Raw genomic sequence first — 115,343 nt, 5'->3', positions numbered from 1 at the left:
CAACTGCTGCGGCCCAAGCGGCGTGCCAAAGGCTATCGCCGAAGGCGCCGCCCATGTGATATTGGGTGCTATTTTTGGATCCACTTCCAAATCTACCGTATTAGTCACGCTGGTATAATTAGTGGTATCGAACGGGATAAACACCACCGAAAGCAAGTCAACTCCCGTTTGCGGCACCGTGCCCGCCGGCGGATTATAGATAAAAGTTCCGGGAATATTGCACGTCGCGTTTAACTGCTCACTGGTAAGCATGGACGGAAACCGGATCGGCGATGGCGTTTCCCAAATAACCGCAGGCATGATGGGAAGCACTTCAATATCCACAGTGTTGGTCACGATTGGATAGTTTGTGTCCGCCGGGGAAAAGACGGCGGTGAGAATCTGCGTTCCCACTCCGAGAATGGTCCCGTCAGGCGGTGAGTAAGTAAATGAACCTGGAACTGTGGAACTGGCATTCAACTGCGCAGCAGACAATGGTGTTCCATTGGTAATAGGATCAGGATCATTCCAGATGACCAGAGGTTCTCCCATGGCGCTGATGGCATAAATCAACCCTTCGTTATAAAAACCACCTAGAGAGGCTGCACCGTAGAGGACGCCGCTGGATATACTCAAAGGCCCCTCTGCCGCCCCCCCGTCAGAGCCCGCGGATAATGCCCTGACAACAGCTCTCAATGGAAAGTTGTACAATACTGTAAAGTCTGAGCCATCGGAATTGATCCGAAATACGGTTCCTCCGCCAAAGCTTCCTCCCTCGCTGGTGGTTCCGTAAAGAATGTTGCCAGATAACGTCAATCCGTATTCGGGATTCGCCCCGTCATAATTGGCATTTTCATTTCCAGCGGTCTGCGAAAAACTGTGAATAATGCCGAAACCGGTACCGTCCGTGTTCATTTTAAACAAATACCCGTTGTTTGTATCTCCTCCAAAAAATGAAGTGCCATAGACCACCTGCCCCAATATCACCAGACTCGAAAACAAATGACCGCCATCAACATCTCCAGTGAAGCTATGCAAGTTCACAAACCCCGATCCATCGGTGTGGACGCTAAAGATTGTTCCATAGCCAAAAGGCCCTCCTGAATAGGTAGTGCCATACACGGTATTGCCGGATAGGGTCAAAGCGGATTCAGGGGATGCCCCATCGCTATTTGTCTGTGGATAGAAAGACGGTGTGGCGCTGAAGCTATGCAAGACCACAAAACCAGTGCCATCAGTGTTGACTTTGATTAATGTTCCGCTCCCTGCGGTGCCACCCTCATTTGCCGTTCCATAAAGGGTGTTGCCTGATAAAATTATTCCCGCATTGGGAAACGCTCCATCATTATTATAAAAAGGCGGGGAATTCGGAACCGTCGTAAAAGTATGAATAGCGGTCGGATTTCCTCCGTTCGCACTCATCTTGAATACATGACCGCTGCCCAAAGCACCACCTTGTTGCGTCACTCCATAAACAGTGCTGCCTGATAATACCAGCGGCGAGGTTGGATAAGTACCGTCGCCATTGGAATAATAGGGAAATCCCGAAGGGGGAGTAAAATTATGCAGAATGGTGAACCCCGAGCCATCCGTATTCAATCTGAATACGGTGCCGGCTCCGGCAGCGCCTCCATCAGTTCCCGCGCCAAATAGAGTGCTGCCGTCGTTTGCGCAAATGACGCCTCCAATATCGCCGCCCTCAGTATTCGTAAACGAATGCAAGTTGCTAAAATCCGCTGGCGCCACCGGCTGAACCGAAACATCGTCCAACCCAAAAGACGAATGGTCGTTTCGAAATCCAAATTGAAGATTTACATTGGCTCGGGTGGACTCCACCGTAAATTGCAGATTCGTCCAGCCAATCGCCGGAATATTAGTTTGATCGAAAAGGGTGATACCGTCCCACGAAACATTGAAGTCGTTTGGAGTTGACCCATCAGGACTATACAGCCAGAGAGAAAGCAAATAGACCTGATTCGGTTCCACGGCAATGCTTTGTCCGATAAAACCGGGTGAACTCGACGCAGCCAATTTCGCGCCGGCCGCGCCGGAGCGGGCATAGGCGGCGGATATTACAAACGTCTGGTTGATATTCCCCGTCTCATGCCAGCCACCGGTATTGACCTCAAATCCTCCATTCGCAACCAACTCTTGCGCGGAAAGCAAATTCGGGTGGATAAACGCCATGATCAACCAGGCGGCCAATGAAATAAATCTTAGAAAAAAAATCGGAGAATAATGTTTTGTCCTCACGCTTTTGCCCCGTATTTGCCTGCGTTCTATCGTGCTTTTATATGCCTACAAACTGCTTGTTTGTAAAAACAATTCTGCGCGCTTCAGGATCGTCAAATTTATCCATTTGCCCGCTTACAAATTAATCTTTACGCGCGTAAAAAAGACGCGGCCGCGCGGCAGTTCCTGATAGAGATTCAACGGATTTAAATCATAATCCGAATTCCCCAGGTTCAATACGCCAACGCTCAATTCCGCGCGTTGCCGGCGCAAACGGTAACCGAAAAGAATATTGTGCTGCCAGAAGTTAGCCGAGGCCAGCGAAGGCGTGTAGCCGAAGTTATCCTGGTGATACCATTGGGTTTCTGCCTGCGCGAAAAAACCCGACGGATGATTCAACAATATAAAAAATGTGGTCTGATGCAGGTTCGCCGCTTGAGAAATATTCGCCGTAGGATCGGCGGCGAGAGGAATCGCTGGAAACACCGATTGCAATACGGAATGCGTGAATTTGTATTTTGCCCCGATTGAAAACATGTCCGAGGCAAGCTGGTTCACCGTCGCCGAAATGGAAGACTCATGATAATCCAATGATTGGCGCGTCGTCGAAGGCGTGAAGCTGTCCGGAAAAAATGAGTCGTCACTATCAAACACTCCATACCCGCGGTCCACTTGCGAGCCGAGCATTTCGCCTTGCAGCCCAACGTAAGTATGGGAAGGAAATTCCAAATCCAACGCCCCGCCCGCCACCTGAGAATCCTGCGCGGATACTTCTCCGACCAGCGATTCGGAAATGATCGTGCGATAGGATTGATTGAAGCCCGCAAGTTCAGTCGGCTCCAGCGTGAAGCTTTCATCAAAGCTTGCGCCGCTCAATGATTTGCTGAACGCACCGCGCAGGGTCACTTGCGGCAAAGGATTCCAGACCAGCGCCGCCTTGGGATTGTAACGGGTTCGCTCGGCCCTCGCGGAAGAAATCGGCGAGAGCCGGAAGTTATCCGGGTAAGTCATGTGATCAAACGAAAGCCCCGCCGTCAGCCAAAGGTGGTCCACCGGCTCAAGCGTGTAATAAGCATACGCCGACTCGTGGGTGAAGCTTGAGTTGGCGGTGTCCTGCGCGGCGGGGTCGGAAAATAAATAAGCGAAGCTGGACGGCTGAACATTGTTCAGCAGATCGGTCGTGCTGAATTGTCCGCCTTGAAATCGCCCGCCGAGAATCACCGTATTCCGTTCGCCCTGAAAAATTTGATTCAACTCCGCGGAATAAATTTCAAGACGGCTTTGGTAAGTCACATCCACGCCTCCATCGGGAGCGCCGGTGACGGGGTCCTTTCCAAGAGCCGCATCGCTGATCACCTGTCCGGCTGCGTTGGTAAAGAGAATTAACTGTTCAACCCCCGCGTCCCGGTATCGTTGGTTATCCTCCAATCGCGACCCGAGAAAAAGGGTGTGCACGCCCGGCTGCCATTCGTGATGATACGCCACCGCCAGCAGCGGGGTTTGTGATTCGTCCAACTGATAATTCGTCCTCACCATTGATTGGTCGTAGCGCTGAAAATTATCGCCCGAGTGGTAGTCGAAATATTTCGTCAAAAGCAGAACGGAGTCTTGCGGAGTCAACTGCTGCTTCAAAGTCGTGTACCACTCGATTCGATTTAGCTCATTGTTGGGTCGAATGCCGTCGTTATGCTGATAATCCAAATCGAGCGCGTAACTGGAATTGCCTTCGGTTCCATATTGCGACGCCAACTCGCGAAATTGCCCATCGCTGCGATACTCGGACGAACTGCTGAAACCCAGCCGGTCATCCTCGAACAGCCGGGAATATTCTTGTTGGGAAATGTTCTGTGAAAGGTTGCCTGCGCCCACCGGCGCGAGGATGTGCGCCAGCAAAAGTTCGTTGAACCACGGCGTTTCGATGCGCAAGTTGAAGCGAGTGGGATCGCGTTGCGCGTCGAAGCTTTCCGCCAGAAATTGATGAGCCGACGGGTTGCTGTAATCACTTTCGACCGCCTTGATGGCTTCGCGCACGCTCACATCATTCATGTTCGCGCTTTGATAAATCGTCGCGAGACTGGAACCGCGCACGGCCCGGTCCTGATCCAATAAAAGTTGCGAGCGATAGACCTGCCGGTTGTCGTTCAAGGCCAGCGACCGTTCCAAATCTTCCAGCGCCTCGTTGAAACGAAGTTCCTCGCGAAGATAGAGCGCCGAGTAAAGCCACGGCGTCGGGTCCGAAGGGTCGAGCCGCTTGGCCAATTTCAATTCGCGGTCCGCATGCAACGCATCACCGCTGTTATCGAAAGCCTTGCCCAAATAGCTGCGCAGTTCCGAGCGATTGGGTTCGAGCGCCGCCGCCGTTTGAAGATCACCCCGCCCGGCATCGCTCTGTCCCTGGCGGATGCGGACCAACCCGCGCCCCAGCCAGGCGTTGCCCAGCGCGCCATCCAGATCAAGGGATTGTTCAAAATGTTTTTCGGCCTCGGGCAGTTGATTGCGAGCAGCGGCCAGAAAACCTTTTAACGCCCACGCCTGTGCGTTTTGCGAGGATAATTTGATTGATTTCTCCAGTGCATCCAGCGCTTCTTCCGTGCGGCCAAAACCAAATTCAAGTTCCGCCACGCGTTCCCAGGCAAAGCCGAAGCCGGGATCTTTCGCCGCGGCATTTCGCGCGGACTGCAACGCCGCGGACAAATCGTGCCGCGCCTGATCACTATAAGAACGCGCCAGCCAGTCCGAAGCCGAGGACACCGCTTGAATGGGGCGCGACGACGTTCGCAAGCTCGTCGCCTCCATCAATTCCCGAATCGCATTGGCCAATTCGGATTGAGCGCCAACTTTGGATAATTCCGTTTCACTTTTTTCGACTTCGCCGACCGCCAGCCAGAGTTCCGCCAGATAAATATGTCCGCCATCGCTTTGGGGCTGGAAGGTTTTTGGATAATCCGCCAGCGCGCCCAGCAGATCACCGGCACGATACGCGCTCAGTGAATTGGTGATTTGCGCCTGCTCCTGCGGGGTGAGCGATAATTCATTTTGATCCAGCACCGCGGGATAATACAGCCACCACTGCACCAAATTGGTAGTCTGGATCACCGCCGTCTTCACCGGTGCCTGTCCTGGAGCGACCGTGCCGATGTCACCGGTGGCCAGCGTGACGCCGCCTAGGTTATTCGTCACATCCACCTGGCCATCGAACACCGTGAAAGTCGCCTGGCCATCTGCGTCCACCGCCGCCATGACTTCCGTCCCGCGCGAGGCGGCGACGGCGTAAGGCGTGTTGATGAGAAATTCGCGGGGGCGTTCGCGCGTGAAAAAATAAAAAGCCCCGTTCTTCAAATCGAGCGTGGCCTTCCCGCCGTTGGCCAGCGGCGGCAAAACTTCCATCGTGGTCAACTCCTTCAACCTCAGCCTGCCCAATTCCGCCAGTTGAAGCGTGGCCCGGCTGTCCGCCAGCGTTCGCAACCGGTCTTCCACAAAAAGTTTTTGGCCGACAGAGGCGGACGACCATTCAACCTTGGCCCGCGATAGGTCCACCGAGCCTTCCTTTTCCAGCAGCTCGCCTTGCGGCGTTGGAGCGGCGGCGCACCATCGGGCCCAAAAAAAGCCCACGGCGCAAACGAACGCTAGCTTTTGGTTGTGGGTGCTCAAATTCTCTTTTACGGAAAACCCTGTGTGTCCTGGTGCGCGCCCACGGTAATTAATTAAAAAAAAGGCGCAACTCTATTTGTCGCATTCGTAGGAATGAGGTGCTTTTTTGTGTTACAAATCGAAGTCGTCGTAACGCTAAAATTGCTTGGCAATCGGAGTATTTTCTGTGATTAAAAAGCGGACGATTGAGAGGTCCACAAACCCGCGGATCGGCCAGCATGCGCGGTCCAGATTTGGGGTAATCCTTTCGCATCGAACAACCGAAGGCGTATAGAATCCAACCATCGAAATAATTTACTGTGAGAAGGGGAACTTATGGCATGCGCGGTAAATAAAAAAATTGCGGTTGATCATTTGGGGGCATGGCAATCCGTTTTCGGTTTGTTGTGGGCGATGGTTTTTGTGCTGCTGGCCGCGGCAACGCCGGCGCGGGCGCAGGAACTGGTCCAAAATGGTGGATTTGAAACCAATGGATTCCAGGGCTGGACACAGTCCGGCAATCTTTTGGATGCGTATATCGCCTCAACGGAATATGTGCATTCTGGCGGGTTCGGAGCCCAGTTAGGCCCCCCGCTTACCCTCGGTTTTCTTTCGCAAAATCTCGCCACGGTGCCGGGGAAAAAATACTTGTTGTCACTTTGGTTGTTTAGCCCCAGTGCGATTCCCACCAACGAATTTTCGATATCCTGGAACGGCACTAATCTTTTCGACCAGGTTAATATCGGCGGCATCGGCTGGACCAATCTTCAATTCATCGTAAAGGCAAGTTCGGCAAATACTCCGCTTCAAATCGGCTTTCGCAATGATCCATCGTATTTTGGCTTGGATGACGTCAGTGTCCAGCCAGCCAAGCCTACCATCGCCGTTTATGGCGCCCCGGCGACTACCACTTGGAACAATGACGTTACCAACAAGCTATTTGGCACGGGTCTGTTTTCGAGAGTGGATGGCTATATAATCGAGGGGAGCGCCGTGCCGACGCTGGCGCAATTACAACAATACGATTGCGTGATGGCGTATTCCGATGAGCCATTTACTGATCCAGCGGGAATGGGTAATGTTCTTGCGGACTACGCGGATTCGGGTGGAGGCGTCGTCCTGGCCGATTTTGACTTTTCCACCAACTTTGTCGGGTATATGCAGGGCCGGATTATCAGCGGAGGCTATTCGCCGATTACCCTGGGAACGGGAACTGCCAGTTTTTATAATTATCTGGTGGCAGATCAACCGCTGGATCCCATTTTGAGCGGGGTCAATTCATTCAACGGTGGAACCGCCTGCTTTCACACCTCTGGAATTACCATCACTTCCGGAGCCCGTCTCATTGCTCATTGGAGTGATGGCCAGCCGCTGGTTGCGACCAAACAAATCACCAGCGGACGGGTGGTCGCCCTTAATTTTTTTCCACCATCAAGCGACGCGCGCACTGATTTTTGGGATGCCACCAGCGACGGCGCCCGGTTAATGGCCAATGCCATGATCTGGGCTATCAAACCGAGCGGTCCTGCCCAACCGAGCATCCTCTGGAACACTCCGGCATCCATTGTTTACAGTACGCCGCTTGGATCCAACCAATTAGATGCCAAGGCCAGCGTGCCGGGTTCATTTGTCTATTCGCCGCCGAGCGGAACTATTCTTGGAGCAGGATTACATCTTCTCACCGCTGTCTTTACGCCAGATGGCACAAACTACGCCACTGTGACCAACATGGTGAATCTTGTGGTGCTGCCGATGTCACCCGTTGTCGTTTGGAACACACCCTCGCCGGTCCGGCTTCCCTTCCTGCTGACCAGTATCCAGCTAAATGCGACCTGTAATATTCCAGGAAATTTTGTCTATAACCCGCCATTGAACACGGTGCTGAATGCTGGAAATAATTTGCTTTCGGTTGTCTTTACCCCGATAGACATCACGAACTATACGCGCGCAACCAATACCGTGACCTTGGAGGTGGATCCAAAGATAGCGCCGGTTATTTCGTGGACCACGCCTTCAACGCTAGCTTTTGGCACGCCGCTGGGGCCGCAACAGTTGAATGCATCGGCCAATGCCTCAGGATCGTTCGCCTATTTCCCGCCCGCGGGCACCGTTTTACCGCCGGGAAGTACCACCGTATTGGCGGGTTTCACTCCGAGCGATACCTATGACTATAATGCTGCCAGCAAGTCAGTGAACATAAATGTCTTACCCCCAACTCCCCAACAGGAATTTACCCTTGGGCATTTACTACAGATCACCGGCAATGAGAATGATTTCTACGATGGTTTCAATACCTTCATAAATACCATCACTATTTACAATCCTACCATGAGTGAATCCCGAGCGGGGTATGTGGATCTATATGATCAATCTTTTTTTTCCGGTAATGAGGATATCAGCCAGACAGCCTTCCCGCCTATTCCCGCCGGTGGTTCCATTCAGGTCACCTTGTCAACCACTGGTGAGGGTCAGGATAATTATTTTGCGACAGTTTACGAGGGCGGATTATATGATGGCGATTCGGCGCATGCGGAAGACAGCCAGGAAATTTTTACTCTCTTTTCTACCTCAACCGGGCCAAGCGGCGGAGTGCCGACCGGCGGCGGGACATTGTCGGCCCCGGGCTTCAGCGTCCCACCGCAATTCACCAATCTCGTGTTGAGCGGCCCGGCGTTCGTGAACGAAAATTCTTCGGCGACTTTCGTGAGCACGGCTTATTTCAATGATGGCAGCACGAACGGAAACCTGTCGCCTTCATGGTCCAGCAGTCTGCCAGAAATCGTCAATGGCAACTTCACCGCCGGCAGTGTTTCCACGGACACAGTAGTCAACCTCTCCGCGCAAATCACCTTGCGGGGCGTTACGAGAACCGCCAGCACGACGACAACGGTAGTCAAGGTGCAGCAACCAAAATTGAAGTTTTTGAGCGGGGCACAAAACCAGTTCCAACTCGAATTGGCGGGAACCACCGGCCTGCGATTTGAATTACAGGCAGCGACTAATTTTGGCCCCGGACAAGTTTGGTCTCCGATCGCTACGAATCAAATTCTCAGCAATAGTGTCACCGAATTTTCCCTCCCCATTGTGTCTTCCAACAAAATGCGGCTTTACCGCGCTCGGTTGCTGCCATAGCTGGCATTGGCTTGCCCAACATGGCCGCCGACCATAAATCTAAAAAGCGTTTTTATGCATACCTGCTCGGCGCGTTACTGACCAGCGGACTCGGTCTTTTTCTGTTGCTGCCGCTTGGCGATGGCCTCGCACGGCTTAGTTATGATTTCCCCTTTTTGTTCCAATCCGGCGGCGATGCGAAAGTCGTCATGGTCTATGTCAACGCGGGCGTCAAACGCGACTTGGGTGAACCGGAAGATGTGCCACTGAACCGGCGTTACTACACCCAACTGATTGACCGGCTTCATCGCGACGGCGCGCGGTTGGTTTTTTTTGATTTTATCAGTTTCGATGAAGCAAATCCCGATCCGGTCGTGGACCGGGAATTCAGCAATGCCGCGCGTTCCTTCGGCCGCGTCGTCGTGGTCACGCGCTCTTCCATGTCCGATCAACTGAATATCGCCGTGGATGAAGTCACGCCCGTGGCCGCCACGATTTCAGCCTCCGTAGTCACGGGATTATGTAACGTGGACGATGTGCCGGATCATGTCGTGCGCCGTATTTTTATGGGCACGGCGGAACAACCCAGCGCCGCCTGGGCCGCCGCCAGCCTGCTCGGCGCGCCGGCGACGCATGATCCGAATGCGCGCTTTCGCGAGCGGTGGGTCAATTACTATGGGCCACCCGGTTCCTTCAAAGGCGTGGCTCTCAATCAAGTTTTGGAAACGAACGGCCTTCCGCAGGGATTTTTTCGCGACAAGATCATTGTGGTGGGCAGCGGCTCGGATGTGGCTTTGGCCGGCGCGGCACAAGACGAATTTGCCAATCCGTATTCGCGATTTGGCGCGGGCGTGCCCGGCGCGCGCAAACGGCCGTCTTATGGCGCAGAGGTGCAGGCGCAAACTTTGCTCAACTTAATCAACGGCGACTGGCTGGAACAATTGAATCCGCGAGCGCAAGCCGCGTTGATTATCGCGTGGGGTTTTATCTGCGCCTTTGGCCTGAGCGGACGGCGTCCGTGGAACGCGGCCTTGCTCGCGTTCGCCGGGATGGGAATCGTGGGTGCAACCGCGGTGTGGATGCAACTCAAGGTTCATCTTTGGTGGGATTGGGGCGTGCTGATGGTGCAAACCCCGGTCGCTCTCGTCTGGTCGGTGGGTTATCAATATGTGACTGAGTTTCGGCGGAGACGGATGTTGCGCCAGGCCTTTGGTCTTTACCTTTCGCCATACATGGCCGAACGCATCGCGAACAGCCAGTTTGATCTTTCATTGGGCGGCACCGAAGTGGAGGCCACGGTGATGTTCACAGATCTCGAAGGCTTCACCAAAATGTCCGAATCACTTGCGCCGCAGGAAGTTTCAAAAATACTGACCACTTATTTTAATCAAACCACCCGCGTTATTCTCCACGAGCAAGGGACGATCATCAAATATATCGGCGATGCCGTCATGGCCGTTTGGGGCGCGCCGATGGCTGATGAGCGCCACGCGGAACGCGCCGTGATCGCGGCGTGGGGCATGAACCAGGCGGGAAAGGAACGCGTCGAAGGGCGGCAGCTCCGCACACGCATCGGAATCAACACCGGCAAAGTGCTGGCCGGCAATCTTGGATCGGATTTCCGATTTGATTACACGCTGATCGGAGACACCACCAACTTTGCCTCGCGCCTTGAAGGTTTAAATAAATATCTTGGGACTGACATCCTGATTTCCGAATCCACCCGTTTGCAACTGAGTGAAAAAATGCGGTTGCGCTGCGTTGGGCGATTCATCGTCTCGGGAAAAAAAATCGCCGTGAAAATTTATGAAGTGCTCGGCCCGGGCTCAACCACGGAAGTTCCCGAATGGCTCGCGCGATTTGACCAGGGACTGGAATGTTTTATCCGGCGTGATTTCGACAACGCCGAGAGATTGATGCGCGAGGTGATTGCCCTGCGCGACGGCAAGGACGGCCCGGCGCAATTTTATTTGAAGGAGATCGCCACCGTCCGCCTGGACATAGGCGACGGCTGGGATGGAAGCGTAAGATTGCACGACAAATAACTTCAGATGTGGAAAGCTTGATCCCGAAACGCAAAAGCGGATTCAATACTCATGTCATCCATAAAAGCCCCCGCCTCGTTTATCCTCCTCTGCGCCATTTGGGGCTCGACGTGGCTGGTTATCAAAGAAGGCTATGGCAATCTCGGCCCATTCAACGCCGCTTCCGTACGCTTTTTCATCGCCGGCTCTATCATGGCATTTCTCGTTCCGCTCCTCGGCGCGCGCTGGCCGCGAGGCAAGGAATGGCTGCTCGTTTTTTGGGTCGCGGCAACGCTGTTCACGATTGATTACGGGTTGATCTATTGGGGTGAAGAATCCTTAGATTCTGGCGTCACGGCTGTGGTCTTTTCCGTGTTGCCAATCCTCACGGCGATTGGTGCGCATCTTTATCTCCCAGCCGAGCGTCTCACGGCCCGCAAACTCGCCGGAACCTGTCTGGCCACGCTCGGCGTCGCCGCGTTATTCGGCGACAGTCTGCATCTCGATTCGTCGCTGGCAATTCATTTGCTCGCGTTGCTGGTTGCCGCCGTCTTCGCCACGCTCGCCTCACTGGCCAGCAAAAGGCACGGCCATGCGCTTCACCCCGCCGCGTTGAATGCTCCCGCGATGCTCATCGGTGCTGTGCTCCTCGCGGCGACCAGCCTGGCGATTGGCGATGGCTATCGGCTGCCGGCGGCGGGAGCAACGTGGGGCGCGATTTTTTATCTGGCCATTGCCGGAAGCGTGGTCACGTTTCTCATTTACTTCTGGCTGCTCAAAACGTGGAGCGCAACCAGCCTGAGTTTCATCGCCATCTTCACGCCTGCAATCGCGCTGCTGCTCGGCTTTCTGGTGCGGCATGAGCGCCCCTCCGGTTGGAGTGCCCTTGGCATGACGCTCATTCTCGCGGGCGTTCTACTGGCCGTGACCAGAAGCCGCGCTGTGGCGACAACTTTTTCTCCCGCGCGAAATCATTAACTTGCCTGCTTCGGCTTCACATTCTTTTGCAAATCCGCCTTCCACTCGTCGCCCAATTCCTCCAAAGTTTTTCCAGTGCTCGTCTTCCAAATTTCTTTCGAGTAATTGCCCTCGCGCATGGCGGCGTTTAGTTTGACGACCAGGTCTTTGTCGTATTTCTCCGAAGTCCAATTTAGGAAGTTGGCGGTCACACGATAACTGCCGTCGTAGTGGGCGTTGGCGATGGCCCGTTCGCGGATGTCCGCGCCGTGCATCTCCGGTTCAAAACGGTAAAAGCGGATGTAATCCGCGATGCCTTCCACCAGCCAGCCGGGGTTGCGCGTGGCGTTGGGATTGTTCCGGCGCGCGCCGCCATAAGCCTGGATGACGTGGACTTCTTCGTGGATGAGGGAGCCAGTCGCCTGGCGATTGATTTCGCCCTTGAGCCACGTGGCGTTCGCGCTGATCCGGCGTCCGCCCGTTTCCGCGACGCCGCGACCAGGCTTGATGACCACGCTAATGTTCGTGGCCGGTTTGAAGTCGGGGCTGGGCAGCATGGCTACCAATTTCGGATACCACTCGGCCATCGCCGGCGCGAGCTTATCCTTCGCCCAGTCTCGCAATGCCTGGTCGTCGCTGGTCTGGATGGTGATCTTGCACTTGCCATCGGTGGACATGACCGTGATGGAGTTCAAAGAATCGTCGTGCGGTCCGCTGGCGACCGGCGCGGGGTCGTCTTTGCCGACAATATCCACTTCGCTATAGAACGTGTTGCCGAAGGTGTCGTTGTTTTCCGTTTCGTGGATCACGAAGAGCAGATACCGGTATTTACCAAGTGTGCCGCTGGAATCGGAAACGCTGACGCCGTATTGGCCACCGGCATTATCTGAAAGTTTACGCGTATCCACTTTTCCTTTGAGTTCCCAACCGCAAGTGGCGGGGTCTTTGCCATTGCCGGGATGCGCGTTGAAATCCGCCGATGAGCCGTCGCTGGCATAAAGTTCATAAACCTGCGGCCCGCGATCCGACGGATGCCACGAATACGTGTTCACCTGCTTGATTTCGATGGCGTGATTCAAATCCACCAGCACCCGGCCGCCGTCGGTGCCAGCCGCAAAAAAGAAATTGTCCCCCGGCGAATCTTCCTCCTTCGGCAGCGCACCGTCATTCAATCGGCTGAGGTCGCCGCCCGCCGCATCGCCGTCGCCGTCAATGACCGTGAACTTGGCGCCCGTGCCCGAGTCGTTTTTCGATGGCGGCGGGACATGCTGAAACTTAAATGCCGGGCCCGCCTCGTCATTGCTATTGCGATCCATGGTGATTTTGGTTTCACCCGAAGCGATCGCGACTGGCAAAAGCAGGCAGGACAACGCGGTCATCAGTGAGTTAACCAGCATGCGGTTCGATTTATGAGACAGTGGTTTTGAAGTCATAAAATGTTCAATTCGACATTATTGTTTTTTACTTTTACACCAGTGTTGTCTTGATACGGCGAGAGCGAAACAAACCACCGGCTCTCAACGGCTGGGGCCAGCCGGCATCGGAATTCCGGTTTGAATCGGCCCCCAGATATTGGCCATTAAGGCATAAATTTCCGGTTCCGCGATCTTGAGTTCCGCGCGATTGAACGGAAAATAATCATTGAGGCCAAAATAGCTTTCAGTGAACTCGGCGAAAAACTCTTTATAATCGGTCAAGGCATAGTGCCGGGCATGCGAGCCATTGTAGAGCAGGACATTTTCACCGCTGCCGCTTTGTTTGAATTTTTCGTAAGCGTCCACGATGCGGGCATCGGGGCCGAGCACTTGATCCTGATACGCATGGGCCAGTTCATGCAAGACGACCCAGGGTTGTTCGTTCACTTGCCGGGCCGTGGCAAAATCCGCGGCTCGCGGAATGTGAACGCATTTGGCCAACTCCCTGGCATAACCGTGCTCCGCCAGCCAGTCAGCGCTGACGTGATATTGCATCAACCGGAGCTGTCCGCAACTCAAGTCCAGGACGATGGCCACCCGCTTGAGTTTTTCGAGCCGATCCACTGCCACGACATATTCGATGTCACTCAACTTGGCTTCCAGCATTTGCAAGGCGCGCCGCCCCAGTTCCTGATTCGTGGACTGCAACAGCCGGTCGTCCACCCGCACCGTCCAACCAAGGAGATTCTGAGATGTGCGTGAATCCGGTTGAGGAAGGGCTTCAGGTTCCGTGGCAAAACCGGAACTCGGCGCCAGCCACAATCCAACCAGGCATAACAGAGACAAGGTCAGAGGATTCACTGCGGCCAGATTGGAGTAATCATCTGCGGCTGTCAAACCGCTTCAACTGCGAGTAACTGTATTGACTCGAAAACACCTAACTCGACCAGCCTTTGCCAGCTTCAGTGGTCGTCACGGAGGCGCCGGCTTCCACTTGAGGAGCGCGAGTTGCGTGGCGGGGATCGTCGAGAGGTCGGCCTGGTAAAAATACCAGAGATGATCGGAGGTGTCGTAAGTCGTGACCTGATAAAGTCTCTCGATCTTGATCCAGGACACCGAGCCATCCACCAGCAGGTGATTGCCGCCGTCGGGATACGCGGCGCCCGCGCGCTTATGATTCGCGGACCAACTCGAGCCGTTATACATGATGTCTTCCGCCGCAACCACCCACGAAGGCGAAGCGGTGCCGAGCCGCAGCGGACTTAACGCCGCAAAACTCCCTTGCAAATTGAACCAGTTACTAACTCCACCCAGATATTGATAACCGATCTGCCACTGCGGCGGCGTGGTGGTGTTATTATAACTCGCGAGTCCGTGATTAAGTTCCGGGCAAACCCAAATAGACGAACTGTTCGTTTGTGTCGGGTCGAGATTGACGGACTTTGATTCAGTCGCGGTATCGTCATTCAGCGCGTGCAGATTATATTTGGCCGGCGTGCTATTAACAGGTCGCGGCGAAAAAAGGCGGTCGTCGCTGTCGCTGGCATACACGTTCACGCCGATGCCCACCTGCTTCAAATTGTTCAGGCATTGCAGGCGCTTGGCTTTTTCCTTGGCGCTCGCCAGTGCGGGCAAGAGCAAACCCGCGAGGATGGCGATGATCGCGATGACTACCAGAAGCTCAATCAACGTGAAGGCGCGCGACCGCAAATTTCGTTTCATGATACGACTTCCGGCTGATAAAAGATTTGGCCGCCGGATGCCAAACACAGCCGGCGGCCAATCGCACAACTTATTGCAACAGGATATAGAACTCTACCGGTACCGCAGGATTAACGATGTTCGTGGACAGGTTCAAATTGCCGCTGCCATCGAAGCTGTTGGTCAGGATGGGCGTCCACTGATTCAACGGCGTGGTGATATTAGTCGAGCCCAGCAGAACAAACTGCCCATTGGCCGAACCGCCGGTTCCCGTGATGTTCAACGTCGTTCCACTCAGGCTGATACTGGTCAGACGCGCCGCGTGAACCACCGGCACCGTGCTCAACTGCAAACCGACGATGCCTGTGGCGCTGTTGTCCACCAGCACGCCGACATAGCCCGAAGGCAAGGTGAGGCTCAAGCTGGAGAACGGGTCGCTGCTGCCGACCGGGTAGCTGATGAGCGGATAAACGACACCCGCGGTCACATTGAAGAGCGAATTGATCTGCAGCGAAATGGCGCCACCGGCGTTCACGCTCGTGGCCACGATGTTGGTGACATTCGCCCCGCCATTGACGTTGAGTTGCAGGTTGCCGGAAAGGTTCAACGTCGTGATCGGCGCATCGGGCGAACCTGCGGTTCCGGTGATCGCCAGCGTGCCGGAAGTCAGGTTGATGATGCTTGGCGAAGTGTTCGTCCCCACGATGATGTTCGCGGTTTGAACCGTGCCGCCATTGATGTTCAACGTGCCGCCCGTGGAAGCCGCACTGGCGCCGCCAGCACTGACGCCGATATTCAAATCGCCATTCACCACCAGCGTGGCCGCTTCGCCAATGGTGCTGTTGCTATTGACGTTCATCGTGCCCACGCCCGCCTTGGAGCCAGTGACAGGCTGGATGCCGATATTTACCGTGTTGGCGGTGATTGTGCCGGCGTCAAATCCCATCACGCCCGTCGTCGTTCCAGAGCCATTGGTGCCAGCGGAAGCGCGGCCGACATTCAGCATGTCCACCGTGGCGGTCACGATGCCGCCGGTCAAATCCACCGTGCCCGTGCCTGCGGTCGTTCCGGTATTGCCGACGCCGTCACCCACGTCAAAGTTGGAAACGATGCCCGTGGTGAAGCCCTTGAACGTCACCGTCGGATACGGCGCAATGTTCACCAGCGCAGGATTGAAACTCATACTCGCGGTGGTTTTTTGGCGCGCGATGGCCACAGCGTCCGCGGAAATCGAATTGACCTGGCCCAGGAAAAGGGTCGAGGTCGAGCCGTTGTTCTGATTGCAATCGCCGACGATCAACCCCAGGTTGCCCGTCGTCGAACCAGTCTCGGCGGCAGTGGTCGGGATCGTGCAGTTGATCGTGTTCGTGCGCGCCAGGTAGAGAATGCCGCCGGGACGATTGACCGCGTTATTCGTCGTGCATGCGCCCACGCCGAGTTGGCTGATGTTCGCGGTGAATGTATCCAGCGCGGACAGATCGAGCATCGCCGCCGGGAGAATCGCTGATCCGGAGCCCAGCCAAACCTGCACGGTGCCGTTCGTGTTTTCCACGTCAAGCGTCGCGTTGGTTCCCGAGATGGACACGCCGACTTGGGTGAGGGTTGAACCCGTGTCGAATCCACCCACGATCAGATGATTCGTGACCGTCAGCTTCGAGCCGCTGTTGATGAAAGTATTGTGGAACAATCCACCGGCGTTCGTGTAAGTGAGCGACGCGATGGAAAAATTGGCATCCACGATGTTGTCGAGATACGCGCTAATGAGGCTGGCGATGCCGCCGCCCGGGGTTGAAACCGCCGACCCGTTGATCGAGATCGCGTTGTTGTTAAAAATAACATTGTCACCGGCCACCGGCTCACCGGGCAACTGCCAGTTCAAACGGTCCGACCAATTTGTGCTGACGTTGTTCAGAAAATCGAGGCCGACCCAGGTGACACTGGGACGCAGACTGATCGGGCCCGACGTCAGCGTGAGCAACACGGCCGTGGAGTCATCGCTCAACGCCACGCTGCCAGCGGAACCAGCGGGCAGCGTGCCGAGCCGGAAATTAAACCCGGGAATGCCGCCTGCCGTTTGCAGCACTGTCACCGTGGCGGGATAACTCGCCACTGAAGGAAGTAACGCGATATTGATCGTGTTGTTCGCGCCGCCGAGTGTGAGGCTGTTCACAAACAGGTTCGTTTGAGTAGCGCTGGCCGATACCGTCAATCCCGCGCCGGTGAGGCTGAGATTGTTCAACTGCACTTTTCCAGCCACGCCCGAGACATCCAGCGTGCCGCCGGTGACATTGATTTGCGACGTGCTGGCGAGCGCGGCGGAGTTCGACAAAACAAGTGTTCCGGCATTGACGGTCGTGCTGCCGGAAAAGGTATTTGCCGCAGCCAAGGTCAACGTGCCGGAGCCGTTCTGCACCAATGAACCCGCGCCGGGAATGCCCACGCCGACCACGATATTGTCTGAATGGTCGAAGATCAAAGTGCCTTCGTTATCCAGCGAGCCGGAGGGAAGCGTGCCGTTCGTATCGCCATTGCCAATCTGCGCGGTCGCTCCCGCCGCGATGGTCAAGCCACCGGAAATTGTGCCGCTCGCGTCATCCAAAATGATCGAGCCCTTGTTTACCAGAATGCCGCCGCTGAAATTATCGCCGCCGGTTTCCGCGAGTGTGACCGAGTCGGTCCCGTTCAAAATCAAACCGGTGATGCCCGTGATACTGCCCGAGCCGGTGAACGAATAGTTGTCCGAGTTATTGTTGAAAATAGTCGCCTCGGGCGCGAAAATGGCCGACACATTGACGTTGGCGGTGGACGCCGTGTCGTCAAAAGTCACCACGTCCGCGTCGCGGTATTTGGCGGGTGAAGCGCCGCTTTTCCAGTTCAGCGTGTTCGTGTCCCAAATATTGTTGACGTTTCCCGCCCAGACGACGCTTGCGAGGTTCGGCCCGTTCGTGATCACCACGGAGATCGTGCTGAGGTTGTCGTTCGTGATGTAACCGGTGAATGTACCCGGCAGGCTGCCAGCCGTGAAACTGAATCCTGCGCCGCTGCCACCTTGATACGCGATGAGCGGAAGCACCGCCGGATAAGCCGCAATCGCGGGCAGCGAACTCACGTTGATCACACCGGAGCCATCGGTAATGAGGCTCGAAACCTGAGCCGGCACCGTGCCGCTACCCACCGAGAATTGCAAAGTCGCCCCGCTCACAACAACCAGCGTGGACAAAGGCACTGCCACGGTGCCGATGGTGTTCGTGACGATGAGTTTGCCGCCAACCATGTTGATGGCGCTCGTGCCGCCGCCCGCCACGATGGTGTTGGCCTGCACCGTGCCGTTGGTGATGTTCAACGTGCCCTTGGTCAGGCCGCCCGAGCCGCCGAAAAATGCCAGGCGCAAACTCGTATTCACCGACAACGTGCCGCCGCTGATATTAGCCGTGCCGGTGTTGACCGCGGTGACGCCAGTATTATTCTGAAAACCAAGTTCCAGTGTGTTCACATCGAACTTGCCACCCGTCATGGTGAATGTGCCCGTGGCGGTTCCCGCGCCGGTGCCGGTGATGGGCTGGCCATCGCCCAGGATCATCGAACCCACCATCGCATCCACGATGCCGCCGCTGAAATCCACCGTGCCCACCGTGACCGAACCGATGTTGGCCGTGGCGGAAGAATTGTCGCCGACGTTAAAGGTGGTCACGCGCGTGCCGGAATGCCCGCGCAGGAGGAATGACGGCGTATTGCTGACGACGAACGAGGGATTGAATTTCAAGGTGGCGCTCGAACGCTGATTGCCGATTTCGATGGTGTCGGCGGCAATGCTGTTGCTGATGCCGAGAGCGAGCAAATTGTTGGAGTCGGGACTGGCGCCCGTGTCGCCAATATCCATTGCCGGCGCGGTCTTGGTTCCGACGGCCAGCACCGTTATGTTATTGGTTTTGGCGAGGAACAGTTGGCCTTGCGGCCGTGTGACGGCAGTGCCACCGAAAACGCCGACGAAGAGATTGCCGATGCTGACGTTAAAGGTATCCAGGCCGGACATATCGAGCACCTGAAGATGCGAGCCCGCCGCCGCGGTCGTGGTCTGGCGCACGGAAATGACTGAAGCCACATTCGTGCTGGTAATCGCCAGCGTGCCGCCCGCGCCGGAAATAGTATTGGTCAACATCAGGGTTGTCGGGCTGGTCGCGGCCGCCTCGGTGCCCGCCCAAAGGTTCGTGGCCGCCGCCGAATTCGAGATGGTCAAAGTGATGCCCGGCGAAATCAGCAGGTTATGAAACACGGTATTGGTCTGGCGAAAGATCAACGCCTGGATGGTGAGGTTCTCATCCACGACGCTGTTGATGATGCCCGTGCCGCTGACGCCCGCGGTATCGGTGAAAAACACATTTGTGGCCGCGCCCGGCACACCCACCGGCGACCAGTTGGCGGCGTCACTCCAGTTGGTGTCGGTATTGACACCGGCGACTGAACTCCACACGGATTGCGCGCGCGCCGGCAACGCCCAGGAAACAAGCGCGAGCAGGAACAAGGGGACAAATAATTTTGACGGGAGAAGGTTGGTTTTCATACGGGAAGCAGTTTTCGGATTTAAACGGACTGGTTTGAACGTCACTCTGAGTTTTAAACGTAATGGTTTTCGCTGATAAAGAATCCCGGCGGGAAATGTGGAATCGTTGCTAGCCACCCGTGCAGGCAATCAGCGCGCAGGCTTTCACAAAGGATTTCATAATTATTAATAAATCTAGCAATGGAAATAAAATATGCAAGAACTTCGTTTAATATTTATATAAGTATTTTTACGAGCGCTCGGGCGGGCGAAATGGGCAAGCGGAAAGAACTGCGGCGGTGGAAATGCCGCGCGGTTCGCGCGTGTCCGGTCGCATCTAACAATCACATATTGCTGGCAAACGGCTCTGCGCCCACGCGAATTAATTCTTCTCCCTCTCCTGCAACTCAGTTGCGGGGGTGGGGGTGTTCTTGATGTGAAAACCAGATGAAAAAAACATTTGCGCTAGCCCGTATGCAAAACTCTATGCTGGCTCACATTCTGGCCATCACCCGGTTTTAATTTGCTGAAGACCATCGTGGATAAGATCGTGAATCCTCCCAGCAAAATGAAGGTCACATGAATTCCATGCAGCATCGCGGGCGGATCCGAGTGCAGGCTCGGCGGGACCAGCAATGCCGCCGCCAAACCCGCCGTTGCCACGCCGAAGCTGATGGACATTTGCTGCACCGTGCTCGCGATGGAACTGGCATTGCTCGTCTGCGGTTCCGTGATGTCCGAATAGACGAGCGTATTCATGCACGTGTATTGCAGTGACGTGAAGGCGCCATAACAAAAGGCCAGCAACACGATCGTCCACACCGGCGTTCCCACATGAATCGTGGCGAAGAGCAGCAACAGCACGCCGAGGATCACGGTGTTCGAGACGAGCAAGCCGCGATAACCCAAGCGCGTCAGCACGCGCGTGGTGAAAATTTTCGTGCTCATCGCCGCGATGGCTTGCGGCATGATCAACAGGCCGGATTGCACCGGCGTGTAACCGAGCCCGACTTGATAAAGCAGCGGGAGGAGGAACGGCACGCCACCGAGTCCGAGACGCGTGAAAAAACTTCCCACACAGGCGGTCCGAAAGGTGCGGATTTGAAACAGCGCCATCCGCAGCAGCGGAAACTCCGTGCGCGTCGAGTGGACTCCATACCCCGCGATCAACGCCAGCGAAATTCCCAGCAGCGAAGTGATTTCGCGATTGCTCAATTCATGCTCGCCAAAAATCTCGAGCACGTACGACAACAGGGCGATTCCCGAGCCGAATAAAATTAATCCGACGATGTCCAGCGGATGGGTTTTCGCCTCGCGATAATTCGGCAGGTGCAGATAGACCATGACGAGGCCAACGATTCCGATGGGAATATTCACGAAGAAAATAAATCGCCAGTGCAAATAGCCGACGATGAGGCCGCCCGCGATCGGCCCAAGCATCGGTCCCACGAGCGCGGGAATCGCGACGAAACTCATCGCGCCGACCAATTCCGATTTTGCAAATGTCCGCACGAGCGTCAACCGGCCCACCGGAACCATCATCGCGCCGCCGCAACCTTGCACGACCCGGCAGGCCACCATCAAATGAATATTGCCCGAAATACCGCACAACGCTGACGCCAGCGTGAATAGACCGATGGCCGCCGCAAACACCCGGCGCGTCCCGAACCGATCGGCCATCCAGCCGCTGATCGGAATAAAAACCGCCAGGCTCAATGTGTAACTTGCGAGCACAGCTTTCATGCTTAACACGGTCACGTTCAGCGCCGCGGACACCACTGGCACGGCGGTGTTCAGAATCGTCGTGTCCAGCGACTCCATGAAAAACGCGACGGCCACCAGCCACGGCAAGAGGCGCCGGCCCGAGGCCGACGCTGTTGACGCCGTCGCCGCCGGAACGTGTGAGGAAGTTTTTTTAGCCAAGCGAATCAGTAAAGAAATGAGTTGCCCATAAGAACTTGCTGCGCATTCTAACACGAACCTAACCGCAACAAAAATTTAAAACACAATACATTCCGCCGCGATTTGCATTCGCGGATTCGCGAAATGCACGCAGCCGACAAGCCCACCCCGTTCCATCAACGAGTTTCTTCCGGCACACACGCTGCTCAAGATTGACTTATGAAAAGATCCAATATTGAAAAAGATTCGCGCGTGCCGGAAGCGGCGGAGCGTGTGCACGGTCATGGCACTATCACCAGTTCACCGGTCACGATGGGAATGATCGAGAAACGCGCCCGTGAATTGGCGGTCATTTCCGGCCGCGATTCCCATCACGTCATTGAGTCTGACCGTGAACAGGCGAAAAAAGAATTGCTCGGCTCCGACTCGGCCGATGCGCCGGCGGATGATTCGGGCATCGTGGCCAGTGGCATGGGTGCGCCGCCGACTTCGCGCGGCAAGATGGCAAAAAAATTCCTGCCCACCGATGATGAGGTCGAATCACAAACCGTCCAGGAAGGTGTGGATGAGGCTGAACATACAACGATGGTTGCGGCTAACCGCAACCATGGCCGCAACAATTAGGCGATGACCTAATTGAGGGAAGATACTTTCAACGATCGAGAGATTGGGTCTTTTGCGTTGTTGTTTTCTTCCCTTCGTTCCAAAAAATAAATGTCCCGCGGTCGGTTGACGTGACGACGTCCATTGCGCCGTCTCCCTTCAAATCCACCGCGAGAATATCCGAGCCAGCGCCGGAGCGATTATGAATTAACTCCGGCACGAACTCCGCCCCACCCGGCGCGTAACGATTCCGCACGGTGCGATAGCAATACAACACCGGGTCGCCGTAGGGATCGGGATCGAAAGAATCGTCAAGGTGCGACCAGTAGCGTTTACCGACAATGAAATCAGGAATGCCATCGCCGTCAATATCGGCAAACGTCGAGCCGTGCGCTTCCGAGAACGTCACGCCGCCCGCGTTCTCCGCTTCGTAATCATCGCAAATCATGTGGCGCACGAAGGAAATATTTCCGCTCGCGTCGCGCTTTTGCTCGAACCACGCCAGCCCAAAACCATGCGCGTTCAAGCTCGTGACCACATCGTTCAGGCCGTCACCATTGACATCGTAAACTCCCATCACCGCGCCACCAGCCACAATGCCATGATGCGCGTATCGCCCAAACGCCACCGGATGAAATTTCCACGGTCCCGGCGCGCTTAAATCCGCCGGTTGTTCCCACCAGCCATTCGGGTTGAGAATATCCATTCGTCCGTCGCCATTAATATCTCCCACGCCCAGGCCGTGCCCGAGCGCGAGTCCCGCCTCGGAAACATTGTGTTGCACCCACGGCTTCGTAGGGTTCGCGGGATCGGGCTTCGCATAACGCACCATGCCATTCGCGCAAAAAATCAGCGCGGGAATTCCCGACCTGTCAATGTCCTTGAACACTGTGATTTCGCTTTGGATGGAGGGCACGACCAAATATTTGTCCCAGCGCCGCGATTCGCCTTTCGGATTCATATAGAGAATGGCGTTCGGCGGCCCGGTCAAAATATCCGTCCAACCATCGTGATTGAAATCAAAAGTGTATTCGCAATTCACATCGGTGAATTCCTTCGAGGGATTGAATGCGACCGCCGGAAAAATCTCGCGGTAACTGGTGAACTGCGGGCCGTAATAAATATAAGGCCCGGCCACGATGTCCATCACGCCATCGTGATTGAAATCGCCCGCGCCGACGCCCCACGAATAATACATGTCGCTGATGCGTTGCACGCGGAAGCGCGGCGAGGTCGTCTCCAGCGGCGTCTCGCGCAACGAAAGGTCTTTGCATTTGAAATCCTTGAAGCGCACTTCGCCGCCCGCCACATACAACGCCAACGGCCCGTAATGACTGGGTGAATCGTCCATCGCACCTATCGCCGCCGGCGCGCCGTCATTCAGGAAGCAACGGATGATGCTCGCATCCATGAAAAACTCGACCTGATTCCATTCATTTGAGTGATACGACATGTCGGGATGCTTGAGCGGCAAATCTGATTTGGCGTCCGACCCGCGCCGTTCGCGGTTTCTGCGGCCCTCGCCGCGCGCGGGCGAATTCGTCGCGCCCGGCGGCGGCACGCGCACCAGCGGATAATTTCCGATGCCGCGCAAGTCTTGTCGCTCGAGCAAATTTCCGTCAGCATCGAATGTGGCCCCGTCTGAAATAATTTCTCCGTCCTTGATCGAAACTAAAATGCCCTTGAAGCCCGTGTCGGTTTTTTCCAAACGGCAAACGAGCCCGACCTGCGCGCCGTCCGCACATTTGAATGAGACGTGTTCACCCACGTCCTGATACGAATGATTCAGCACCAGCAAGCCGCCGCTGCCGGTTTTTGCCGTGCCGACCAACTCGCCGTTGTCCGCATGCCACTCGGTTTTTCCCAGGACGTGCCAGCCATCCAGGCTCGACCCCGTAAAGCTGTAATCCGGCTTGAACGTCAAGCCGGTGCCGGTGAAATCGTTCGATGCCGTCTGTGCGCATAGAGTTTGAACTGCCGACAGCAGCACCGCCGTCAAAATAGTTTTTTTCATGAAATTTATGCGCTGATGTTTTCTTTGATGTGGGAGATGACCCAGTTGGCGACTTTGTCGTAATCTATGTCCTGAAATTTTGCGCTCCATTGCGCCACCATGTAATCGCCCCTGAAACCGAGCTTTTCGCACAGCCGCACGCAACTGTCGAAGTCGTAGGAAATATGTTCTATGTTGCTGTTGAACTCATCCACCTTGGCCGAGACGATGAACGCGTAGGGAACAATTTTTTCCAGCTTGGGGAGCAACGTGGCGTCGTGTGGATAATTTCCAAAATCCGGTTCGGTGTGAACGCCCGCTTCTTTTGCGATGCGCACATGTTTATCGGGATCCATCTCGAGCCCGAAATGATTCGCGGTGATGATGATCAGGTTTTTATTTCTGGCGTAGGCGTTCAACTCTTTCAGCGACTCGATGCTTTTGTCCACCGACCCGCGCGGCCGGCCGGGATTGACGCGGATGCACTCCGAACCGAGAAACGACACCGCATCCATCCATTGCTTCACGTCCTTGATGCTCTTCAAGCGCGTTTCTTCATTTTCCGATGCGAGGTCGTAGGAGATGCGATCAATCTGCACGTCCACCAACTGCGAACCCGCGGCCTTGATTTTTCCTTTTAACTTCGCGAGGTAATCCGGTTCGAGCGATTCAAAATGCTCGTTCCAGAATTCGATTTTGCGGATGCCGAATTTGTCGCGGTAAAACTCAGGCACATCGAGCAAGGTCAGCTCATTTTTGATGACGGGCATTTCCCTGGGCTTGGTCTGCTTGAACTGATAACGGAAAATCAAAGTGCCCATCGCGATGCGATTCAGCTTGTCCTGCGCTTCGCGCGCGGAGGCGCGAGTTAAAATCGCCGGCGCGAGCGACGCCGCCACCGCGAGCCGCGTCGTGTTAAAAATGAAGTCTCTTCTTTTCATAACTATTTTTTAGCTGGTTGTAATGCGCAAATTTTTTCGTTCACTTTGGCAGCGCGTAAACGATGTAGCCCGGCGCAATCGTTCTGGCCTGGTCCGCGTCAATCACTTTGCCCATGTCACAAATCACCAGATATTCGCGTCCGTTCACCTCATACATCGCGGGCAAACCTTCCGGGTTGCGCGGCAATGGAGTGCTCCACAATTTATTTCCGTTGCTTGTGTCGTAGGCGTAAACGTGGCCGTCGAGGCAGGTGCTGAAGATCAATCCGGTCGAAGTCACGATCATCCCCTTGCGTTGCGAACCGATGGCGAGGCCGGTTTCCTTGCCGTCTATCACGGGAATTTTTGGATCCTGGCCTAGTGGACGGCGCCACTTGATCACGCCCTGGTTCAAATCATACGCCACCATCGAAGACCACGGCGGCCCCAGCAGATCGGGATATTCCATGCCGTAACCCGTGCTGTAATTATGCGCCGGGCCTTTCACACCCGCCGGGTAACGCTCCGCCCACGACAAACGATTTCTCCCGCGCCGCGCGGCGCGCGCATCGCCGCCGATCAAAGTATAAAGTCCCGCGAGCGTGCGTTGATCCAGATGCGGAAATGCGGGCATCACGCCCTTGCCGACGCCGAGTGTATTGGCGAAATCTCTATAACTGATGCGTTTGCCGACACCAATGATGGAAGGAATCGCGCCGCGTCCCGCCATGTCCTCGCCATGACACGGCATACACGATTGCGTGTAAACCGTGTGCGCGGCGGTGGCTGGATTTTCGGATGGCGGTGGTGTCGGAGCCACATTGGTCGAAGCGGTGCCGGGGGTGTCGCTGGGGATGGGCGGCTCGGATTTGAGTTTGTAAACGGATGGAAGGTCCTGCGTGATTACATAAACGATGCCGTGCTCGGGATCCGCGGCGGTATTCCCACGGTTCGCGCCGCCAACCGCGCCGGGCATGGCGATGGTTTCGTATTGGTCGGAAAGCGGTTCAAAAAGTCCGGTGTGCGCGGCGGCGATGCGCTTGACCCACTCGGCTTTTTTCTCTGGCGAGAAATAGGGATTGATGTCGTTCGTCGAGACACTCTGCCGGGTGAAGGGCGGGATGACGGTGGGAATTGGCTGCGTGGGTGAGGAATGTTCCTCGGGCATCTTGCTCGCGGGAACGGCGCGTTCCTCCACGGGCCACAAAGGTTTTCCAGTGTGGCGATCCAACACGAACAGGAAGCCCTGCTTGCAAGCGATAGCGACGGCTTCGACGGTTTTGCCTTCGTGCTGCACCGTGATCAGTTGCGGTGCCGCGCAAAGATCGTAGTCCCACAAATCATGGTGCACATCCTGAAAATGCCACAGCCGTTTGCCAGTGCGGGCATCGAGCGCGATGAGGCAGTCACCGAACAAATCATTGCCCGTGCGGTCAGCGCCGTAATAATCATAAGTCGGCGCGCCGAGAGGGAAGAACGCGATGCCGTTTTTTTCATCCACGGTGATTTCACCCCAGTCATTGCAACCGCCGCCGTAAATATAGGCATTCGTCGGCCACGTTTCGTAACCGAATTCTCCCGGCCACGGAATCGTGTGAAAAATCCAGGCCAATTTTCCAGTCACGACGTCGTAAGCGCGCACGTGGCCAGGCGCGGAAAAATATTCTTCTCCCGGCGACGAACCGAGCAGGAGCAGGTTCTCAAAAACCTGTCCCGGGCTCGTGCCTTGCTCGCGAAAAACGGTTGCGACATCGCGGCCCAATCCCTCCTTGAGCGAAACCGAGCCTTGATCGCCGAAACTTAAAATCAATTCGCCCGTCCGGGCATCAATCGCTTCCAAGCGGTCGTGCCGGCTGTAAAGCAGCCGCCGATCCTTGCGATCTTTGCTTTCCCAATAATTGATGCCGGTGCGGTGGATGCCGGAAAGATTCGTGCGGGTCCAAAGCTTCGCGCCCGTTTCCGCGTTGAGCGCCACCAGCGATTCATCCTTGCCGAGCACATACATGACATCATCCACGACGATGGGGTTCCACATGTAACCGCCATCGCCCGCGGCGAACGACCACGCGACGGCGAGTTGCGTGACGTTGGATTTATTGATTTGCGTGAACTCGACGTATTTGGATTGGTCGGGCCCGCCGCCGTATTGCCGCCAGACTTTGTGCGGGTTCACGTCCTCTTGCGCCTGCGCGCTCGGGCCGCTGATGACGCAAATTAGCAATAAAACACCCAAAAAATAACGCGCTCCAAAACCGCTGAAATTATCTTTCTTCATGAATAAATACGATAGCCCCACGCCATTGACGCAAACTTCGACGGATGACGCCGCGCTTTCAAACGGGTCGTCCGCAAGGATGTTATGGAGTGTGACGGCGTAAAACTAACAGAATTCAGAATCCTTGTGGTATCCCCGAAAACGGTAGGACGAAACCGGAAGGAAAAACATTTGCACATCGGAAATGATTGACTTTTGTTAGATTTCACAACATGGTTTCTCCTGAAAATTCCGCCCGGCATGGATGGTTTGCTTCCTGTGGTTGCCGGGGTCTGGAACGCTCATACCAGGCAATAGTCCGTAGCGCGCGTTTAAACGCGTCGCGGCACTGTCGTTATCCCAACGGTATGAAAATCAAATCGAATCATCCCATGAAAGCTTTGCCAAAGAACCATTGGTTTTTCTTATTCTTCATTACATTTTTACTCACGGTCGCCAGGGCCGGCACCGCGTCACCGCGCGAAACGTATCAAAATCTACCGATCAGTTTTGAAGCGAATATCGGCCAGGCGGACCCCGCGATTCAATTTTTAGCGCATGGCCAAAATGGAAATCTTCTGTTCACGCGCGATGAGACGTGGCTCACCCTGCGCGGTGGCACCACCAATGCGCCCGCCCATCTGGTGCGTCTCAGACTGAGCGGCGCGAATGCGAATCCAACGCTCGAAGGCATGGATCTGTTGCCGGGCAAGGCGAATTATTTCATCGGCAGCGATTCCGCGGGCTGGCGCACAGACGCGCCGACGTTTGGCAAGGTGAAGTATCACGAAGTTTATCCCGGCATTGATCTGGTTTATTACGGCAACCAGCAAAAGCTCGAGTACGATTTTGTCCTGCGGCCCGGCGCGGATGCCGGCGCAATTTTGCTGGAGTTCTCCGGGGTGGATAAAATCACGGCGGATGGCCACGGCGATTTGCTTTTGCAAATCGGCAGTGACATCGTGCGCCAGCGCAAGCCGATCGTTTACCAGGAAATCAATGGCATTAAAAAAATGTTGTCCGGCGAATATCTGATCCATTCGGGCATGCGCGCCGGTTTTGAGATCGCCGATTATGACCGGACGCAGCCGCTGGTGATTGATCCGGTGTTAACTTATGCCGCGACCTTTGGCGGTTCGGCAGGAAATCAAGCGCAGGGAATCGCGCTGGATTTTAACGAGAATGTTTATGTGGTCGGCAGCACGACCTCGATGGATTTTCCGCTCGTCAATGCGTATCAAACAAATTTTCAGGGCAACCAGGATGTATTCGTCACGAAAATGGATACGAACGGCACCGTGATTTATTCCACGTATCTCGGCGGGGGAATTTTGAATAATATAAACCAGGCAAGTTTTGGCCGGGCCATCGCGGTAAATAAAATGGGCAATGCCTACATCGCCGGGTTCACCGAGGTTACGAATTTTCCCGTGTTCCACGCTTTGCAATCCACCAATGGTGGCATTTGCGATGCCTTCGTGACGGAACTGGGCACGAACGGCAATACGCTGGTTTACTCCACGTATCTTGGCGGAGAACTCATTGACCAGGCCAACAGTATCGCCCTTGATATCAATGGCAATGCGGTCGTCACCGGCCACACGCAATCCACTCATTTTCCGACGACCAATGCCATGCAATCGGTTTATGGCGGCAATGGTGACGCTTTTGTGGCCAAGTTAAAAAGCGATGGCAGCGGCCTCATCTATTCCACGTATCTTGGCGGCAATGATTCGGAAAACAACACCAGCAAGACTCTCATTCCATTTCTATCGCTTGCCACGATCAATCTCGGTGGGGCGGTCGCGGTGGATTTCCATGGCAATGCGTTCGTGACCGGCTGGACTTACTCGACGAATTTTCCCGTGCTGAACGCGTTTCAAACGACGAATAATACGGACGAAGTGGGTTTTGTCGCCGTCGCTTTTTTGGCGGAATACGACACCAATGGCGCGCTGGTCTATTCGACTTACTTCGGCGATCCGGGCGGTGACTACGTCAACGCGATCGGCGTGGATGTCAATGACAACGTCGTGATCGCAGGTTCTGATTATTCCGGCGGCTTGCCGGTGAAGAACGCGGCGCAATCGGTTTTTGGCGGACGCGGCGCGGGAGCGGTGGGGGATGCGTTCGTCGCGGCGTTTGATTATACGGGGACGAATTTGATCTATTGCACTTACCTGGGCGGCAGCGGTGATGAGCAGGTCAACGGCATCCACGTCCGTCCCGACGATGGCGCGGTCTCGGTCACGGGCTTTACCGATTCGGCGAATTTTCCTGTGCTCAACGGGGTTCAACCAACAGGCCAGCAAACATTGTTCAAGACTACGGACGGAGGAAATGATTGGAGCGTGAGCAATACCGGGCTCGCCAGCAGCACGGTGTATTCGGTGCTGGCAAATCCGGCGAATCCGTCGGTCGTTTACGCGCTCACGGCGAACGGTTGTTTCAAAAGCACCAACGCGGGGGCAGGCTGGTTTTCGGTGAACAACGGATTGGGTCCGATCTTTTCTCCCCTCGTCATGCAGGCTTCCGGTTCGACGGAACTGGCGCTGGACCCGCAACATCCTGATACGCTTTATGCCGTTTCCTACGGCGGTATTTATAAAACCACGGATGGAGGAGCGAATTGGAACTTTCTTCCTTTGCCGATCAGTTCCATCGTTCAAACCGTTGCCGTGGATCCCGAATCATCTTCCATCGTGTATGCCGGCCAGTATGGTCAAAATCTTTATAAGAGCATTGACGGCGGCAATACGTGGAACGCTGTTACGAACGGGTTGAATAATTTCAATATCAGCCTGGTCGCCGTGGATCCGCAGAACTCATCCGTCCTCTATACGGCTGTGGATAATTTTTCGGGCTTCGATTTATTTAGAAGCACCAATGGCGGCGCGAATTGGAGCATCACGAGCAGCGGGTTCGCGCAGGGCATCGTCACGGCGGTTGCGTTCGCGCCGGGCAATTCATCAAATGTCTTTGCGACGGTCGTTTCCAGCATCACGGGCAACAGTGTGTTTTGTGTGAGCACGAATGGCGGTGTGAGTTGGACACAGCCGTTCGAATCGGCTGGTTTCGGGTTTACTGCGCTTGCGATTGCTTCGACGTCGCCGTCGCCATCCTCTCCTGCGCTGGCGATCGCGCCTTCGGGAGCGCAGGAGCAGTTGGCGTGGCCTTTGCAATTTTCGCTGCAAGCCACGGCATCGCTCAACCCGCCGCATTGGACGAACGTGACGGCGTCGCCGACGCAATTAAACGGCCAGAACACGCTGCTCATTTCGGCGGCGGCCGGGCAGGCATATTATCGTTTGATCGGGACCAACACATCCGCAGCCACCGCGCCGGTCATCTATATGGGAACGAGCGCGTCCAGCGGTTATGGCGTGCTGGAGAGTTTCGATAATGGCGCTTCCTGGAGTCCGGCGGGACCACCGGGCATGGCGGTGAATTCGCTGGCCGTCAGTCCGAACAACAGCGCCATCGTGTATCAAGGCGTGAGCGGTGGGCGTGATGCTTTTGTGACCACGCTCACACCGTCCGGGCAGATTTACTCATCCACTTATCTCGGCGGCAGTGGGACGGATCAGGGCACGGCGATCGCGGGAGACACGCTAAATCTTTTCGTTACCGGCTCAACTCTCTCCAGCGATTTTCCGACGGCGAATGGGCCGCTTGCCCGGGCATTTGACCAGCTTGACGGGTTGAAAAAATTCAGGATTTCCACGGATAGCAACAATGTGGTGCAGTACATCGAGGTAACGCTGGACGGCGGGCAACCTTGCCCGGAAGATTCAACGAATTACATTCCGCGTCCGGGCCAAAAGCCTCTTCACGTCGGTGATTTTTTGTCGCAGGGGATACACTTTCCCTATAGCAAGGAGCGGACTGATGCGACTGCCACCGGCTCCGTTCCGGGTGTGGACTTGAATAATGGAAGCCTGGGGTCTGATGATAATTATGCTGAACTGGATGGCACCACAACCGAGGCGGGAACCTTCACGGTGGTGGTGCATTTCTTCGCTGACGAATGTGATTGGACAAAAACTTATATCGTGACCATTTTGCCTTAGCATGGGGCGCGTTCGTGCGCCCTGCCCATCGAGAGGCGTCCTCAAAAAAAACTTTCACAAAACGGCGGTTGTGCTAACTAATGTTGAAGAAAGAATTTTAATCAACGAGCCTTCGCTGTGGACCAGCAACGCAATAAACGACTCGCCATCCGTGCGCTTCTTGCCATTGTGGTTTTGCTTGGCATCGAGTACGCCTTGCATCTGCATGAAGTGAAGCGGCAGGCGACCGCGTTGACGCCACCCACGCCGTCTGTTGCGGTCACTAATACCAATCCACCGCCATCGCCACCGCCGGTGGTTGCGGCGGCAACCAATGTTCCTGTTCGCATGCCCGGCGGCGCGTTGCAAAATTTGTTCGATGCCGTCAAAGCCGCGCCGGATGCCAAGGCCGCGCGCCAGGCGCTTGCCGCTTTGCGCGCCGCGCTTGCGGCCATGCCCAAGGACCAAGCCGTCGCGCTCGTCCGCCAATATCTGGACTCTAAGTCGGATGCCTCCACACATCTCGGTTTCAAAGTGGCGAGCAACGGCACCCTTGACGACGCGCCCACGCTGCGCACATTTTTGTTGGATGAACTGGGCCGGCTCGATCCCGGCGCGGCGGCGGATTATTCCAAGGTGATCCTCGACAGCAAAGATTCGCCGGACGAATGGGCGGTGGCCTTGCGCAATCTCGCGAATGGCGATTCCAGCGACACCGGGAAAAATTTGCTTCAGCAAAAAGCGAACGAGCTTCTGCAATATTCGTCCTGGCAAGGCGACCCTTCGACCGGTTATCTGGAAGCCTTTGACGTGGCTGTGTATGTCGGCGGCACGAACCTCATGCCCACGCTTTCCGACCTTGTGCGCAAGCAGGACAATCCCGCCGTGGCGCATGCGGCGTTTCTTGCGCTCGACCGGCTCGTGATCAATGCGCCAGCCACGACGCTCGCCGCGCTCGAGTCCGATCCCGACATGATGCAAGGCCGCGAGCAGACGCGCGCGGATTATTTTGCGCGTGCCGACGTGCGCGACCCCGCGCAAAAACAAGTGCTCGAAAATTATCTGCTCGATCAACGCGTCAGCCCTACCGAACTGGATGCCTTCGCGGGGGTTTATCCGAACGCCAATTACATGATCTCGCCGAATCTGCTGACGCAAAACGTCACACCCGACCGCGCCTCGCTCACCAGCCGTGATGCCGAGTCCCTGGCAGTCGCGCAACAATGGGCCGCCGACCCGCGCTTCGCGAACGTGCAACCCGCGCTGCAAAAAATGATCTCGCGTCTTCAGGTCTTTGTCCAACAAGCGCAGCAGGGGCATTGATTTTAAGTTTGGGCGCAACCGCTCGCCAATGGATGGCAGCAGTAAATGAAAGGCATTCTGAGATTCTCCCGATTTACTGGACAGTGTCCGATCCGCCGTTTGTTCGATCGAAAAACTTTCTTTTATGAAGGACGGCTTCATGGCTTGCTTGAATGATGTTGCGAATGAAGCGGGCGATTCTTGAGGTTTCCAATTTGTGCATTCAGCGCGAGGGCACGCGGATTCTCGATGAGGTGAACTGGCGCGTCGAGCGGGGACAGCATTGGGCGATTCTCGGCGCGAATGGTTCGGGGAAAACTTCTTTGTTAAGTGCGTTGACGGGTTATTTCATGCCAACGTCGGGCGAGATCGCGGTGTTGAATCAACATTTTGGATCGAGCGATTGGCGGGAGTTGCGCAAACACATTGGGCTGGTGAGTTCGTCCATTCGGCAACTCATGGCGGACACGGAACCGGCGCTGGAGTCGGTGGTGAGCGGCAAGTATGCGATGATTGATTATTGGGGGCGCATCACGCGGGCGGACCGGGCGCGCGGTTTGAAGTTGCTCGAACAGATCGAGTGTTTGTATCTCGCGGAGCGTCCGTGGATTTATCTTTCGCAGGGCGAACGGCAACGCGTCCTGATCGGGCGGGCGTTGATGGCCAAGCCGCGCTTGTTGATTTTGGATGAGCCGTGCGCGGGACTGGACCCGGCGGCGACGGAACATTTCCTGCAATTTCTCCAACGCCTGGGGCAGCGCGCGGATGCGCCGACGCTGATGTTGGTAACGCATCATGTGGAAGAAATTATGCCGGTGTTTTCGCATGCGCTGGTCTTGAAAGCCGGGCGTGTGCTGGCGTCGGGAAAGAAAGTTTCGGTGCTCAATGCGAAAAATCTTTCGCGGGCGTTCAACACGCCGCTGGTGTTGACGAAAAAATCGGGGCGCTATCGGTTGACGGTGACGCGGAGTTCGCGGCGGGTGATTTGAGGGGCCGGTCTGAAAATATTCTCCCGCGCGCGAAAATTATTGCGCGGCGGCCTTGAGGCGGACGTCGTATTTGGGATCGCCAAAGCTCATGACGATGTCGAGTTCGGCGAAATCGGTTTTGCGGGCGTAGGTGTTGGCATCGGCGATGTGCGCGAACGGCTGGGCTTCGTCGAGATTGGGCGTCCATTGGTCTTCGCCCTTCCAATAAAGAAGCGATTCCCGGTTCTGCAAAACAATTTTAGACCTGCCATTCATGATTGAAAAAGGAATACGAGCATGACGCATCCATGCGCTAAACGGATTGGAGAGCTTTCAACAAAAATGGCTTTGGCAGCCGGGAAGTTAATTAAAGGGTAAACAGTGGTTTGTCAATGTTGGAACATGGGGAAAGTTTTCAGTTTCAAGTTTCAAGTTTCAAGTTTTCAGGGGACCGGGGGCAGTGCGGAGTGCGGAATGGGGGACGGTAAGGTGGATGCGGTGGTGAATATTTTTTCTTGGGATTGGCGGATGGGCTTGCCTCGCTGCGCTCGGGATAGTTTTTTTTGATCGGTATGGGGGTTCCCTCCGGCTAAAGCCGGAGGTTAATGAGAAGCGGCGGGAGGGGCACAATTTGAAGGACAAATTCGAGCATTTTCTATTGAGATGCGCTAAACTGTGGTGAAAAAAATTATGTGAAAAAGTTGCGCGAGGGCAAAAGGGTGTTATTCTAAGGTTGGTCAATGACTTATGCTGGTGATGGATGGATAAAGTTTTACTAATACTTTATTTTTTCGGTTGACAGTGATAAGGATCAATGATTAATTAAGCACAGTAAGCGATTTTAAATTTCGGGCACAAATTGTTAGTATTGTTCTTTGTTTGCCCAGCAGATTTCAACCTTGGTTCGGTACAGATTGAGGTTGGATCACTACGAAATCCTACTGTTGTACCAAATTCGAAAATTCCCCGGGCCTCTCGATCACCCCCTGATTGTTTGGCCCGGTTTTGTTTGTACGCGCGGTCTTTTTAGTTTATGGCTTCGTTTTGGCTCAGTCATGGGTCTAGCGACCCACTCCTTCGCCAAAGCCTCGCCATAAACTAAAAATCCTCGCGCTGGAACGCTTTGAAATACTTTTGTTTTTTCTTTGGCTTTTGGTGATTGCTGGAATGGTTTGGGTTTGTTTCGCTGAAGTCTCCGTCGCGGCGGGATTTTTAGTTTACAGTGAGTTTTAGGCTCTCGCGGGTCGCTTCGCTTCTGCTCTTTCGCCTAAACTCACTGTAAACTAAAAATCGTCATGCAAGGGTGCTTTAAAACACTTTTTCTGGTTGAGGATTAAAAACATATGCGGTTTGGATTAATAAATTATCAATAAATATCTTATTGATGGATAGCAATTTGCATTGATTCGATTTGACAATCCTTGCGCGCGTGCGATTGGAAGGGTGTCAAGTAGTTGCAGCCTAAGTTGGCCTTCCTTCCTGAAGGTCAATGCGGGGGAACCAGTTCCCGGTGTAGCCGGGATGGGGCGTGAGGCGCGGGTAACCGTGGCCAAGGTCACTTTCAAGACCAAGCCCGTCAGCTAACCTCGTCGGCGATTGGAAGGGCGATCCTCTAGGGCCGCATGTCGCGGTCCCCAAGTTCTCCCAGTCTGAATGCATTGCGCCCAGGCGCGGTTAATAGCCGTTCCGAGGCGTAATTACAAAGGAAAGGGTGCATATGAAGGCTACGTTAGCGTTATCGTTACTTAGCGAAGCGGGAATCAACGTGGCTTGGTATTGGTATGTGCTGGTGTTTGGGATATCCGCGTTTTTGATGCTGATGTACCTGAACACGGTGCTGATTCACGAGCGGCAGGTGGGGATTGTGATCAAACGCTTCTCGGGACGTTCGCTTGCACCGGGGCAACTGGTTGCGCTGGAGGGAGAAGCGGGTTATCAGGCGGACACGCTGGCGCCGGGCCTGCATTACGGTTATTGGAGCTGGCAATATCGCATCCTCAAGGTGCGCGTGATCGTGGTGGTTCAAGGCGAGATTGCGCTAGTTGTGGCGGCGGATGGGGCGCCGATTCCTTCGGAACGCATTCTGGGGAAAGTCGTGGACTGCGACAACTTCCAGGACGCGCGCAAGTTCCTGACGATGGGCGGTGAGAAGGGGCGGCAGTTGGGCATTCTCACGGCCGGGACGTATCGCATCAACACGGCGTTGTTCACGGTGATCACATCGCAAGACGCGGAGCAGAATGGCATGCACCCGAGCCAGCTTGAGTTGCAACGTATCCAGCCGGACAAGGTGGGCATTGTGACGACGCTGGATGGACGCCCGATCGAGGGCGGCGAAATCGCCGGGCCGGTCATCGCGACGCACGATAATTTCCAGAATGCGCAGGCATTTTTGGAAGGCGGCGGACGGCGCGGTTTGCAGGAGCAGATCCTGTTATCGGGCACGTGGAACTTGAACCCGTGGTTTGTGCAGGTCGAGCAGGTGCCGATGCTGGAGATTCCGATCGGGCATGTGGGCGTGGTCATCTCGTTTGTCGGGATGGCACACGAAGACGTGAGCGGTTTGGATTTCAAGCACGGCGACCTGGTGAACTCCGGTCACAAGGGTGTGTGGGTGACACCGCTGTATCCCGGCAAACATCCGGTGAACACGCGCGTGATGAACGTGGAATGTGTGCCGACGACGAACATCGTGTTGAACTGGGCGACGCGCACCGAATCGCATAATTATGATTCGAAGCTCTCGTCCATCACCGTGCGTTCGCGCGATGGGTTCGCGTTCAACCTGGATGTGTCGCAGATCATCCACGTGGGCGCGCTGGATGCGCCGAAGGTGATCTCGCGCGTGGGCTCGATGCAAAATCTGGTGGACCATGTTCTGCAACCGATCGTGGGAAATTATTTCCGCAACTCGGCGCAGAATTATACGGTGCTGGATTTTCTCAGCGCGCGCAGCGACCGGCAGACGGAGGCCGCGCAACATATCCGCACGGCATTGGGCGCATACGACGTGCAGGCCATTGATACATTGATCGGCGACATCAATCCGCCGGCGGCGTTGATGACCACGCAGACGGATCGCAAGATCGCGGAAGAACAGCGCAAGACCTACGAGGTGCAGGAAGCCGCGCAAAAGCAGCGCCAACAACTCGTGCGCGAAACGGCGATTGCGGACATCCAGCAACAAGTCGTCGGCGCGGAACAGGGCGTGAACATAGCCGAGTTGAATTCGAACGCGCACATCAAACAGGCGACGGGCGACGCGGAAGCGATCCGGTTGCACGCGATGGGTGAAGCCGAAGCCATCCGCGCGACGGGCAATGCGAAGGCCGAGGCGTATCGCGCGGGCGTGGAAGCGATCGGTTCGCAGGGTTACACGATGCTTCAGCTCATGCAAGTGGTGGGCGAACGCAACGTGCGCATCGTGCCGGATGTTTCGGTGAGCGGCACGAGCGGAACGAACGGCCTGATGGACGGCATGCTCGGCATGCTCCTGCGCGAGCAAGCCAAGACGGACGCCAAGGTGAACTAACGATCAAGGGGTGGGGAAACAAGGCGGCATCTCGAAAGAGGTGCCGCCAATTTTTTTGGGATTCAAGCAATCGCAGGGCGGGCGGAGAGTTTTAAGAGACACCAAGCGAGCGACACGGACATCAGTATCGAAGCGGCAAGCCACAAAGGGCTAAAATAAGTCACCGACAGATCTAATCCATGCCTGCTATGAAAATCTATCCAGCCAAATGAGAAGTCCATATTGCCGCCACTCGCAACCGAATTGGAAAGCATCAAATTTATTACAATGAAAACAATAGTGGCCGTTCCCTCGACAGAAAAGTTGTGACTGGCGGACTTCATATTTTATTCACGCCGTTTAAAAAACACCGTCGCGGAAAAGAAGTTTCCGTTGAGCGAGGGCACTTCATCCATTCGCCCGCTGCCAAAGGTCGAAGTGATAGAGCGCCACGACGACGAGGGAGTGTTTGATTTTTCCGCTGGCGACGAGTTTGGGAATTTCCGCCGCGGGCACGAGGCGGGTGACGAGGTCTTCGGCCTGGTCGAATTCCACCGCGTGTTTCATCCGGCAATTTTGCACGAGCAACGTGTAACAGGTGTTGCTCATGATCGCCGGGTTGGGATAAATCTCGCCGATGATGCGCGCGTCGGCGCCTTCGTAACCGGTCTCTTCGCGCAATTCGCGCGTGCCGCCGATGATGGGCGTCGCATCCTTGGCATCGAGCATGCCGCCGGGAATTTCGAGTTCGACAGTGTTCGAGCCGTGGCGATATTGCTCGATCATCACGATTTCGCGCTCGGGTGTGAGGGCGACGACGTTGACCCAATTCACGCTATCAATAACAAAAAAATCGTGCTCCTTTTTCGTTCGCGGGGAAATTTTCCGGTCGGTGCGCACAGTGAAGATGCGGAAATCACCGACGGGTTCGGAACTGACTTTTTCCCAGGGGAGAATCATAGAAGAAATTTTTTGACTATTCGATATGCGACGACGACGTGAAGCTAGCCTTTGCGGCAAAGGCGCGTCTCCCAGCGGATCGCGGGTCTATGACCCGCAGCAATTCACGACCCGATTGCCGCTTTAGACTGAGCCGGGAGCGGCTTGACCGGATGTATGTTGCTGCGGGTCGCAGACCCGCAGTCCGTTCAGACGAAAATTTCACGCGGCGATGAGAGACCAAGTTAAGCGATGTCACAATCCCTTTTCCTTCGCGGCCCAGCCTTGTTTCATGAGGGTGAGCAGGTGCGTGAGGGCTTCCGCGTAGGTTTTATTTTTCTGTTCGGCAAGCTGGCGCGCGCGCTTGTCGAGCTGCGCCGCCATTTCCGCCGTCTTGTCCGCCGGACAACCCATCGCCGCGAGCAGCGTCGCCAATTTGGCCAGCTCGCTCATGGGCACGCCGCTATTTGACCGAGTCCGCCGGGACGATCTTGACGCTCTCCACGCCGACACGCGCCAACGGTTTGCTGCGCTCGCCGCTGTTGTTCACCGTCGTGGGGCTGTCGCCGATCTTGCCGAGGACATCGTCGCCCTTGAGCACTTTGCCGAAGGCGGTGTATTGGCGGTCGAGGAATTTTGCGTCAGCCAGGCAGATGAAAAATTGGCTGCCGGCCGAATCGGGATTCTGCGAGCGCGCCATTGAGAGCACGCCGCGCACGTGCGACTTGTCGTTGAACTCAGCCTTGACGCGATGACCCGGGCCGCCGGTTCCCCAACTGGCTTCGGCTTCGGCATCCTTGGTCAACGGATCGCCGCCCTGGATCATGAAACCCTTCACGATGCGATGAAACGCGGTGCCATCGTAAAAGCCTTTATTGGCGAGAGCCTTGAAATTTTCGACTGTCTTGGGCGCGACGTCCGGCCAGAATTCCACGACCATATCGCCCGCTGTTGTTTTGATGACTGCGACTTCTTGGGTGCTCACAATATATTTGGGGTTGAGGTTAAGTGGTTACTTGATGGAATCGGCGGGGACGATCTTTACGCTTTCCAACACGACGCGAGGTTTAGGAATGCTCATTTCACCCATCGAATTAGGTCCAGTGACGGGCGAGTTGGCGAGTTTGGTGAGGACGTCGTCGCCTTTGATCAATTTTCCAAAAGCGGTGTAATGATGGTTAAGCTGCGAGGCGTCGCCCGTGCAGATGAAGAACTGGCTGCCGGCAGAATTGGGGCGGCCGGTGTTGGCCATGGAAATGACGCCGCGAGTATGGGAACGGTCATTGAATTCGTCAGGAATTGTGTAGCCCGGGCCACCCTGGCCGTAGGATTCTGGAGCATCAAGATTCTTCGTGTTGGGATCGCCGCCTTGAATCATAAAATCTTTGATGATGCGATGGAACGCGGTGCCGTCGTAATATCCTTTTTTCGCGAGCTTGATGAAATTTTCGACGGTTTTGGGAGCTACGTCAGGCCAGAGTTCGATGACCATTTCACCCGCGCTGGTCTTGAAGATGGCGACTTCTTTGGCGGAAGCTTTGGCATCTTCTTTTTTGGCATCTTCGGCACGGACGGTTACGAGGCCCACAAGGAGGCCGAACAAACAAGTTAGCAAGATTTTTTTCATAATGGTTGGAAAAGTTTCCACGAAACCTGGCCAAAGTCACGCCCGGAATTTTTATGCGAACCGCGATTGGTCTTTCAACACGCCGTCAAAATGATGGGAGGGCAAGCGTACTCGCGAGTCGCGACAGTATCAGTGCGTTTAAAACCCTAATAAATGTGGGGTTTTCGAGACGTTCGCCCTCCTATTTTGGGTGTCCCCAGCCGTGTCACCAGTACTGGTGACTGGTGGGTTATGGGGGTTGGGGTATGTTTACATCGTTGACGGTAGCAAAAATGCAGTTGTTCTGTGTGTGTGATGTAAGGCGTATGTCTGCGGCGCCGCGGAAGTCAACCAAGGCCAAAAAGCTTTGTTCTCAATTTAGAAGGCCGGACGAAAGTCCGGCCCTTTTAATTTTCAAGGAGGCAAATCGAGCGCGTAAGTGCGGATAAGTGCGGCTATTGGCGCGTCGAGCGGATAATATTTTGAAGAAGACGCCTTGTGGAGGGGGGATTCGGCAGTTTTAGGCCGTCGCTACAGGGACAGAATTTAAGCCCGGTCGCGGTTGGATTTGCGCCGGCCACCGCTGTTGCTCTCGCCAAAATACATGCTGAGCAAATTGCGCCGGCTGGTGGGCGTCCGGCGATTGCTGAAGAGACTGACTATGTATTCGAAAAACCGGCGCATGATCTGTTGGTAAAAATATGGGTGAACCTTCGGCCAACGGCTGCCGCAAAGTTCGCATGCAGCCTAAATTTCTTATACAGCCTGTCCAGAAAAATTCAACGGGAGGCGTCTGATAGAAGACCATGCGCGGATGAATCTGGCCGGGCGCAAGAAAGATTTTTATTCCTACCGGATCGCGGATCTGTGATCCGCAGCAACTCGCAAATAAGATTGCCGCTTCAGGTTGAGCCGGAAGCGGCTTGACCTTATGGACCTTGCTGCGGCTCGCAGAGCCGCGGTCCGCAAGAACGACTGGAGGGCGAGCGTCTCGCGAGCCGTGACAGGATCAGTGCATTTAAAACCTCAATAAATATGGGGCTCGCGAGACGCCCGCCCTCCCATTTTTAGTATCCCCAACCGTGTCACCAGTACTGGTGACTGGTGAGTAACCAGCGTTGGGGTATGGTTACATTGTTGACGGTGCAAAAATGCAGTGTTCTGTGTGTGCAATTTAAGGCGTATGTCTGCGGCGCCGCAATGGTCAACCAAAGCCAAAAAGCTTTGTTCTCAATTTGGAAGGCCGGACGCGAGTCCGGCCTTTTTAATTTTTAGCGGGGATCGAGGAGTTTTTTCGATTTTCTTTGAGAATGCTTAATTAAGGCAAAGAAAGTGCTTTTGCATCCGCAACTTGTTTTGGTTCGTAGGGATATTAATGATTTCAATGAGCAGAAAAAACGAAACGAAGAAAAATTTTAACGGCCTCACCGTGAATGAACGGCTTCATCTGGCGGGCTTGCTCAAACGCTTTGACGCCGCCGCCCGCCGCCGCAATCGCGTGAAGATGATGACGCTGCTCAAGCAGGTCGCCCTGCCGGAAAGTTACGCCGCGAAATGGGTGGACGCCATGCTCGGTGATCAGACGTTTTTTTATCACTGAGCGGCGCGACGATTTTGCCGACGGTTAAGCCGAGTTAACCGCGGAGACGCGGAGGCGCGGAGGAAGACAAAATTTTTAGCCACGGAGGGAACACGGGCTGAACACAGATGGGAGAAAATTTCTTTCTGACTGAAAACTGAACACTTTAAACTTCCCCCATTCCGCACTCCGCACTCCACATTCCGCACTGGAACGGCTCTTGCGTTTTAATCGGCAATCCGCAATCGTGACTCTGCTATATTCATATCATGATTACAGAAGACGAAATCAGGAATGCGCTCAAGTCGGTCAAGTATCCCGGTTACACGCGCGACATCGTGTCCTTCGGCCTCATCAAGCAGGTCAGCGCGCAGAACGGCGCGGTGAGCGTCTCCATGCAGCTCACATCCGGCTCGCCTGAGGCGGCGCAGCAGATCAAGGCCGACAGCGAACGCGCGCTCAAAAGTTTGCCGGGCGTCACGCATGTGCATGTCGAAGTCAAAGCGCCGACGGGCGCGCAAGCGGCGGGCGCGGCAAGCCCGTGGCAAAATCAAAATCGCGTTCCCGGCATCCAGCGCATCGTGGCGGTGGCAAGCGGCAAGGGCGGCGTGGGCAAGTCCACGACCTCGGTGAATTTGGCGTGCGCGTTGAAACATCTCGGCGCGCGCGTGGGACTTTTGGATTGCGATATTTACGGGCCGAGCATTCCGCTGATGATGGGCATCCACGAAAAACCGGGCGTGAGCGAAGACCAGACGATGATGGTCCCGCCGCAGAATCACGGCATTAAATTGATGAGCATGGGATTTCTCATCGAGGGCGATAACCCGGTCATCTGGCGCGGGCCGATGATCATGAAAACCATCCAGCAATTTTTCACGTCGGTCGCGTGGGGCGAACTCGATTATCTGCTCGTGGACCTGCCACCGGGCACAGGCGATGCCCAGCTTTCTCTTTGCCAAACCGTGCCGCTGGATGGCGGCGTCATCGTCACCACGCCGCAGGAGGCGTCGCTCGGAGTCGTCCGCAAAGGCATCGGAATGTTCCAGAAAGTGAACGTGCCGATTCTTGGCATTGTGGAGAATATGAGTTACTTTTTAATGCCCAATGGTGAGCGTGCGGAGATCTTCGGGCATGGCGGCGGACGCGCGGAAGCGCAACGCCAAGGCATCCCCTTTTTAGGGGAGGTGCCTATCTATATGGCGATTCGCGAGGGCGGCGACGCTGGATTGCCGGTTGTTATCTCCGCTCCACAGCAGCCTCCCGCGCAGGCATTTATAAAAATTGCCGAAGCTCTGCGTCAAGCCCTGAGATGAATTTTCCGATGATAAATTGGGAACAGAATGTGAGTAAGTTGTGCTCCCGCGAAAGGTAGAATATGATTGTCTTGTCGTGGCAAATGTTACATAATCGTTTCATAACAATTTCCTAAATATGTTTGCGACTATGTCGAATGATACAAAAATCTCGCCCAGTGCCAGTGACTTGGTGAAGAACTCCACGCTCTATCGGGAGTTCCAAGCCGAGCGCGAAGAAATCCTGCGCCACAAGTGGATTGAGTCGGAAAAGGCCGGCAAGGACATCGGGTTTGAACGCGCGCTGACGGATTGGATCGTGAAACACCGTTCCAAATGGCGCCGGAATCGGGCGGCCCAAAAAGGCGAATAAAATTTTATAAATCCCGCGTCCTTTAAGAGCAATCCCGCGAGGTTGCCAAGGAAGCCATGAACGAAAACATTTTTAAATGTCAGCGATCCGGTATTGCGCCGGGTCGCTTTTTTTATGCCTGAATCCACCGTCATCCTCAACGCCTCCGCCGTGGGCCGCGCGCTGACGCGCATCGCCCACGAGATCGCCGAGCAAAACGATTCCAGCACGGAGGTCGTGGTGATCGGCATTCAGCGGCGCGGCGTGCAACTTGCGCAACGGCTGAGCGCGTTGCTCGCGGGGATTTGGAACCAGCCGGTCCCGGTCGGCAGCCTGGATGTCAGCATGCATCGCGATGATTTGGACCGGCGGCTCAGCCCGGCGATTCTGCCGACGGTGATTCCGTTCGATGTCACCGGCAAAACCGTGGTGCTGGTGGACGATGTGCTGTTCAGCGGGCGCACCATTCGCGCGGCGCTGGATGCGTTGAATGATTTCGGCCGGCCGCGCCGCATCCAGCTGGCGGTGCTGGTGGACCGCGGCCATCGCGAATTGCCGATCAAGGCGGATTTCGTCGGCAAAAATATTCCCACGTCGCGCTCGGAAAATATCCGCGTGCAACTCACCGAACCCGACGGCCAGGACGCCGTGCATCTCGAGAAAAAATGAGCTGGCATCGCAAACATCTGCTCGACATCGAATCCCTCACCGCCGAGGAAATCAATACCGTGCTCGCCACCGCGCGCGCGTTCAAATCCGTCGGTGAACGCGCCATCAAAAAAGTCCCGGCCCTGCGCGGCAAAACCGTGGTCAATCTTTTCATCGAGCCTTCGACCCGCACGCGCATCAGTTTTGAACTCGCCGCGCAACGGCTCACCGCCGACGTCATCAATTTTTCCGCCGAGGCCTCCTCGCTCAAAAAAGGCGAGACGCTCAAGGACACCGCGCGCAATCTCGAGGCGCTCAACGCGGACATCATCATCATCCGCCACAGCGCGACCGGCGCGCCGCATTTTCTTTCGCGCTTTCTCAACGCCTGCGTGGTCAACGCCGGCGATGGCGCGCATGAACATCCCACCCAGGCGTTGCTGGATGTTTTCACCATCCTCGAAAAAAAGGGAACGGTGGCCGGCCTCAACGTCACCATCCTGGGCGATATTTTATACAGCCGCGTCGCGCGCTCGAACATCTGGGCGTTGCTGAAACTGGGCGCGCGCGTGACGCTTTGCGGGCCGTCCACCTTGGTTCCGCGCGTGTTCGAGCAGATGGGTTGCCGCGTGACTTATAATGTGGATGAAGCCATCGCTGATGCCGACATCATCAACCTTTTGCGCATCCAACACGAACGCCAGCGCAAGTCCATATTCCCGAGCCTGGGCGAATACGTGAATCTTTTTGGTTTGAACAAAAAGCGGATGAAACTCACCAAGCCGGACGTGCTCATCATGCATCCCGGCCCGATCAATCGCGGGGTGGAAATTGACAGCGAGATCGCCGATTGCGGACGCTCCGTCATCCTCGATCAAGTGACCAACGGATTGGCCGTGCGCATGGCGGTGTTATTTCTCGTGAACGGTGGCAAGGGGCCGCAGGAAATTGCGCCGTAGAATTTCCGAGCGAGTTTTGAGTTGGTTGGGTATCGGAGGAACGAAATGTTGGACGACGTTCAAATTCGGATTTTGCCATCGCTGGGCGAACGTGAGATTCGCGAACTTGGTGACGTGCTCATGGATTGCGTGGACGGCGGCGCGTCGGTGAGCTTCATGCACCCGATGAACCGCGCAAAGGCGGACACTTTTTGGCAAGGCGTGGCCGCAAGCGTGGCGCGGGGCGAACGCATCGTGATCGTCGCGGAGGATAAAGCGGGCGTGATCATAGGAACTGTGCAAATTATCCTGAACCTGCCCGAGAATCAGCCGCATCGCGGCGACATCGCGAAGATGCTGGTGCATCGGCGGGCACGGCGGCGGGGGATTGCGGCTAAGTTGCTGGCCGCCGCGGAACCAGCGGCTTTGGACGCCGGAAAAACTCTATTGGTTCTCGACACGGTCACCGGCGCGGACGCGGAACGGCTTTACGCGCGTCACGGCTGGCAACGCTGCGGCGAGATTCCCGACTATGGGCTGTGGCCGGACGGAAGGTTTTGTTCGGTCACGCTGTTTTACAAGGCGTTGGGAAAAGGGTAGGGGTTTTGTGTGCCACCGCAGTCCCGCAGGGAGGAAAAAAAACTTCCCTGCCATCGAACGCACTCCTTATCCACCCCAAACCCAACACTCAATTCCTGCCCCACGACGTGAACTAAAAAATTCTTAACGATGCCCGCCGCCACCACCTCGCGCTCCACCACCACCGCCAAACGAATGGCCTCCTCCACCGAACGAATGCACTCCACCGCCAATTCGCGTGCCTGAAAATGCACCGCCCGAACCAAACCGATTTACCGTCGGAGTAAACCCGCGAAAACCCGTCGCGCGATTCACCGTGAATCCGCGATTAATTCCCACCCCCACGTTTCCGCGAAAGCCGGTGTTGAAACGTCCATCAAATCTTCCGCCAAAACGATTTCCCGCGAACGCGCCGAAACGATTGAAACTTCTAAAGCGCGAATTCGGAAACCAGCACCAGCCGCGTCCCGGAAAATTACACCACCCGCCGAAGCCTAAAATTCCCCACGGATAAGCATCGAACCCCAAAGTCGAATAAGGCTGCCATCCCCAGCCATAGCCATCCATGTAATTCCAATTTCCGTACGGCGCGAGCGCGCCATAATAATCCGTGTCATCGCCGTAACTCGTATCCGCCGGTTGCGCCACGCTCGGATACGGCGCCGTCGCGGACGGCTGCATCGGCGGTTGCATGGTCGAAGCGTACAGACCCATATTTTCGCGTAGCGTCTTATCGTGATTGAGCATCCCCGTCATCACCGCCGAAGAAACACCCACCCCTTGCATCGCAATAATATTATCCGCGTTCAAATTAAAAGCCGACGGATAACTTTCCACATACGCCTTGACCACATCATCTGGCACACCCGAGGAAACCATGCGCACAACCTCGCGCGCCGACGCAGAAAGTTTGGCGGTGGCTAAAGGATTTGGCGCAACGGCGGGCGGCGGAGTATTCGCCGCATTCAACGTCACGAGCGGCGTAAGCGCCAGCGCAGCCACGAGGAAAATCCTTTGCGCAAAACGTGAAGATCTTAGGGTTTTCATAAACAACTCTTTCTCTTATACCTAAATATAACACCTCCCCAAAACTCGGCAACCACACTCAAAACCGCCATGTACCGAGCGTATCGAATTTCTCTCTCTCACCTCCTTTCAAAAGCCTTCCCATCAGTGCCTGCCAATCCCTTTCCCCTCTGCGCCTCTGCGCCTCTGCGTCAAACCAGCCAACCCATTTCAACAGAACCCAAGCCTGCTCCAACGTCTTGAAACCACGATTCCCGCTGCATCCTCTTCACTTCGCAAAATGACACGCCGCCCAATGCCCCGGCGTGATCTCACGCAATGCCGGCACTTCGACCTTGCATCGCGGAAATTCCGCAATCGGGCAACGCGGATGAAACGGGCAACCCGGCGGTGGATCAATCGGCGAAGGCACATCCCCCGGCAAGACGATGCGTTTGCGCTTCGAACTCGGGTCCACTTCCGGCACCGCCGAGATCAGCGCCTGCGTATAAGGATGTTTCGGGAAACCGATGATCGCGCGCTCCTCGGCGAGTTCCACCACCTTGCCAAGATACATCACCATCACGCGCTGGCTGATGTGCTCGACCACCGCCAGATCATGCGCGATGAACAGATACGCGATGCCCATCTTCTGCTGTAAATCCTGCAACAGATTGATGATTTGCGCCTGCACCGAAACGTCGAGCGCGCTCACCGGCTCATCGCACACGATCAACTTCGGTTCCACCGCGAGCGCGCGGGCGATGCCGATGCGCTGGCGCTGGCCGCCGCTGAATTCGTGCGGATAGCGTTGCGCATGCGAAGGGTCAAGCCCCACCGCGCGCAATAATTCCACGATCCGTTTCTGCCGCGCCGAACTGCTCTCGGCCAAATGATGAATGTCAATGGCCTCGCCAATGATTTGCCCGACCGTCATGCGCGGATTCAGCGAACCGTACGGGTCCTGAAAAATCATCTGGAACTTCCGCCGGCGTTTGCGCAATTCCGCGCCGCTCAACTTTGCGATGTCCTCGCCCTCGAACAAAATACTCCCCGCCGTCGGCTCAACCAACTTCACAATCGCGCGCCCCAGCGTCGTCTTGCCGCAACCACTCTCACCGACCAGCCCCAGCGTCTCGCCCGGCTTGATCGCGAAACTCACATCATCCACCGCCTTCACCTGCGCCTTCACGCGGCTGAACAACCCGTGCTTCACCGGAAAATGCACTTTAAGATTTTTGACTTCGAGCAGGTTCATTAGTGTGCGGTTAAACAATTATAAACTAAGAGAAACGCAAACGGAATGCGGGCAATTCGATCAATTCAAAATATCCAGCCATCGCATCCCGTATCATCGCATGCAGTTCTGATAACGAATCACCTTGCGTAGTGATTCCGCCACCTTTGGGATCGTCCCATCGCGCAACGTAGCCGCCCGTCTCTCGACAAAGGAAAAGGGAAAAAATGATTTCGTGCATGGCAGCGGTTACAGCTCGATTTTATGGCGACTGCTTTTCATTAAGATTGGGAATACACTTGTCCATCATGTTCTCCAGAATTGAGCCGCCGACAAAGTTCGTTCGCTTGTTCCATTGTTTTGCATGGTATTGATATCCGTTTCTTCCCAGTCTTGTCGTTAAGGACGAGCGGTGTGCCAGCATAAGATGTAATCACACGAAAGTGACCCGGATTATCTGGAATCTGAATGCGTCCCATAATTTATCCGTTTTGGTTTATAATTCCTTCGCATAAAGACACCGCACCCACCGACTCGGTTCCACTTCGATCAGTTGCGGCGCCGTCGTTGCGCATTCGGGATGCGCGCTCGGGCAGCGCGGAAAAAATCGGCAGCCGGGCGGAAAATTTCCCAGGCTCGGCACGTTGCCCGGAATCGCCGTCAGCCGCTGCATGTTTCCACTCAGCTTCGGCACCGAATTCATCAACGCCTTCGTGTAGGGATGCAGCGGCCGCTTCAACAACTCCAGCGCCGGCGACATCTCCACTACCTGTCCCGCGTACATCACCGCCACGCGGTCGGCAATGTCTCCCACGATTCCCAAATTGTGCGTGATGAGCAGGATGCTCATGCCCAAACGCTTTTTCAGGTCGAGCAACAAATCCAAAATCTGCGCCTGGATCGTCACGTCCAGCGCCGTCGTCGGTTCATCCGCCACCAGCAGCTTCGGCTCGCTCGCCAGCGCCATCGCGATCATCACCCGCTGCTGCATGCCGCCCGACATCTGGTGCGGATAATCCTTGATACGCGATTCCGGCGCGGGAATGCCCACAAGTTTGAGCAGCCGAATGACTTCCTCATTCGTCGCTTTCGCCGGCCGATGCAGCTTGAGCGATTCCTTGATCTGGTTGCCCACGCGAAACACCGGGTTCAACGATGCGCTCGGGTCCTGAAAAACATAACTCACCACGCCCCCGCGAATGCCGCGCAAATCAGTCTTCGACATCTGCAACACGTCCCGGCCATTGAGCAAAATTTGTCCGCCTACGTATTTTGCCGGTGGCGATGGCACCAATCGCGCGATGGACAGCGCCGTCACGCTTTTCCCACAACCACTCTCGCCGACCAGCGTGACCGTTTCGCCCGCATCAATCGTGATCGAGACATCATCCACCGCGCGCAGGCTGCGGTCGCCCGCGATGAAATCGAGCTTCAGATTTTTGATTTCGAGTAGCGCCATAAAATTCTGGTTCGCCCCGGCTGCCGTTCATTTTGACTTCGTGTCCGCCGCGTCTCTTAACCCATCGCCGAGAAAGTTGAAAGCCAGAACGGTAATAAATATCGCCACACCCGGCGCGAGCAGCCACGGATAATTCGTCAGATACTCGGGATTTTGCGCGGCGTTGAGCATGATGCCCCAGCTCGCCGTCGGCTCCTGGATGCCCACGCCGAGAAAACTCAACACCACCTCGCCCAGGATATAATACGGCACGCTCAACGTCGCCGCTACGATCACATAAGAAAATGTCCCCGGCAAAATGTGGCGCATCACCACGCGAAAATCGCTCAGCCCCATCGTCCGCGCCGCGAGCACGAACGGCCTTTCGCGCAGCGAGAGCGCCATCCCGCGGATCACGCGCGCAGAACTCGCCCAGCCGATCAAACTCAGTATCGCGATGATCAACAAATACACCTGCCCTGAACTCAAGCTCGCCGGAAACGTCGCGCGCAACGACATGATCAGATACAACGCCGGGATGGACATGATCAATTCGCACACGCGCATGATGATCGAGTCCGTCATGCCGCCGAAGTAACCCGAGATGCCCCCCACGATCATGCCCAGCCCAAAGCGAATCACGATGCCCACCAGCCCGATCGAAAGCGAAATCTGCGAGCCATACAACAGCCGCGAAAAAATATCGCGCCCGAATTGGTCCGTGCCAAAAAAATACACCGGATGATTTTCGTCCGACGGCCCGAACAAATGCCAGTGCATCGGAATGAAACCAAATAATTTATAAGCGTCGCCCAAAACAAAAAACCGGATCGGCGCGACATCACCCTTCACCATCTCATATTTGAAAGAACCGACGCCCGCTTTGTAACCCTGCACCGCCGGACGCAAGCCTTCCCAGCGCAACGCCGTGGGCCGGTGAAAAATACGGTCGCGGTCGTAATGTTCAAAACTATACGGCGCAATAAAACCCGCGAAGAGCGACGCCAGATACAAAATCACCAGCACAATTCCGCCGAAAATCGCGATGCGCTGATGCCGAAGCCGCTGCCAGAAAACGCGCCACGGCGATTCCATTCCCGCTCCGCTTTGGGCGAGCAATTCCGCGTCCGCATTTTCGGGCGAGGTTTCCATTATTTCAAGCGGATGCGCGGGTCGCTCCATGCGAGCAGTAGATCAGCGACGAAATTTCCCGCGACCAGCAGCGCCGCCGCCATCACCACGCTCGCGACCACCAGCGGATAATCCTTCGCGAACAGCGCCTCCATCGTGAGCCGCCCCAGCCCCGGCCACGCCATGATATTTTCCACGATGAACGCGCCGCTCAACAATCCCGCGAGCGAATATCCAAAAATGGTGAGCAGCGGATTGATGGCGTTTCGCAAAACGTGTTTGTAAATCACCCAGCCTTCGGAAATTCCCTTCGCGCGCGCCGTCGTCACGAATTCCGCGCGCAACGTGTCGAGCAAATTACCGCGCATCTGGCGCATCACCCCCGCGAGATCGCTCGCGGCGAGTACGATGACCGGTAGAATCAAGTGTTGCAGGCGATCCATGAACTGCTGGCTCGGCGTCATCAAATCGTAAAGCGAACTTTGCAATCCGCCGATGGGCAGCCAACCCGTTCCCGCGGCGAACATCAACGCCAGCAGCGCCAGCAAAACATCCGGCACCGAAAGCCCGACGAACGCGATCAACGAACACAATCGGTCCACCCACGAATCTTTTTTCACCGCCGCCCAAATCCCCAGCGGAACCGCCACGCCCCACGCCAGAATCGTCGCGCCGAGCGAAAGCACAAACGTGTTCCACAACCGCGACATGATAAGCTGGCTCGCGGGAACTTTGTAAGCGACGGAATAACCCAGGTCGCCATGCGCGGCATTTTTCAGCCAGTAACCGTATTGGACATACCACGGCCGGTCGAGATGCTGCTCGGCGCGCAACCGCGCGAGCGTCTCCGGCGAGACCTGCGGATTTTGAGAAAGCTGCGTGTAGTAATCGCCCGGCGTGAGCGCCATGAGCAGGAAAGTCAGCAACGAAACGCCCAGCAAAATCGGGATCAGATGCAGCAGGCGTTTGATGATGAATACAAACATCGTCTCGACAGGATTGCCGCGATACTACTTCGCGTCAATACTGCCAATGAAACGCGCCTTCAATTTACTGTCGCCCGATAAGTCGGGTTCCAGATAATTTCTGGATTGAGCGGCTCGGTTGCATTGGAAGGATTATTTGTTACCGCTTGGATTTTGTAATACGACGCATGCGCATCGAGGAATGCGATCACCGTGCCGCCAGTGTGGCGGTTGGCGATGTTCTTCCAACGGTTCGCCGGATTCTCTGAATTAAATTGTGGAGAGCCATTGACCACTTCTTTAGTTGGGCTGAAGGCACAATCAAAGAACAGCACCGTCGCCGAAGGTTTCGGCAGGTTGGAAATTCTCGGCATGTTCGGATAGGCGTAAACGCTGTCGGTTCCGGAATCTGCCACGGTCTTTCTTTTCAAATCCAAATTGAAATCCATGCTGAAAAAACCACCCTTGCCGCCGTGAGCGCCACCCGTCGAAAGCACTGCGAAACCAGTACCATCCATCTGCGCCGATGGGCACAACCAAATCTTGCTAATGCCATTCCCCGGAAAAGGATATTTCTGCCGCGGATCCGATTGCGGCTGATGGAAAAAATAAGTCAAAGTCGGCGAAGCGATATTCGGCGGAAGCAAATTAAACCAACCCGCCGTATCATCCGGTGTACCGCTGCCGTTGATATCGCCACTGCCAGTCAGCCACTGAGAACTGGAACTTCCGAAACCATCGCGAGGAATGCCATCATTATTATCCGAAGCATAGATAGCTTCCGCCAATGCCCACTGCTTCAAATTGGAAACACAATTAATCTGTTGCGCCTTCGCCTTCGCGCGGGCGAGCGCGGGCAGCAAAAGTCCCGCGAGGATTGCGATGATGGCGATCACCACGAGTAACTCGATCAGGGTGAACGCAGCGTTGAGTTTGGTGTTAGGTTTCATAAACAGTTGTCTAGTCGCAAGACCTATCGGCGTTGGTTTATTATAGCACAGTTGAGCTTATTTTGTGGGTGAAATCTCCGGGGCGGGCGGCGGGGTTTTCGGTTTCACCGTGCCGCGAATGAACACCATCAGGATTCCGCCGATCAATCCGAATGGCGCCATGAAATAAAAATAATTCCCCAAACTGCGGTCGAGCAGCTTGCCCAAAACATAACCCGCTAGACTGCCGCCCAGATATTGAAACGAATCAATCACGCCGGACACGAACCCCGAATTCTTGCGCCCGCCGATGTCCATCGCCGCCGCCGTGCCGAGAATGGAATGCGTGGAATTCGCCGTGAGCGAGATCAACACCAGCGAGGTGATGGCGGCATTGACGGAATGAAATTGCGCCGCGAGCAGGATGAGCGCGGTTTCGAGAAAATAAATTCCCGCCGCCACTGGCGCGCGGCGGCCCTTGAAGAAAATATCCGACACATAACCCGACGTCAGCGAGCCCGCCGAGGCCACGAACGGTATAAGAAAACCCAGCCACTGAAATTTTTCGGAGCTGAGATTCATATGATACATGTCCTGCATGTAACGCGGGAACCACAAGTCCACCGCCTGCCGCACTGCGCCGGTGCAAGCGTAAGCGCAGGCCACAAACCAGATCGTCGGGTGCGTGATGATTTTCCAAAGCAACTGGCTGAAGGTGGGTTCAACTTCGTTCGTCGCCGGTGGCGGTTCGGCGGCTTTGGTATTATGAAAACCGGCGGCTTCAGGCGTCTCTTTCACCGTCAACGCCATGCCGACCGCCACGATCGCGCAAATGCCCGACGGAACCCAAAACAGCCATCGCCAATGCAGCGGCGGAATGCGCCACATCCACAAAAATGTAAAACCCGCGAGCAACGCCGGACCCAAATTAAAAATCCCAAAGCGCCCGAGGTTGATCATGAAGCCGAAAATACCCGCGAACCTTCCACGCTCGCGCTGCGCGAACCACGCGGTATTGATGCGGATCATGCCCGGCGCGCCGAAAGCCTGGAGATAACCGTCAATCCCGCGAATCGCCACGAACAGCCAGAGCAATCCCAAAAATAATTGCACATGGAAAAACGGAATATGCACCAGCCAGTGGTTAAGCTTTTTGATTTCCTGCGGATAAGCCTCGTCGAGCAAAGTATGATTCAGCCAGACCAAGTTCGCGCCGGTGGGTTCGCTCGCAAGCAGGTTGGTCGCGCCGCGCGAGAGCGGCACCTTCGCAAAGCGGTTGGTATCGTAAATCGGCGGGCCGCTGATAGCGTAATTCAAATCCGTGGCGAGCACCCGGGAAAGGTTGGTCGAAACTTCATTGGTTCCGAGGCTGGCGGCGAGAAAATCAAGATTGGTTTGCGGAAGATGCAAGCGGATGTAGAACGAAAGATTCGTCGTGACGGCATTGGTATCTCCGTACAACTTTGCCGCCAGCGATCTGGCATCGGCAATATCGCTGGCGACGAACGCGATTTTTGGCCTGACCGCATAAAGACCAATCGGCCCCTGCGAAGCCGCTGGCGCGAAAAACCCGACCATCGAAGCCGCGCCGAACAGGATGTTCATCATGATCGTGCCGCCCGCGCCGATGAGCATGGCTTTCTTGCCGCCGATGCGATCGGTCAGCAAGCCGTTAATGATTTGGCCGGCGGCGTAAGCCAACAGGGCGGTGCTGATGATCGCCCCCATGTCCGCGCGCGAAAAGGCGTACTCGCGGCTGATGGAACCGTTGGCAATCGAAAGATTGTAACGGCACATGTAAAACGAAGTGTAAAGCAGCCCGAGAAATCCCCAGTTCAATCCGCGGCGGGCGCGGAATCCCGGCGGGTAAGTAATGCGTGCGGAGTCGCCGGGTTCAGTAGAATTCATGCGTCAGGACTGGATGGCGCGGACGCCGGCAAATTTGGATCGGATTTGGATTTTGCGGCCAGTCAGCGGAGCACCACCCCGGGGGTGCGATTCAAGCCATGAACTATGCCAAAAAAACATAAGGAATAAACGCTTGATAAGTAAACGCGCATCTCCGCCATGCTGGCAAGAAGAATTCTGGCGGCGGTGGGGCGATAATTTAATCTTTCGCGAAAAACCTCCACTGGCACGCGCTAAAACGCGGTTTCGCAAATGAATAAAAGTTCATTGGCTAAAAAATAAATTACGTATGCGTAATTAAATTTCCCGATCCGCAAATTCTTCACTTGTCCCCCGAAATGGTGACAGATTCGTGTTGACTCTCCCGTTGTAACTGCCTAAGGTGAGTCCTTGTTTTAATTCCCGGTGCCACGGGACAAAAGTTTCCAAACTGTAACCTTTCCCGCCACAGATTCAGGTAAGCTGCCAGGCGTGCAAGTTAAGTCGGAAATATCATCGCATCGCCGGACGGGAATTAATTTACCGGACATTGCCATCGAACAACTGAAAATAACCCCGAAAATCAGCAACCATGAAAAATAAAATAGCAGTATTATTATTGGCCGTGTCGGCCTTTGTCGCCCCGTTGGCGGCAAAAGCCGATTTGATTTGGTACGAAGGTTTCAATTATCCCAATGGCGTCCTGACCAATGTCGCGCCGGCCGGGCTTTGGACGAACTTCAGCGGCACCGCTGACATGATCGTGAGCAATCACGTTCTCCAGGTCGCTTCCACCGGCGGTGGCCTTAACCGCGCGGGCGATGAAGCCCGCTTCCTTGGCGCTGCCTTTACGAACGCACCCCAGGTTCTCTACGCCAGTATGACGGTGATCTGCACCAACCTGCCAAATGGCCCGGGGACTTACTTTTCCTCCTTTTACAATACTTCCAGCGGTTTCTCCGGCCGCATTCAGGCTTTCACCAACCTGGCCACCAGTCCCAACACTTGGCGCATCGGCGCCACCGGCAACGGCGCTGCTACCAACGCTTTGAACGGCGGCCTTGGCGTGGACCTCGGACTTAATGTTGCCTACCAGGTGGTGGCTCGTCTCGACCCCGTAAACCTGCAAGCTTGCACCATCTGGATCAATCCGATCAGCGAAAGTGATCCTTCGTATAGTTCCAGCGATAGCCTCGGCTTCGCGACCAGCACTGCTATCAACGCCTTCGCTTTCCGGCAGGCGAGCACCGCAGCTACGGCAGCGGGTGTGAACAGCGCTTTCTTCTATGTCACTAATGTGGCCCTCGCCACGACGTTTGATGAAGCCCTGACCAACGTCCAGCCCACCAACGCCGTCGCGCCAGTCTTCGGCACTCAGCCGGCGGGAACGACTAACTTCGTGAATATTCCTATTACTCTTTTCGGTGTCGTCAGCGGCCAGGGCCAAATGAATATCACTTATCAGTGGTACAAAGGCGGCCTGGCTTTCAGCAATCCGAACGGCAACAGCCCGGTTCTTCCCTTCTCCAGCCCGCAAACCACCGACAGCGGCAGTTACACGCTCGTGGCCACCACGCCTTACGGCTTGTCCACGACCAGCGCGCCGGCAAACGTCTTGATCAGCGCGCAGCCCGTTCCTCCGACCATCACCAGCGGGCCGGCCAGCCAGAGCCTTTACGTCGGCCAGAACGTGACCTTCTCCGTCATGGTCAGCAGCCCCGGCAATGTCTCTTATCAATGGAAATCCAACAGTGTGAACATTGATGGCGCGACTAGTTCGTCCTATACCATTGCGAATCTTCAGACTAACTTCGCGGCCAACTACAGCGTCGGCGTCACCAACGACGTGGTTGCCAACGGCGTGGTCAGTTCCAATGCCGTGTTGACCGTCAGTCCGGCGCAATCCGTTTCGATCGGATTCCTCCGCTCGCTGGTGGATCCGAATACCTTCCTGCCAACCGCTTCGCCCACCCAGCCATTCGCCATCACTGGCGTGGTGACGACCTTTACGAACATTACCTCCGGCAACACCGCTTCCTATTGGTTGCAGGACAGCACGGGCGGCATCAACGTCTTCATCACCGGCGGCTCGACCTTCCGTCCAATGCAGGGTGACATTCTTAATGTTACGGGTGTGCTCTCCAGCTTCACCAGCGGCCTCGAACTGGACATTGATACCAACGGCCTGACCCAAACGTCCTACACCGACACCGGCGTCACGACCAATCTGCCCACTCCGAAAATCATCCCGCTCACGATCACCAACAACTTGGCGCTGGTTAATTCCACCTACGCCGGTTCGCTCGTGACCATCCAAAACGTCTCTTTCGGCACCAATGGCGGAACCACCATCTCCGCGACGGCCAACCAAAACGTCACCGTCACCAACGGCGCCGGCCAATCCTTTACCGTCGCGTTCTTTGACCTCGACCTGGACACCGCCGGCCAGACATTGCCTTCGGGAAATGTCCCCTCCATCACCGGTATTCTCTACGGGCTCAGTCCGACTTACAGCCTGGCAGTCACCAAGTTCTCGGACATCAACACCAGCGCCACGGTCAACGTAACCCCAATCCCGCTGGCCTTCACGTCATCGGGCACGAACATCGTGGTGAGTTGGGGCGACCCGACCTTCACGCTTCAGTCCTCGACGAATGCGACCGCCGGCTACACCAACATGACCGGCGCAACGAGCCCCTACACCAATGCCATCGGCACGAACTCATTGTTCTTCCGATTGATCCATTGATCGTTGAAGTAATATAATTCTCAAGGGCGGCCAGCCATGGCCGCCCTTTTTTTATTTCCCACGGACCGCGGGTCTACGACCCGCAGCAAAGCTTATCCAGTCAAGTCGCTCCCACGAGGAGCGGCGCACACCTAAACTCGTTTTTGCGAATCGGCACAAAGACTAATAAGTGCTTTCCTCGTTCAACCTTTGCGTCGTGGAGTTGCCTCGCCTTAACTTTAGCAGCAGGGTTTGTCTGTGGCAGCGGAAACCCAGGTCGAAAAAAATCTTTGGCAGCAATGCGCGATGCATTGCGCATCCAGGATCGTTTCGTGCCGGAACCCTTGTTCGCCAGGACTGGGCGCGGCTATCTCAAAAGCCAGGGAGTTTCCACCGTCCAAAAGATCAAGACCAGCCTTCGCGGCAAATCTTCAGCCGAGGGCAAATGAAAAAACCACGGGATCATCTCCCGTGGTTTTTATGTTTCCAACCCGCTGCTAGGCTCCGACTAAACTCTTTCCGTTTCTCCACGTGTTAAGGAACGACGAGGCTTCGGTCAATTTCTTCTCCAGGTTCTGAACGTGGTTGGTGGCTTCGGTCGCGGCTTGCTTGGCTTCATCCCGTTCCTTCTCGGCGCGGGCTAACGATACCTTGAGCGGTTCGACGGTGGAGCGCAATTTTTTCTCCGATTCCGTTTCCCACAAGGTTTGCGCGGCCATCTGCCGGGCCTCTCCCTGTGCGATCAACTGGGTGACCAGGTCCTGCTCGCGCTGCTTGGCATTCGTTTGCGCTGTTTCTTCTTTCTGCTGCATTTCCTTGCGCAGTTGCGTTTCGAGATCGCGCAAGGCGGTCTCAGATTCCGATTCGCGGCGGCGATGCAGTTCATCGGACTGCGCCTGCAATTCGGCGCGCGCAGTGTCCAGCTTGACCTGCCATTGCTGTTCGCGCTGGCGGGATTTGGATTGGAACAGTTCATCCTTCTGTTGCGTCTCGAGCGTCAAACGGGCTTCGATGGCGCGGACGCGGAATTCGGCCTGGCGTTCCAATTCCGATTCGCGGCGATGGAACTCCTCCTCGGCCTGCGTTTGCATTTCGCCGATGCGGACTTCCGCCTGCGCCTGCAACTGTTGTTCGCGCTGTTTCAATTTGAACTGCGCCACGTCTTCGCGCTGCTGCACTTCCTGTTTCCAGCGCGCATCCACATCCAAGGCGCGCGCCTCGAACTGACGCTCAAGTTCCGCTTCACGCCGGCGGCCATCCTGCTCGATCCGGTTTTGCGCCTCAACCAGCCGGGCATCGAACCCGATGGACAATTCCTGCTGACATTGTTTGAGGCGATGCTCGAAGTCTTCTTCGCGCTGGCGCAAGGTTTTGCCAAACTCCAACTGCTGCCGTTCCAAACGATGCTTTTCCTGCCGCGTGACTTTTTCCAATTCGCGCGCGGCATCTTCTTTGGTTTGCAATAATTTTTGCGCAAAGGAATCCGTCTGCTGTTGCAGTTGCGCTTCCGCGCCGTCGCGGGCGTGCAAGGCGTCCTTCAAGTCATGGGTCAATTTTGCGGATGCCTCGACCGCGGCCAACTCGGTATCGGAAGCCTGACGACGTGCCTGGATGACCTGATTTTTGGCATCCTCAGAAACTTCCTGCAACCTTTTGTGATGCGCCTGCATCATGGTGGTGCGCTCGGTTTCCATCGCCGCACATTGGTCGTCCAATTCCTGGCGCATTTGCGTGAGGCGATCCGACCAGGCGTTCTGGCGCATCTGAACCTGACGTTCGATTTCAGATTTCTGGAAATCGCGCAACGCATCTTTCTCGATGACCATGCGGTTGAGCGAATCGGCCATGCCGGCCAGCTTGACAACCCATTCGGCTTCGAGGTTTTTTGCTTTCAACGCGTATTCTTCCTCTTGGCGTTTCAATCTTTCCGTCTGCGCGGTCGCCGCGGCCTCACTGGCAACGCGCGCGGATTGCAACTCAGCATCTTTTTCAGCCAGCGCTTTTTCAGCGGCGGTTTTGCTGGCGGCCAGAGCGCGTCCGCGAGCGGCGATCTCATTGGCGGCTTCACTGGCCTTGCGTTCAGCGCGCAAAATTTTCAAACGTCCGGCACGTTTATAAAGCTCGTGCATGCGCTGGCCAAAGAATCCGAGGCGATGCGCGGGACGCTGTTGCTCCGGTTGGAAAATCGTGGAGAAACCGATCTCCACCATTAGCGTGGGCAGGAACGCCACGATGAACGCAAGCACCGGATAAACCCAGATGCGGACCATGCTGATCTGGTCGGTATATAAATCACCGCGCTCTTTGGCGGTGGAAGTGATCGAGATGGGACGCTGGCCTTTTAGCAATCCGCGCACGATTTCAACCGTCGTCGCGATACGATGCACCTGGGTATTTTTAATTGCCGCTTCGCGCGCTTCATAAAAACCTTCGGCCTTCTTGCGGCTCTCATCCAAGGCGGCGCGAATGTCGTCCACCTTCAGCGCGGCGGTATCAAACTGCTGATCAATCGCTCTTTCTTCCGCCGTCCATTGCGTGGCCAAGGCAGCGTTGGCGGCGAGCAAGTCCTGGCGTTTGCGGTCGGATTCTTCGCGCTTGGTACTGGAGCGATGATCAAATTCCTCGCGGAGTTGATGGGCACTGGCATCCACCTGCGCGACGCGTTCACGGCGCTGATTATTGACGGCCAATAATTCCGCTTCCTTGGCTTTGATCTGCGTATCGAGTTCGGCGATCAGGGTCGGCTTGAGAATCGTGTTGGTTTCGCGTTCGGGCGGGACGCCGGGATCCACCGGGGTCTTCATCACCTGGCGTTCGAAAAAGTTCGCGTTCTGATATTTCTTCAACTCTTTGTCATAAGCGATTTTTCGGTTTTCGTAGTCGGCCAGCTTCGCTTTGTAGGCGTTATCAATGCGCGCCTCTTCGGCATTCCATTTGGTGGCGCGGCCGACTTCGGCTTCGCGGCGGGCGCGGAGATCGGCGAGACCTTTATTGAGCTGATCGGTGTCGGCATCAAACTGTTTGATGATATTCGCCTGGCGGGCGTCCACCTCGGACAATTCCTTCCTCTGATAATCCGTCAGCGAAATGGCGTCGGTGCGCGAATCGTCATTGCGTTTCAGCGATTCCTCGAGATCGGCCTTGCTCTTGGCTTTGCGCGCGGCCAACTCGGCGAGCTTGCGATCGCGGTCGCCTTTCTTTGTATCAATGCCCGCCAACTGGTCATTGAGTTGCGCGATTTTAACTTCTTCTTTCGTCGCTTCATCAAGCATCTGGCTTGCGGGCGCGAGCGCGACACCCATTTCGTACACCGCCATGTCCTTGACGAGTTGGAACGTCAGCAAACAAATCAACGGCAAGCCGAACAGCAGCATCATGAGCTTCTGCATGCCGCGGCGCGAGGCCGTCCAAATGGCGAGCGGCAACTTGAGTAACTCGACCGCGAGTATCGTCGCGCCAATCGGCCCGATGCCGAAAAAAGTTACGCCCATGCCTTTGGGCAGGCAGACCACTTGCTGATATTTCCAGCCGGTCGCGAGAATCACGAATTCCGTAAGCGTCGCCATGACCAGCAACGGCAGGGTTAAATAAGAAATGCGTTTCCCCTTGAGCCGTTGAAATGGTGAAAATCCGGTGTCCTTGGGAACGGGCGGCGGCGGGGTATGGGAGTCCATTGAGTCGGAGTTATTCATAAGAAAAGATGTGTGCCTGGTTACGTCAAAACAACGAAAGTTACTAAAGCAGCTTATATGCCTCCCTCGAAAATTGATTTCGGGCGATTATAAATCCCCGGTAAATATTGGTTGGCCGTGTCATTGAAAACGCCACAAATGCTTGAGTCGCGGAAGAACAGGAAATTTTGCGAAGTTTGCGTTGTGGAAATTTTTGAGCTGCGATGAAGAACGCAACCAACTATAAACGAGACTTTAATTCGCCCTGTTCCTGTACACTTTGCTGGCAATATGTAGGACAGTTCCTACAGGACTAAAAAATGAGCAACAAACTATTTCCCAGCTTTCACGGAATGCGCCAGGCACGGCCAGCGCCACCGCATTAGTGGTTAATCCGGGCACATCTAGGATCGTCAGCCTAATTTTGCGGGGAAATTTGCTGGCCTTTGAACCGCACCGTCAGGCCCGTTGATTAGAAGACAACTTTTTTTCCAGCCAAGTAAGAAACCGATATAGGGCGGGGTGAGCTATACTCAAATGAAATCGCTTCTTGTAGCGTTCCAGCCATTGTTGAGCGGTTTGAGAAGATGAAAAGGAAGAAAAATTTAAAAGCGAAAATAAAGTTATCTGTATCATTTCAAAAAGAGCGGCTTCCCTGCTGGCGCGCAAGCTAAGCACAGTCGAAAACTCTTCCCGCGCATACTCTTGAATTCCTGCTTCATCCATGTGACTTAGGGTTTCGCTAATACTTCTTGCCATTTGATGAAAATCTTCCAAAAAAACTCTCCAGAAATTGCTTTCGTGCAATTCAATGATCGCCTCCGGGCTTAGGGATCCAAGTCGAATGTGAAATTTGGAGTCAAGGAATAGCGTTAAAAAGGTTTCAAGAAAATGTGGAGATTGAAGGAAGGTGACGGTTTTGGAAATGGACGAAATTCGCAGTAACGAATCCCCCAAGTCCGTCCCGCGAAATGGAACAACTAATCGCCCGGGATGGCTGTCTCCAAGCTCATAAATGCTCATGGCGATGCGATTATTATAAAATCTTAACTTTTCATCGTTTGAATGTTTCCCGCATTTGGCTATGAAAGATTTTACGGCAGGCCACGATAAGTCGGAGGACGTCGGAAATTTCGACCATAGCAAATCAATTTGCTGCGAATCCAAATCAAATGGGTTTTCGCATAGCAAATTTAATGCGTATTGTCGTATTTCCTTGGGCAAACCATTTGTTGAATCACAGTGTTTATATAAAAAAAGCCTGTTAGGATCCAGTTCCCGAATATGGCTTAAAAGCGACGACTGCCTGGAAGTGCTTAAATCGGAACCTTGCTGCTCAACGCCCTCAGCTGTCGAATAAAAATCATCTTTTTCCCATGCTTCCAAAATCAGTTTTCTGGTATGACAAAGTGCTTTGAACGATTGAGAGCCAAGTAAATGTTTGAATATGGCATAGGCTCGTTGATTTATAGGACAAACCATTTCCCATAACCCAACGTCCACAAAGTCATGAAACAAAAGAGCAATTTTAATGTCTTTTTCGATTTTCCGGCATATGTCAAGTTGTGTGAATTTTGAGGAAAACGCAGGAAATCGGGCTTGCGCGTGGATGTCAAATAATGGCAGCAAACAGATTTTGTATTGTTCACGGCACTTTAGCCACCAACTTGCGCTTAATACATGCATTCTATAGCCGCTTTGTTTTATAAGCCTGCCGTTTATGGCCGATGTGATTTTAACTGTAATAATTGATACTGATTGGGCCTTTGATTGACAATCAACACTTTGGCAATTTTACCACCGATCAACTTATTGCAGGAGGGATCAATACATGGCCGTATTCCCGTTCCACTTTCGCGATTCTCACTTGATAGTCCGCATACCACACTTTTTTGCCAGCTTCCTGCGCGGGCTGGTGTTGCAGATGCCCCTTCCACGCGGTGATGGCTTCTTCGTTGGACCAATACGAAACGGTAATTCCCAAGCCGTCCGCCCCGCGCGCAGTTTCGACGCCGAGAAATCCCGGCTGCTGCGCGGCAAGTTCCATCATGCGCTGCGCCATTTGTCCGTACCCATGATCGCTCTCGGTGCGATGCGATGTAAAAATCACGGCGTAATATGGAGGCTCCGGTGTTTTGGCTAGAGGTTGCATATTTCTAAATCAAAAGGCTCATTGGCGGTCTTGGATAAATTATCGCCCAGATAACTTGCCGTTGGTCGCGGCAAGTCTTTACCGCCCGCTCGATTATTTTATCGGGTTAATTTCCATCACAGCAACTTCCGTCCGACTTGTGATCGTGATCGTGATGCGAGTGTGATGCGCCGGGTTTTTGCAAAGCATGAAAGGCCACGAACACGATACCCGCCGGCAGATAGATGGGCGTCAGCAATGCCGTCAACAAGGCGAGGCCTGCTTTCGTAACGCCGTACGAGCTTGAAACAACGTGGTTGAATTTTCCCGCCTGCGAAACGAAAGGGCTGAACCACAGTTTGCAAAACAGTTTCCACGATTCCGCGAAACGGCTGGAGAATGAGGTTTTGATTGCCGAGGCAACCGCCGCCACGCCTCCGGGTATGTAAACCATGGTTTTGACCGGGCCAATATCGTCGTAATCCTCCCGATAGGCGTGCAAAGGAATTTGCTCGGGAAATTCCACGTCGGCCCGCGCGGCTTCGGTGAGCAAAAGATATTGATCGGCCTTTACAGAATTTTTGAGCAACCGATGGACGATGATGACACCCACCCCGGCAAGCTCGGTGAAATTGAAGACGCGATGGAATAACGCCTCGCCACTGTGAACGACGACTTTGAGCCGCAGCTTTTCGATATGAGCGCAGGCATTACACGAGCAGGTGGTCGAACGGCTGAGTTCATTTACTTTGTCGCTGAAGATCTGGAAAAAGGTGATGAGGTTTTTGCCGATGATCTGTTTGACCCTGGGCCAGGGATGGGCGCCGTCCTGTTTCCGGCAATAAAAGAAAACCGCGTCGCCCTCGAGCTTGGCAACTTCCATGGGCAGCTCGATTTGTTTAATGATGCACTTGATGAGTTCGGTGATGATGGCCTGGCTGTGCGTGAGAGACTTGGCATTGGCGGTCATGTAACGCGTGTAACCGCTGATGTCGGCGATGATCAACATCACGGGTTCAGGGCGGTCATCCGGTCCAGAGTCCATGCGCGCGAATTGTCGCAAGGCGGGACAGTTTCTTACAAGCTTTCTCGCGCGCCTTCCGCGCGACGAATGTCTTGCTCCCGCGGAATAATAAATTCTTAATGACGTGATGGGATCGAGCCCGGAAATAGTTGCGGTGAACCCGTGGATGATTCTGCCGTTCGCCGCGCTGCTGGCGATGATTGCGCTGGCGCCATTTTTATTCGCGAAGTTCTGGCATAAGCATTATTCGAAGGTGGCGGCGGTTTTGGGAACGGTGGTGATCCTATATTATTTCGCCGGGTTGCATGCGGCGGCGCGCGTGGGTGAAACGGCGCATGAATATATCGGGTTCATTGCGTTGATTGGTTCGCTGTTCGTCGTATCGGGAGGGATTCACATCGTGGTGCGGGGACGAGCGACGCCTTTAGGCAATGTGCTGTTTCTTTTCGTGGGCGCGGTGCTGGCGAATGTGCTCGGAACCACAGGCGCGGCGATGCTTTTGATTCGCCCGTGGCTGCGGCTTAATCGATCTCGCGTGTCGGCGCATCATGTGGTTTTTTTCATCCTGGTCATCGCCAATGTCGGTGGATGCCTCACGCCAATCGGTGATCCGCCGCTGTTTCTCGGTTATCTGATGGGCGTGCCGTTTGGGTGGGTGATGATGCATTGCCTTCCGATGTGGGCGTTGGGTGTGGCGATATTGCTCGCGATGTTTTTTTTCGTGGACCGGCTGAATGTGAATCGCGCCCGGGAAAAAAATTCCGACTGGCACGCCACAACCGAGCGATGGAAATTTGAGGGGCTGCCTAATATTATTTTTCTCGCGATTATTATCGGCGCGGTGTTCATTAATGATCCGCCGTATCTGCGCGAAGGCTTGATGATCGTGGCGGCGTGGGGATCGTATTTCACCACGCGTAAACACATTCACAAGGCGAACCATTTCAATCTGGAGCCGATCAAGGAGGTGGCGATTTTATTCGTCGGCATTTTCGCGACGATGATGCCCGCGCTGGATTGGTTGCAGAATAATGCGAGCCGTTTGCAGGAGGCTTCGCCGGGTCTGTTTTATTGGAGTTGCGGAACGCTCTCGAGTTTGCTCGACAATGCGCCGACGTATCTGTGTTTTCTGAAGGCGTCGTTTGGGCGGTTCGTGGATGCGGATTCGGTGGCGCAGATCACACAACTGATGCACTCGCACGGAACCACTCTGGCGAGCGTCACGGGGTCGCATGTGGAGGCGATCAAACAGGCATTTGCGACGTTGCAACAACTTTATCCTGACCAGGTCCGCCTCGGGACGGCGAGCGTGAATCAAATCCAGGTGGCTTATCTGTTGGGCGATGCCCGGCTTAATCACTTCATCGTGGCCATCAGCGTGAGTTCGGTTTTTTTCGGCGCGAACACGTATATCGGCAACGGCCCGAACTTCATGGTGAAAGCCATCGCCGATCAGCAGAAAATCCCGGCACCGTCGTTTTTCGGGTATATATTGAAATATGCGCTGCCATTTATGCTGCCGATGTTGCTGGTGGTGTGGTGGATATTTTTTCGCGGGTGAAATGGGCCTAAAAAATCTTCATTTTAGGACTTGTCAAACGGCGGGGTGTTGGTAGGTTATCCGACCTTTGTTATGAAAGCTGATTTACATCCTAAATATCAGGAATCGGAAATCCGTTGCGCCTGCGGCAACGTGATCAAAACCCGTTCGACCAAGCCGGTCTTGTTGCTGGGCATTTGCAATGCCTGTCATCCTTTCTACACCGGCACACAGAAATTCGTGGATACCGCCGGCCGCGTGGACAAGTTCCAGCAGCGCATGGCGAAGACGCAGGCCGCCCAGGCCGCGGCCGCCTCGAAGAAGAAAAAGAAGTAGCATCGCTTTGCCAATCCGCCCGCGTGGTTTATCGCCATGCGGGCGGACTGTTTTTTGACGGGGTGCGCGTGCGTACGCGTGCCATCATTTTTTTGGCAATCGCTACCTGTTTTCCGTTGATCAAGCATGGATTTGCGTCCTCATATTGACCGGTTCGCGCGCCGTCTGGCGGAGGTGGAAGCGTCGTTGAGCGACCCCAAGGTGTTCGACGACAACCGCCGCGCGCAGGAACTCTCCAAGGAATATTCTTCGCTCAAGGAACTTGTTGCCAGCGGACAGGCTTATCTCAAGGCCAGTGCGGACCTGGAAGAGAATCGCACGCTGCTCCAGACGGAGCCGGCTGAATCTGAATTGGCGGTGATGGCGCAGGAAGACATCGCGCGATTGGAAGTGGACGTGAAACGGCTTGGCCAGGAAGTGTTGAAGGGAGTTTTGCCGCCAGACCCGACGGATTCGCGCAATACGATTTTTGAAATTCGCGCGGGCGCGGGTGGGTCGGAGTCGGCGTTGTTCGCGGCGGATTTGTACCGGATGTACACGCGTTATGCCGAGGCGCACGGATGGAAGGTGGAGAGCATTGATGCGAGTCCCTCGGACCTCGGCGGCTTTCGGGAAATTATTTTTGGCGTGACGGGGTCGGATGTTTATAAGCGGCTGAAATACGAGAGCGGGGTGCATCGCGTCCAGCGCGTGCCCGCTACGGAGGCGCAAGGGCGCGTGCATACGAGCACCTGCACCGTGGCGGTTTTGCCGGAGGCGGAAGAAGTGGACGTAGTGATCAACCCGGAAGATTTGGAGATCAATCGCTGCCGCGCATCGGGCAAGGGAGGGCAAGGCGTGAATACCACGGATTCGGCGGTGCAGATCCAGCATAAGCCGAGCGGCTTGATTGTTTATTGCGCGGATGAACGCTCGCAGCATAAGAACAAGGCGAAGGCCATGACCGTGTTGCGGTCGCGTTTGTTGGAGCGCAAGATCGCCGAGGAAAACGCGAAATACGCGGCGCAGCGCAAAGAGCAAGTCGGCACCGGCGAACGCAACGAACGCATCCGTACGTATAATTTTCCCCAGAACCGCATGACGGACCATCGCATCGAATTGACGCTTTATAATTTGCCTGCGTTGATGGAGGGCGAGATTGACCAAGTGATTGATCCGCTGATGGCGAATGATCTGGAAGAGAAGATGGCGGCGTTGAAATTGTGACGATGCGATGAAGCGCTTTTTTCAACGATGGTGGAAAGGGCTCGTTGGGCTGATGGCGATAGGAGTTATAGCAAGCGCGACCGTGGCGTGGAAGGTGGGCGGGGAACTGACTGCGCCAGCCAATCATCCGATTGCCGCGCCAAAAGATTCACGTTTTGAAGACGTAGTTTTTCCCAGTCAAAGCGGTGCGACAATTCATGGCTGGCTCATCTCGCCGAACGCGCCGCACGGCGTCATCATTTTGCAGCATGGGATTCGCGGAGATCGAAGGGCGATGGAGTCACGCGCGCAATTTTTATATCAGGCGGGCTACGCGGTATTGTTGTTCGATTTTCAAGCGCACGGTGAAAGCATCGGCAAGGTCATCACTCTTGGCCATCTGGAAAGCCGCGATTCACAAGCCGCAGTTGCTTTTGTGAAGGGCCGATTTCCTCGCGAACCGATTGCTGTGATTGGCGAATCGCTTGGAGCTGCCGCCGCCGTGCTGGCCGAGCCGCCTTTGCAAGTCCAGGCATTGGTGCTTGAGATGATGTATCCGAATGTGATTGAGGCAACCAAAGATCGCATGGAAATGCGGCTTGGTCCGGCGGGGCGATGCCTTTCGCCGTTATTGACATCACAAATTAAATATCGGATTGGCTGCAGCACCAGCGATTTATGCCCCATCGAGCGCGTCGAAAAGATTACCGTGCCCAAGCTGTTTCTCGCCGGCACGAAGGACACACATACGAAATTCAGCGAGGCGCAGGAGATTTTCGCGCGAGCAGCGGAGCCAAAACAATTTGTTCCGTTTGAAAACGCGCGGCATCAGGATCTGCACATATTTGACAAAGACCGTTACGAAAAAATAATCCTCAACTTTTTGGAAGAAAATCTGCATGAGCAACACAAAATTTGAACCGCGCGGGATCGTCTTTGATTGTGATGGCACGCTGGCCGACACGATGCCGCTGCATTGGAAAGTTTGGAAGGCCGTGACGGAACGCCATCGGCTGCATTTTCCCGAGGACCGTTTTTATTCGTTGGGCGGCGTGCCGTCGCGGGACATTTTGAAAATGCTCAGCCAGGAACAGGGCGTGCCGGTGGACAATCTGGCGGTGGCGCACGAGAAGGAAGAGGAATATCTCACGATGCTGGCGCAGGTCGAGCCCATCCATATCGTGGTGGACGTGGCGCGGGAAAATTTTGGCAAGATTCCGATGGCGGTGGCATCGGGCGGGAATCAGCCGGTGATCATCAAAGTGCTGGAACATTTGGGCATCCGGCATTTGTTCAATGCGGTGGTGACGAGTGAAGACGTGGTGAATCAAAAGCCCGCGCCGGATATTTTTCTGGAAGCGGCACGGCGCATCGGCGTGGCGCCACAATTTTGCCGCGCGTATGAGGATACGGACATTGGCTTGCAAGCGATCGCGTCGGCGGGGATGGATGGAATTGATGTGCGGACATTGCGGTCGGGGGCGGAGAAGAAGTTTTAACTGCGGCGAGGAATGAATACTTAGGTCCAATCATATCTTGTGCCTGGTCCTGCCCCGAAATTCCCGCGAAGATTATTTACTGGCTCCAGGTTTTATCTGTTATCGCTACGTAGAGCGCCACTGTGGTTTGAAATTTCAAGCTCATACGTCATCTGCAGACTCATCTCGACAAAACTGCGCATTTGACTAACGTGGCTCTGATTTCCCACTAACGCATCGTGGCTGAATTGAATTTCAGCAGAAAAGGAACGGGGCACTATGAGAATTTCAAAACTATCTTGCGGATGGATTTACATCTGCATTGGGATTCTCTTTCTTTTGATGGCACTTCGTTGTTCGGCAGCGCAATTTGTGGAAGTCACCGCTGAGATCGAAGCGACGGATTGGGATTATATGCTAATGAGCGACCCTCCGCGCGAACAGTTCAAAGGACCGAGAATTGGCAGTATTTTTAGTCCCCGGACGGTTAGATGCGTCGTGGGAACCAATACCTGGATGATACAGACTCTACACACGACTCGCTGGTTTACCGGCACGGAAATCATTGAAGAGACGGCGGTGACGAATGCCACGGACTTGAATTCCCAGCAGATTTATGTGGGTCGCGGTATCCATCGGCAGACGCGGGTTTTTCCTTCAACCGACGGAAATCCGGGCCGTCCCGTGGGCGTGGCAGATATTATGACATTTGATTTGCCGGCGAAGGTTGGCTGGCTGGCCTTTTGTTCCGGGTTAACACTAAAGCAGGCAGGGCGCACCGTTTATCCAACCAGCGACTTTTGGAAGGAATATATTTTCCATTGGACCGATCAAACTTCGGTGTTTCACGATGAACTCGGTTTGCCGGAAAGCATCAATCTGATCACCACAAATAATCTGCCTCTTTTCAATTATCGGGTTCACACTTCGACGAATATCATGGGCTGGAATTTTCCATTGGAGTTTTACAGCGTCCAATATATTTCACATGGAACTAACGCCCCTCAGGTGGACGTGACGGTCAAAGGCAGGGTCAAAACCATCGGCCCCGGAACGGAGCCGATCATTCCTCCCGAGGTCCTTAAAGCTATCAAAAAGTGAAAACAATCGGGCGCTTTATATTGTCGCGGTGTTTTCTTTCGCTTCGTCCAAAATAATTTTTTGTGTTATCATGCACGCGCATGAGTAACGACGCCATCAACGCTCCGCATCTTTTTCAACCGTTCACGCTCAAATCCGTCACGCTGCGTAATCGCATCGGCGTCTCGCCCATGTGCCAATATTCTTCGGAGGATGGGGTGGCGACGGATTGGCATTTGGTTCATCTCGGTTCGCGCGCGGTTGGCGGCGCGGGACTGGTGATCGCGGAGGCTTCGGCGGTTTCGCCGGAGGGCCGCATCACGCCCGGCGATGCGGGCATCTGGGGCGATCAACATGTCGAACCGATTGCGCGCATCAATCGTTTCATCAAACAGCAAGGCGCGGTTCCGGGCATCCAGATCGCACACGCGGGCCGCAAGGCTTCCGCAAAACGTCCGTGGGATGGCGGCGCGCAGTTGCCCGATGACGCCGGCGGCTGGCCGATGCTTGCGCCGAGCGCCATCGCGTGGGGCGAAGATTTAAACAAAGTTCCTCGTGCGATGACGCTTGAACAGATTGCGCTGGTGCAGGGCCAATTCGCCGCCGCTGCCGGACGCGCGCTAGCCGCGGGTTGTGAATGGCTCGAACTCCATTGTGCGCACGGTTATCTGGCGCACGAATTTCTTTCGCCGCTTTCCAATAAGCGCGATGACCAATACGGCGGCAGTTTCGAGAATCGGATTCGCTTCGCGCTCGAACTCACGCGCGGCGCACGGCGCGTATGGCCGGAACGCCTGCCGTTCACGGTGCGGATTTCCTGCACGGATTGGGTTGCGGGCGGCTGGGACATCGAGCAGAGCGTTGAGTTGTGCAAGCGATTGAAAGGCGAAGGCGTGGACTTGATTGATTGCAGTTCGGGTGGGAATTCGCCGGCGCAGAAAATTCCCACGGGCGCGGGTTACCAAATTCCCTTTGCCGAACGCATCCGCCGCGAGGCGAATATTCCCACCGCCGCCGTGGGCCTCATCACCGAGCCGACGCACGCGGACGAAATCATCCGCAACCATCGCGCCGATCTCGTGTTGCTTGCGCGCGAATTTTTGCGCGATGCTTATTGGCCGCGCACGGCAGAATTGGCGTTGCGCCGCAAAGATGCCATCACGCCGCCGGTGCAATATGCGCGGGCTTGGTAGAGTGGTGAGAATTTTTGCATTCCTGATTTTTCGCGGCTTGTTTTTGAGGACTGGCTGAGGCATGTTGCGTTAGTGAAAATTTCCCTGGGAGTGTCGCTGGCGATTTTGTTTGGGCTGGGCTCGGTCGCGCATGCTTGCGTTTGGGATTCAAAAACTTTGTGGGAGGAGAAACACGAGCATCCGACTTTGGCGCAGGCAATTCTTAATCCGAAGACAGAAACGCCGGACGTAAAAGATCTCACTGACCGGATCGCGAAGCTAAAGGCGAATCCCCAGACGAATGACCCAGCGTGGTGGAATGATTTTGCGGGCGCTTATATCCGGCTCGGGCAATCGGCTGTGGCGGTGAAAATATTGGAGCCGCTGACAAATAAATTCGCCGGTGATTACGGTGTGCATGCGAATTTGGGGACGGCGTATCATTTGCTCGGCCGTTATGCGGACGCGGAAAAAGAAATTCGCCGCGATTTAGAAATAAATCCCGACGCGCATTTTGGTTTGGAGAAATATCATCTGGCGTTGTTGCAGTATTTGAGCGCGAGCCCGGAGTATCAGTTGCGGCATGTCTATGTGGATGAGTTTACGGGTGCGCTTTTCTCGGATTTAAAATATTTGTTCTTTGGGCCCGATTATTTTTATTCGTCAGGACGCGAAGAGCTTCCTGATTCCAACGAACTTAAATACGCGAATGATGAAACAAAGAGAATCTTCACCACAAACTCACTGAGCTTCGACGAGCTTCAACGGCTTAATCAGTTGGGTCACTCGGATGGGTTAATGGGCTATGAAAAAAATTGGGATTTAGGCACGAACAGCAATCTCGAGCGGGGGGTCATATATATGGCCACTCTGAATCAAAAACAACCTGCGTGCTGGGTAATGCTGGGTTTGCTGGCGAGCAGTCATCGCGATTTTCAGTTAGCAAAGACCGCTTTTCAAAAAGCGATTGATTTGGGATCACCGCAGACGCTGGTGTTGCAGTGGCAGATAAAGGGCTTCAACGAACTGCCGGTACAATTACATATTTTTGGGTTTCGACCGGCGGTGTTAATTTTTGCGGGTTTGATGGTTGGTTTCGTGGTGGTTGTAATTCGAATCATTTGCATTTTAATTAAAGAGGCAATTCGGAAATCCGCAAAACCTTCCTAATTTTGTAAAAAAACGAGTTCACAGTTTCCTGTGAACTCGTTCGCGTGATCGTTTTGCGATTAAAATTATTTCAGGCGGTCGAAGTTCTTCTGGAGAATTTGCCAGTCTTTCAGGCTCGCGGTTTTTTCGCGGGCGGCGGCAATGATTTTTTGTTCGTTCGCATTTTTGGTCGCTCGATTGGACTTGTAGAAGATGCCGAAGCTTCCAGGAAAAGCTTCGCCGGCCAGTTTATAGGCGGCGGCTTCGTCGGTGACGTCGTGGGTGGCAGGGACGGTATTGAACACGCCGCCTTTGCGCGGGTTGGAGGCATCGAACGCGCCTTCGTAGAACTCCACGCACTCACTCAAGCATTCGATAAAGCTGAAACCGTCGTGGTCCATTGCGGCTTCCATCATTTGCAAAACGTGGTTCGGATTGGTGTGCGTCGTGCGAGCGACGAAGGTCGCGCCAGCGGCGATCGCTTGTTTCATCGGATTGATCGGCTGGTCGAGTGCGCCGCCGACGTCAGTCTTACTTTTGAAACCGATGGGCGAAGTGGGCGAGGTCTGCTTTTTGGTCAGGCCGTAAACCCAGTTGTCCATGACGCAGTAGGTCATCTTGATATTTTTGCGGGCGGTGTGGTTGAAATGATTGCCGCCGATGGAGAAGGCATCGCCATCGCCGCCGAACACGAACACATGCAGGTCGGGCCGGCTGAGTGAAATGCCGCTGGCGAAGGGCAGTGCGCGGCCGTGAATGAAATGCACGCCGTGGGCCTGAACGAAATACGGGAAGCGGCTCGAACAACCGATGCCCGCGACGGTGGTGATCTTTTCATGGATCATCTTACGCTTTTCGATCAGCTTGAAATAGAGCGCGAGCACGGAGAAATCCCCGCAGCCCGGGCACCACGTCGGATGGTCGGCGGCGATTTCTTTTTTGGTCAGGCCTTTGCGTTCCTCGACGACGGGCGTGGAGACACTGGTGATGTTGCCCCCGCGAGCGGGGATATCGGTAAGGGATGAACTCATATATATAAAAAATGTGACTGGGTTAAATTATTGTTTGCGCATGCCTTCGGAAACGTGGCCGCGCGCTTTCTCGACGATCTCTTTGACTTTGAAGGTGAGGCCGTCGGTCTTGTTGATGCCGCGGATTTTCGGGTCGCCATAACGGGCGCGCAGGATGCCCGCCAACTGGCCGTAACCGTAGAGGCCTTCGTCATTCATTTCCACCACGAGCACGTGATTGAAACCGGCGAAAATATTTTCGAGACCGTTGGGGAGCGGATTTAAATGCTTCAAGTGAATCGAGGAAACGCTGTCGCCAGCGGCGCGGGCGCGATCCACGGCTTCCTTGACTGGACCTTCGGTCGAACCCCAACCGACGAGGAGCACATTGCCTTCGGACGGGCCGTAGATTTTTGGCACGGGCAACGAAGCGCCGAGGGCTTGCAATTTCTTGCGGCGTTTGGCGCTCATCTGCATGTGCAATTTCGGTGAACCGGTTGGGTGGCCGAGTTCGTCATGTTCAAGTCCAGTGGCGACTGGATATTTGCCGCTCAGGATGCGCGTGCCGGGAGCGACGTGATGGGTGATGCCATCCGGCGCGGACAAATCGTAAGGCTTGTGGTCCGGCACGGGGGTAAAATCAGGCGAAATGTCCTGGACAACTTTTTCGAGGTTCGGCTCAGTGAAAGCTTCGATGCGCGTGGCGATGGCTTGGTCGGTAAGCATGATGACCGGCACGCTATATTTGCGGGCGATATTCACGGCCTCGATGGCCATGTAAAAACAATCTTCGACGTTCGCCGGGGCAATGACGACGCGGGGGGAATCGCCGTGGCCGCCGTAACAGGCAATGTTCAAGTCGGACTGTTCAACATTCGTCGGCATGCCGGTCGAAGGTCCGCCGCGCTGGACATCCACGATGACCAGTGGGATTTCCGCCATGACCGCCCAGCCGAGGGCTTCGGTCTTGAGCGAGATGCCGGGGCCGCTGGAGCCGGTGACGGCGACGCGACCGGAGTAACTCGAACCAATCGCCATCGAGATCGCGGCGATTTCGTCTTCGGTTTGCACGAAGGTGCCGCCGTATTTGGGCAACTCGCGGCGGAGCAATTCCATGATGTCCGACCAGGGAGTGATCGGATAACCGGCGCCGAACCGCACGCCCGCGGCGAGCAAGCCGTAGCCGAGCGCTTCGTTGCCATTCATGACGACTTGCGTCCCGGCGCGTTTCTGGCTGTCAACAAACTTGAAAGTCTCGACCACGTTGCCGAGCGAATGACTGTAGCCGGCGTGGAACGCGGCGAGAGCGTTGTTCAAGATGCTCGGGTCTTTGCCGGTGAAGCGTTCGCCGATAAGTTTTTCGAGCTTGGGCACATTGAGGTCGAACATCTTTGCCACCAGGCCGAGCGTGTAAATATTTTTGCCCTTGTCCTTGGCCGTGCCGCCGATGGCTTCGACCGTCAGGCCGGAGATCGGCACGCCGATGTGATGATACGTCTTTTCCAATTCAGGATTCGGCACGACGTGGTCGGAATCGTAAAGCACGATGCCGTCCTTTTTGAGCGAGCTTATATGGCCCTCGTAGGAATGCTGGTAAAAGGCGATAAGCACATCCGCTTCGTCGCCGGAACTCAGCACTTCGCCGGAGCCGATGCGCACTTGGAAGATGGACGGCCCGCCAGAAATGGTCGCGGGAATCGTCATGAACGTCATGACTTCCTGTTCGCTGCGGCCGGCGAGACGCGCAAGAAATCCGCCGATCGCTTGAATACCGTCTTGCGAATTACCGGCGATGCGGATAACGGCTTCCGAAACTTTGGACACCTTGGGCGCGCCGCCCGACGGTTGGGCGGTCATTGTTGCTTCACTCATGAAAGTTTTTTTTAATTTTTACAGACTGTTAGGCAAAACCGCCGCGACGCTTTTTTATCGGCGACGCGGCATCATTGCACAATCAAGCTAACATCCCCCCCATTCGCGCGCAATCGGAATCTAGTATTGTATCATGCTTATTAATAACGATTTACAAAAACAACCCAATTCCGCGCACCAACAAATATTCGCTAAATTAGCCATTCTAATTTTCAAGCCACTGTCGAATTAGTTGCAAAATGCCAAAAAATCGCCACTAAAATTTCTCCGCGTAGAAGCGCAAACCCTCCGCGATGCCCCAGCCCTGCGGCAATTCACTCACAAAACCATTTTGTTTTCGCACCACAGTTTTGACTTCTTCCATCGCATTGGCCGGCGCGACCAAAAACTGCGCGAACTCCTGCAGCAACATCGGCAAGTCATTCAGATGATCCCCCGCCGCGAGCACTTCGCCCGCAGAAATGCCCAACCGCCGGCAAATCTCCGCCAGCGCCGTGCCTTTATTATATGCGGCGTGGCAGAACCGCGCATACACATCGTTGCGCACCACTTTCAAGTTCGGCACTTCGAGGCAATAATCCTCCATATATTGATGGATCGCGTCGGCATCGGCGTTATTCCCCGCGAGCAGGCAAAATGGCGAATACGCGTCCTCATAAACCGTCGCGTTGAAACGCGAATTCACCCAGCTCACCAGCCGCGGCAAATCGGCGCGCACCTGGACAAAAAGTTTTTCGTGATCCCGCTGGCAGGCATCGTTCCAATCGTGCCAGCCAACATATTGCGATTCCTGATGACCGTGGATCTCGCGCTCGACCAGCACCAGATAATCCGGCCTCACGGAAACGCGCGAGCGCCCCAGCGCATCCCAAAGGCCCGGCATATCGCGCCCCGTATTGATCACCCACTTCACCCCGCGCGCCTGCAAGTCGCCGATGAGTTGTTGCAATTCAAGCGGGATGGGCGGATTCGCGAACTCGGCGAACAGCGTGCCGTCGAAGTCAGTCGAAATTAATTTAATGGGCATGGATTTGCGCGCCCTCCCGGCGAAACGGTTACGCTGCAACAGGAGTTGCGGGCACTACTTTCGTGGGATACCATGACTTGTCAAAAGCTTTTTATGTCCACCCTTCAGGACCAATACGACGACGCGATGTATGATTTCAGCACGGCCGATTACGATTCGGCCATCGTGAAATTGCGCGCCATCCTGGCGGAAGACTCCCACTATTTCGACGCTCAGCTTTCGCTCGGCATGGCCTATTATCGCAAAGGCGATTATGCGACCGCGATTGCCGAAGGCCACAAAGCCGAGGCGCTCAAGCCCAAGGAACAACTCGTCCACACCAACCTTTCGCTGTTTTACATGAAAAGCGGCGATAAAAAAACCGCCGAACACCACGGCTTGCAGGCGCGCATCGCGTCATGGAAAGAAAACATGACCGCGCCCGGCGGTGCCCCCGTGGAAAATGACGAACTGGCGATGGCCAAACCGAAATTGGAAAACGTGAAGGTCGAACAAAAGTTTCCCGAAATGCCCTGGAAGAAAAAGCCCGGAGCCTCCTGATCGTTTTTCCGAAGTCCAAATATTTTCTACGAACCATTTATGAAATCCGCTTACGAACTCGCGATGGACCGGTTGAACAAAAACTCGCCCACCGTCAAATTGACCGATCAACAGAAAAAAGACCTTGCCGAAATAGATTCAAAATACGCCGCCAAGATCGCCGAGCGCGAACTCTTCGTAAAAGAGCAAATGCAAAAAGCCGCCGAAAAAGGCGACGTCGAAACCATGTCGCAGTTGGAAAAACAACTCCTCAGCGACCGCAAGACCTTGACCGCCGAAAAAGAAGAAAAAAAAGAAAAACTCCGCGCCGGAAAATAACCAGCCCGCGCACCCACCTCTCGCGCGGCAGAAAATGTTCTCCGCGCCGCAATTCGTGATCGGGAAATTTTGTGACGAGATTCTTTCGTCCCTGTCGGGACTTGGTTTGAACGAGACGAAGACTCACCGCCAAAGTGGTGGACAAATTTCTGTCGTCCTTTCAGGACTGAGGCGGAGCGGCAACGCGGCCCTATCATTTTGGACGCGTTGGGTATGGGATGAGTCACCCCTCTGTCCGGGTCAGGGTTCGTGGTCGCAAGGCGATCCAAGGCGGTTTATTGAGATGGCTTCTATACAAAAGTTGCGCGCGGGGTGCGCAAGCTGCGCAACTTTTGCGCGGGAAAAATTTTCCTGATCTTCAAATAAACGTAACCAAACTGTGCTTTGGTTCGTCCAGATTATTGCGCGAGATGATTTGCCTCGGTGATGGTGAAGTCGTGCTCGCCCTTGATTGGCCCGGCTTCGACGAATAAGCGGTAGGGCACATTCGGTTGCAACGGATCAGGCGTGGCTCCCTTGACGGTGGGATGCATCCCGCGGATGCGCGTGCCATACGAAAAGGCCTGGACGGGAACGGAATTGGAATCGGAGACGATGTCCCAAATGGGGTGGGCATATTTGTTCGTCTCGAGTTCAGGGATGGGAATCACCTTGATACACGTGAGTTTATGCGCGTGTTCGAGCCGGAACATGACCAGATTCATGTCAGCATCGGCAGGGGCGTTTTGCGCGCGGCGGGTGAAGAAGGAGCCGCGCGGGCGAATTGTGTGAGAGATTTGAATAGTGGCGCGGCTGAATGAGTCTTTATACAGGTAAAAATAAAGGGCCACGACCGCCGCCAGGGCCACGGACAAGATAATGAAGTTTTTTTTGCTCATTCAAAGATGAATGACGCTGGGCGCGGCAAAATATTCGAGATGTTCATTTAATCGGTTGGGCACAGGGTTTGCTTAGTGCCCAGAGTAAGCTGAGTGGGCTGGTTATGCCTAGATAAAAGACAACGGAAAGACAACTGGACTAATTGTTATGACAAACACGACACGCATGCAAAATGGGGCGAAGGAAAATCACCGGGGTTTCACTTTAATCGAGTTACTCGTGGTGATCGCGATCATCGCGATCCTGGCGGGGCTGTTACTGCCGGCGCTGGCGCGCGCGAAAGAGATGGGCCGCCGCACCGCGTGTATCAATAATCTCCGGCAGCTTGGTCTTTCCGTGATGATGTACAGCGATGACAACGACGGATTTTTTCCGACGCGCGTGACGGCGGGCCGCTGGCCTTATTCGCTGCAGAACAGTTATCAAACGGTCCAGGTTCTGCGCTGCCCGACGGACGGTCCCGGCGTGCCGATGACGACCACCTCTGGTTACGACACCAATAAATATTCCGCGGATGCCGCGCCGCGCAGTTACATGATCAATGGGTGGAATGATTTCTTCCAGCAGTCGTTGACCGAATCCGACTTCACCACTTACATGAATGGCAACTCGCCGTTCGCGTTGAGATCCATCAGCATTCAGTATCCTTCGGAAACAATCGCTTTCGGCGAGAAGCGTTCGGACTCCTCCCAATATTACATGGACCTGTATGAGGGTTACGGAAACGATTTGACGGAACTGGAATTGGGCCGCCATTCGAGCAGCAACAATGGGTCGCAACACACGGGCATCGGCGCCTCGGGAATTTTGTCGGGCGGATCGAACCACGCGTTCGCCGATGGCAGCGCGCGCTACTTGAAATACGGCGCGAGCTTGAACCCGATCAATTTGTGGGGGGTGACGGATGCCGCGCGGACGAACGAGACGGTTTCATTTTAATCGCGGAAAAAGAATCGGCGGCGATTCTTATTTATAATTCAGAAAGTGACGGCGCTCGATCGAGCGCCGTTTTCTTTTTTAGTTTTGTGAATGAATCTGAAGTTTCGTTTTCACGTTCGCAAAAGATAAGTGGTCTCTCTCCCACATTGTTGCGGGGAGGGGGATGAATACTTTGAGGTTCGATCGTGCGGCAGCGGAGGCGGGGTATTGTTTTAGATACGGCTCGCGAGTACGCTCGGCCTCCCATTCAAGAATTCGGCGGTCATGGGCACCGCCGCTGCTGTGGAGAAATTTTTTCAGGTGCCGCGCGAGGAGCGAAGGCGGGCATCAAGATGGGCGCGATCGGCGAGGGTGTGGAGCAGCGGGCCTTCGTGGGTGAATTCAACCTGGCTCACCGAGCCGACCGGGCACGCGAGGCGATAGCGGAAGCGGCCCACGTCAATTCCCAGCAGGCTCGACAGGATGATGCGGATGGTGGCTTTGTGCGAGACGACGAGCACATTGCCGGTGGTGAATTTCTGCCGGATTTCCTCGACGACCTGGAGCGCGCGGCGGGCGATCACGACGGCTTGTTCGCCTTCGGTCGGGCCGTTCCACGCGGGATCGGCGGACCAGCGGATATAATCGTCATGAAATTCCTGGGTGACTTCAGGGATGGATTTGCCTTCCCATTTGCCGTAGCGAATTTCCATCAGGTCTTCGCGCAATTCCATCTGCGCGCCGATGGCATCGCAGAGCGGCTTGGCGGTGGCGATGGTGCGTTTCAAGGGGCTCGCATAAACGGCGGCCCAGGGAAGGCTTTGATAGGCTTTGCCGAAACATTCGGCCATCGCCTGGCCGTCGGCGGTGAGTTCGGGATTGAGGCCGGCGCCGCAGAAGGCGTTGTCGCGGCTGAAAGCAGTTTGACCGTGGCGGAGGAAATAGAGTTTGAGGCTCATGGATTCAGTGGGTTCGCACTCCGAGCGGGCAGGCAGGTTGGAGGTTGGGACGACAAAAACTTGTCATCCCCGGATTTTAATTTGTTTTGCTGATGACGCCAAGGATGAAATTTCGCGGGACGGCGCCGTAGATGCGGCTGTCGGCGCTGCGGTCGCGATTGTCACCCATCACGAAATAATCCGAGGGGCCAAGGCGGGTGGGCTTGACCAGGCGATTGCCGGAGGCCCAGGTCGAGAACGACGTGAGATAGGGTTCGGAAAATTTGATGTTGTTGATATAGACGCCGGTGTGGCGGATCTCGATGAGGTCGTTGGGCAAGCCGACGATGCGCTTGATGGAAAGCTGATGGTCTTCGGGATCGCGGATGACGACGATTTCGCCGCGGTGTGGCGCGCGCCAGTGGTAAGGCGCGCGATAGAGCATGTAGCGCTGGCCATCGAGGAGCGTGGGCCACATGCTGGCGCCTTTGATCTCGACGGCCATCATGACGAAGTGCGTGATGAACAAATAGGTGAGTATGGACCAGAGAAAAATGCAGACGATGATGAACGACTGGCGGTTCTCCTTCTCGGTGTGGATGAACTTAAACCGGCGGGACAGCGGCTCGGGCTCGGATGGCAATACGTCAAAGGTTTTCATCAGGTAACTCTTTCAAACTTCGTGATGTAAATACGTCGAACGCTCACAATCTCGCAAGGGCAAAGCAGATGAATGATTACGTACGTCGCATCCGTAATTATTCGGACTCAGAGGCGGCGCGGCGGCAAACTTTATCGCCATATTATTTCTATCATGGTTTAAACTTCGCCGATCCATTTGCGGTCGTCCCATACGGCTTTGATGGAGGTGAGGTTGCGGGAATCGAAAATATTTTTTGCGGCGGCGAGGACTTTGCCGCGCTTGAGGTTGTTGTAGGCGTCGCTCGCGCTGATGGCGATGAATTGCATGACACTGGGGTCGCGGTAGCAATCAATCATGCAGCGGGTACAGCCATCGCGGATGAGTTTGGATTGGTCGAATTCATAGATGTTGCACATGGGGGTTTCCCAGGCGTGGCAACGGTAGAGGTTCAAATTCCAATCGAGATAGAAATATTTGTGGCCGCCGAGGCAGCCGAATTTTTCGGGTTCTTTGCGCAGGTGGCGCTGCATTTCGGTCAGGGATTCCTGCGGGTTCACGACGGGGAAACCGCTGTTGGATTTCATCTGCTTGATTTTTTCAAAGACGGCGATGAGTTCGTCAGTCTTATAATTGACGAGGCTGGAATCGCTGAAGCTCAAGTAACTCGAAGCGAGCGAGGTGAGCGGGTAGCTGAAGGTGCAACTGGTGAAGCCGAGGGTTTTTAGAAAGCCGGGAAGTTTTTCGTAGTCGTCAATGAGCTTGCTGGCGGTGACGCTGGCAGTGGTCTGGATGCCGAGTTCTTTGAAGACTTCGTTGGCGTGTTTGATCTTGCGGCAGACGTCGGGCAGGCCGCGATTTTTTTCGTGCTTCGCCACGTCGTGCGAATCAATGGACATGATGACGCTGCTGAGGCCGTCGGAGGCGAGCGCGCGCATGTTTTGTTCGGTCCAGAGGGAGCCGTTGGTGCAGAGCATCGGGTGGATGCCGGACTCGGCGCAGTAGCGGACCATGGCGCGAAGATCCTTGTGCGCGAGGGGTTCCCCGCCGACGAAGAGGAGGTAACCGATGTGGTTGCGCACGGCGATGTCAATAACGTCGCGCGCTTCCTGGAGCGTGACGCTGCGGCGTTGCTTGGGGTCGAAGCGGTCCACGGCGAAGCCGCAGAAGTCGCACTTGGCGTTGCAGATGTTGGTGATGGCGAATTGGAGGTAGCCGGGGCCGCCGTGGTCGAGGACTTCGCCGATGAGTTTGAGGGTGCTTTTACGGGGTTTGACGACCGGTTTGGAAAAATCCGGCGCGGGCGCGGCGGCGGGTTGGTCCGCGCGACTGGCTGGCGGTATGGCGGCTGTGCTCATGCTGCGAAAACGTATGGTACTATGGGCTGAAAAGCGGTTGGTGGCAAGTGGTCGTTGATGGTGAGGACGGAGGCGAATTTTTAACCGCGGAGATACGGAGGCGCGGAGGAAAGATAAAATCTAGATGGAACACGAAATAAAACACGGATGTTTTGGGGAAATTTTCCTATTAAATTAGTGCCCAGCGGAAGCCAAAACTTTCCTCTTTTTAAACCGCCGCCGCTTAACCGAGGTCCCGATAGGGACGATAGAATTTCTACCTGGAGCCAAAACCGCCATACTAGCCGATTACTTCTCATTAACCCTCAACTTCAGTTGAGGGAAAAACACTCCGGCCCGCGCAAAAAACGGTTTCAACCGTTTCTAAGTTCCCCGGCTATAGCGTCCGGAGCTTCGGCATCCGCGCGATGTCCCAGGAACAATTCAGCCGCCTGTTGTCCCGCCATAAAATCACAGTCCGGCGCTATGCGGGCGATCATCCGTCCGTGATCGCGTATTCGGATCGTTTCACCACGCTCAACCTTCGCCAGAAATTCGGTGAAATGCTGCGCGACATTTGCGCCATTTGATTCGATCATGGCCTTACAATACAGGTTTTCGATGCCAAGCAAGACGCCTCTTAATTGAGATCAACTAAATATAAAGAACAAGCTTGTGCTAATAAACTTATTTTCATAATTTGTCGCCCGAATGATTTTTCTTAAAAGGATTATAAAAAACTGTCTAGTTCTACCTGCGCTGATAGCGGCTTCCAGCTTGGTCAATACTGGCTCCGTGTCGGCACAGACCTTTAAGCCTCTATATAACTTCGCAGCCTATGGAACTGCCACCGGAGGTTCACCGAGCGCAAACCTGACTTTATCGGGCCGTTCTCTATATGGGGCAATTACCTTGGGAGGCGGCGCCGCCGATTACGGCTTGATATACGGGTTCAATCTGGATAACTCAACTTTCACAAACATATATACTTTCACGTCACCCGTTTTGATCGACTCGAACACCCAATGGACTAACCGTGATGGCGCGGAACCCTATTCAAATCTAATCTTATCCGGGAACTCGTTATATGGCGTTACGGAAACGGCGGGCCCTTTGGATGCCGGCACCGTTTTTAAGGTCAACACCGATGGCACTGGCTTTGCCGACCTGAATAATTTTGTCAATTTTCCACCCAACCAACTATCCGACATTCTTTACAACTCCGCTTTAATTTTCACGAATAATACCTTGTTCGGAACCTCGGCGTTCGGCGGCGCTTCCGGCAACGGCACAATCTTCGCGGGCGGCACCGGTGGCACGGGCTTTACCAACTTGCACACCTTCACCGGTGGTTCGGACGGAGCCAATCCCATTGCCGGGTTGATTTCTGGCACTAACTTTTTTGGCGCGGCGTTGCTGGGCGGTTCGGGCAGCGGCACGATCTTCAGAATGGGCACGAACGGCCTGGGCTTTAAGGTGCTTCATTCTTTCACGGCAACTTCCCGCTCGTCGCCCGACAACAGCGACGGCGCAAGACCGCTTTCCCTGATATTATCGGGCAACACTCTATACGGGGCGGCAACCTTCGGCGGCCCTTCGGCCAATGGCACGATCTTCAAACTCAATACGGATGGGACGGGTTTTACGAACCTATATTATTTTTCAGCATCTTCGGGTAATAGCAGTTATAATGGCACTAATAGCGAAGGCGCCAACCCGGAACCTGGATTAGTTTTAGTGGGTAATACCCTCTACGGAACCGCCGGCACCGCTGGCTCTTTCGGCCACGGAACCATCTTCAGCCTGAACACGGACGGATCAGGGTTTACCGATTTATATACCTTTAGCGCGGGAGCATTTTCTTTTGGGAACCTTACCAACAGCGACGGTGCTTACCCGTTCACCGGCTTGATTTTATCAGGCAACACCTTGTATGGAACGACTACTTCCGGTGGCCTTCTCGGCACTGGCACGATCTTCAGCTTTTCTTTGCCATCGCCGCCGCCACTGACAATAAATCGTTCCGGAACCAATTTAGTTTTGACCTGGCCAACCAACGCTCCGGGATTGGTTTTGCAATCTACTACAAACCTTTTCTCAGCCGTTTGGAGCACCAATACTCCCGCGCCTACCATCGTCAACGGCCAGAACACTGTGACCAATCCAATCTCCAGCGGGCAGATGTTCTATCGGCTGGGCCTGTGAAGATTCAGGAATCAACGGTCAACCCGACGGCGTAGTTTTCCGTTAATTGATCGAATGGCAGTTCGCACCGGCGTGGCCTCAAGCTAAAACGAGCTAAGGCCCGTGATCGCACACCCGCGGCTTCCTCATCTCCGATTCACTTTTTTTACGATTCGTGATAATATGAGGAAAGCCAAACCTGTATGATGTATGAGCACAAGAAATAAAACCGTCCAGCCGACTTCCACTGCCAAAACCAATCCCAAGGTTGACGCGCATCTAAGCAAAGCCGAAAAGTGGCAGGAAGAATTCGCGAAATTGCGGGCCATTCTGCTCGACTCCCCCCTCACCGAAGATTTCAAGTGGGGTAAACCTTGTTACACCTTTCATGATAGCAACCTGGTTATCATGTATGGACTCAAAGAATCCTGCGCCCTTGGCTTCCTCAAAGGCGTACTGCTGAAAGACCCCAAACGCATCCTCCTCAAACCCGGCGAGAATTCACAGTCAGGCCGCTGGGTTAAATTCACCAGCGTCCAGCAAATCACCGAAATGGAACCGACGCTGAAAGCCTACATCCTTGAAGCCATCGAAGCCGAAAAAGCTGGCCTCAAAGTCGAATTCAAAGCGATTGCCAACCTCAAATTCCCCGAGGAACTTCAAAATAAATTAAAGAAAAACCCCGCCCTGAACACCGCCTTCAAGGCACTGACCCCCGGACGCCAGCGCGCCTACAACCTCTTTTTCTCCGCCCCCAAACAATCCGTGACGCGCGAGTCGCGCATCGAAAAATGCCTGCCCAAAATCCTCGCCGGAAAAGGCATGAACGATTGCGTCTGCGGCCTCTCCAAAAAACAACCATACTGCGACGGCTCCCACAAATCCCTTGAACCAAAAAAATAGGTAATCAAACTTTTTGGAGTCGCTATCGCGATACTACTTTGACATGCCAATGATCTTCAAAGTGGGGATGATAAGGGGAGTGACCATGGTAAATCCCAATCTGAAATTGCCAGAGCGGGCGGGTGATTCCAGGTTCGGGACAATCGTCAGAGGTAAGACTGAAGGCAATGAAGTTGCCATCCACTGAACCGAACTTGTTGAGCGCGTCGAAAGTGATCCAACCGACCCCCGGCTCAAAGAATCCATTGAAGCAATGGAATTGGCCGTAGTCCGCCTTCTCATCATATGCCCACCGCCCGGGAAACGTGGCGACCGGCACTTCATTTGCCGCCAGCGTGGAAGCCGACATGATGGCGTAAACACCGCAATCACCCGTCAAGGTCTGACACAAAGTGGAAGCTTTACCCGAAAAGGGATGGCCGACGTAATGTAGGTTATCGCGCAAAATTTGATAGGCACGCTGGGCAAAAACCAAGGCGGATTCATTTGCCTTCCGTTTCAACTCTTTCTCATTAAGAAAATTTTGGAACGCCGGCGAATTAAAGTCATCGCGACTCGATTCCTGCGTAAATATTGAGAATGAAGCCGGTAGAATCGGCGATACACTTCCTTTTGGTGAAGGGCCCGGCGCGAGTTTTGCGCTATAAAGATCCACCACATAGGTCATATCGACAATGCGGGGATGTTGCGGTGAGGTTGGCGTGACTGGAATATTCAGGCGAAGATAATGTTGAAAGGGGTTTTTAATGTCCGTCACTTTGGTGGGGGCAATTCCCAAGTTGTCGCGACATCTGATATTGCAGGATACCAAATGTTGCATGGGCAATTCAGGAGGCATGGGAGCGTAAACAGTGATGGTTCCGTCCACTGTTTCGGGAGAAATGGCGCTGGTGGTTAGCGTGGCCGCCACACGTTGCTTAAAATGAGTCTCCAGGTGGTAACCTCCGCCATTGGTGACCTCCAAACCGAAACGATCGTCATCGGCACGAGCGCTCAAGCTGAGACCGGCCAGCAGGATCAGCGCGCAGACTATTTTGTTCACTGACTTGGTATCGCCAAAGCGCATGACACACCTACAGCCGCCTGACTATGATTATTGGACTTTCGCTAAGCATATTGGATTGAATTCAAGTCGCTACTCAATATACAGAATCTAAATCCCCCTCAACGCCGCTCGCAGGAGAAATCAGTGTTCACTCCGTGTTCCATCCGTGGCTGACAAACTTACGCCACCGCCTTGTGCGTATAAGCCAGGTCCGCATCCGGATCAATGCTCCACCGCTTCGCGATCACTTCATGCTCCTGCGTAATGCTCCAGCGATCCGGCAGCGCCTCGCCCGTGTGCGCGCGATTTGAGCCCTTCAACTCCATGCAACCCTGGTTGTCGCCAATCTCGTTGATGATTTCCATTTCCTCTTCGTTCAATTTCACGTTAGGCAACGTCGCCAATTCGTCAACTTTCGCTTCAATCGGCTTCGCATTCGCGCCCACCTCCTGGATCAGCGTTGGGATCACGCTCTTGACCGGCGGCTGCGAAAGATTCCACGCGCAGGACAGTTGCAGCATCGTGAGATGATGCGCCTTCGCGATGTCACGCAATTTTTCGATCTTCGCCGCGCCCGCTTCCACCCAGCCCGCCGGGCGAAAGGTGCGATGATCCTGTGGGCCGAATTGATGCCCCGGTTTCACGTCATCGTGAAACAACCCGCCGTAATCCACCACGCGCGTGATCAGCTTCACGTCATGCTGCGAGGCCGCCGGCAAAACCAAACGGCCCGGCCACGGCTCCAGCGGATTCAAAATAATCATCGCCCAATCCAGCAACGCGCCGAATCGTTCGAGGCACATGATGACATCCAGCGTGAACCCATTCGCGGGTCCCGGTGCGACGCCCAAACGATCCGCCAGCTTCGCATCGCGCACTTTGTCCATTGCGCTCCAAACTTTTTCATTCGAATAACCAGTGAAGTCCGGGTTGTGCAACATCAGCAAGTCGAACTTGTCCACGCGACAACGAGCCAGGGATTTCTCCGTCGCCATGCGCAGGTAAGAGGCGTATTCACCCGGAGTTTGCGTGGAAGTGAAGCGCGGATAACCTTTCGCGCCCGCGCGTTCGCCCTTGTAAAAATCGTGCCCGATCGCGCCGACGAGGCAATACGAATCGCGCGGCAAACCATTCAGCGCGCGCCCGAGCATTTCATCCGCCGCGCCCGCGCCATAAACATCCGCTGTCATGAACGTGCGAATGCCCTTTTGATACGCAAGCTGAATCGTCTGGATAAACCGTTCCTCGCTGAGCGCCTCGCCGAAGTGCATGTAGCGTCCGCCGTTCCAAGTGCCGTAAGCCGTCTGTGTCAGGTCCATAAAATTATTTTGAAAGCAGAAGTAATTTAACATGAAAAAACCGCAGGGAAATAGAAATTCAAAGCCGAATTTAATCGCGGAGACGCGGAGGAAGACAGGAATCTTAGCCACGGATGGAACACGGATTGAACATAGAAAAAAGGATTCCTTAATCAGTGTTTAGTCTGTGTTCCATCCGTGGCTAAAAACGTCCTTCTTCCAGTGGCCGTCCGCAAGGACCTCCGCGGTTAAAAATGCCTTTCCCTTGTGGACAAATTCTTTATTTTACTCAGATGCTAAAGCCTAGCGACCTCTTCGATCTGAGCCAAACCGAGCATACGGAGTTGTTCGAGGATTGTCCGTACGCGTGGGACGCGCTCAAAAAGCTCAAGGCTTATGTCCAGGCGAACGTCAGTTCGACCTCGTATCCGCATGAGCGCGGCCGGATTTTCATCGGGCCGGAAGTCGTCATCGGCGCTGGCACCGTGATCGAAGACGGCGCGATGATCAAAGGCCCGGCGATCATCGGGCGGAATTGCGAAATCCGCCACAACGCTTATATCCGCGAACACGTCATCATCGGCGACCATTGCGTGATCGGAAATGCGTGCGAATTTAAACATTCAATGCTCTTTAATTATGCGACTGTCCCGCACTTCAGCTACGTCGGCGATTCCATCCTTGGCTACAAGGCGCATCTCGGCGCGGGCGTGAAAATCTCCAACGTAAAATTAATGGCCAGTCACGTAAAAGTCATAAACGAAGGCGTGGAGTTCGATACCGGCCTGCGCAAGTTCGGCGCGCTGCTCGGTGATAACACCGACATCGGCTGCAACTCCGTGTTGAACCCCGGCAGCATCATCGGGCGCGGCTCGGTTATCTATCCCTGCACGAATTGGCGCGGCGTGCTCGCGCCCAATGCCATCGTGAAAAACCAGGCGCGACAGGAAATCGTCACGCGCCAGCCTCGGACGTGATCGCAATTCTTGATCCCCAGGCCGCCGGTTCCGGCGCCGATCTCGTGGCGCAAGTGGAAGAACTGTTTTCACCCAGCGGCATTTTGTCCAAGGCGAGCAACTTCGAATTTCGCCCGCAACAACAGCGCATGGCCGTCGCCGTCGCCAAGGCGCTCGAAACTGGTGAGCATTTGGTGGTCGAGGCTGGCACGGGCGTCGGCAAAAGTCTTGCCTACCTCGCGCCTGCCATTCTGCACGCCGTGGCCAAGGGCCGCAAAGCCATCGTTTCCACGCACACCATCAATTTGCAGGAGCAGCTCACGCAAAAAGATTTGCCGATGCTCGAGAAAATCCTGCCGGTGAAATTCAGCTACACCATGCTCAAGGGCCGCGCGAATTATCTCTGCTCGCGCCGCCTCATGAAAGCGATGCAGCACGCGGACAGTTTGTTCACTTCGCCTGAGGCCGCCGAGTTGCAGCGCATCCACGAATGGTCGAAGACTACCACCGATGGCAGCCTGTCGGATTTCGAGATCGAGCCGGACATGCGCGTGTGGTCGCATGTTTGTTCCGAACGCGGCTTGTGCTCGCCGAAAATTTGCGGGCATCAATCCGAATTCGGCCAGCAGAACGGCGTCTGTTTTTTTCAACGCGCGCGAAAACGCATTTTGTCCTCCGATGTTCTCGTGCTCAATCACACCTTATTTTTCACACTGCTCGGCGGCGTGGAAGAAGAGGTCGAAGGCGGTATCTTATTCAAGAACGATTTCGTCATTTTCGACGAAGCGCACCAGATGGAGAGCGTGGCGTCGCGGCACATCGGGCTCAGCGTGTCCAGCGGCCAGGTGCGCTATTCCTTGCAACGCCTTTGGAATCCGCGCACCAACAAAGGCATCCTCGCGACCTTGCGCCAGGGTCCGACGGTTTCGCTCGTCGCGCAACTGCTGGATGAGACGGATAAGTTTTTCGACGAGGTGGAGACCGCCTGCGAAGACTTGCGTCGGCAAATTGCCGAGCGCGATAAATTCGGCGGCGACGATGCCGCCAAACAACGCCGCGTGTGGACGGAGTTGCGCATCCGCCATCCCGACCTGGTCGTGGACAGTGTCACGCTGCCGATTCAAAAATTGCGCGAAGCCGTCGGCGAATTGATCAAACAAAGCAAGGATGCTGACACTGGCCAGGAATTGATGGAGTGCAACCGCCGCCTCGGCGAACTGCGCGAGGAAGTCGCGATGTTTCTCAGTCAAAGCGCCGACGAATATGTTTATTGGGTTGAGCGGGCGGGCAAGACGCAAAAAAATCTCGCGCTCAACGCTGCGCCGATTGACGTAGCTGATTATTTGCGCCGCCGCCTTTTTGGCGCGGACACTTCGGTGATCATGACCAGCGCCACGCTTTCGATTTCCGAACGCCAGCTTCCCGCCGCTGACGACAAAGTCAAACGCTCGCCGCGCGCGTCCGGCATGCAGCGCAACCAATTTCCCGGCCTCACATATTTCGTCCGGCGCGTGGGCGCGGAAAAAGCCACCGCCATGCAGGTCGGCACGCCCTTTGATTACGAGAAGCAGATGAAATTGTTCGTCGCCGGAAAAATGCCTGACCCGCGCGATGCCGGTTATCGCGATGCCCTCATCCAGTGGGTGGAACATTTTGTGACGCAGACGCACGGCAAGGCGTTTGTGCTGTTTACGAGTTATAAATTGATGCAGGAAGTCGCCGACCGCATGGCGCCGTTTTTTGAACGTCTCAAGCTGGAGTGTTATGTGCAAGGCACCGGCACGCCGCGCTCGGTAATGCTCGAAAAATTCAAAGAGAACGTGGACTCGGTGCTGTTCGGCACGGACAGTTTTTGGCAGGGCGTGGATGTGCCCGGCGAAGCGCTCTCGAACGTCATCATCACGCGGCTGCCGTTCGCGGTGCCCGACCATCCGCTGATCGAGGCGCGCATCGAGCACATCGAATCCCATGGCGGAAATGCGTTCAGCGATTTTTCCCTGCCCGAGGCGATCTTGAAATTCCGCCAGGGCGTCGGCCGTTTGATCCGCACGAAGACCGACACCGGCATCGTCGTCGTCCTCGACAACCGCATCCTCGTAAAACGCTACGGCCAGTCATTCATTGATGCGTTGCCAAAATGTCCGCTCGAAGTCGTTTAATTACCGTTAATTTGCGCTCAGAAAAGTTTCCCCTATCAGTGTTTAATCCGTGTCCCCTCCGCGGCTGCTAAATAATATGAACTGGACAACTGGCACCTGGCTCTTGATCACCGCCTTCACCTTCATCGCACCGTATATTTCGTGCGCGAATGATTATTGGTCCGGCGGCGATCTTGAAGCGGACATTCGCGCCCGCGTGAGTGCCAGCGGCGGCACGGAAGCGATCGTGGCCGGCGTGATTGATGTCAGCGGCACGCGCATCATTCATTACGGCAATATGAATGGCAAAGACAGCGCGCCGGCAGATGGCGATTCCGTTTTTGAAATCGGTTCGATCACCAAAGTTTTTACCTCATTAATTTTGGCGGACATGGTGGCGCGCGGTGAAGTGAAGCTCGACGACCCGATCACCAAATATTTACCGGCAAATGTGCATATGCAAATCAAGGGCCGCGCCATCACGCTCGAAGATTTGGCCACACACACCTCCGGTTTGCCGCGCCTGCCGAAAAACTTTTCGCCGCGCGATGCGCAAAATCCCTACGCCGATTATACGGTGGAAAACCTGTATGATTTTCTGCGGAGTTACACGCCCACTAATGAACCCGGCGCAAACTTCGAATACTCCAACCTCGGCGTAGGTTTGCTTGGCCACTTGCTGGCGTTGCGGGCGGGAACCAATTACGAAGCGCTGGTGATCGAGCGCGTTTGCCATCCGCTCGGCATGACCCATACCATGATCACGCTGACACCGGAAATGCGCGCGCGTCTTGCGACTGGCCATGACGAGAATGGCAAAGCGGTGGCGAATTGGGATTTGCCCACGCTCGCAGGCGCGGGAGCGTTGCGTTCAACCGTGAACGACATGCTGAAATTAGCCTCGGCAGGTTTAGGCTCGGGAAAAACCGATTTGAACGCCGCACTCGAACTCACGGAAAAGACTCGTCACGCTGCCGATTCATCCGCCGTCAAGGTTGGCCTTGGATGGATGACAATGACCGTTCGCGGCGACGATTTATTTTTTCACAATGGCGGAACGGGCGGCTACCGGTCGTTTCTTGGATTCGATAAACACAACGGGCGCGCGATTGTCATTCTGGCGAGTTCCGCGAAAGACGTTGACGCCTTCGGCATGAATTTCTTGCGCGCGCAATCACCCGCGGACGCCGCGAAACCCGCCCCCACGCACGTCGAAATCAAACTCAATTCCAAAACGCTCACGAACTATTCCGGCCGTTATCAATTCAGCCCGGAAATATTTTTCAGCGTGCGCGTCGCGAATGGGCATTTGGAAGGACAGATGACCGGCCAGGGTTATCTGCCGTTGTTCGCGGAATCCGACACAGAATTTTTCAACGATTCCGTAGCCGCGACCATTACCTTCAATCGCGGCGCCGATGGTAAAGCGACGAGCCTCGTGCTGCATCAAGGCGGCCTGGATCAAACCGCGAAAAGAGCCGGTGATGCCATCGCCGAGAAAAAGCATGTCGCGATTGCAATGGAACCAAAAGCGTTTGACGCTTTCGTTGGTGAATATTCTTTTCGGCCCGGCCTGACCTTGACCGCTAAACGCGACGGAGAACATTTTTACGTGATGCTCACGGGCCAATCCTTCCTCGAAATATTTCCCGAATCGGAAACAAACTTTTTTCTCAAGGTGGTGGATGCGCAATTAACTTTTGTCAAAGGCGAAGATGGAAAAGTCAGTGCGGTAATCTTGCATCAAAACGGCGCAGACCAGCGGGCGACGAGAATGTGAATCTGACTTTCTGAGCGGACCGCGGGTCTGCGACCCGCAGCAATTCTCGCGAAGATTGCCGTCCAAGGCTCGGCAACAGTTTGCGAATCACAATTCCTGAATTTAAAGGGCATACGAAGGGCTGAGCCGTTAGCGGCTTGACCTTATGTGCCTTTGCTGCGGGTCGCAGACCCGCCCGCCCGGACTTGCGGCGGGCGCGGAGCGGGTGTTGAATAGTGCTATGAAAGCGGTCCAATTATTGGCGCATGGAACCCCGGGGAAATTTGAATTGCGCGAGGTCACGGAGCCGAAACCCGCTGCGGACGAGGTTATCGTCCAAGTGCAATCCTGCGGGCTCAACCATCTCGACTTGTGGCTGGAGAAAGGCGAGTTGCCGATCAAAGTTCCCCTGCCGCGCACGCCGGGCGGGGAAGTTGCCGGGCGCATCGTGCAAGTCGGCGCGGCGGTGCAGGATTGGAAAGTCGGTGACGAGGTTGCGGTGCAATCCAATTTGTTTTGCGGCGAATGTGAGTTTTGCCGGCGCGGTGAGGAATCGCTTTGTTTGCGCGGCGAACTGCTCGGCGTGCAGCGCGACGGAGGTTTTGCGGAAAAAGTTGTCGTACCGGCGCGCGCGCTCGTGCGGTTGCCGCCCGGCGTGGAGTTCGACACCGCCGCCGCGCTTAGCCTCGCGGGCAGCACCGCCATGCACATGCTGACGAATCGCGCGCAGGTGAAACCCGGCGATTGGGTGCTCGCGATGGGCGCGGCCAGCGGCGTGGGTTCGGCGGCGATTCAAATCGCGAAAGGGCTCGGCGCGCGGGTGATCACCACCGCTTCGAGCGAGGCCAAACGCGATCTCGGCCAGCGGCTCGGCGCGGATTTTGTCGTGGACAACACGGACGCCGCATGGCCCGCCGAGGTGCGGCGCATCACTGAAAAGCGCGGCGTGGATCTGGTGGTGGAACACATCGGGGGCGAAGTGCTGCCGAAAATTTTTGAATGTCTCGCCCGCGGCGGCACGGTGGTGACGTGCGGCGCGACGGCGGGCCGCGAAGTGACATTGAACTTGTGGCCGCTGTTCGTGAAACAGCAGCGGCTCGTGGGAAGTTACGGCCGCAACCGCGCGGACATCGAAGCGACCCTCGCGTTGGCGGCGGCGGGAAAATTAAAGCCGGTAATTGATTCCGTTTTTCCGCTGGATCGCACGGCGGATGCCTTCGCGCATTTGCGTTCGCGAAATTTTCTTGGGAAAGTTTTGGTGGAACCATACGAGCCGGAATGGGTGACGGATACGTGACGCGCAGAAAATTTTTGCGCGGTTAATTCCGCTCAAGCAAGCTGGCGGTCGGACGCACAATTTTTTTGTGAAATCGCGCATTCGGGTTTATGTCTCATTTAACGGGATGCGCGATGAGTTTTATCAAGACGTCCTACAGAACTTGAAATTTGAACCGAAGTCAGCAATATGTATGCCCGCGCCAGGCTAAATAGCGCAAAAAAAGTTTGATAGCTTGGCTGGATGATGGCGTCTCATGGGTGTAATGAATGGGTAATTTAACTGGAAGTTAGTGAAAAATATGATTATGAACTATTTGGAAATATCAGGGCGAAAGTTAGTTGCGAGTTTGGGTTGGCTACTAGTAGCGGCGGTTTGCTGGGTAACGATCGGCACCGCACAGGCGCAAACGCCTTCACTGCCACCGGGAGTGCAGGATGTCCTGAAACTCTCGCAAGCGGGACTGGGTGAGGACGTGATCCTGTCGCAAATCCGCAGCGCGGGGGCGACCTACAATCTTTCGGCGGATCAAATCATTTATTTGAGCAAATCGGGCGTTTCTCAAAACGTCATTCGCTCCTTGATCGGCAGCAATGCGGCTGCTGCACCCGCCGCACCAGCGGCTCCCGCAATGCCCACGCCCCCCGCGCCGAGCGCGGTTCCACCGCCGCCTTCGGCAACGATCGCGCCTCCGCCATCCGCGCCGGGCGGGCCGACGTTCGATAGTTTTCATGATCAACTTTCGCCTTATGGCTCGTGGGTGCAGGAACCGGGCCTGGGCTTGTGCTGGCGTCCGACGGTTGCGGCGGTAGATCCCGCATGGCGTCCCTACGGTGATGCCGGCCACTGGATTTACACAGACGCGGGTTGGTCATGGGAATCCGATTATCCCTGGGGTGGAACTGCCTTCCATTATGGCCGCTGGACGCGCGATGGCGTGAGTTGGGTTTGGGTTCCGGGTTATGATTACGCGCCGGCGTGGGTCACATGGCGGCATGCGGAATCGGACGGCTTCGTCGGCTGGGCGCCTCTTCCGCCCGCGGCGGTGTTCGTGCCGGGAATCGGTTTGGAATTCGGCGGACGCGTGGCTGCGGACGTTGATTTCGGCCTGACGCCCGATGCCTTCATCTTCGTTGGCTACGATCATTTCTGGGATCCCGAACTGCGCGGGTATTTCGTGCCGCGTTTGCGCGTGGATTTCCTGTTCCATCACAGCATTGTGCTCAATGGCTATCGCTTTGATCACGGCCACTTCTTCATTGACGGTCTGGGCCGCGACCGCATCGGACGCTTTACTCATCACGACGTTCGCATCGAAATCGGCCATGACCGCGGCTTTGGTTTCCATGATGACCATCGCGGTTTTCGCGACGACCGCGGGCATGATGATCACGGCCGCGACGGCCATGACCGCGACCATCGTTTCTAAAAAGTTTTAGAATTCCTTGCGCCTGCCGTGAGAGAAATCTTGCGGCAGGTTTTTTATTTTAACCGCAAAAGATTCGTAGGCGATCAGAACGGGGACGGACGTTTAGGCCGTCCGTTCGTCTTCGGAAAGTTTGCGATAAAGCGTCGCGAGGCTGATGCCCAGGTGGATCGCCGCTTTTTCCTTGTCGCCGCCCATCATCGCCATCACGCGATTCAGGTAGGCGACTTCCTGCTCGCGCAGAAAATCCTTGAGCGGCAAATCCGAATTGACCGGCGCGGAGGGCGCAAGCGGCGGCGTGCCGGCGGGCGATGCCGTCACACTCGCGGGAATGGTCGTGGCGTCCGCCGGGAAAAGCGTCTTGATGGCAGGATGCGGCGTGGGAAGCTGGGCCAGTTCGCCGGCATCGGCGCTCGGCGCGGCGTTTTGGGAAACATTCGCCGGCAAGTCGGTGAGTTGAATCACGTTGCCCTCGCAAAGCGTCGCGGAACGCTCGATGGCATTTTCCAATTCGCGCACGTTGCCCGGCCAATCATGCCGGCTCAAGGCTTCCATCGCCTGCCGCGTGATCTGCACCGGATGGCCACTGCGGGGATTGATGCGATTGCGGAGAAAATGCGCGACGAGCAGGGGAACATCTTCGAGGCGCTCGCGCACAGCGGGCAAATTGATCGGGATGACGTTCAGGCGATAATAAAGGTCTTCGCGAAAACTGCCGTCCTTCATTTTTTTCTCGAGCGGCTCATTCGTCGCGGCAAGCACGCGCACATTGATATAGCTCGGCGTGTTGTCGCCGACGCGCCGCACCTCGCGCTCCTGCAACACGCGCAACAAACGGCTTTGCAACATCGCTGACATCGAGCCGACTTCATCGAGAAAAATTGTGCCGCCGTCCGCCTCCTGGAAAAGTCCTTTCTTGTCATTCACCGCGCCGGTGAACGAGCCCTTGCGATGGCCGAACAATTCCGATTCCAGCAGCGTCTCTGGCAGCGCGCTGCAATTCACGGGAATGAACGGCGCGAATTGGCGGCGGCTATTGAAGTGCAACGCGCGCGCGACCAGTTCCTTGCCTGTGCCGCTTTCGCCGAGGATGAGGATGGTACTGTCGGTATCCGCGACGCGTTCGATCATCTTGCAGACCGCCTGCATTTGCGGCGACGTGCCGATGAGCTGGCTGAACTGATATTTTTTCTTAAGCTGCTTGCGCAGGTAAAGATTTTCGGAAATCGCCTCGTTATAGGAAAGCGCGCGCTGGATGCAGAGATTAAGTTCGTCGAGTTTGAAAGGTTTTTCGAGATAATCGTAGGCGCCGTTTTTCATCGCCTCGACCGCCGTCTCGATGCTGCCGAACGCGGTGATGACGATGACGCTCGCGGGTGGCGTGATGGCGCGCGCCTTTTGAAGAATCTCCAAGCCATGCGCGCGGGTCTTGTCGAGGTAAAGATCGGTGATGACGATCTCGGGCAGATGAGTTTCGATACCCGCGAGGGCGTCCTTGGAATTCGTGTAAGGGAAAACCTCGTGACCTTCGAGGCGAAGCATTTCGGTCACCATTTGGACCATGGTCATTTCATCGTCCACCAAAAGCACTTTCGCCATGAAGTCATGTTAAGGGACTCGGGAAGAGTTTAAAGTTTAAAGTTTGCGGGAAACTTGTGGGGATTTTCTTCCTTTCTTTATGGATTTCCGCACAAAGACCGATGGAAAAAACGGGACTCGACTCGCAGAGGAAAAGGCGTATTTTTTCTAACGATGAGCAGAAAGATTTTTCACTTTTTAGCCGCGACGGTTTTTTCCTTCGGATTGATTTTTTTGGTGAGCGGCTGCCATTCGATGGGCGGCTCGGGTGGAAAGACTTATCACGCGGGTCCATTCACGATGAACTTGCCGCATGAGTTCAAGGCCGTGCCCGCATCCGCGACGAATTCCTACGTCGGCGCATTCCAAAGCCCGGGCGTTTATTTGGAATTCGATTACGGCATTGCGGCGAATAATTTCGAGGACTGGCCACAGGCGACGGAATTTGAAATGGTCACGGTTGACGAGAAAGAGGCGCGCATCGGCACGGTGGGGCGCGGCTTCCAGCCCGGCTACAATTTTTCCACGCAGATCGCTTTTCGCGACACGGGCGGCTCGCCATTGACGATCACCGCCGCGTGCAAGACCTCGGCTGATTGCGCGCGCGCGAAGGAGATTTTTCGCTCGGTGAAATTCAAACCGACTTCGCGCGAATAATTTTCTATGATCTCGATTTCCGGCACGAGGGCGACGCCGCAGTTTGTTCAGTTCTCAAATTTTTCCATGAAAACCATTGGTGTGGGCATCATCGGCTGCGGGGGCATCGTCTTGCAAAATCATCTGCCGGGGCTGGCGTTGTGTCCGGACGCGAAAGTGGTGGCGCTGTGCGATACGAACCCGCAAGTGCTCGAACAGGCAAAGCAGAAGACCGGCGTGACGGCGGCGTTCGCGAATTATTCCGAACTACTCGCGCGAGAGGATGTCCACGCGGTGATCATCGCCACGCCGAATATCGTGCATGCGCCGATTGCGCTGGCGGCAATCGCGGCGGGCAAGCATGTGCTCTGCGAAAAACCGATCGCGATGAATCACGCCGAATCGGTGGCGATGCTGAGTGCGGCCGAGAAGGCGGGAGTGCGGCACATGACGGCGTTTACGTATCGCTTTGTGCCGGCGATGAATTACATGGCGCATCTGGTGAAGTCCGGTTTCGTCGGTGAGCCGTGGCATTTTCGTTCGTGCCGGTTGCAGGATTGGGGGACGCGCGCGGTGGGCTGGCGGCAGGTGGCGAAGCTTGCGGGCACGGGTGAATTGGGTGACATGCTTTCGCATCGCATTGATTACGCGCATTTGTTGATCGGGCCGATTGCGCGGCTCGTGGCTGACTTGCGGAGATTTCATGATGTGCGCGACGGGCAGGCATCGGACCTGGAGGATTGGGTGACGGTGATCGCGGAATTTGCGGGCGGTCGCGCCACGGGAAATTTGGAGAGCAGCAAGGTCGCGACGGGGCGAGGTGAAGGCGCGCGCAGCCAGGATTATTGCGAGGTCAACGGCAGCGAAGGCTCGCTGGTGTTTCAACTGGAACATCCCCACGAATTGCAAGTGACCAAGCATGGCGAGACAACGCTGCGAACCGTCCCGGTGCCGCGCGAATTCATGACGTGGAAGGGTTCACCGCGCGATCCGGGCGTGGGCGATCCGAATATCGCATTTCGTTACGACCAGGATTTTGAATTTATCCAGGCGATCCGCGAAGGGCGCGATTGCGTGCCGTCGTTTCGCGAGGGGGCGCAGGCGCAGGCGGTGATGGATGCGGCGGTGCTGTCGGCGCGAGAGAAGCGGTGGGTGGAGGTGGGGAAATAAATATAAATTTAATGAAGGCACGCGATGAATAATGCAGTTGTGACCGGTGCGGGCAGCGGAGTGGGACAAGCGGTGGCGCTGGCGTTGGCGCGCGCGGGCTGGCGCGTAGCGCTCGTGGGACGACGGCGGGCGGCGTTGTCGCAGACGGTCAAGCTGGCGGGAAAATTTTCGAGGAACTTAACGGTTCATGTTTGTGATATTGGCGATGGAGCGGCGGTGCAGAAAATGGCGCGCGGCATTTTGAAAAAATTGGGGACGGTGGACGTGCTGGTGAATGCGGCGGGGACGAATGCGCCGAAGCGGAGTTTGCGGGAGTTATCGCTGGCGGATTATCGGCGGATGCTCGATACGAATTTGGACGGCGCGTATTTTTGTGTGCAAGCATTTTTGCCCGGAATGCGTGAGCGGCGTTCAGGCACGATCGTGAATATCGTTTCAGACGCGGCGAAACAGGCGAGCGCGAAAGCGGGCCCGGCGTATGTGATGTCGAAGTGCGGGCTGGCGGGGCTGACCCAGGCGATCAACGCCGAGGAACGCGCGAATGGCATCCGCGCCTGCGCGATTTTTCCGGGGGACATTGATACGCCGCTGCTGGATTTGCGGCCGAGTCCTCCGAATGCGGAGGCGCGGGAGAAAATGTTGCGTTCGGAAGACGTGGCGGCGTGCGTGATGCTGGCGATTCAGTTGCCGGAACGGGCGGTGGTGGAGGAAATCCTCGTCAGGCCGCGGGGGTAGTTTTCAGTTTCAAGTTTCAAGTGTTCAGTTGAAATAAGAACTGTGGTCATAGACCGCCACTACAGGTTAGGGCGTTGGTGTGGGTGGCGCGTCGGAATCACTGGAGGGCGTGGGTGATTCGGGTTGAGATTCCACGGGAATTGGTGGAGTTGGCGTCGCTGGAATTTTCTTTGCGCGAGGAACGGATTTTTTCCTGGCAATGGGTTTAAGCGGCGCGGGTGGTATTGGTTTGGATACCTTGGCTGGCTTCGTCGCTTTTGCGGGCTTCGCCGGCTTGACGGGTTTGGTGGCGGCGGCTTTGGGCTTGGCGTTGGTTTTTTTCCATTCTTTGACCGCCTGTTCTTCGACTTTTTTGAGGCGGACCATCGCCTTTTTCAGAACGGTCAATTTTTCCTCGGCTTCGACTTTCGCCTTTTTCAAAAGTTTTTTGGTTTGGCGCGCCCACTTCCTGGCTTGTTTATATTTCTGTTTGGCTTCGCGGCTGAGCGTTTGCGCGAGTTGCTGGCGCTTCTCAGAATCTTTGGCTTGGGCCTCGAGCTTTTTGAATTCCTCGCGCGCACGGGCGAGCAGATTGCTGGCGAAAGATGTATCCATAGTTTGACTCAGGTTACCGAGGGTTAACACCGACGACCGGGTTCATTGAACACCGGTGAACCATAACTCAACGCGCCGCGCTTTCAAGCACACAGAAAAGTGCCAGGCGAATGGGTGGACGCCAGTTTACTTACGGCAATTTCTTTCGTTCCTGGGGTGGTTCCGCATTCGGCCTTTAAGGATACCAATCCCAATAAATTATTCCTGAATTTCGCGTTTAAGGGCGCGAGTTTCAGTGGCGCTCAAGGCGCTTTTCACGCGGGCGACGAGGTCGCGGGGACTGAAAGGTTTGGTGATATAGTCATCCGCGCCAGTGGCCAGGCCGATCATTCGGGAAATCTCGGTCTTCCAGGCGGTGAGCATGATGACCGGGATAAGCGCCGTGGAGGGAAGGCGATGCAAAATCTCCGAGACCGCCATGCCGTCGAGTTCCGGCAACATGAGATCGAGCACGATCAGATCGGGCAACGCCGTCCGCGCGCGGTCAAGGGCTTCGATGCCGTTGCTGGCGGTGATGACTTCATAACCTTCGGCTTTCAAATTAAATTCCAGTAGCTCGACAATGTCCGGTTCGTCGTCCACAACCAATATCTTTCGCTGCATCATAGTTCCGTAGCACGCAGGCGAGTTGCGAACAACTACGGGAGGGTTACGGTTCGGTTACGTTTGTAGATATGTGCTGCGAAGATCAACACCAGCGGCCAACATTTTCGTCTTTGAACTTTGCGCATTAAATTTACGATACGCCCATGACTGAGACGGAAATATTGAAAGTTTTTCGCGACTCCGGGGCGTTGCTGGAGGGACATTTTGTTTTGCGCAGTGGTTTGCACAGCCGGCAATTTTTTCAATGCGCACTCGCGTTACAACAAATGCCCACAGTGGAAAAACTCGGCGCCGCGCTCGCGGAAAAGGTGCGCTCGCTCGAGGTCGCCACGGTGATCTCGCCGGCGATGGGCGGGCTCGTGCTCGGCCAGGAAGTCGCGCGGCAATTAAAATGCCGGTTCATCTTCGTCGAGAAAGAAGAAGGCAAACTTGTTTTGCGCCGCGGCTTCAAGATCGCACCGGGCGAAAAGATTTTGGTGGTTGAGGATGTCGTGACCAAGGGCGGACGCGCGCAGGAGACGGTGGATATCGTGCGGGCGCATCGCGGCGAAGTCCTCGGCGTGGCGATGGCCGTGGACCGTTCAAACGGCGCGACCAATCTCGGTGTGCCGCTGTTCAGTTTGCTGGCGTTGCAGGTGGAGACTTTTGCTGAAGATAAACTGCCGCCCGATCTGGCCGCAACACCCGCCGTGAAGCCCGGCAGTAAATAAAGCAGGCCCGGATTTTATGCCGGGCCTGTTCGTGTCCCCAATCGAACCACCACCTCCCTGGCGGTTAGGAAACAAAATTGTTTATCCGAACGCTCCGAGCAGCGTGCGCATTTCTTCTTCCACCTGCGCCGGGTCGGCGAGCGTTTGCGTGATCTCATCGCGTAAAAGCCCGCGATAGCGTTTGCGGAGGCGATGCACCGCCACGCGCACCGCGCCTTCGGCGAGGTTCAACTCCGCGGCGGCTTGCGCGTAAGGCACGGCGGCTTTGTCCATCGTGAGAAATGGCTTGAGCGAATCAAAGAGCCGCGCCTGGTCGCTCGCGTTGCATTCATCGCGCAAGCGGGTGATGACGCGTTCGAGCAAGGCCAGCGCCCATTCGCGATCGTAAATTTTATCCGGGCTCAAATCGTCCGGCACATTGATTTGGTAACGGCTGTCGGCACTTTGCCAATCGAGCGAGAGCGCGGGGGTTTCACCGCCGCGTTTTTGCGCGTGCGCGCGGTTCCATTCGTTCGCCATGAAATGTTTGAGCGAGGCGAGCAGGAACGCGCGGAATTTTCCCTTCTCGCTGGTGAGACCCTCGAGATAATTGCGCTCGAGAAAGCGCGCGAAAAAACCCTGCGTCAAATCCTCGGCATCCTCGTGGGTGTGGCCGCGCCGCCGCACGTAGGCATAGAGTGGATACCAATACGTGTGGCAAAGCTCCTCGAGCGCGGTATCGGCCTGCACCGTGCGGCCCTGTCCCGCCGCGAGGACGACCGTCCAATGCGTGGTCGCGAAGGTATCGGCGCGCGTGGGGACACGGGGCGTTGTATGTTCCGAGGTCAAGCGAGATTTAGTTAATGGCGTTGGGTTAGCGTTCGGCGGCTAAAAACCGCCGCTATAGGTGGTGAATATTTTTTATCTATCGCGCGTGTGGAACACGAGCAAATACGGCACGGACGGATGCCCCAGATGATCTTTGAAATTATGAAAATTATTGCTGTTCAACCAATACGCGTAAGTCTTGTTCGGTTCGAGCTTCACGCGCAAGGTGCAGGTCTTGTGTTCGGAATCGTATTTGGGTTTGCCGACGACTTCGGGCGTGGAATTTTCCCAGCCGGCCGACCAGCTCCAGGAACCGTCCGCCATTTCCTTGCTGAAGGTGACTTTGATTTCGGTGGTGCCCGCGGCGACGGTTTTGTCCCCGGATTCCGGGATGGTTTTGATGACGACCGGCGGCATGGAATCAATGTCCTGCGACGATCCGCAGGTGCATGAGATGGGAAGAATAACGCCGGCGAGCAGTAACGCGACTGCGGGTTTGGCTCTCATAACAATATTATTTGGTTTGATTGTTGTTGTCGGAAGAACGATCCGCATTGGCGGAATCGCCTGTGTGGAAAATCAGCAGATAGGGAACGGCGGGATGCCCAGCAGTGTCTTTAAAATTTTGAAATTGTTCCAGGGAATGTTTTTCAGTTACGGCAGCCAGATTTCGTTCGGCATCGCCAAGCTCTTTTTGGGCATTCTGCACATAGACATTTTGTTCGGGGTAGTTTCGACGAAGCGCATTATATTTTTCCTTGGCCGTGTTATAAACATTCTCCGCTAGCTTTTGTCCTTCAGTTCCAACCGCGGTTAAGCCATCAGCGGCGTTCAACCAATAGGCATAGGTCTTGTTGGGCTCAAGCGTGACGTTAAGGAGGCAGGTTTCGTGATCCGCGGCGAAGGAGGGTTGGCCATCCGTGACCGGAGTGGAGTTCGACCACGCATCGCACCAGCTCCACGCGTTGTTCGCCATCGGTTTGCTGAAAGTGACTTTAAGGGTGAAATGGCCCGGTGCGACCTCGCGTTCGCCTGATGCAGGCTCGGTGCGAACTACCACCGGCGGCGAAGAATCCACGCCGTCGCTGGAAGACTCAATGGAATTGCGGCCCTCAATCTTGCGCTGGGCATCAATGACGGCAGAGTCGAGGCGGGGATCGCCCAGCGAGCCGGATTCGTGGTTGTCTATTTTTTCCTGCGCCACGGCGTGAATCGCCCGACCGCGGATGCTTTCGGCTTTCTGACTGCTGCCGGTGGCGACCAGAATTTCTATCAGTTGCCGAGTCTGGTTGATGAAATTATTATCGGCGGTTTTGGGAAGCGGCGGCAGGACGAATCTCGATCTTGGCGCATCTGGATGTTGCCGGCGGAGGTTCTCGTTGCTTTCGTCCGTGCGCTTTTGCATCTGGGATTGCAATTCCGCCTGGCTGTCCTCCATCTGTTTTGCGCGGTCCCACGTCTGCTCAATGCTGTCGAACGCCGCGTCCGGATCGGGAATGTATTCCAGGCATTCTTTATAGTCGTGACGCTTGACGAGCAACTCCTCGACCTGCGGAAAGCATTGCTGGGCGAGGTCGCGATCATTTTCGCGGAAGGAATCAAAGACGTTCACCGTCTCATCTTCGTTCTGCAAATAATGATTGAGCGCGGCGAATTCCGTGAACAAGGCAGCATAGCCGCGGCCTTCGTAAAAATCCATGCGGTCGCGGTCGCGGATCTGCTCAATCGCCGAGTGCGCGGCGGGATAGCGGCGGCCAAGCTCATACCATTCCGTCAACGCGTAAGACAAGCGGACGCCGGAGGTTCCGGGATTGTATTCGAGCGCGTGATTAAAAAACCAAAGGTAACGCTGATGCGCCTCGGCGTATTTCCCTGCGTCCCTGAGCTTCCGCGCTTCTTCGAGAATCTTGAGCGGATCAATTGGGTCGCTCCCGGGCGGCGGCGACCAATGTTCGGTGACCGCTTCATTTTGCTGGTGAAAATATTGACGGCGATCATGCCAGTGAAAAATGGCGACGGTTGAAGCGATGATGGCCGCCAGTAGCACAATGCCGCCGCAACCGATTGCGAGGCCTTTCAGACATCCGCCGCCGCCGCTCGGAGGGATGATTCGCGCCGCTGGTGGCATCACGACCGTCCCGGAAGGCCCCAGGTCGGCGGGCATGGCGGAAATGGGCGGTGGCACCTGCGCGAACTTGCTGACGTTGAAAATGTCTTCATACGCATAGGCCAGCGCGGCGAGCGAGATCGGCACGGTGAGGAAAATCCCGATGCCGAAAGCCAGCAGCCCGGCGAAATTGAGCGCGATCAACACCAGCGAGAAGCAGAAAATTCTCCACCAGTGGTTGCGCACCAGTTTCCGGCTCAGTTCCATAGCGTCCCAGAAGTGCAGCCGCTTGTCGGCGATCAGCGGAAACGCGAAGATCCACGAAACGGCCAAATAAATTCCGGGCAAGACAAAACAAATAATGCCCAGGAAAGTCAGCGCAAACGAAACAAACCCGCCGAGAAATAAATGCAGGAACAGCGAGGAAAAACCGGAGAACGCGGTCTCGATGGTGACGGGTTCGCGCCGGATTTTCTTGAAATAATAAAGATATAAACCGCCCATCAGCGGACCCCAAATGAACGGGCTCAGGAAGGCGGTGAGGTGATTGGAATTCACCACGGAAAACAAGGCGAGGATGATGGCCGTGACTCCAACCAGCGGCCAGAAATCGCCTTTCACCAAATTGAATCCGCGCCGCAGGCAATAGCCGATGTCCACATTATAATCCCGCGATAACAAATCCGCGGACAGCGCGCTCGCGGCGGCAGCCGAAGGCGGGGGCGTGGCGCCGGGCGAGTTGCCGATGTTTTCCACGGCGGTTTTAACTTGGCTGGCGTGTTGATAACGGCGGTCAGGCTCTTTTTCCAGCGCGCGCAAAACCACGTCGTCCAGCCGGATATCAATCTGCACTTTGCGCGACGGGGGCGAGAAACGGCCCAGCGGCAATTCACCCGTCAGCATTTCGTAAAACACAACGCCGAGCGAATAGATGTCCGCGCGATGATCTACTTCCAACGGATGTTCCACCTGCTCGGGCGACATGTAATGCGGCGTGCCGATCACGTGGCCTTCGCCCGTCAGGCGCAAGTGCTGGGTTCCCTGGTCGAGCATTTTGGCGATGCCAAAGTCCGCGATCTTCACACGGCCTTTGCGATCGAGCATGACATTCTCGGGCTTGATGTCGCGATGAACGACGCCCTGGTCGTGGGCGTATTGAAGCGCATCGCAAAGTTGCGGGACGATCTGGAGCGCTTCCCGCGGCGAGAGGCGGCCGGAGAGTTGAAGCTGCCGGAGGTTCACGCCATCCACAAATTCCATGATGAAATAATGCAGGTTGCCTGCCACGCCGAATTCATGGACGCCCACGATGTTCGGATGGCTCAGCTTGGCCAGTGCGCGAGCCTCGCGGGTAAAACGCTCGGCAAAGCCTGGATCAGAACCGTCATGCGAAGGCAAAATTTTGAGCGCGACCAAACGGTCGAGCGAGGGCTGGCGCGCCTTATAAACCGCGCCCATGCCGCCCTTGCCAAGCAGGCTGAGGATGTCCAGTTGCGGGAAAAGTTTGGCGATTTCCTCGATGCTCGGCGGCACGAAAGCGGGCGAATCCGGCGCAGCCGTGTCGTTGGCGGCGCCTTGTTTAAGCAGGCAGGCGGGACACAAACCGGCGAGCGTGCCGGCGGGCAGCGGCGTGCCGCACTGGGGGCATTTCCGGTTGTCGGGCATGGGTTGGCTGGCTTCGGGTTCGATCATACACCCTACACAGAAGCGAAACCGAGATAATGTTACACGGCAAAATCACCTTTTTTCGCCACGCAACAAAAGATACAGACCGAGACTCAGGCAAATGATCCCCGCCGCCGCCAGCCACACCAGCCAGTAACGCCCGTGATGAGCGTGCATCGTCGTGACGGTGATGATGGTTCCGTTTGTGGTGACGAGGACGTTGGTGGTGTTCATCTGGGAGGAATTGCGGAACGGCGAATACGCCACAACGGCGTTTAAATCAGGACTTGTCTTTGAATTCGGCGGATTCGGCGTCGGAAACCTCAATCGGGTCAAAATCGCTGTAATCCGTGTGCGTGGAATAACGGGCGCGGTCGTGAGTGTAGCGGCGGCGGCGGGACTTAAGGCAGGCCCAAAGCGCAAAAACGCTTGCCACCCACAATACCAGTGTCATAAGCGCCGCCATGGGCAGCGAAATACGTTGATGCCACGCCACCGGAATGACGAGCAGAAGCGTGAAGACGAGCATGATCCCTGCGGCGCCTGCGATCAACGAATTGGTCGAGCGCGAGGTGGAGGAGCGTTTTTTTGAACGGCGTTTTCGGCGTCGGGACATGCAATAAAGCCCTAAAAGAAAGGCGAATAATGGGGTTATGAGGGGTTCGTTGTCAAGCCGCAGAGCAACCGGCGCGCGGCAAGTGGGAAATCGCTTGTAGGACTTAAAAGCAGTGACCCGTAAGGACTTAACTGAATAGCCAGCCACCCCGCCGCATGAGAATATGACGGCGACGTATGAGAGTATTGATTCAAGACGACGAGACACAGTTGTATGCGGGATACCTTGGCCGCTGGACGGATAGCGCGCGCGAGGCCCGTGATTTTGCCATGAGCGTCCACGCGCGCTCGGTGGCGCAGGCGCTCAATCTGAAAAGATTTCGCGTGCTGTTCTATTTTCCCGATCTGAATTACCAGATCGTCGTCTGCGAATCGTAAGCGCACCGCGCGAAGTTATTCGCCCGCGTAAGAGGGCCAGACCCAATCGCCCTCGCTGGGAATGGGGCTGGCAGAGTTTTCAGTTTTAGTTGAATTGTGAACGGTTTTTCCGCCGTCATCCGTTTGGTTCCAGCCAACGGAATACAAAGTGAAATTGCGGCCTTCGCCGGGATGGTAAATGAGAGGTTTTCCGTTGCAGACATCCATCGGCACTTGGTCGAGGAATTTAGGAACGAGCTGGTCGAGCGTGTCAGGGAGTTTTCCGTTGGCGAGGCGATAGCGTTCGATGGCGCAGGCGGCAATGGTTTCATTGACGCCGGTTTCAGCGATCGCAATCTTGGGGTAAAATTTCTCGACGCTTGGCAGAAGCATGGAGATGAGGATGTCATGATGTAACAGGTGTGCCATGGGGTTCTGAGATTCGGGTTTGCCCGCTTTTTCGATCTCTTTGGGGAACGCCTGCCCGGTTCGCGGGTCAAACCCTGGCAATACATATCTATCAAATCCTCGATTGTAAGACACTTGTTCCAGGTATATCCATCCCTTGGGAACAAATGAGAATAGATTGCCCAACTGGGAACTATCGTCGCTAATGGAACCCAGAAAACTTGGGTTGGCGCGTATATAATCAAAAAGCCGCACGCCGAAAGCGGCCCGTTCGCTATCCAACGATTGGCGGGCGTCCCGGGCAAAATCTAATTTTCTATATCGTTCTTCAAACTCCTGCAGTTGGGCGTCCGACCATTTTCCTTGCGCCAGCCCTTCCCATATCACCTGCCGATCAATGGCAAGTTCGGCGCACCGCACCAGTATTGAAATCATGAACGGTTCATGCGGAAATGCGTTTGCCAGATAAAAAATAATCTTCTCATCTGCCGCCGCGGCATCCGTTCGGTTCAATGCCAGGTTGGCCGAAGCCTGTAGCTGGTAAACCATAGTCAGGCGTTTGATCACCGCGAGATGCGGCAACAGAATAGCCGCGGGATCTTCATCATTGTAACCGATGTTGAAACGGATATACGGGCGATGGGATGCATCATTGATTTCGTCCAACACCGGCTGATACTGCGCCAGGTTATCCAAAACGATTTGCGCGGCGGCGCTGGACGTCAGCGAATTGGTTTGTGCATCCTTGAGATTCGCCATTTTGCCGGCGATGGCCGGAAGGTTGGCGAGATGGCCGGAACCGATCACGGACAAGGCACTCTGCGATGGACCGTTCAAGTTCCGATTCGTTGCGAAATTCATTATACGATTGTATCCGTTTGTGTCCCGCCAGGCACTTTGGCCGGGTTGAAGCGGTTTGGGATTGAAATCGAACAACGGCTTGAGAAAGGGCGTCATCGCGAAATTCTGGTCGTCGGGGACGGGCGCGGGGATGAAGTCGGCAAAATTCAAGTCCACCCCGCGCGCTTCGGCTTCGCTCTCGTAGTTTTCCCAGGCATGTTTTCCCCGCCAATCCTCCTCAACGAAAAAAAGTCCAACGAGAGTCGCGATGGCGACGACGCCCACGACGAAGCAGCCGAGCGTGCGCAAGCTGAACAAACGAAACGGACGATGATTATTACTGGCGGACGAGGAGGCGGATGTATCCATAAATGACCCTTGAATTAGGTTAAGACAAAGTTAAACGTAAACTTCCTGAAGGCGGGCGTCACTGCGCGGGCCGGGTGTGGCCGGCTTCAACCGTACCGGAGGCGCGGTGGGCTCAAGCAACTGCGCCAGCATGCGTTGTTGTTCGAGCAGGACGGTTCGCGTCTGCGGGTCCACTTTCGCTTGCTCAGCGACCGCGCCGCCGGGCCGCGAATTTACTGTCAAACTCATGCCGATGATTACCAGCCACGCCGAGGCGATGCCGATCCAGATTTTTCGCCACGGCAAAACGGCTTCACTCCAGAAATACTTCAGCCATGAATGCGCGAGCGCGCGGGTAGAAGTTTTTTGTCGCGAGGATTCGCGGGCGTACTCGGCGAGAGGTTGCGCGTCGAGCTGGCTGAGCTTCGCCTCGGCGTCGCGATGTTTTTCAAAAAGAATTTCGCGGGGAGTTTTCATCGTTGATCCTCCAGTAATTTCTTAAATGCCTTGCGCGCATAATAAAGGCGGGATTTGACCGTGCCCAGCGGCGTGGCCGTGATGCGCGCGATTTCTTCGAGCGAAAAATCCTCGACGAAATGCAGCAGCACCACCGCGCGATGCGGCGGGGCGAGTTGATCCAGCAATTTCATAAACTCGCGCTCCTGTTCTTCCCGGACGAGCAATTCCATCGGGCCAAGGTCGGCGTCTTCCAAAGTTTCGTCATCCCGTTCGATGGCGATTTCCACCGGATTTTTCTTGCGCCAGAGTTGCGCGCATTTTTGGTGAGCGATATTGAAAAGCCACGAGCCGAATTTATCGTCGTCGCGCAGCGTGGCGATGTGGCGCGCGGCGTTGATGAACGATTCCTGGACGATGTCGAGGCTCGCCTGCTCATTATGCACCAATTCAAAAACATAAGTGTAGAGGGGCAGGCGGTAGCGCGCGAGCAGGGCGTTCCAGGCGTCCGGCTCGCCGGCCCTGGCTTCCCGCACGGGCAGTTGTTCGTTTTGAGCCACCACCAGCATCTACACCCAGTAGAATGCAAAAGGCGAGAAAAGGTTCAACTGATCGAAAACACTATTTGAACCGCGGAGGCGCGGAGGCGCGGAGAGAGGCAAAGAGGTTAGCCACGGATGGAACACGGAATTAAACACCGATGGGGAAGCGTAAAGCTTTTGCGGATGAACTTTCGTCAAATAAACGCCGTGCGATCACCCAACTGGGCGGGCGAGCGTACTGGCGAGCCGTGACATGATTGGTGTGTTTAAAATCACCGTAAATATGGGGCTCGCGAGTACGCTCGCCCTCCCGGTTGAGGTTCGGCTCAAACCAATTTTGCGCTGCCGTCCAGACAATCGCGGATCGCTTGCGCGAGTTTGCGCGGGTGGTATGGCTTCTGAAGAAAATTCAAGCCTTCCTGAAGTACCATGTCCGTGCCGACCATCGCGAGGCTGTAGCCGCTGCAATAAATTATTTTCAACTCCGGTTTTTCAGCGAGCAATTTTTTCCCAAGTTCCTGCCCGCTCAGGCCGTGCGGCATGACCATATCCGTCAGCAAAAGTTGTATCTCGTCCTTGTGCGTTTCCCAGACGGACAACGCCGCCACGCCGGACACCGCTTCGAGCACGCGATAACCGTATCGTTCCAAAACGCTGCGCACGAGCACGCGCAAGGGCGGTTCGTCTTCGACCACCAAAATCGTTTCTTTGCCGCCGTGGACTTTGGGCTCGGCGGGAATTGCCCCGGCGGCGCCAGCGCGCGCGCCCTTGACCACCGGTAGAAATATTTGAAACACCGTTTCCGTGTTCAGCGTGCTTGATGCCGTGATCCAGCCGTGATGCTGCTGCACGATGCCATAGACCGTCGCCAGTCCGAGGCCAGTGCCTTTGCCAATATCTTTCGTAGTGAAAAACGGCTCGAAGATATGCGGCAAAATTTCCGGCGGGATGCCTGTGCCGGTATCCTTCACCGTCAGTCGCACGTAATCGCCGGGCGTGGCTTCCGGTTTTAATTCCGCATAAGCCCGGTCCACTGTGGCGAGCGACGTGTTGATAAAAAGTTTGCCGCCTTTGGGCATGGCATCGCGCGCGTTGATCGAGAGATTCAACAAAATCTGTTCCATCATGCCGGGGTCGGCGTGGATCAACGGCAGGCTCGGTGTGTAACTGACCTGCAACGAAATGTCTTCGCCGAGCAGGCGGCGCAACATTTTCGTCATGTTGTTCACCACGTCGTTGAAATCGAGATTTTTCGGCTGGATGATCTGGCGGCGGCTGAACGTGAGCAACTGCCGCGTGAGATTCGCGGCGCGCTCGGCCGCCAGGCCGATTTGTTGCGCCGAGTCCTTCGCATCTCCCGTCAGGCTGGGGCTCATCGAGAGCAAGGAGCCGTGCCCCTGAATCACCGTCAAAATATTATTGAAATCATGCGCGATGCCGCCGGCCAGTTGCCCGACCGATTCCATCTTTTGCGCCTGCCGCAACTGCGCTTCGAGATTTTGCCGGTCGGTCACGTCGCCCGCGTAACAATGCACGACGCCGATTGTCTGGATCGGAAAAAACGACCAGGAGATCGTGCGGTTTTGGATGACGGTTTGAATGCGTAATTTGTTCGTCCCCGTCATCAGGCATTCCTTGACGAAAGCAGCCGTCTCCGGCGGGAGAAATTCCGATGGATCATTTTTTCCGAGCGATTGCGCCATCTGGCGCGCGGCCTCGTTGAAATAATTGATCGTGCCGTCGGGCGCGAGTTCCATCACGGGATTCGGATTGAACTGCGGGAACGCCGCGAGCTTTTGGTTTTCCACTTCGGCGCGGATGCGTTCGAGCGCGCCGCCGCAATGATCGCCCAGCGCCTGCAACGTCTCGAGATCGTTCTTCGTGTAAGCGTTCTGGCAATAGCTATGGATGGAAAATACGCCGATGATTTTCGCGCCGTTGCGGACGGGTACATACAAAGCTGAAGCCGAGGCGCGGTTTTCATCGCCGAACGGATGCGTCTCACCGGGTTTAATCTCCGGCGAATCGCGCAAGATCAACTGCGCGCCTTTTTCGAGCACCGCGCGCATGCGCGGGCTGGGCGCGAACGCGCGGTTGGACGGCGCAATGGCGCAACGCTCGCCATTGATCAGATCCATGTTGAAGATGCTCTTGAAACTTTCAAGGTCCCCCGAACAAAGCAAAAGGTTGCAGGCATCCCAGCCGAAAAGTTTGTCCGCCACATCCGCGATGATCTGGGCGGCGTCCTGCGCACTGGTCGCGGAGCTGAGGCGTTGCCCGAGTTTCGCGAAAGAGTGGCTGAGATTTTCCGCGCGCTTGCGCTCAGTGATGTCAAGCACCGTGCCGAGCAGGCGGATGGGCACGCCGCGCTCGTCGAGAATGACCTCGGCTTGTTCGTTCACCGTTTTGATTTCGCCGCCGGGTAAAATAATCCGGTGATCCACGCCGTAAGGCTTGCCGGTCTTGAGAGTTTCGGCGACGGATTGGCGGACGGTTTCGCGGTCGTCGGGATGAACGCAGCTATAAAATAATTCGTTCGTGCAGGCATGCTCGGCGCGATTCAAACCGAAGATGCGATACGTCTCATCCGACCACGCGAGCGCGCGGTTGCGCAAATCGAGTTCCCAATTTCCCAGCCGCGCGATGCGTTGCGCGCGCGCCAGGCCGGCTTCGCTTTTTCGCAAAGCTTGTTCGGCGCGCTTGCGGGAAGTGATGTCGCGCATGACCACTTGAAACGCTTGCTTGCCGCGATAAATAAAAGGCGTCGCGGTCGCCTCCACGTCCACCAAGCCACCGTCCACACGGATCAATTTTATTTCGTGCAACGGCACGTCTTCGCCCGCGTGAAGCAGCTTGAGATGATCCTGGACGACCTCATGATAATCGGGATGGATGATGTCGAAAATTCCTTTGCCGATAATTTGTCCCTGCGTGCGCGCACCGGTGACGGCGATGGCCGCGCTGTTGAGGTAAACATATTTTCCCTCGCACTGGATGAAGATGCCATCGGGCGAAAGCTCGACCAGCTTGCGGTAATTTTCCTCGCTCTCGCGCAACGCGGCTTCGGCTTGTTTGCGGCCCGTGATGTCACGCGAGATGGATGAGGCGCCGATGATTTTTCCCGAGACGTCCTTGATGGGCGAAGTCGTCATCGAGACGTGGATGATCGAACCGTCCTTGCGGATGCGCGTGGTCTCGAAATTGTCAATGTGTTCGCCTTGCTTGATGCGTTCGAGGATGCGCTCAAATTCGCGCTCGCGGTCGGGCGGTAAAATGATGGAGGCAGAGCGGCCGTTGGCTTCCTGCGCGGTGAAACCATAGACGCGTTCGGCGGCGGGATTCCAACTGAAGATGACGCCGTCGAAAGTTTTGCTGATGATGGCGTCGTTGGAAAATTCCACGATCGCGGCGTTTTGCAGATGCGCTTCCTCGACGCGCTGGCGTTCGGTAATGTCCTCGATCATCACGAGCGAGAATTGCGGCTTGCCATTGGCTTCGCGCACGATCGAGACCGTGAGCCGACCCCAAAGGATGCGCCCGTCCTTGCGCACGAAACGCTTTTCGACCTGGAAAAATTCCGTGTCGCCCGAAAGCAGCCGATCATACTGCGCACGGTCTTCGCGATGGTCGCGGGTGTGGGTGAAATCCTGCCGCGTGAGCGTCTGCAATTCCGTCCCCGTGTAACCGAGCATTTGCTGAAGCGCAGTATTCGTCTCGATGATGTGACCGTCGAGATCCTCGACCGCGATGCCCGTGCTCGCGCCTTCAAAGATCGCGCGAAAACGCGATTCACTGTGGCGAAGCGATTCCTCGGCCTGGCGGCGATGGCGGGAATTTTCGACTTCGCGCAACGCCCGCTGCACCGCGGGCAGCAACTTGGCGAGATTATTTTTCGGCACGTAATCCACCGCGCCGTCGTGGATCATCTCGACGAGCCGCTCTTCACCGATGCTTCCCGAAATGGAGATGAAAGGAATTTCCGCGCAACGCGCACGCACCAGGCGCAACGCCTTTGGCCCGCTGTACGTCGGCAAATTATAATCCGACAGGATGAGATCCGGCAGCGGGTCCTTCAAGGCCGCGGTGAATTCCTCCTCGTTCTGCGCGCGCAAAATTTCCAGCGCCGGAAAAGCTTTGCGCAATTCACCTTGGACCAACTCCGCGTCCAGGTGGCAATCTTCCAGCATGAGGATGCGCAGCGGTTTGCTCATGGTGATAAGCAACCCGTGACCCGGCCACTCTTGAAATGGAGTCGCCGGCCATTCCGCGCACCCGGAATTTGCCGCAAGTAGGTCAATTTATTTTCGGTTAACGTCGTCTCGTCAAAAGCCTTTTGCGCGCGCAATCCCGCCAAATACGCGCGCGTCAGTTTTTCGCCTTCTCGATGAACTTCAAATCATTTGCCCACTCCAGAAAGCGATACTGCCAAGTACCCATCGGAATTCCACCGCGACGGCTTAACGACCCCGCATGACCCCCATGTCCGTAAATATGCAACTCCACCGGAACTTTATCGTTAAACATCGCATTATAATAATCTACAGTTTCCTTCGCGTGAAAAGCGTCATCAATCCCCGCGCTCATCAGAAAGCTCGGCGGCATATCCTTCGGCATGTGGCTATAATCCAAGTCCCCGCGCCAGCCCGCATACACCAACACCACATAATCCGGCCGATCACTCTCCCTCTCAATGGGATCTGCGGCACTCGCGTTACCGTTATCGAAATTAAGCGCCAACCGCGCCGCCTGCTCGCCGCCCGCCGAGAACCCCATGAACCCAATCTTATGCGGGTCAATATTCCACTCCTTGGCATTCGCCCGGACCATCCGCATCGACCGCTCGCTATCCGCCAGCGCATCCCCCGCCGACGTATAAGGCACCAGCCGATAACGCAATACGAATGCGGACACCCCGATGCTATTGAGCCAGTTAGCCACTTCCACGCCCTCCGGCCCCACATTCAACTCATGATTACCGCCGCCCGCCGCCACGACGATGGCCGAGCCGTTGGCCTTGTCCGGTGGCGCCAGATGAATCTCAATCGAAGGATTATTAATATTCGTGACCTTGATGATGTAATCCGTGCGGCCCTTTGCGTAAGTGATCGTCTCCTGCTGATCCAGGCGGCTCGCGTTCAGATTCGTCGAGTCCGGCGGCCAAAGCGTCATCACCTTTGCGCCCGGAACCAGCGGCAGCGGCAAGACCACCTCCGCCGCCCGCGAAAACATCGGCAACCACAATGCCGCCGCAAAAAAGACCGTAAACGCGAAAACAATTCTTCCAGATATAAATGAGGTCGAGGATTTCATAGCCGCGACCGTAACAACAACACCGAAACTTGCCAATCCCTTTGCCGCAGGAATAGGAAGAAGAAACTGATGGGTAAATTCGCATCACTGCTCCGCCGTCCGAAGTCCCGCCGGGCCGACCGATAATCGTCCGGGCGGGTACGATTGTCCGCCTTGTCCCGGGGAGCGCACGCGCCCTCGCGTGCAGTGGCTGGCGCCCCCGCCGGCCACATCTGAGAATTTTCAAAAATTCATCCCTTCCTTGGAAATTCAATCACTCAACTACCATCAGCGGGGACGGAACTGCTGCTCCGCTGAAATCCCTGCGGAGGGTGTTACGAATTGAAAAGCATCGCCCCTTGATTTTATTGATTGAAATAGCTGAAGCGCATTTTTTTGTCGCCAATAATCTTTGTGTGAAATTCAGGAATAGCCCGTAAATACAATAAAATGCCAGCGGTTTGCTTGCGCGATAAATAATTAAGTTCCAAAACTACAAATTTTGGACGTATTTATTTTGCGGACAATGAACTACGCGGAATATCGTAACACCCTCCGCAGGGACAACTGACGTCCCGCAGGGCGGGACTGCCGTTCCGCCGTCCCCTCCGGGAACCTCGAAGTAGGTTCCGCAACAAAGCCCAGGGTTGGTTCGTCCTCGAACCTACCCTGGGGAAAAATCAAAAAATCAATCTGCAACTTCAAAGAAGTTGTCCATTCAATCTCCCTCCCAAGTCCACTTGGTACAAAAGAAAACTCAATCCCTCCACCACCGCCCCCACCGATCAACCGCCCAAAAAATGGGAGGGAGAGCGTACTCGCGAGCCCCAATTTCCCCATACCCTCGACAACTGCGAGAACAAGATACTCTGAATTTTACGTACGAGGAGGAAAACGATGACGACCGTAAGATCGGTCGTTAATCCTTGTGCTAGGTAGCCGGGGCAGTGCATTTTAATTCTTGAAGTTTTAGGCATTGCCGCACGTATGAATTCAACCTCACCGGCCAGTTTCAAGAGAAGACGAACTCGTGTCGTGTTGGTGAGTTTAGTTGCCCTCATTGTCCTGGCGGCGGCGGTGCTTGAGCTTGGATGTATGTTTGAGTGTGAGTATCCATTCTGGCCAAGTCTGTGGCTGGCGAAGCAAACAAGAACGCCGGATGGCAGTCGCGTCACCGACCTCATCCGTGTTCGTTCGGGCAGTTCTTACGTCTCGCAATACTGGCATCACTGCACTTGGTGTGATGTCGTTTATCCACACGCGCCGCATATGGCGGTTAAGGTAACGATCAATGATGATGAAAATGACTTTCTCCTGTTTGATTGGCAGATGAGCCAAAGAAAGCTGCTTCCGATTACCGTTCACACCGCAAAACTGTTCCCGGAATTGAGTCCATCAGGGTACACGGTAAAGCCGCTGGGCGTTGGTCTTAATCCGCAGCTTTATCATAACGACGAACCGTGTCTGATTGTTGCACCTTTGGGCGGCGTTCAGGTCAATGTTCATTAACTTGAAACGCAATTTTCAGCGCATGCGCCTGACTGTGCTCATCCCGCAAAGGACCGTAAGTTTTCGTGCGCCCCGCCCCGCATTCCCGTCCGGGAACCTCGAAGTAGGTTCCACAACAAAGCCCAGAGTTGGTTCGTCCCCGAACCTACCCTGGGAAAAACCAAAAAAAATCAATCTGCAACTTCAAAGAAGTTGCCCATTCAATCTCCCTCCCAATTCGCGCTAAGCCCAAAAGAAAACTCAATCCCTCCACCACTGCCCCCACCAATCAACCGCCCCCAAAATGGGAGGGAGAGCGTACTCGCGAGCCCTAATTTCCCCATACCCCACAAAAAAATTGCCGTCCAGCCCGAAAAACCCTCGACCCACCTCCCGCGATCCTCCCTGCCATCCCAACCGCCGCAGGCTCATAGCAGGGCGGTGCTGCGCTCCGCCGTCCGAAGTCCCGCAGGGACGCCCGATCTTAGCCCAGCAATAAATTGCTGGGTTTTAATCCTCTCTCAACCCAAATCCTGCAGGAACAACCGAACTGTAGCAGTGGTCTATGATCGCCGTCCCGAAAAAATCCCACAGAGAACTGACGATTAACCTAGGGGTATAGTCAGTCCGAACCCCTGCGGCGCAACCGCGCCGCACCACCCCTTTCTCTAACCTGGTAGGGCTGCGCTGCCGCGCACTAGTGTCCAGCTATATCTATTGGAACTGGAATGACTTCTGGTTTTCCGGATAAGAGTTGTTTGAATGGTTTTGCGGGATTTGTTGTGCAAATAGTTCCGCAGCAGGTATTTGATCAA

General features: G+C 55.3%; 90 protein-coding genes and 1 riboswitch (1 of these 91 running past the window's edge). Of the genes, 40 read left to right on the top strand and 50 right to left on the bottom strand.

Features of this window, described 5'->3' with window-relative positions:
• Both VH413_04900 and VH413_04895 read right to left on the bottom strand, forming a co-directional pair.
• A protein-coding gene (locus tag VH413_04900) for a choice-of-anchor tandem repeat GloVer-containing protein (GenBank protein ID HEX3798020.1) crosses the window boundary here: on the bottom strand, positions 1-2,184 show its 5' portion. The gene continues 1,077 nt to the left of window position 1, outside the view; only the first 2,184 of its 3,261 coding nucleotides appear in the window; its start codon is at positions 2,182-2,184; the stop codon falls past the left edge of the window.
• Positions 2,185-2,346: 162 nt separating this feature from the next.
• On the bottom strand, positions 2,347-5,823 hold the full coding sequence (locus VH413_04895; protein ID HEX3798019.1) for a TonB-dependent receptor: 3,477 nt from the start codon (positions 5,821-5,823) through the stop codon (positions 2,347-2,349).
• A 354-nt stretch (positions 5,824-6,177) separates the two neighbouring features.
• Between VH413_04895 and VH413_04890 the strand changes: the two genes are divergently transcribed.
• From VH413_04890 to VH413_04880, 3 genes are read left to right on the top strand one after another with little or no spacing between them, the layout of a single operon-like run.
• Positions 6,178-8,973, top strand: coding sequence for a hypothetical protein (locus tag VH413_04890; GenBank protein ID HEX3798018.1), 2,796 nt, complete (start codon positions 6,178-6,180; stop codon positions 8,971-8,973).
• 20 nt (positions 8,974-8,993) lie between these two features.
• On the top strand, positions 8,994-10,997 hold the full coding sequence (locus tag VH413_04885; GenBank protein ID HEX3798017.1) for an adenylate/guanylate cyclase domain-containing protein: 2,004 nt from the start codon (positions 8,994-8,996) through the stop codon (positions 10,995-10,997).
• 51 nt (positions 10,998-11,048) lie between these two features.
• Positions 11,049-11,954 carry an EamA family transporter gene (locus VH413_04880; protein ID HEX3798016.1) on the top strand — a complete coding sequence of 302 codons (906 nt, stop codon included), beginning with the start codon at positions 11,049-11,051 and terminating at the stop codon, positions 11,952-11,954.
• On the opposite strand, the gene VH413_04875 is transcribed toward VH413_04880, so the two are convergent.
• The 5 genes from VH413_04875 to VH413_04855 form a co-directional block, all read right to left on the bottom strand.
• Positions 11,951-13,366 (bottom strand): basic secretory protein-like protein, encoded by a 1,416-nt coding sequence (locus tag VH413_04875; protein HEX3798015.1) that lies wholly within the window; start codon positions 13,364-13,366, stop codon positions 11,951-11,953. The two genes, VH413_04880 and VH413_04875, sit on opposite strands and share 4 nt — an antisense overlap.
• A gap of 84 nt (positions 13,367-13,450) precedes the next feature.
• Positions 13,451-14,209 (bottom strand): metallopeptidase, encoded by a 759-nt coding sequence (locus tag VH413_04870; protein HEX3798014.1) that lies wholly within the window; start codon positions 14,207-14,209, stop codon positions 13,451-13,453.
• 111 nt (positions 14,210-14,320) lie between these two features.
• Positions 14,321-15,070 carry a prepilin-type N-terminal cleavage/methylation domain-containing protein gene (locus VH413_04865; protein HEX3798013.1) on the bottom strand — a complete coding sequence of 250 codons (750 nt, stop codon included), beginning with the start codon at positions 15,068-15,070 and terminating at the stop codon, positions 14,321-14,323.
• A gap of 70 nt (positions 15,071-15,140) precedes the next feature.
• Positions 15,141-19,610: an autotransporter-associated beta strand repeat-containing protein gene (locus VH413_04860; GenBank protein HEX3798012.1), complete on the bottom strand. Its 4,470-nt coding sequence runs from the start codon at positions 19,608-19,610 to the stop codon at positions 15,141-15,143.
• A gap of 444 nt (positions 19,611-20,054) precedes the next feature.
• Positions 20,055-21,512: a DHA2 family efflux MFS transporter permease subunit gene (locus VH413_04855; GenBank protein HEX3798011.1), complete on the bottom strand. Its 1,458-nt coding sequence runs from the start codon at positions 21,510-21,512 to the stop codon at positions 20,055-20,057.
• 198 nt (positions 21,513-21,710) lie between these two features.
• Here VH413_04855 and VH413_04850 point away from each other — a divergent pair, with 198 nt between their 5' ends.
• A complete protein-coding gene (locus VH413_04850) occupies positions 21,711-22,115 on the top strand; it encodes a hypothetical protein (GenBank protein ID HEX3798010.1) in 405 nt (134 codons plus the stop codon).
• A gap of 28 nt (positions 22,116-22,143) precedes the next feature.
• Here VH413_04850 and VH413_04845 read toward each other — a convergent pair whose 3' ends face one another.
• Genes VH413_04845 through VH413_04835 form a run of 3 tightly spaced genes read right to left on the bottom strand, consistent with a single transcriptional unit; the run spans position 22,144 to position 27,282 of the window.
• Complete coding sequence (locus VH413_04845; GenBank protein ID HEX3798009.1) at positions 22,144-24,108, bottom strand: family 16 glycoside hydrolase; 1,965 nt, start codon at positions 24,106-24,108, stop codon at positions 22,144-22,146.
• 5 nt (positions 24,109-24,113) lie between these two features.
• Positions 24,114-25,028, bottom strand: a complete 915-nt coding sequence (locus VH413_04840) for a TIM barrel protein (GenBank protein ID HEX3798008.1) — start codon at positions 25,026-25,028, stop codon at positions 24,114-24,116.
• A gap of 40 nt (positions 25,029-25,068) precedes the next feature.
• Complete coding sequence (locus VH413_04835) at positions 25,069-27,282, bottom strand: PQQ-binding-like beta-propeller repeat protein (protein HEX3798007.1); 2,214 nt, start codon at positions 27,280-27,282, stop codon at positions 25,069-25,071.
• 371 nt (positions 27,283-27,653) lie between these two features.
• On the opposite strand from VH413_04835, the gene VH413_04830 reads away from it, so the two are divergent.
• The 3 genes from VH413_04830 to VH413_04820 all read left to right on the top strand — a co-directional run bounded on the left by VH413_04830 (position 27,654) and on the right by VH413_04820 (position 33,601).
• Positions 27,654-31,331 (top strand): SBBP repeat-containing protein, encoded by a 3,678-nt coding sequence (locus VH413_04830; GenBank protein ID HEX3798006.1) that lies wholly within the window; start codon positions 27,654-27,656, stop codon positions 31,329-31,331.
• A gap of 117 nt (positions 31,332-31,448) precedes the next feature.
• Positions 31,449-32,633: a hypothetical protein gene (locus VH413_04825; protein HEX3798005.1), complete on the top strand. Its 1,185-nt coding sequence runs from the start codon at positions 31,449-31,451 to the stop codon at positions 32,631-32,633.
• Between the two features lie 164 nt (positions 32,634-32,797).
• The gene (locus VH413_04820; GenBank protein HEX3798004.1) at positions 32,798-33,601 is read left to right on the top strand and encodes an ABC transporter ATP-binding protein; all 804 of its coding nucleotides are present in this window, start codon (positions 32,798-32,800) and stop codon (positions 33,599-33,601) included.
• Positions 33,602-33,637: 36 nt separating this feature from the next.
• Here VH413_04820 and VH413_04815 read toward each other — a convergent pair whose 3' ends face one another.
• Positions 33,638-33,856, bottom strand: coding sequence for a hypothetical protein (locus VH413_04815; GenBank protein HEX3798003.1), 219 nt, complete (start codon positions 33,854-33,856; stop codon positions 33,638-33,640).
• Between the two features lie 1,172 nt (positions 33,857-35,028).
• Positions 35,029-35,189: riboswitch (cyclic di-AMP (ydaO/yuaA leader) on the top strand.
• Between the two features lie 108 nt (positions 35,190-35,297).
• Between VH413_04815 and VH413_04810 the strand changes: the two genes are divergently transcribed.
• Complete coding sequence (locus VH413_04810; GenBank protein ID HEX3798002.1) at positions 35,298-37,112, top strand: flotillin family protein; 1,815 nt, start codon at positions 35,298-35,300, stop codon at positions 37,110-37,112.
• Between the two features lie 62 nt (positions 37,113-37,174).
• Here VH413_04810 and VH413_04805 read toward each other — a convergent pair whose 3' ends face one another.
• The 5 genes from VH413_04805 to VH413_04785 form a co-directional block, all read right to left on the bottom strand.
• A complete protein-coding gene (locus tag VH413_04805; protein ID HEX3798001.1) occupies positions 37,175-37,435 on the bottom strand; it encodes a hypothetical protein in 261 nt (86 codons plus the stop codon).
• Between the two features lie 64 nt (positions 37,436-37,499).
• Positions 37,500-38,051: an NUDIX hydrolase gene (locus VH413_04800; GenBank protein HEX3798000.1), complete on the bottom strand. Its 552-nt coding sequence runs from the start codon at positions 38,049-38,051 to the stop codon at positions 37,500-37,502.
• Between the two features lie 234 nt (positions 38,052-38,285).
• Complete coding sequence (locus VH413_04795; protein ID HEX3797999.1) at positions 38,286-38,483, bottom strand: hypothetical protein; 198 nt, start codon at positions 38,481-38,483, stop codon at positions 38,286-38,288.
• 10 nt (positions 38,484-38,493) lie between these two features.
• The gene (locus tag VH413_04790) at positions 38,494-39,018 is read right to left on the bottom strand and encodes a peptidylprolyl isomerase (protein HEX3797998.1); all 525 of its coding nucleotides are present in this window, start codon (positions 39,016-39,018) and stop codon (positions 38,494-38,496) included.
• A gap of 24 nt (positions 39,019-39,042) precedes the next feature.
• Positions 39,043-39,657: a peptidylprolyl isomerase gene (locus tag VH413_04785; GenBank protein HEX3797997.1), complete on the bottom strand. Its 615-nt coding sequence runs from the start codon at positions 39,655-39,657 to the stop codon at positions 39,043-39,045.
• A 1,363-nt stretch (positions 39,658-41,020) separates the two neighbouring features.
• Between VH413_04785 and VH413_04780 the strand changes: the two genes are divergently transcribed.
• The 6 genes from VH413_04780 (at position 41,021) to VH413_04755 (ending at position 45,048) form a co-directional block, all read left to right on the top strand.
• Positions 41,021-41,236: a hypothetical protein gene (locus VH413_04780; protein ID HEX3797996.1), complete on the top strand. Its 216-nt coding sequence runs from the start codon at positions 41,021-41,023 to the stop codon at positions 41,234-41,236.
• A gap of 248 nt (positions 41,237-41,484) precedes the next feature.
• Positions 41,485-42,531 carry an Mrp/NBP35 family ATP-binding protein gene (locus VH413_04775; protein ID HEX3797995.1) on the top strand — a complete coding sequence of 349 codons (1,047 nt, stop codon included), beginning with the start codon at positions 41,485-41,487 and terminating at the stop codon, positions 42,529-42,531.
• A 130-nt stretch (positions 42,532-42,661) separates the two neighbouring features.
• Complete coding sequence (locus VH413_04770) at positions 42,662-42,883, top strand: DUF4032 domain-containing protein (GenBank protein ID HEX3797994.1); 222 nt, start codon at positions 42,662-42,664, stop codon at positions 42,881-42,883.
• A 114-nt stretch (positions 42,884-42,997) separates the two neighbouring features.
• Positions 42,998-43,531: a bifunctional pyr operon transcriptional regulator/uracil phosphoribosyltransferase PyrR gene (pyrR, locus tag VH413_04765; GenBank protein HEX3797993.1), complete on the top strand. Its 534-nt coding sequence runs from the start codon at positions 42,998-43,000 to the stop codon at positions 43,529-43,531.
• Positions 43,528-44,469, top strand: a complete 942-nt coding sequence (locus tag VH413_04760; GenBank protein HEX3797992.1) for an aspartate carbamoyltransferase catalytic subunit — start codon at positions 43,528-43,530, stop codon at positions 44,467-44,469. Before pyrR ends, VH413_04760 begins: the two co-directional genes overlap by 4 nt.
• 45 nt (positions 44,470-44,514) lie before the next feature.
• A complete protein-coding gene (locus tag VH413_04755) occupies positions 44,515-45,048 on the top strand; it encodes a GNAT family N-acetyltransferase (GenBank protein HEX3797991.1) in 534 nt (177 codons plus the stop codon).
• A gap of 123 nt (positions 45,049-45,171) precedes the next feature.
• Here VH413_04755 and VH413_04750 read toward each other — a convergent pair whose 3' ends face one another.
• From VH413_04750 to VH413_04720, 7 genes are all read right to left on the bottom strand, one after another.
• Positions 45,172-46,074 carry a hypothetical protein gene (locus tag VH413_04750; GenBank protein HEX3797990.1) on the bottom strand — a complete coding sequence of 301 codons (903 nt, stop codon included), beginning with the start codon at positions 46,072-46,074 and terminating at the stop codon, positions 45,172-45,174.
• 247 nt (positions 46,075-46,321) lie between these two features.
• On the bottom strand, positions 46,322-47,290 hold the full coding sequence (locus VH413_04745) for a dipeptide ABC transporter ATP-binding protein (GenBank protein HEX3797989.1): 969 nt from the start codon (positions 47,288-47,290) through the stop codon (positions 46,322-46,324).
• Positions 47,291-47,765: 475 nt separating this feature from the next.
• Positions 47,766-48,728 (bottom strand): ABC transporter ATP-binding protein, encoded by a 963-nt coding sequence (locus tag VH413_04740; protein ID HEX3797988.1) that lies wholly within the window; start codon positions 48,726-48,728, stop codon positions 47,766-47,768.
• A 27-nt stretch (positions 48,729-48,755) separates the two neighbouring features.
• On the bottom strand, positions 48,756-49,859 hold the full coding sequence (locus VH413_04735; GenBank protein HEX3797987.1) for an ABC transporter permease: 1,104 nt from the start codon (positions 49,857-49,859) through the stop codon (positions 48,756-48,758).
• Positions 49,859-50,824 (bottom strand): ABC transporter permease, encoded by a 966-nt coding sequence (locus VH413_04730; protein ID HEX3797986.1) that lies wholly within the window; start codon positions 50,822-50,824, stop codon positions 49,859-49,861. Before VH413_04730 ends, VH413_04735 begins: the two co-directional genes overlap by 1 nt.
• A 59-nt stretch (positions 50,825-50,883) precedes the next feature.
• Complete coding sequence (locus VH413_04725) at positions 50,884-51,753, bottom strand: type II secretion system protein (protein ID HEX3797985.1); 870 nt, start codon at positions 51,751-51,753, stop codon at positions 50,884-50,886.
• Positions 51,754-51,810: 57 nt separating this feature from the next.
• Positions 51,811-53,640, bottom strand: a complete 1,830-nt coding sequence (locus VH413_04720) for an MFS transporter (protein HEX3797984.1) — start codon at positions 53,638-53,640, stop codon at positions 51,811-51,813.
• A 571-nt stretch (positions 53,641-54,211) separates the two neighbouring features.
• Between VH413_04720 and VH413_04715 the strand changes: the two genes are divergently transcribed.
• Positions 54,212-56,368, top strand: a complete 2,157-nt coding sequence (locus VH413_04715) for a hypothetical protein (GenBank protein ID HEX3797983.1) — start codon at positions 54,212-54,214, stop codon at positions 56,366-56,368.
• Between the two features lie 278 nt (positions 56,369-56,646).
• Positions 56,647-56,796 carry a hypothetical protein gene (locus VH413_04710; protein ID HEX3797982.1) on the top strand — a complete coding sequence of 50 codons (150 nt, stop codon included), beginning with the start codon at positions 56,647-56,649 and terminating at the stop codon, positions 56,794-56,796.
• A gap of 48 nt (positions 56,797-56,844) precedes the next feature.
• Here the strand turns inward: VH413_04710 and VH413_04705 are convergent, their stop codons facing one another.
• The 4 genes from VH413_04705 to VH413_04690 all read right to left on the bottom strand — a co-directional run bounded on the left by VH413_04705 (position 56,845) and on the right by VH413_04690 (position 63,194).
• Positions 56,845-60,021, bottom strand: coding sequence for a hypothetical protein (locus tag VH413_04705; protein HEX3797981.1), 3,177 nt, complete (start codon positions 60,019-60,021; stop codon positions 56,845-56,847).
• Between the two features lie 456 nt (positions 60,022-60,477).
• Positions 60,478-61,647: a hypothetical protein gene (locus VH413_04700; GenBank protein ID HEX3797980.1), complete on the bottom strand. Its 1,170-nt coding sequence runs from the start codon at positions 61,645-61,647 to the stop codon at positions 60,478-60,480.
• A gap of 175 nt (positions 61,648-61,822) precedes the next feature.
• Positions 61,823-62,170 (bottom strand): antibiotic biosynthesis monooxygenase, encoded by a 348-nt coding sequence (locus VH413_04695; protein ID HEX3797979.1) that lies wholly within the window; start codon positions 62,168-62,170, stop codon positions 61,823-61,825.
• Positions 62,171-62,276: 106 nt separating this feature from the next.
• Complete coding sequence (locus VH413_04690) at positions 62,277-63,194, bottom strand: DUF2652 domain-containing protein (protein ID HEX3797978.1); 918 nt, start codon at positions 63,192-63,194, stop codon at positions 62,277-62,279.
• A 106-nt stretch (positions 63,195-63,300) separates the two neighbouring features.
• On the opposite strand from VH413_04690, the gene VH413_04685 reads away from it, so the two are divergent.
• The 8 genes from VH413_04685 to VH413_04650 all read left to right on the top strand — a co-directional run bounded on the left by VH413_04685 (position 63,301) and on the right by VH413_04650 (position 71,134).
• Positions 63,301-64,734 carry a sodium:proton antiporter gene (locus VH413_04685; protein ID HEX3797977.1) on the top strand — a complete coding sequence of 478 codons (1,434 nt, stop codon included), beginning with the start codon at positions 63,301-63,303 and terminating at the stop codon, positions 64,732-64,734.
• 72 nt (positions 64,735-64,806) lie between these two features.
• Positions 64,807-65,049, top strand: a complete 243-nt coding sequence (gene rpmE / locus VH413_04680; protein HEX3797976.1) for a 50S ribosomal protein L31 — start codon at positions 64,807-64,809, stop codon at positions 65,047-65,049.
• 126 nt (positions 65,050-65,175) lie between these two features.
• A complete protein-coding gene (prfA, locus tag VH413_04675; protein HEX3797975.1) occupies positions 65,176-66,255 on the top strand; it encodes a peptide chain release factor 1 in 1,080 nt (359 codons plus the stop codon).
• 7 nt (positions 66,256-66,262) lie between these two features.
• Positions 66,263-67,153 (top strand): alpha/beta fold hydrolase, encoded by an 891-nt coding sequence (locus VH413_04670; protein HEX3797974.1) that lies wholly within the window; start codon positions 66,263-66,265, stop codon positions 67,151-67,153.
• Complete coding sequence (locus VH413_04665) at positions 67,134-67,733, top strand: HAD-IA family hydrolase (protein ID HEX3797973.1); 600 nt, start codon at positions 67,134-67,136, stop codon at positions 67,731-67,733. Before VH413_04670 ends, VH413_04665 begins: the two co-directional genes overlap by 20 nt.
• Before the next feature lie 351 nt (positions 67,734-68,084).
• Positions 68,085-68,813 carry a hypothetical protein gene (locus VH413_04660; GenBank protein HEX3797972.1) on the top strand — a complete coding sequence of 243 codons (729 nt, stop codon included), beginning with the start codon at positions 68,085-68,087 and terminating at the stop codon, positions 68,811-68,813.
• Between the two features lie 80 nt (positions 68,814-68,893).
• Positions 68,894-69,985 carry an NADH:flavin oxidoreductase/NADH oxidase gene (locus VH413_04655; protein ID HEX3797971.1) on the top strand — a complete coding sequence of 364 codons (1,092 nt, stop codon included), beginning with the start codon at positions 68,894-68,896 and terminating at the stop codon, positions 69,983-69,985.
• Between the two features lie 72 nt (positions 69,986-70,057).
• Positions 70,058-71,134: a tetratricopeptide repeat protein gene (locus tag VH413_04650; GenBank protein ID HEX3797970.1), complete on the top strand. Its 1,077-nt coding sequence runs from the start codon at positions 70,058-70,060 to the stop codon at positions 71,132-71,134.
• 65 nt (positions 71,135-71,199) lie between these two features.
• Here the strand turns inward: VH413_04650 and VH413_04645 are convergent, their stop codons facing one another.
• The 3 genes from VH413_04645 to VH413_04635 all read right to left on the bottom strand — a co-directional run bounded on the left by VH413_04645 (position 71,200) and on the right by VH413_04635 (position 75,022).
• Positions 71,200-72,144, bottom strand: a complete 945-nt coding sequence (locus VH413_04645) for a thiamine pyrophosphate-dependent enzyme (GenBank protein HEX3797969.1) — start codon at positions 72,142-72,144, stop codon at positions 71,200-71,202.
• A 27-nt stretch (positions 72,145-72,171) separates the two neighbouring features.
• Entirely contained in the window at positions 72,172-73,995 is a 1,824-nt protein-coding gene (locus VH413_04640) for a 2-oxoacid:acceptor oxidoreductase subunit alpha (protein ID HEX3797968.1), read from the bottom strand.
• A gap of 256 nt (positions 73,996-74,251) precedes the next feature.
• Positions 74,252-75,022, bottom strand: a complete 771-nt coding sequence (locus tag VH413_04635) for an HAD family hydrolase (protein ID HEX3797967.1) — start codon at positions 75,020-75,022, stop codon at positions 74,252-74,254.
• Between the two features lie 93 nt (positions 75,023-75,115).
• Between VH413_04635 and VH413_04630 the strand changes: the two genes are divergently transcribed.
• Both VH413_04630 and VH413_04625 read left to right on the top strand, forming a co-directional pair.
• A complete protein-coding gene (locus tag VH413_04630) occupies positions 75,116-75,562 on the top strand; it encodes a hypothetical protein (protein ID HEX3797966.1) in 447 nt (148 codons plus the stop codon).
• 39 nt (positions 75,563-75,601) lie between these two features.
• A complete protein-coding gene (locus VH413_04625) occupies positions 75,602-75,880 on the top strand; it encodes a hypothetical protein (protein ID HEX3797965.1) in 279 nt (92 codons plus the stop codon).
• Positions 75,881-76,278: 398 nt separating this feature from the next.
• Here VH413_04625 and VH413_04620 read toward each other — a convergent pair whose 3' ends face one another.
• Positions 76,279-76,758, bottom strand: coding sequence for a hypothetical protein (locus VH413_04620; protein HEX3797964.1), 480 nt, complete (start codon positions 76,756-76,758; stop codon positions 76,279-76,281).
• 148 nt (positions 76,759-76,906) lie between these two features.
• Here VH413_04620 and VH413_04615 point away from each other — a divergent pair, with 148 nt between their 5' ends.
• The gene (locus VH413_04615; GenBank protein HEX3797963.1) at positions 76,907-77,698 is read left to right on the top strand and encodes a prepilin-type N-terminal cleavage/methylation domain-containing protein; all 792 of its coding nucleotides are present in this window, start codon (positions 76,907-76,909) and stop codon (positions 77,696-77,698) included.
• A 296-nt stretch (positions 77,699-77,994) separates the two neighbouring features.
• Here the strand turns inward: VH413_04615 and VH413_04610 are convergent, their stop codons facing one another.
• The 4 genes from VH413_04610 to VH413_04595 form a co-directional block, all read right to left on the bottom strand.
• On the bottom strand, positions 77,995-78,636 hold the full coding sequence (locus VH413_04610) for a histidine phosphatase family protein (GenBank protein ID HEX3797962.1): 642 nt from the start codon (positions 78,634-78,636) through the stop codon (positions 77,995-77,997).
• A 76-nt stretch (positions 78,637-78,712) separates the two neighbouring features.
• Entirely contained in the window at positions 78,713-79,276 is a 564-nt protein-coding gene (gene lepB / locus VH413_04605; GenBank protein ID HEX3797961.1) for a signal peptidase I, read from the bottom strand.
• Between the two features lie 158 nt (positions 79,277-79,434).
• On the bottom strand, positions 79,435-80,613 hold the full coding sequence (locus tag VH413_04600) for a radical SAM protein (protein ID HEX3797960.1): 1,179 nt from the start codon (positions 80,611-80,613) through the stop codon (positions 79,435-79,437).
• 353 nt (positions 80,614-80,966) lie between these two features.
• Positions 80,967-81,224, bottom strand: coding sequence for a hypothetical protein (locus tag VH413_04595; GenBank protein ID HEX3797959.1), 258 nt, complete (start codon positions 81,222-81,224; stop codon positions 80,967-80,969).
• Positions 81,225-81,303: 79 nt separating this feature from the next.
• Here VH413_04595 and VH413_04590 point away from each other — a divergent pair, with 79 nt between their 5' ends.
• Positions 81,304-82,797, top strand: coding sequence for a choice-of-anchor tandem repeat GloVer-containing protein (locus VH413_04590; protein HEX3797958.1), 1,494 nt, complete (start codon positions 81,304-81,306; stop codon positions 82,795-82,797).
• A gap of 189 nt (positions 82,798-82,986) precedes the next feature.
• Positions 82,987-83,679, top strand: coding sequence for a DUF1801 domain-containing protein (locus VH413_04585; protein HEX3797957.1), 693 nt, complete (start codon positions 82,987-82,989; stop codon positions 83,677-83,679).
• A 22-nt stretch (positions 83,680-83,701) separates the two neighbouring features.
• Here the strand turns inward: VH413_04585 and VH413_04580 are convergent, their stop codons facing one another.
• Together VH413_04580 and VH413_04575 are read right to left on the bottom strand one after the other, a co-directional pair.
• Positions 83,702-84,721: a transglutaminase family protein gene (locus tag VH413_04580; GenBank protein ID HEX3797956.1), complete on the bottom strand. Its 1,020-nt coding sequence runs from the start codon at positions 84,719-84,721 to the stop codon at positions 83,702-83,704.
• 182 nt (positions 84,722-84,903) lie between these two features.
• Positions 84,904-86,043, bottom strand: a complete 1,140-nt coding sequence (locus tag VH413_04575) for an aldo/keto reductase (protein HEX3797955.1) — start codon at positions 86,041-86,043, stop codon at positions 84,904-84,906.
• A 272-nt stretch (positions 86,044-86,315) separates the two neighbouring features.
• Between VH413_04575 and VH413_04570 the strand changes: the two genes are divergently transcribed.
• The 5 genes from VH413_04570 to VH413_04550 all read left to right on the top strand — a co-directional run bounded on the left by VH413_04570 (position 86,316) and on the right by VH413_04550 (position 93,580).
• Positions 86,316-86,999, top strand: coding sequence for a UDP-N-acetylglucosamine diphosphorylase (locus VH413_04570; protein HEX3797954.1), 684 nt, complete (start codon positions 86,316-86,318; stop codon positions 86,997-86,999).
• Complete coding sequence (locus tag VH413_04565; protein ID HEX3797953.1) at positions 86,996-89,137, top strand: helicase C-terminal domain-containing protein; 2,142 nt, start codon at positions 86,996-86,998, stop codon at positions 89,135-89,137. The genes VH413_04570 and VH413_04565 overlap by 4 nt, the downstream gene beginning before the upstream one ends.
• 76 nt (positions 89,138-89,213) lie before the next feature.
• Complete coding sequence (locus VH413_04560) at positions 89,214-90,896, top strand: serine hydrolase (GenBank protein ID HEX3797952.1); 1,683 nt, start codon at positions 89,214-89,216, stop codon at positions 90,894-90,896.
• A 220-nt stretch (positions 90,897-91,116) separates the two neighbouring features.
• Positions 91,117-92,172, top strand: coding sequence for a zinc-binding dehydrogenase (locus VH413_04555; protein ID HEX3797951.1), 1,056 nt, complete (start codon positions 91,117-91,119; stop codon positions 92,170-92,172).
• Positions 92,173-92,500: 328 nt separating this feature from the next.
• Positions 92,501-93,580: a DUF6600 domain-containing protein gene (locus VH413_04550; GenBank protein ID HEX3797950.1), complete on the top strand. Its 1,080-nt coding sequence runs from the start codon at positions 92,501-92,503 to the stop codon at positions 93,578-93,580.
• A gap of 102 nt (positions 93,581-93,682) precedes the next feature.
• Here the strand turns inward: VH413_04550 and VH413_04545 are convergent, their stop codons facing one another.
• Positions 93,683-95,176, bottom strand: coding sequence for a sigma-54 dependent transcriptional regulator (locus VH413_04545; protein HEX3797949.1), 1,494 nt, complete (start codon positions 95,174-95,176; stop codon positions 93,683-93,685).
• 153 nt (positions 95,177-95,329) lie between these two features.
• Here VH413_04545 and VH413_04540 point away from each other — a divergent pair, with 153 nt between their 5' ends.
• The 3 genes from VH413_04540 to VH413_04530 all read left to right on the top strand — a co-directional run bounded on the left by VH413_04540 (position 95,330) and on the right by VH413_04530 (position 97,696).
• Complete coding sequence (locus tag VH413_04540) at positions 95,330-95,812, top strand: hypothetical protein (GenBank protein ID HEX3797948.1); 483 nt, start codon at positions 95,330-95,332, stop codon at positions 95,810-95,812.
• Positions 95,813-95,878: 66 nt separating this feature from the next.
• Positions 95,879-96,961 carry a Gfo/Idh/MocA family oxidoreductase gene (locus VH413_04535; protein HEX3797947.1) on the top strand — a complete coding sequence of 361 codons (1,083 nt, stop codon included), beginning with the start codon at positions 95,879-95,881 and terminating at the stop codon, positions 96,959-96,961.
• Positions 96,962-96,985: 24 nt separating this feature from the next.
• Positions 96,986-97,696 carry an SDR family NAD(P)-dependent oxidoreductase gene (locus VH413_04530; protein ID HEX3797946.1) on the top strand — a complete coding sequence of 237 codons (711 nt, stop codon included), beginning with the start codon at positions 96,986-96,988 and terminating at the stop codon, positions 97,694-97,696.
• Positions 97,697-97,762: 66 nt separating this feature from the next.
• Here the strand turns inward: VH413_04530 and VH413_04525 are convergent, their stop codons facing one another.
• Together VH413_04525 and VH413_04520 are read right to left on the bottom strand one after the other, a co-directional pair.
• Positions 97,763-98,290, bottom strand: coding sequence for a hypothetical protein (locus VH413_04525; protein HEX3797945.1), 528 nt, complete (start codon positions 98,288-98,290; stop codon positions 97,763-97,765).
• Positions 98,291-98,488: 198 nt separating this feature from the next.
• Positions 98,489-98,896 carry a response regulator gene (locus VH413_04520; protein HEX3797944.1) on the bottom strand — a complete coding sequence of 136 codons (408 nt, stop codon included), beginning with the start codon at positions 98,894-98,896 and terminating at the stop codon, positions 98,489-98,491.
• Positions 98,897-99,039: 143 nt separating this feature from the next.
• Between VH413_04520 and pyrE the strand changes: the two genes are divergently transcribed.
• A complete protein-coding gene (gene pyrE, locus VH413_04515) occupies positions 99,040-99,606 on the top strand; it encodes an orotate phosphoribosyltransferase (GenBank protein HEX3797943.1) in 567 nt (188 codons plus the stop codon).
• Positions 99,607-99,687: 81 nt separating this feature from the next.
• On the opposite strand, the gene VH413_04510 is transcribed toward pyrE, so the two are convergent.
• From VH413_04510 to VH413_04490, 5 genes are all read right to left on the bottom strand, one after another.
• Entirely contained in the window at positions 99,688-100,434 is a 747-nt protein-coding gene (locus VH413_04510) for a sigma factor (protein HEX3797942.1), read from the bottom strand.
• 72 nt (positions 100,435-100,506) lie between these two features.
• A complete protein-coding gene (locus VH413_04505) occupies positions 100,507-100,920 on the bottom strand; it encodes an Ig-like domain-containing protein (GenBank protein ID HEX3797941.1) in 414 nt (137 codons plus the stop codon).
• A 7-nt stretch (positions 100,921-100,927) separates the two neighbouring features.
• Entirely contained in the window at positions 100,928-104,212 is a 3,285-nt protein-coding gene (locus VH413_04500) for a protein kinase (GenBank protein HEX3797940.1), read from the bottom strand.
• Positions 104,213-104,257: 45 nt separating this feature from the next.
• Positions 104,258-104,419, bottom strand: coding sequence for a hypothetical protein (locus VH413_04495; protein HEX3797939.1), 162 nt, complete (start codon positions 104,417-104,419; stop codon positions 104,258-104,260).
• 46 nt (positions 104,420-104,465) lie between these two features.
• Positions 104,466-104,801, bottom strand: coding sequence for a hypothetical protein (locus VH413_04490; protein ID HEX3797938.1), 336 nt, complete (start codon positions 104,799-104,801; stop codon positions 104,466-104,468).
• 176 nt (positions 104,802-104,977) lie between these two features.
• Here VH413_04490 and VH413_04485 point away from each other — a divergent pair, with 176 nt between their 5' ends.
• Positions 104,978-105,178 (top strand): hypothetical protein, encoded by a 201-nt coding sequence (locus VH413_04485; GenBank protein ID HEX3797937.1) that lies wholly within the window; start codon positions 104,978-104,980, stop codon positions 105,176-105,178.
• Positions 105,179-105,193: 15 nt separating this feature from the next.
• Here VH413_04485 and VH413_04480 read toward each other — a convergent pair whose 3' ends face one another.
• The 5 genes from VH413_04480 to VH413_04460 form a co-directional block, all read right to left on the bottom strand.
• A complete protein-coding gene (locus VH413_04480; GenBank protein ID HEX3797936.1) occupies positions 105,194-106,774 on the bottom strand; it encodes a hypothetical protein in 1,581 nt (526 codons plus the stop codon).
• Between the two features lie 30 nt (positions 106,775-106,804).
• The gene (locus VH413_04475) at positions 106,805-107,230 is read right to left on the bottom strand and encodes a hypothetical protein (GenBank protein HEX3797935.1); all 426 of its coding nucleotides are present in this window, start codon (positions 107,228-107,230) and stop codon (positions 106,805-106,807) included.
• Positions 107,227-107,769, bottom strand: coding sequence for an RNA polymerase sigma factor (locus tag VH413_04470; GenBank protein ID HEX3797934.1), 543 nt, complete (start codon positions 107,767-107,769; stop codon positions 107,227-107,229). The genes VH413_04475 and VH413_04470 overlap by 4 nt, the downstream gene beginning before the upstream one ends.
• 308 nt (positions 107,770-108,077) lie before the next feature.
• The gene (locus VH413_04465) at positions 108,078-111,962 is read right to left on the bottom strand and encodes a PAS domain S-box protein (protein HEX3797933.1); all 3,885 of its coding nucleotides are present in this window, start codon (positions 111,960-111,962) and stop codon (positions 108,078-108,080) included.
• Positions 111,963-112,116: 154 nt separating this feature from the next.
• Positions 112,117-113,061: an alpha/beta hydrolase gene (locus VH413_04460; protein ID HEX3797932.1), complete on the bottom strand. Its 945-nt coding sequence runs from the start codon at positions 113,059-113,061 to the stop codon at positions 112,117-112,119.
• 966 nt (positions 113,062-114,027) lie between these two features.
• Between VH413_04460 and VH413_04455 the strand changes: the two genes are divergently transcribed.
• Positions 114,028-114,549 carry a hypothetical protein gene (locus tag VH413_04455; protein HEX3797931.1) on the top strand — a complete coding sequence of 174 codons (522 nt, stop codon included), beginning with the start codon at positions 114,028-114,030 and terminating at the stop codon, positions 114,547-114,549.
• Positions 114,550-115,343: the final 794 nt, after the last annotated feature.

Source organism: Verrucomicrobiia bacterium (assembly GCA_036268055.1).
Lineage (GTDB): Bacteria > Verrucomicrobiota > Verrucomicrobiia > Limisphaerales > Pedosphaeraceae > DATAUW01.
This window is presented reverse-complemented; position numbering and strand designations above follow the sequence as displayed.

What these genes read in the sequence shown, in the direction of transcription:
- VH413_04890 (HEX3798018.1), top strand. Translation starts at nt 6,178, where the DNA reads ATGGCATGCGCGGTAAATAAAAAAATTGCGGTTGATCATTTGGGGGCA.
- VH413_04885 (HEX3798017.1), top strand. Translation starts at nt 8,994, where the DNA reads ATGGCCGCCGACCATAAATCTAAAAAGCGTTTTTATGCATACCTGCTC.
- VH413_04880 (HEX3798016.1), top strand. Translation starts at nt 11,049, where the DNA reads ATGTCATCCATAAAAGCCCCCGCCTCGTTTATCCTCCTCTGCGCCATT.
- VH413_04875 (HEX3798015.1), bottom strand. Translation starts at nt 13,366, where the DNA reads ATGACTTCAAAACCACTGTCTCATAAATCGAACCGCATGCTGGTTAAC.
- VH413_04865 (HEX3798013.1), bottom strand. Translation starts at nt 15,070, where the DNA reads ATGAAACGAAATTTGCGGTCGCGCGCCTTCACGTTGATTGAGCTTCTG.
- VH413_04860 (HEX3798012.1), bottom strand. Translation starts at nt 19,610, where the DNA reads ATGAAAACCAACCTTCTCCCGTCAAAATTATTTGTCCCCTTGTTCCTG.
- VH413_04850 (HEX3798010.1), top strand. Translation starts at nt 21,711, where the DNA reads ATGAAAAGATCCAATATTGAAAAAGATTCGCGCGTGCCGGAAGCGGCG.
- VH413_04845 (HEX3798009.1), bottom strand. Translation starts at nt 24,108, where the DNA reads ATGAAAAAAACTATTTTGACGGCGGTGCTGCTGTCGGCAGTTCAAACT.
- VH413_04840 (HEX3798008.1), bottom strand. Translation starts at nt 25,028, where the DNA reads ATGAAAAGAAGAGACTTCATTTTTAACACGACGCGGCTCGCGGTGGCG.
- VH413_04835 (HEX3798007.1), bottom strand. Translation starts at nt 27,282, where the DNA reads ATGAAGAAAGATAATTTCAGCGGTTTTGGAGCGCGTTATTTTTTGGGT.
- VH413_04830 (HEX3798006.1), top strand. Translation starts at nt 27,654, where the DNA reads ATGAAAGCTTTGCCAAAGAACCATTGGTTTTTCTTATTCTTCATTACA.
- VH413_04820 (HEX3798004.1), top strand. Translation starts at nt 32,798, where the DNA reads ATGAAGCGGGCGATTCTTGAGGTTTCCAATTTGTGCATTCAGCGCGAG.
- VH413_04815 (HEX3798003.1), bottom strand. Translation starts at nt 33,856, where the DNA reads ATGAATGGCAGGTCTAAAATTGTTTTGCAGAACCGGGAATCGCTTCTT.
- VH413_04810 (HEX3798002.1), top strand. Translation starts at nt 35,298, where the DNA reads ATGAAGGCTACGTTAGCGTTATCGTTACTTAGCGAAGCGGGAATCAAC.
- VH413_04805 (HEX3798001.1), bottom strand. Translation starts at nt 37,435, where the DNA reads ATGAAGTCCGCCAGTCACAACTTTTCTGTCGAGGGAACGGCCACTATT.
- VH413_04800 (HEX3798000.1), bottom strand. Translation starts at nt 38,051, where the DNA reads ATGATTCTCCCCTGGGAAAAAGTCAGTTCCGAACCCGTCGGTGATTTC.
- VH413_04795 (HEX3797999.1), bottom strand. Translation starts at nt 38,483, where the DNA reads ATGAGCGAGCTGGCCAAATTGGCGACGCTGCTCGCGGCGATGGGTTGT.
- VH413_04785 (HEX3797997.1), bottom strand. Translation starts at nt 39,657, where the DNA reads ATGAAAAAAATCTTGCTAACTTGTTTGTTCGGCCTCCTTGTGGGCCTC.
- VH413_04780 (HEX3797996.1), top strand. Translation starts at nt 41,021, where the DNA reads ATGAGCAGAAAAAACGAAACGAAGAAAAATTTTAACGGCCTCACCGTG.
- VH413_04775 (HEX3797995.1), top strand. Translation starts at nt 41,485, where the DNA reads ATGATTACAGAAGACGAAATCAGGAATGCGCTCAAGTCGGTCAAGTAT.
- VH413_04770 (HEX3797994.1), top strand. Translation starts at nt 42,662, where the DNA reads ATGTCGAATGATACAAAAATCTCGCCCAGTGCCAGTGACTTGGTGAAG.
- pyrR (HEX3797993.1), top strand. Translation starts at nt 42,998, where the DNA reads ATGCCTGAATCCACCGTCATCCTCAACGCCTCCGCCGTGGGCCGCGCG.
- VH413_04760 (HEX3797992.1), top strand. Translation starts at nt 43,528, where the DNA reads ATGAGCTGGCATCGCAAACATCTGCTCGACATCGAATCCCTCACCGCC.
- VH413_04755 (HEX3797991.1), top strand. Translation starts at nt 44,515, where the DNA reads ATGTTGGACGACGTTCAAATTCGGATTTTGCCATCGCTGGGCGAACGT.
- VH413_04750 (HEX3797990.1), bottom strand. Translation starts at nt 46,074, where the DNA reads ATGAAAACCCTAAGATCTTCACGTTTTGCGCAAAGGATTTTCCTCGTG.
- VH413_04745 (HEX3797989.1), bottom strand. Translation starts at nt 47,290, where the DNA reads ATGAACCTGCTCGAAGTCAAAAATCTTAAAGTGCATTTTCCGGTGAAG.
- VH413_04740 (HEX3797988.1), bottom strand. Translation starts at nt 48,728, where the DNA reads ATGGCGCTACTCGAAATCAAAAATCTGAAGCTCGATTTCATCGCGGGC.
- VH413_04735 (HEX3797987.1), bottom strand. Translation starts at nt 49,859, where the DNA reads ATGGAAACCTCGCCCGAAAATGCGGACGCGGAATTGCTCGCCCAAAGC.
- VH413_04730 (HEX3797986.1), bottom strand. Translation starts at nt 50,824, where the DNA reads ATGTTTGTATTCATCATCAAACGCCTGCTGCATCTGATCCCGATTTTG.
- VH413_04725 (HEX3797985.1), bottom strand. Translation starts at nt 51,753, where the DNA reads ATGAAACCTAACACCAAACTCAACGCTGCGTTCACCCTGATCGAGTTA.
- VH413_04720 (HEX3797984.1), bottom strand. Translation starts at nt 53,640, where the DNA reads ATGAATTCTACTGAACCCGGCGACTCCGCACGCATTACTTACCCGCCG.
- VH413_04715 (HEX3797983.1), top strand. Translation starts at nt 54,212, where the DNA reads ATGAAAAATAAAATAGCAGTATTATTATTGGCCGTGTCGGCCTTTGTC.
- VH413_04710 (HEX3797982.1), top strand. Translation starts at nt 56,647, where the DNA reads ATGCGCGATGCATTGCGCATCCAGGATCGTTTCGTGCCGGAACCCTTG.
- VH413_04705 (HEX3797981.1), bottom strand. Translation starts at nt 60,021, where the DNA reads ATGGACTCCCATACCCCGCCGCCGCCCGTTCCCAAGGACACCGGATTT.
- VH413_04695 (HEX3797979.1), bottom strand. Translation starts at nt 62,170, where the DNA reads ATGCAACCTCTAGCCAAAACACCGGAGCCTCCATATTACGCCGTGATT.
- VH413_04690 (HEX3797978.1), bottom strand. Translation starts at nt 63,194, where the DNA reads ATGGACTCTGGACCGGATGACCGCCCTGAACCCGTGATGTTGATCATC.
- VH413_04685 (HEX3797977.1), top strand. Translation starts at nt 63,301, where the DNA reads ATGGGATCGAGCCCGGAAATAGTTGCGGTGAACCCGTGGATGATTCTG.
- rpmE (HEX3797976.1), top strand. Translation starts at nt 64,807, where the DNA reads ATGAAAGCTGATTTACATCCTAAATATCAGGAATCGGAAATCCGTTGC.
- prfA (HEX3797975.1), top strand. Translation starts at nt 65,176, where the DNA reads ATGGATTTGCGTCCTCATATTGACCGGTTCGCGCGCCGTCTGGCGGAG.
- VH413_04670 (HEX3797974.1), top strand. Translation starts at nt 66,263, where the DNA reads ATGAAGCGCTTTTTTCAACGATGGTGGAAAGGGCTCGTTGGGCTGATG.
- VH413_04665 (HEX3797973.1), top strand. Translation starts at nt 67,134, where the DNA reads ATGAGCAACACAAAATTTGAACCGCGCGGGATCGTCTTTGATTGTGAT.
- VH413_04655 (HEX3797971.1), top strand. Translation starts at nt 68,894, where the DNA reads ATGAGTAACGACGCCATCAACGCTCCGCATCTTTTTCAACCGTTCACG.
- VH413_04645 (HEX3797969.1), bottom strand. Translation starts at nt 72,144, where the DNA reads ATGAGTTCATCCCTTACCGATATCCCCGCTCGCGGGGGCAACATCACC.
- VH413_04640 (HEX3797968.1), bottom strand. Translation starts at nt 73,995, where the DNA reads ATGAGTGAAGCAACAATGACCGCCCAACCGTCGGGCGGCGCGCCCAAG.
- VH413_04635 (HEX3797967.1), bottom strand. Translation starts at nt 75,022, where the DNA reads ATGCCCATTAAATTAATTTCGACTGACTTCGACGGCACGCTGTTCGCC.
- VH413_04630 (HEX3797966.1), top strand. Translation starts at nt 75,116, where the DNA reads ATGTCCACCCTTCAGGACCAATACGACGACGCGATGTATGATTTCAGC.
- VH413_04625 (HEX3797965.1), top strand. Translation starts at nt 75,602, where the DNA reads ATGAAATCCGCTTACGAACTCGCGATGGACCGGTTGAACAAAAACTCG.
- VH413_04620 (HEX3797964.1), bottom strand. Translation starts at nt 76,758, where the DNA reads ATGAGCAAAAAAAACTTCATTATCTTGTCCGTGGCCCTGGCGGCGGTC.
- VH413_04615 (HEX3797963.1), top strand. Translation starts at nt 76,907, where the DNA reads ATGACAAACACGACACGCATGCAAAATGGGGCGAAGGAAAATCACCGG.
- VH413_04610 (HEX3797962.1), bottom strand. Translation starts at nt 78,636, where the DNA reads ATGAGCCTCAAACTCTATTTCCTCCGCCACGGTCAAACTGCTTTCAGC.
- lepB (HEX3797961.1), bottom strand. Translation starts at nt 79,276, where the DNA reads ATGAAAACCTTTGACGTATTGCCATCCGAGCCCGAGCCGCTGTCCCGC.
- VH413_04600 (HEX3797960.1), bottom strand. Translation starts at nt 80,613, where the DNA reads ATGAGCACAGCCGCCATACCGCCAGCCAGTCGCGCGGACCAACCCGCC.
- VH413_04590 (HEX3797958.1), top strand. Translation starts at nt 81,304, where the DNA reads ATGATTTTTCTTAAAAGGATTATAAAAAACTGTCTAGTTCTACCTGCG.
- VH413_04585 (HEX3797957.1), top strand. Translation starts at nt 82,987, where the DNA reads ATGAGCACAAGAAATAAAACCGTCCAGCCGACTTCCACTGCCAAAACC.
- VH413_04575 (HEX3797955.1), bottom strand. Translation starts at nt 86,043, where the DNA reads ATGGACCTGACACAGACGGCTTACGGCACTTGGAACGGCGGACGCTAC.
- VH413_04570 (HEX3797954.1), top strand. Translation starts at nt 86,316, where the DNA reads ATGCTAAAGCCTAGCGACCTCTTCGATCTGAGCCAAACCGAGCATACG.
- VH413_04560 (HEX3797952.1), top strand. Translation starts at nt 89,214, where the DNA reads ATGAACTGGACAACTGGCACCTGGCTCTTGATCACCGCCTTCACCTTC.
- VH413_04555 (HEX3797951.1), top strand. Translation starts at nt 91,117, where the DNA reads ATGAAAGCGGTCCAATTATTGGCGCATGGAACCCCGGGGAAATTTGAA.
- VH413_04545 (HEX3797949.1), bottom strand. Translation starts at nt 95,176, where the DNA reads ATGGCGAAAGTGCTTTTGGTGGACGATGAAATGACCATGGTCCAAATG.
- VH413_04540 (HEX3797948.1), top strand. Translation starts at nt 95,330, where the DNA reads ATGAGCAGAAAGATTTTTCACTTTTTAGCCGCGACGGTTTTTTCCTTC.
- VH413_04535 (HEX3797947.1), top strand. Translation starts at nt 95,879, where the DNA reads ATGAAAACCATTGGTGTGGGCATCATCGGCTGCGGGGGCATCGTCTTG.
- VH413_04530 (HEX3797946.1), top strand. Translation starts at nt 96,986, where the DNA reads ATGAATAATGCAGTTGTGACCGGTGCGGGCAGCGGAGTGGGACAAGCG.
- VH413_04525 (HEX3797945.1), bottom strand. Translation starts at nt 98,290, where the DNA reads ATGGATACATCTTTCGCCAGCAATCTGCTCGCCCGTGCGCGCGAGGAA.
- VH413_04520 (HEX3797944.1), bottom strand. Translation starts at nt 98,896, where the DNA reads ATGATGCAGCGAAAGATATTGGTTGTGGACGACGAACCGGACATTGTC.
- pyrE (HEX3797943.1), top strand. Translation starts at nt 99,040, where the DNA reads ATGACTGAGACGGAAATATTGAAAGTTTTTCGCGACTCCGGGGCGTTG.
- VH413_04505 (HEX3797941.1), bottom strand. Translation starts at nt 100,920, where the DNA reads ATGAGAGCCAAACCCGCAGTCGCGTTACTGCTCGCCGGCGTTATTCTT.
- VH413_04500 (HEX3797940.1), bottom strand. Translation starts at nt 104,212, where the DNA reads ATGATCGAACCCGAAGCCAGCCAACCCATGCCCGACAACCGGAAATGC.
- VH413_04495 (HEX3797939.1), bottom strand. Translation starts at nt 104,419, where the DNA reads ATGAACACCACCAACGTCCTCGTCACCACAAACGGAACCATCATCACC.
- VH413_04490 (HEX3797938.1), bottom strand. Translation starts at nt 104,801, where the DNA reads ATGTCCCGACGCCGAAAACGCCGTTCAAAAAAACGCTCCTCCACCTCG.
- VH413_04485 (HEX3797937.1), top strand. Translation starts at nt 104,978, where the DNA reads ATGAGAGTATTGATTCAAGACGACGAGACACAGTTGTATGCGGGATAC.
- VH413_04480 (HEX3797936.1), bottom strand. Translation starts at nt 106,774, where the DNA reads ATGGATACATCCGCCTCCTCGTCCGCCAGTAATAATCATCGTCCGTTT.
- VH413_04475 (HEX3797935.1), bottom strand. Translation starts at nt 107,230, where the DNA reads ATGAAAACTCCCCGCGAAATTCTTTTTGAAAAACATCGCGACGCCGAG.
- VH413_04465 (HEX3797933.1), bottom strand. Translation starts at nt 111,962, where the DNA reads ATGAGCAAACCGCTGCGCATCCTCATGCTGGAAGATTGCCACCTGGAC.
- VH413_04460 (HEX3797932.1), bottom strand. Translation starts at nt 113,061, where the DNA reads ATGAAATCCTCGACCTCATTTATATCTGGAAGAATTGTTTTCGCGTTT.
- VH413_04455 (HEX3797931.1), top strand. Translation starts at nt 114,028, where the DNA reads ATGAATTCAACCTCACCGGCCAGTTTCAAGAGAAGACGAACTCGTGTC.